Source organism: uncultured Serinicoccus sp., from assembly GCF_947487915.1.
In the GTDB taxonomy this organism is placed as follows: Bacteria; Actinomycetota; Actinomycetes; order Actinomycetales; family Dermatophilaceae; genus Ornithinicoccus.
The window spans coordinates 1-114,630 of the sequence record NZ_CANKYH010000008.1; the positions used below are offsets into that span (position 1 = coordinate 1).

At 72.8% G+C, this 114,630-nt stretch carries 100 protein-coding genes and 3 tRNA genes (1 of these 103 only partly in view); 52 read left to right on the top strand and 51 right to left on the bottom strand.

The features are described from left to right. Positions 1-421 precede the first annotated feature (421 nt). A complete protein-coding gene (locus Q0795_RS11460; RefSeq protein ID WP_298889809.1) occupies positions 422-883 on the bottom strand; it encodes a GNAT family N-acetyltransferase in 462 nt (153 codons plus the stop codon). Between the two features lie 186 nt (positions 884-1,069). Here Q0795_RS11460 and Q0795_RS11465 point away from each other — a divergent pair, with 186 nt between their 5' ends. After that, positions 1,070-1,816, top strand: coding sequence for a class I SAM-dependent methyltransferase (locus Q0795_RS11465; protein ID WP_298889811.1), 747 nt, complete (start codon positions 1,070-1,072; stop codon positions 1,814-1,816). Positions 1,817-1,916: 100 nt separating this feature from the next. Then, entirely contained in the window at positions 1,917-2,498 is a 582-nt protein-coding gene (locus Q0795_RS11470) for a hypothetical protein (RefSeq protein WP_298889813.1), read from the top strand. Positions 2,499-2,675: 177 nt separating this feature from the next. Here the strand turns inward: Q0795_RS11470 and Q0795_RS11475 are convergent, their stop codons facing one another. From Q0795_RS11475 to idi, 4 genes are all read right to left on the bottom strand, one after another. After that, a complete protein-coding gene (locus Q0795_RS11475; RefSeq protein WP_298889815.1) occupies positions 2,676-3,101 on the bottom strand; it encodes a TA system VapC family ribonuclease toxin in 426 nt (141 codons plus the stop codon). Beyond that, complete coding sequence (locus tag Q0795_RS11480) at positions 3,098-3,325, bottom strand: ribbon-helix-helix protein, CopG family (RefSeq protein ID WP_298889817.1); 228 nt, start codon at positions 3,323-3,325, stop codon at positions 3,098-3,100. Before Q0795_RS11480 ends, Q0795_RS11475 begins: the two co-directional genes overlap by 4 nt. A gap of 67 nt (positions 3,326-3,392) precedes the next feature. Next, positions 3,393-4,886: a phytoene desaturase family protein gene (gene crtI, locus Q0795_RS11485; RefSeq protein ID WP_298889819.1), complete on the bottom strand. Its 1,494-nt coding sequence runs from the start codon at positions 4,884-4,886 to the stop codon at positions 3,393-3,395. Further along, a complete protein-coding gene (gene idi, locus Q0795_RS11490; RefSeq protein ID WP_298889821.1) occupies positions 4,883-6,532 on the bottom strand; it encodes an isopentenyl-diphosphate Delta-isomerase in 1,650 nt (549 codons plus the stop codon). The genes crtI and idi overlap by 4 nt, the downstream gene beginning before the upstream one ends. A gap of 192 nt (positions 6,533-6,724) precedes the next feature. Here idi and Q0795_RS11495 point away from each other — a divergent pair, with 192 nt between their 5' ends. Continuing rightward, a complete protein-coding gene (locus Q0795_RS11495) occupies positions 6,725-8,575 on the top strand; it encodes a Na+/H+ antiporter (protein ID WP_298889823.1) in 1,851 nt (616 codons plus the stop codon). Between the two features lie 6 nt (positions 8,576-8,581). Here the strand turns inward: Q0795_RS11495 and Q0795_RS11500 are convergent, their stop codons facing one another. Further along, positions 8,582-9,496 carry an exodeoxyribonuclease III gene (locus Q0795_RS11500; protein ID WP_298889824.1) on the bottom strand — a complete coding sequence of 305 codons (915 nt, stop codon included), beginning with the start codon at positions 9,494-9,496 and terminating at the stop codon, positions 8,582-8,584. 64 nt (positions 9,497-9,560) lie between these two features. Here Q0795_RS11500 and Q0795_RS11505 point away from each other — a divergent pair, with 64 nt between their 5' ends. Then, positions 9,561-9,998: a hypothetical protein gene (locus tag Q0795_RS11505; RefSeq protein ID WP_298889825.1), complete on the top strand. Its 438-nt coding sequence runs from the start codon at positions 9,561-9,563 to the stop codon at positions 9,996-9,998. A 57-nt stretch (positions 9,999-10,055) separates the two neighbouring features. Here Q0795_RS11505 and Q0795_RS11510 read toward each other — a convergent pair whose 3' ends face one another. The 6 genes from Q0795_RS11510 to Q0795_RS11535 all read right to left on the bottom strand — a co-directional run bounded on the left by Q0795_RS11510 (position 10,056) and on the right by Q0795_RS11535 (position 19,341). Beyond that, positions 10,056-11,390: a serine hydrolase gene (locus Q0795_RS11510; RefSeq protein ID WP_298889826.1), complete on the bottom strand. Its 1,335-nt coding sequence runs from the start codon at positions 11,388-11,390 to the stop codon at positions 10,056-10,058. A gap of 188 nt (positions 11,391-11,578) precedes the next feature. After that, positions 11,579-13,936, bottom strand: a complete 2,358-nt coding sequence (locus tag Q0795_RS11515; RefSeq protein WP_298889827.1) for an excinuclease ABC subunit UvrA — start codon at positions 13,934-13,936, stop codon at positions 11,579-11,581. A 200-nt stretch (positions 13,937-14,136) separates the two neighbouring features. Then, positions 14,137-15,480, bottom strand: a complete 1,344-nt coding sequence (locus Q0795_RS11520) for a sugar ABC transporter substrate-binding protein (protein ID WP_298889828.1) — start codon at positions 15,478-15,480, stop codon at positions 14,137-14,139. 32 nt (positions 15,481-15,512) lie between these two features. Next, positions 15,513-16,379 (bottom strand): carbohydrate ABC transporter permease, encoded by an 867-nt coding sequence (locus tag Q0795_RS11525; protein ID WP_298889829.1) that lies wholly within the window; start codon positions 16,377-16,379, stop codon positions 15,513-15,515. Next, a complete protein-coding gene (locus tag Q0795_RS11530) occupies positions 16,376-17,260 on the bottom strand; it encodes a carbohydrate ABC transporter permease (protein ID WP_298889830.1) in 885 nt (294 codons plus the stop codon). Before Q0795_RS11530 ends, Q0795_RS11525 begins: the two co-directional genes overlap by 4 nt. Beyond that, positions 17,257-19,341 (bottom strand): beta-galactosidase, encoded by a 2,085-nt coding sequence (locus Q0795_RS11535; protein ID WP_298889831.1) that lies wholly within the window; start codon positions 19,339-19,341, stop codon positions 17,257-17,259. Before Q0795_RS11535 ends, Q0795_RS11530 begins: the two co-directional genes overlap by 4 nt. A gap of 150 nt (positions 19,342-19,491) precedes the next feature. Here Q0795_RS11535 and Q0795_RS11540 point away from each other — a divergent pair, with 150 nt between their 5' ends. Both Q0795_RS11540 and Q0795_RS11545 read left to right on the top strand, forming a co-directional pair. Next, entirely contained in the window at positions 19,492-20,505 is a 1,014-nt protein-coding gene (locus tag Q0795_RS11540) for a LacI family DNA-binding transcriptional regulator (protein ID WP_298889832.1), read from the top strand. A 138-nt stretch (positions 20,506-20,643) separates the two neighbouring features. Further along, positions 20,644-21,447 (top strand): hypothetical protein, encoded by an 804-nt coding sequence (locus Q0795_RS11545; protein WP_298889833.1) that lies wholly within the window; start codon positions 20,644-20,646, stop codon positions 21,445-21,447. On the opposite strand, the gene Q0795_RS11550 is transcribed toward Q0795_RS11545, so the two are convergent. Next, positions 21,432-21,707 (bottom strand): DUF1540 domain-containing protein, encoded by a 276-nt coding sequence (locus Q0795_RS11550; protein ID WP_298889834.1) that lies wholly within the window; start codon positions 21,705-21,707, stop codon positions 21,432-21,434. The two genes, Q0795_RS11545 and Q0795_RS11550, sit on opposite strands and share 16 nt — an antisense overlap. Positions 21,708-21,946: 239 nt before the next feature. Between Q0795_RS11550 and Q0795_RS11555 the strand changes: the two genes are divergently transcribed. Further along, entirely contained in the window at positions 21,947-22,693 is a 747-nt protein-coding gene (locus tag Q0795_RS11555; RefSeq protein ID WP_298889835.1) for a hypothetical protein, read from the top strand. A gap of 3 nt (positions 22,694-22,696) precedes the next feature. Here the strand turns inward: Q0795_RS11555 and Q0795_RS11560 are convergent, their stop codons facing one another. The 3 genes from Q0795_RS11560 to Q0795_RS11570 all read right to left on the bottom strand — a co-directional run bounded on the left by Q0795_RS11560 (position 22,697) and on the right by Q0795_RS11570 (position 24,974). Continuing rightward, entirely contained in the window at positions 22,697-23,077 is a 381-nt protein-coding gene (locus Q0795_RS11560) for a DUF2237 domain-containing protein (protein ID WP_298889836.1), read from the bottom strand. A gap of 63 nt (positions 23,078-23,140) precedes the next feature. Then, positions 23,141-24,190, bottom strand: coding sequence for an SGNH/GDSL hydrolase family protein (locus Q0795_RS11565; RefSeq protein ID WP_298889837.1), 1,050 nt, complete (start codon positions 24,188-24,190; stop codon positions 23,141-23,143). A 94-nt stretch (positions 24,191-24,284) separates the two neighbouring features. After that, positions 24,285-24,974, bottom strand: a complete 690-nt coding sequence (locus Q0795_RS11570) for a methyltransferase domain-containing protein (protein ID WP_298889838.1) — start codon at positions 24,972-24,974, stop codon at positions 24,285-24,287. A gap of 54 nt (positions 24,975-25,028) precedes the next feature. On the opposite strand from Q0795_RS11570, the gene Q0795_RS11575 reads away from it, so the two are divergent. The 8 genes from Q0795_RS11575 (at position 25,029) to Q0795_RS11610 (ending at position 30,137) form a co-directional block, all read left to right on the top strand. Then, entirely contained in the window at positions 25,029-25,328 is a 300-nt protein-coding gene (locus Q0795_RS11575) for a GNAT family N-acetyltransferase (RefSeq protein WP_298889839.1), read from the top strand. Positions 25,329-25,416: 88 nt separating this feature from the next. Then, on the top strand, positions 25,417-25,809 hold the full coding sequence (locus Q0795_RS11580) for a nitroreductase/quinone reductase family protein (protein ID WP_298889840.1): 393 nt from the start codon (positions 25,417-25,419) through the stop codon (positions 25,807-25,809). A gap of 44 nt (positions 25,810-25,853) precedes the next feature. Continuing rightward, positions 25,854-26,180, top strand: coding sequence for a metalloregulator ArsR/SmtB family transcription factor (locus Q0795_RS11585; protein ID WP_298889841.1), 327 nt, complete (start codon positions 25,854-25,856; stop codon positions 26,178-26,180). Between the two features lies 1 nt (position 26,181). Further along, positions 26,182-26,670: an SRPBCC domain-containing protein gene (locus Q0795_RS11590; protein ID WP_298889842.1), complete on the top strand. Its 489-nt coding sequence runs from the start codon at positions 26,182-26,184 to the stop codon at positions 26,668-26,670. A 107-nt stretch (positions 26,671-26,777) separates the two neighbouring features. After that, entirely contained in the window at positions 26,778-27,092 is a 315-nt protein-coding gene (locus Q0795_RS11595) for a hypothetical protein (RefSeq protein WP_298889843.1), read from the top strand. 7 nt (positions 27,093-27,099) lie between these two features. Further along, positions 27,100-29,064, top strand: coding sequence for a hypothetical protein (locus Q0795_RS11600; RefSeq protein ID WP_298889844.1), 1,965 nt, complete (start codon positions 27,100-27,102; stop codon positions 29,062-29,064). A 13-nt stretch (positions 29,065-29,077) separates the two neighbouring features. Further along, complete coding sequence (locus tag Q0795_RS11605) at positions 29,078-29,602, top strand: hypothetical protein (protein WP_298889845.1); 525 nt, start codon at positions 29,078-29,080, stop codon at positions 29,600-29,602. Positions 29,603-29,612: 10 nt separating this feature from the next. Continuing rightward, positions 29,613-30,137, top strand: coding sequence for a hypothetical protein (locus Q0795_RS11610; protein WP_298889846.1), 525 nt, complete (start codon positions 29,613-29,615; stop codon positions 30,135-30,137). Positions 30,138-30,233: 96 nt separating this feature from the next. Here the strand turns inward: Q0795_RS11610 and Q0795_RS11615 are convergent, their stop codons facing one another. From Q0795_RS11615 to Q0795_RS11625, 3 genes are all read right to left on the bottom strand, one after another. Continuing rightward, on the bottom strand, positions 30,234-30,956 hold the full coding sequence (locus tag Q0795_RS11615) for an HAD-IA family hydrolase (protein ID WP_298889847.1): 723 nt from the start codon (positions 30,954-30,956) through the stop codon (positions 30,234-30,236). After that, the gene (locus Q0795_RS11620) at positions 30,956-32,386 is read right to left on the bottom strand and encodes a sodium:solute symporter (protein WP_298889848.1); all 1,431 of its coding nucleotides are present in this window, start codon (positions 32,384-32,386) and stop codon (positions 30,956-30,958) included. The genes Q0795_RS11615 and Q0795_RS11620 overlap by 1 nt, the downstream gene beginning before the upstream one ends. Before the next feature lie 89 nt (positions 32,387-32,475). Further along, positions 32,476-33,357 carry a hypothetical protein gene (locus Q0795_RS11625; RefSeq protein ID WP_298889849.1) on the bottom strand — a complete coding sequence of 294 codons (882 nt, stop codon included), beginning with the start codon at positions 33,355-33,357 and terminating at the stop codon, positions 32,476-32,478. Between the two features lie 73 nt (positions 33,358-33,430). Here Q0795_RS11625 and Q0795_RS11630 point away from each other — a divergent pair, with 73 nt between their 5' ends. Beyond that, positions 33,431-34,657, top strand: coding sequence for an amidohydrolase family protein (locus Q0795_RS11630; protein WP_298889850.1), 1,227 nt, complete (start codon positions 33,431-33,433; stop codon positions 34,655-34,657). A 264-nt stretch (positions 34,658-34,921) separates the two neighbouring features. Here the strand turns inward: Q0795_RS11630 and Q0795_RS11635 are convergent. Beyond that, positions 34,922-35,005: transfer RNA gene (locus Q0795_RS11635), tRNA-Leu, on the bottom strand. A gap of 179 nt (positions 35,006-35,184) precedes the next feature. Between Q0795_RS11635 and Q0795_RS11640 the strand changes: the two genes are divergently transcribed. Genes Q0795_RS11640 through pknB form a run of 6 tightly spaced genes read left to right on the top strand, consistent with a single transcriptional unit; the run spans position 35,185 to position 42,958 of the window. Next, a complete protein-coding gene (locus tag Q0795_RS11640; protein ID WP_298889851.1) occupies positions 35,185-36,075 on the top strand; it encodes a DUF3662 and FHA domain-containing protein in 891 nt (296 codons plus the stop codon). Further along, complete coding sequence (locus tag Q0795_RS11645) at positions 36,075-36,542, top strand: FHA domain-containing protein (protein WP_298889852.1); 468 nt, start codon at positions 36,075-36,077, stop codon at positions 36,540-36,542. The genes Q0795_RS11640 and Q0795_RS11645 overlap by 1 nt, the downstream gene beginning before the upstream one ends. A 2-nt stretch (positions 36,543-36,544) precedes the next feature. Continuing rightward, positions 36,545-38,026, top strand: a complete 1,482-nt coding sequence (locus Q0795_RS11650) for a protein phosphatase 2C domain-containing protein (protein WP_298889853.1) — start codon at positions 36,545-36,547, stop codon at positions 38,024-38,026. Continuing rightward, positions 38,017-39,414: an FtsW/RodA/SpoVE family cell cycle protein gene (locus tag Q0795_RS11655; protein ID WP_298889854.1), complete on the top strand. Its 1,398-nt coding sequence runs from the start codon at positions 38,017-38,019 to the stop codon at positions 39,412-39,414. Before Q0795_RS11650 ends, Q0795_RS11655 begins: the two co-directional genes overlap by 10 nt. Beyond that, positions 39,411-40,868 carry a penicillin-binding protein 2 gene (locus tag Q0795_RS11660; protein WP_298889855.1) on the top strand — a complete coding sequence of 486 codons (1,458 nt, stop codon included), beginning with the start codon at positions 39,411-39,413 and terminating at the stop codon, positions 40,866-40,868. The genes Q0795_RS11655 and Q0795_RS11660 overlap by 4 nt, the downstream gene beginning before the upstream one ends. Further along, positions 40,865-42,958 carry a Stk1 family PASTA domain-containing Ser/Thr kinase gene (pknB, locus tag Q0795_RS11665; protein WP_298889856.1) on the top strand — a complete coding sequence of 698 codons (2,094 nt, stop codon included), beginning with the start codon at positions 40,865-40,867 and terminating at the stop codon, positions 42,956-42,958. The genes Q0795_RS11660 and pknB overlap by 4 nt, the downstream gene beginning before the upstream one ends. Positions 42,959-42,973: 15 nt before the next feature. On the opposite strand, the gene Q0795_RS11670 is transcribed toward pknB, so the two are convergent. Beyond that, complete coding sequence (locus tag Q0795_RS11670) at positions 42,974-43,735, bottom strand: DUF881 domain-containing protein (RefSeq protein ID WP_298889857.1); 762 nt, start codon at positions 43,733-43,735, stop codon at positions 42,974-42,976. A 55-nt stretch (positions 43,736-43,790) separates the two neighbouring features. Here Q0795_RS11670 and Q0795_RS11675 point away from each other — a divergent pair, with 55 nt between their 5' ends. Then, positions 43,791-44,054: a cell division protein CrgA gene (locus Q0795_RS11675; RefSeq protein ID WP_298889858.1), complete on the top strand. Its 264-nt coding sequence runs from the start codon at positions 43,791-43,793 to the stop codon at positions 44,052-44,054. 72 nt (positions 44,055-44,126) lie between these two features. On the opposite strand, the gene Q0795_RS11680 is transcribed toward Q0795_RS11675, so the two are convergent. Both Q0795_RS11680 and Q0795_RS11685 read right to left on the bottom strand, forming a co-directional pair. Beyond that, positions 44,127-45,053, bottom strand: a complete 927-nt coding sequence (locus Q0795_RS11680) for a rhomboid family intramembrane serine protease (protein WP_298889859.1) — start codon at positions 45,051-45,053, stop codon at positions 44,127-44,129. Between the two features lie 15 nt (positions 45,054-45,068). Then, the gene (locus tag Q0795_RS11685) at positions 45,069-45,587 is read right to left on the bottom strand and encodes a peptidylprolyl isomerase (RefSeq protein WP_298889860.1); all 519 of its coding nucleotides are present in this window, start codon (positions 45,585-45,587) and stop codon (positions 45,069-45,071) included. 109 nt (positions 45,588-45,696) lie between these two features. On the opposite strand from Q0795_RS11685, the gene Q0795_RS11690 reads away from it, so the two are divergent. The 11 genes from Q0795_RS11690 (at position 45,697) to Q0795_RS11740 (ending at position 59,709) form a co-directional block, all read left to right on the top strand. Further along, complete coding sequence (locus Q0795_RS11690) at positions 45,697-47,214, top strand: hypothetical protein (RefSeq protein WP_298889861.1); 1,518 nt, start codon at positions 45,697-45,699, stop codon at positions 47,212-47,214. A gap of 178 nt (positions 47,215-47,392) precedes the next feature. Next, on the top strand, positions 47,393-49,588 hold the full coding sequence (locus Q0795_RS11695) for an acyltransferase family protein (RefSeq protein WP_298889862.1): 2,196 nt from the start codon (positions 47,393-47,395) through the stop codon (positions 49,586-49,588). Between the two features lie 81 nt (positions 49,589-49,669). After that, entirely contained in the window at positions 49,670-50,887 is a 1,218-nt protein-coding gene (locus Q0795_RS11700) for an ATPase (protein ID WP_298889863.1), read from the top strand. Next, entirely contained in the window at positions 50,877-51,965 is a 1,089-nt protein-coding gene (locus Q0795_RS11705) for a hypothetical protein (RefSeq protein ID WP_298889864.1), read from the top strand. The genes Q0795_RS11700 and Q0795_RS11705 overlap by 11 nt, the downstream gene beginning before the upstream one ends. Further along, positions 51,962-53,152: an alpha/beta hydrolase-fold protein gene (locus Q0795_RS11710; RefSeq protein WP_298889865.1), complete on the top strand. Its 1,191-nt coding sequence runs from the start codon at positions 51,962-51,964 to the stop codon at positions 53,150-53,152. Before Q0795_RS11705 ends, Q0795_RS11710 begins: the two co-directional genes overlap by 4 nt. A gap of 33 nt (positions 53,153-53,185) precedes the next feature. Next, positions 53,186-53,746: an NYN domain-containing protein gene (locus Q0795_RS11715; RefSeq protein WP_298889866.1), complete on the top strand. Its 561-nt coding sequence runs from the start codon at positions 53,186-53,188 to the stop codon at positions 53,744-53,746. Between the two features lie 132 nt (positions 53,747-53,878). Next, positions 53,879-55,870 carry a cell wall-binding repeat-containing protein gene (locus Q0795_RS11720; RefSeq protein ID WP_298889867.1) on the top strand — a complete coding sequence of 664 codons (1,992 nt, stop codon included), beginning with the start codon at positions 53,879-53,881 and terminating at the stop codon, positions 55,868-55,870. A gap of 102 nt (positions 55,871-55,972) precedes the next feature. Further along, entirely contained in the window at positions 55,973-56,674 is a 702-nt protein-coding gene (locus Q0795_RS11725) for an AzlC family ABC transporter permease (RefSeq protein WP_298889868.1), read from the top strand. Continuing rightward, a complete protein-coding gene (locus Q0795_RS11730; protein WP_298889869.1) occupies positions 56,671-56,982 on the top strand; it encodes an AzlD domain-containing protein in 312 nt (103 codons plus the stop codon). The genes Q0795_RS11725 and Q0795_RS11730 overlap by 4 nt, the downstream gene beginning before the upstream one ends. Positions 56,983-56,987: 5 nt before the next feature. Beyond that, positions 56,988-57,974: an alpha/beta hydrolase gene (locus Q0795_RS11735; RefSeq protein WP_298889870.1), complete on the top strand. Its 987-nt coding sequence runs from the start codon at positions 56,988-56,990 to the stop codon at positions 57,972-57,974. Between the two features lie 172 nt (positions 57,975-58,146). After that, positions 58,147-59,709, top strand: coding sequence for an SPFH domain-containing protein (locus Q0795_RS11740; RefSeq protein ID WP_298889871.1), 1,563 nt, complete (start codon positions 58,147-58,149; stop codon positions 59,707-59,709). A gap of 18 nt (positions 59,710-59,727) precedes the next feature. On the opposite strand, the gene Q0795_RS11745 is transcribed toward Q0795_RS11740, so the two are convergent. Both Q0795_RS11745 and Q0795_RS11750 read right to left on the bottom strand, forming a co-directional pair. Then, the gene (locus tag Q0795_RS11745) at positions 59,728-62,022 is read right to left on the bottom strand and encodes a cell wall-binding repeat-containing protein (protein ID WP_298889872.1); all 2,295 of its coding nucleotides are present in this window, start codon (positions 62,020-62,022) and stop codon (positions 59,728-59,730) included. Between the two features lie 157 nt (positions 62,023-62,179). Further along, positions 62,180-62,986 (bottom strand): SDR family oxidoreductase, encoded by an 807-nt coding sequence (locus Q0795_RS11750; protein WP_298889873.1) that lies wholly within the window; start codon positions 62,984-62,986, stop codon positions 62,180-62,182. Positions 62,987-63,220: 234 nt separating this feature from the next. Here Q0795_RS11750 and Q0795_RS11755 point away from each other — a divergent pair, with 234 nt between their 5' ends. The 3 genes from Q0795_RS11755 (at position 63,221) to Q0795_RS11765 (ending at position 66,112) form a co-directional block, all read left to right on the top strand. Beyond that, positions 63,221-63,487, top strand: coding sequence for a helix-turn-helix domain-containing protein (locus Q0795_RS11755; protein ID WP_298889874.1), 267 nt, complete (start codon positions 63,221-63,223; stop codon positions 63,485-63,487). After that, complete coding sequence (locus Q0795_RS11760; RefSeq protein WP_298889875.1) at positions 63,484-64,797, top strand: HipA domain-containing protein; 1,314 nt, start codon at positions 63,484-63,486, stop codon at positions 64,795-64,797. The genes Q0795_RS11755 and Q0795_RS11760 overlap by 4 nt, the downstream gene beginning before the upstream one ends. A 118-nt stretch (positions 64,798-64,915) precedes the next feature. Beyond that, entirely contained in the window at positions 64,916-66,112 is a 1,197-nt protein-coding gene (locus Q0795_RS11765; RefSeq protein ID WP_298889876.1) for a Fic family protein, read from the top strand. 137 nt (positions 66,113-66,249) lie between these two features. On the opposite strand, the gene Q0795_RS11770 is transcribed toward Q0795_RS11765, so the two are convergent. From Q0795_RS11770 to Q0795_RS11780, 3 genes are all read right to left on the bottom strand, one after another. Next, positions 66,250-66,322: transfer RNA gene (locus Q0795_RS11770), tRNA-Ala, on the bottom strand. 71 nt (positions 66,323-66,393) lie between these two features. Then, complete coding sequence (locus Q0795_RS11775) at positions 66,394-66,525, bottom strand: DLW-39 family protein (RefSeq protein WP_298889877.1); 132 nt, start codon at positions 66,523-66,525, stop codon at positions 66,394-66,396. 40 nt (positions 66,526-66,565) lie between these two features. Further along, positions 66,566-66,642, bottom strand: a tRNA-Ile gene (locus tag Q0795_RS11780). Positions 66,643-66,773: 131 nt separating this feature from the next. On the opposite strand from Q0795_RS11780, the gene Q0795_RS11785 reads away from it, so the two are divergent. From Q0795_RS11785 to Q0795_RS11800, 4 genes are all read left to right on the top strand, one after another. Beyond that, the gene (locus tag Q0795_RS11785; RefSeq protein WP_298889878.1) at positions 66,774-67,718 is read left to right on the top strand and encodes an ABC transporter ATP-binding protein; all 945 of its coding nucleotides are present in this window, start codon (positions 66,774-66,776) and stop codon (positions 67,716-67,718) included. Continuing rightward, positions 67,715-68,569 (top strand): ABC transporter permease, encoded by an 855-nt coding sequence (locus Q0795_RS11790; RefSeq protein ID WP_298889879.1) that lies wholly within the window; start codon positions 67,715-67,717, stop codon positions 68,567-68,569. Before Q0795_RS11785 ends, Q0795_RS11790 begins: the two co-directional genes overlap by 4 nt. Before the next feature lie 6 nt (positions 68,570-68,575). Continuing rightward, on the top strand, positions 68,576-68,809 hold the full coding sequence (locus tag Q0795_RS11795) for a helix-turn-helix transcriptional regulator (RefSeq protein WP_298889880.1): 234 nt from the start codon (positions 68,576-68,578) through the stop codon (positions 68,807-68,809). Positions 68,810-68,886: 77 nt separating this feature from the next. Then, positions 68,887-69,780 carry a universal stress protein gene (locus tag Q0795_RS11800; RefSeq protein ID WP_298889881.1) on the top strand — a complete coding sequence of 298 codons (894 nt, stop codon included), beginning with the start codon at positions 68,887-68,889 and terminating at the stop codon, positions 69,778-69,780. Between the two features lie 40 nt (positions 69,781-69,820). Here Q0795_RS11800 and Q0795_RS11805 read toward each other — a convergent pair whose 3' ends face one another. From Q0795_RS11805 to dnaA, 8 genes are all read right to left on the bottom strand, one after another. Then, the gene (locus Q0795_RS11805; protein ID WP_298889882.1) at positions 69,821-70,582 is read right to left on the bottom strand and encodes a DUF3566 domain-containing protein; all 762 of its coding nucleotides are present in this window, start codon (positions 70,580-70,582) and stop codon (positions 69,821-69,823) included. Beyond that, on the bottom strand, positions 70,579-73,332 hold the full coding sequence (gyrA, locus tag Q0795_RS11810) for a DNA gyrase subunit A (protein WP_298889883.1): 2,754 nt from the start codon (positions 73,330-73,332) through the stop codon (positions 70,579-70,581). The genes Q0795_RS11805 and gyrA overlap by 4 nt, the downstream gene beginning before the upstream one ends. A gap of 62 nt (positions 73,333-73,394) precedes the next feature. Beyond that, positions 73,395-75,512, bottom strand: coding sequence for a DNA topoisomerase (ATP-hydrolyzing) subunit B (gene gyrB / locus Q0795_RS11815; RefSeq protein WP_298889884.1), 2,118 nt, complete (start codon positions 75,510-75,512; stop codon positions 73,395-73,397). A 234-nt stretch (positions 75,513-75,746) separates the two neighbouring features. Beyond that, entirely contained in the window at positions 75,747-76,304 is a 558-nt protein-coding gene (locus Q0795_RS11820; RefSeq protein ID WP_298889885.1) for a DciA family protein, read from the bottom strand. Continuing rightward, the gene (recF, locus tag Q0795_RS11825) at positions 76,301-77,584 is read right to left on the bottom strand and encodes a DNA replication/repair protein RecF (protein ID WP_298889886.1); all 1,284 of its coding nucleotides are present in this window, start codon (positions 77,582-77,584) and stop codon (positions 76,301-76,303) included. Before recF ends, Q0795_RS11820 begins: the two co-directional genes overlap by 4 nt. Before the next feature lie 15 nt (positions 77,585-77,599). After that, positions 77,600-78,682 carry a phosphogluconate dehydrogenase (NAD(+)-dependent, decarboxylating) gene (gene gnd / locus Q0795_RS11830; protein ID WP_298889887.1) on the bottom strand — a complete coding sequence of 361 codons (1,083 nt, stop codon included), beginning with the start codon at positions 78,680-78,682 and terminating at the stop codon, positions 77,600-77,602. Between the two features lie 40 nt (positions 78,683-78,722). Next, positions 78,723-79,856, bottom strand: coding sequence for a DNA polymerase III subunit beta (gene dnaN / locus Q0795_RS11835; protein WP_298889888.1), 1,134 nt, complete (start codon positions 79,854-79,856; stop codon positions 78,723-78,725). 480 nt (positions 79,857-80,336) lie between these two features. Continuing rightward, complete coding sequence (gene dnaA, locus Q0795_RS11840; RefSeq protein ID WP_298889889.1) at positions 80,337-81,842, bottom strand: chromosomal replication initiator protein DnaA; 1,506 nt, start codon at positions 81,840-81,842, stop codon at positions 80,337-80,339. A gap of 404 nt (positions 81,843-82,246) precedes the next feature. Between dnaA and rpmH the strand changes: the two genes are divergently transcribed. The 6 genes from rpmH to rsmG all read left to right on the top strand — a co-directional run bounded on the left by rpmH (position 82,247) and on the right by rsmG (position 85,591). Beyond that, complete coding sequence (rpmH, locus tag Q0795_RS11845) at positions 82,247-82,384, top strand: 50S ribosomal protein L34 (protein ID WP_058892008.1); 138 nt, start codon at positions 82,247-82,249, stop codon at positions 82,382-82,384. A 27-nt stretch (positions 82,385-82,411) separates the two neighbouring features. After that, the gene (locus tag Q0795_RS11850; RefSeq protein ID WP_298889890.1) at positions 82,412-82,798 is read left to right on the top strand and encodes a ribonuclease P protein component; all 387 of its coding nucleotides are present in this window, start codon (positions 82,412-82,414) and stop codon (positions 82,796-82,798) included. Beyond that, positions 82,795-83,184 carry a membrane protein insertion efficiency factor YidD gene (gene yidD / locus Q0795_RS11855; RefSeq protein ID WP_298889891.1) on the top strand — a complete coding sequence of 130 codons (390 nt, stop codon included), beginning with the start codon at positions 82,795-82,797 and terminating at the stop codon, positions 83,182-83,184. The genes Q0795_RS11850 and yidD overlap by 4 nt, the downstream gene beginning before the upstream one ends. Positions 83,185-83,191: 7 nt before the next feature. Continuing rightward, positions 83,192-84,166, top strand: a complete 975-nt coding sequence (gene yidC / locus Q0795_RS11860) for a membrane protein insertase YidC (protein ID WP_298889893.1) — start codon at positions 83,192-83,194, stop codon at positions 84,164-84,166. Positions 84,167-84,228: 62 nt separating this feature from the next. Next, positions 84,229-84,906, top strand: a complete 678-nt coding sequence (locus Q0795_RS11865; protein WP_298889895.1) for a R3H domain-containing nucleic acid-binding protein — start codon at positions 84,229-84,231, stop codon at positions 84,904-84,906. Positions 84,907-84,910: 4 nt separating this feature from the next. Beyond that, positions 84,911-85,591, top strand: coding sequence for a 16S rRNA (guanine(527)-N(7))-methyltransferase RsmG (rsmG, locus tag Q0795_RS11870; RefSeq protein WP_298889897.1), 681 nt, complete (start codon positions 84,911-84,913; stop codon positions 85,589-85,591). On the opposite strand, the gene Q0795_RS11875 is transcribed toward rsmG, so the two are convergent. From Q0795_RS11875 to Q0795_RS11915, 9 genes are all read right to left on the bottom strand, one after another. Then, a complete protein-coding gene (locus Q0795_RS11875) occupies positions 85,566-86,681 on the bottom strand; it encodes a ParB/RepB/Spo0J family partition protein (protein WP_298889899.1) in 1,116 nt (371 codons plus the stop codon). The two genes, rsmG and Q0795_RS11875, sit on opposite strands and share 26 nt — an antisense overlap. Continuing rightward, the gene (locus Q0795_RS11880) at positions 86,678-87,712 is read right to left on the bottom strand and encodes a ParA family protein (RefSeq protein WP_298890173.1); all 1,035 of its coding nucleotides are present in this window, start codon (positions 87,710-87,712) and stop codon (positions 86,678-86,680) included. Before Q0795_RS11880 ends, Q0795_RS11875 begins: the two co-directional genes overlap by 4 nt. Positions 87,713-87,952: 240 nt before the next feature. Continuing rightward, positions 87,953-88,276, bottom strand: a complete 324-nt coding sequence (gene trxA / locus Q0795_RS11885; RefSeq protein ID WP_298889901.1) for a thioredoxin — start codon at positions 88,274-88,276, stop codon at positions 87,953-87,955. Then, a complete protein-coding gene (trxB, locus tag Q0795_RS11890; RefSeq protein ID WP_298889903.1) occupies positions 88,273-89,307 on the bottom strand; it encodes a thioredoxin-disulfide reductase in 1,035 nt (344 codons plus the stop codon). Before trxB ends, trxA begins: the two co-directional genes overlap by 4 nt. A 132-nt stretch (positions 89,308-89,439) precedes the next feature. Beyond that, the gene (locus Q0795_RS11895) at positions 89,440-90,339 is read right to left on the bottom strand and encodes a hypothetical protein (protein ID WP_298889905.1); all 900 of its coding nucleotides are present in this window, start codon (positions 90,337-90,339) and stop codon (positions 89,440-89,442) included. A 141-nt stretch (positions 90,340-90,480) separates the two neighbouring features. Next, a complete protein-coding gene (sigM, locus tag Q0795_RS11900) occupies positions 90,481-91,056 on the bottom strand; it encodes an RNA polymerase sigma factor SigM (protein ID WP_298889907.1) in 576 nt (191 codons plus the stop codon). After that, positions 91,053-94,790: a murein biosynthesis integral membrane protein MurJ gene (locus tag Q0795_RS11905; protein WP_298889909.1), complete on the bottom strand. Its 3,738-nt coding sequence runs from the start codon at positions 94,788-94,790 to the stop codon at positions 91,053-91,055. The genes sigM and Q0795_RS11905 overlap by 4 nt, the downstream gene beginning before the upstream one ends. After that, entirely contained in the window at positions 94,787-97,186 is a 2,400-nt protein-coding gene (locus Q0795_RS11910) for a DUF6049 family protein (RefSeq protein ID WP_298889911.1), read from the bottom strand. Before Q0795_RS11910 ends, Q0795_RS11905 begins: the two co-directional genes overlap by 4 nt. A gap of 12 nt (positions 97,187-97,198) precedes the next feature. Continuing rightward, on the bottom strand, positions 97,199-97,684 hold the full coding sequence (locus tag Q0795_RS11915; protein ID WP_298889913.1) for an NUDIX hydrolase: 486 nt from the start codon (positions 97,682-97,684) through the stop codon (positions 97,199-97,201). Positions 97,685-97,763: 79 nt separating this feature from the next. On the opposite strand from Q0795_RS11915, the gene Q0795_RS11920 reads away from it, so the two are divergent. From Q0795_RS11920 to Q0795_RS11930, 3 genes are read left to right on the top strand one after another with little or no spacing between them, the layout of a single operon-like run. Continuing rightward, on the top strand, positions 97,764-99,245 hold the full coding sequence (locus tag Q0795_RS11920; protein WP_298889915.1) for a CCA tRNA nucleotidyltransferase: 1,482 nt from the start codon (positions 97,764-97,766) through the stop codon (positions 99,243-99,245). Continuing rightward, on the top strand, positions 99,238-99,810 hold the full coding sequence (locus Q0795_RS11925; RefSeq protein WP_298889917.1) for a hypothetical protein: 573 nt from the start codon (positions 99,238-99,240) through the stop codon (positions 99,808-99,810). The genes Q0795_RS11920 and Q0795_RS11925 overlap by 8 nt, the downstream gene beginning before the upstream one ends. Beyond that, positions 99,807-102,116, top strand: a complete 2,310-nt coding sequence (locus Q0795_RS11930; RefSeq protein WP_298889919.1) for an acyltransferase family protein — start codon at positions 99,807-99,809, stop codon at positions 102,114-102,116. The genes Q0795_RS11925 and Q0795_RS11930 overlap by 4 nt, the downstream gene beginning before the upstream one ends. Here the strand turns inward: Q0795_RS11930 and Q0795_RS11935 are convergent. Both Q0795_RS11935 and Q0795_RS11940 read right to left on the bottom strand, forming a co-directional pair. Further along, the gene (locus Q0795_RS11935; RefSeq protein ID WP_298889921.1) at positions 102,005-103,429 is read right to left on the bottom strand and encodes a hypothetical protein; all 1,425 of its coding nucleotides are present in this window, start codon (positions 103,427-103,429) and stop codon (positions 102,005-102,007) included. The two genes, Q0795_RS11930 and Q0795_RS11935, sit on opposite strands and share 112 nt — an antisense overlap. Further along, entirely contained in the window at positions 103,426-105,639 is a 2,214-nt protein-coding gene (locus Q0795_RS11940; RefSeq protein WP_298889922.1) for a transglycosylase domain-containing protein, read from the bottom strand. The genes Q0795_RS11935 and Q0795_RS11940 overlap by 4 nt, the downstream gene beginning before the upstream one ends. Before the next feature lie 120 nt (positions 105,640-105,759). Here Q0795_RS11940 and Q0795_RS11945 point away from each other — a divergent pair, with 120 nt between their 5' ends. Next, positions 105,760-106,827 (top strand): inositol-3-phosphate synthase, encoded by a 1,068-nt coding sequence (locus tag Q0795_RS11945; protein ID WP_298889923.1) that lies wholly within the window; start codon positions 105,760-105,762, stop codon positions 106,825-106,827. Between the two features lie 31 nt (positions 106,828-106,858). Continuing rightward, positions 106,859-108,967 (top strand): glycosyltransferase family 4 protein, encoded by a 2,109-nt coding sequence (locus tag Q0795_RS11950; protein WP_298889924.1) that lies wholly within the window; start codon positions 106,859-106,861, stop codon positions 108,965-108,967. Positions 108,968-108,971: 4 nt separating this feature from the next. Here Q0795_RS11950 and Q0795_RS11955 read toward each other — a convergent pair whose 3' ends face one another. The 4 genes in view from Q0795_RS11955 to Q0795_RS11970 are tightly spaced (at most 6 nt apart) and all read right to left on the bottom strand, a layout consistent with a single transcriptional unit that may run on beyond the window. After that, positions 108,972-110,219: a hypothetical protein gene (locus Q0795_RS11955; protein ID WP_298889926.1), complete on the bottom strand. Its 1,248-nt coding sequence runs from the start codon at positions 110,217-110,219 to the stop codon at positions 108,972-108,974. A 6-nt stretch (positions 110,220-110,225) separates the two neighbouring features. Continuing rightward, positions 110,226-112,970 (bottom strand): hypothetical protein, encoded by a 2,745-nt coding sequence (locus tag Q0795_RS11960; RefSeq protein WP_298889928.1) that lies wholly within the window; start codon positions 112,968-112,970, stop codon positions 110,226-110,228. Beyond that, a complete protein-coding gene (gene wecB, locus Q0795_RS11965) occupies positions 112,971-114,074 on the bottom strand; it encodes a non-hydrolyzing UDP-N-acetylglucosamine 2-epimerase (protein WP_298889930.1) in 1,104 nt (367 codons plus the stop codon). It lies immediately after the preceding gene. Then, positions 114,071-114,630: the 3' portion of a hypothetical protein gene (locus Q0795_RS11970; RefSeq protein ID WP_298889932.1), read on the bottom strand. 67 nt of this gene lie beyond the right edge of the window; 560 of the gene's 627 nt are visible here — the last part of the coding sequence; its start codon lies beyond the right edge, outside the window; it ends in the stop codon at positions 114,071-114,073. The genes wecB and Q0795_RS11970 overlap by 4 nt, the downstream gene beginning before the upstream one ends.

Consider the following 114,630-nt stretch of genomic DNA (forward strand, 5'->3'; position numbering starts at 1 on the left):
CGGTATTCGACGGCGTCTCCGGCTACGGCCGCGTCGGCTGACCCCAGCCCCACCCCGGCGAGTCCGCTCCCGCCCCGGACGACAGCCCCGGCCGCACCCCGTGTGCGGACCGGGGCATCGTCGTCTCCGAGGGCTTCATCCCGGAGCATGGCGATCCAGTGGGCCCACGGCACCAACGCGCCCATCATGCAACCGGAGGTCTGAACGGTGCCATGTCATCCCGCAGTGAGACCGTGACCTGCGAGGAATCGACCCTGCAACCGAGGCGAGGGGTGTGCCCCCAGATCACGGGACGGACGTTCGAAACCAGAGGCTGCCGTGTGCTCGAAAACGGTCGTCACCGAGCCGGCATTGTCGTTGGTGAACCGCGCAGGTCTGTGCGCGACTGGGGCGCGGGAGGGGCCTGCCCAGTACGGGTTGGCTAGGTGCGTAGAGCGCGACTGAGGACGACCTCTTCAGTGCTGTACCCATGGCGTTCGTAGAACGCGCGAGCCCGCGTGTTCGCCGCACCGGTCTCGAGCACAATGCGCGCGTAGCCTCGCTGCGCAGCCCACCGCTCCACTGCCGCCAGAAGGTCTGAGCCGACGCCCTGCCCCTCTGATCCAGCGGCGACAGCCAGCTCCCCGATGTAGGCGTCCTGATCGCCGCTCCAGTGGGCTCGCGAACCCCCAGCTACGAAGCCGACGACCTGCTGGCCCTGCTCCGCCACGAACATGACTCGGCCAGAGTCGCCAGGATGGGCGAGAGCATCCTCCACCCACGCCGCAACTGCTTGCGCGACTGCCGTCCTGTCGCGCCATGGCGCGACACCCTCTCGAAGTCGTGTCCCGAGGGTACGGATGGCCTCCGCGTCTTGCTGCTGGGCCTCCCTAATCTGCGTCATGGCCACGACTCTGCCAGTCGCCCGCCGCCATAAAAAAGAGCCATGACCGATCACGCCCCGCCGACTCGACCCAGGTGGCAGCGGCTCGCGAACCGTCACTCCTGAGCCGCGGTGCCGTGGCTCACGCTGCGGGGCATCCCGCGAAGTCGTTTGCCTTGCTTCGCGCCTGCGACGAGGCTGCTCCCTGTGGATGCCGCTGATTTCTACACAGGCCTTGTCGCCGACCTGTACCACCCGTTGAAGGCGCACACGTTCGACGCCGCTCCTTACCAGGCCTTCATCGAGCAATGCGGTGAGCCGGCGCTCGAGCTGGGATGCGGCGACGGCGAACCGCTGCTCGACCTACGGGCTCACGGCCTCGAGGTCGAGGGCGTTGACTCCTCCGCGGACATGCTGGAACGGTGCGCTCGAGAAGCGCAGGTTCGCGGGTTGGCGGTGACGCTGCATCACCAACGTATGGAACACCTGACCCTCCCGCGTCACTACCGCAGCATCTTCCTCGCCGGCCCGACGCTGACCCTGCTCCCGGACGATGCGACAGCCGGCCAAGCCCTGCAAGCCATCGCACGCCATCTTCACCCCGAAGGGCGCGCGCTGGTGCCCGTCTCTGAACCGGCTCCCACCCGGCCAGAAACGATCGGCAGCACCCGGCAGACCACGGCCTCGGACGAGTCCGTCATCCGGGTCACGGTCCTCAGAGTCAGCAGGGACGAAGAGACGCGCACCCAGGTCACGACACTCCGCTACGAACGAGAGAAAGACGGCCGCACCCAACGCCTCGACCGCGACTGGACACTGCACTGGTACCCACGCGACGTCCTCGCTCAGCTCGTCTCCGCAGCTGGCCTCACCATCGACGAGGTCCACGGCCCGAACGGTCAGCCGGCCACCGCGACCGACACCGACGTGCAACTCATGCTCAAACTGCGCTAAGTGAGCGGCATCCACCAGTGAGCCCTGGCTCACAATCGGTCGTTTTCGAGTCATGCTTTGCCCGCTTGGTCTTCTACTACCGCGGCGTAGGGTGTGCCTCATGGGAGCACCCGACGAGACAGACCCTATCGACGACTTCCCTGCGGTGGCGGACAACTTCGACATCGTGCAGTGGCTGCGACGCAAGGGGGGCGCCGAGTCGGTGGTCGAGCAGTACCACGCCCTGCGAGGCATCCCGGTGCAGCCCGTCCAGACAGGGCTACGGCTCGGCGAGTTCCTGCTGACCGAAGAGGACCCCGAGGTCGTCGCGTTCGGTCACGACGAGCACACCTTCTTCATGGCCAGCACGAGCATCTTGAACGTGGACCCGCAGATCGAGCCCTGGCGCAGCCTGGACGTCACCGCGGGCGAGATGCGCCACGTCGCCCGCAACACGAAGGTTGGCTGGGAGGAGTTCGACTGGTGGGACCGCGGCATCCTCAAGCGACGGCTGAGCTACGGGCTGGACGAGTCCGACACCGGCATCCAGGTCGGCGACCCGCCCGACTTCGAGGACCCTTCTGGACCTGGGTGGCCAACGCCGAACCCATCCCTGACGAAAACGGCACGCTGCTCGACCGGGACGGCCTGTGGGTCGAGGTCTCCGACGTCCTCATGGCCATGGTCATCACCTCGCTGCTGAACCTGGACCCGCATGACATGACCACGTGGGACTGGAAGGTCGACACCTACCGGGTGCCACCGTTGTAAGTCTGGCAAGCCCAGGGGCGACGCGGCCCCACGCGACCCCCTGTCAACAGAGTGGTGACGGGTTGCCGGAGGGGCACCGACCAGCAGAGGGGTGGAGAGAGCCGGCCCCTCACGCCAGAGGGTTCACCCACCGCACCTGGCGGAAGCGCGCGAAGTCGGAGTCTGCCGAGACCACTGCGACGCCGAGCTCGAGAGCCTGGGCAGCCAGCTGAGCATCCGGGACAAGGTTGCCGGTGACCTGATGCGCCTCCGAGAGCTGCGCATACGCAGCCATGGTGCGGGCGGTGGCGGGTGGGACCCAGACCGTCGGGGCAGCAAGCCAGCGGTCCACGTACTCCTGCGCCGCCCCCGCTGAGAGTGGGTGCTGGGCGATCCGCGGGTGGGTGCAGATCCGGAGGAATGCACCGATGGTCTGCCAGGGGAGCCCGATGCGCTCGTGTCCCGAGATGGCCTCCGTGAGCCAGGTCGAGGCGCGGTCGAAGTAGGGGCTGTCCTCGTCGACGGCATACAACAGGATGTTGGCGTCGAGGATCACGGAGCCTCGTCGAGCAGATCGAGGACCTCGCCGATGTTGCGAACATCGACCTTGAGACCGAGCTGGGTGGAGTGATGCTCGTAGTGAAGGACCGGTTCGTCGGCGGCGGCCATGCCACGGCGAGCAAGGGCGTTGACCGCCTCGCTGGGTCCCATGCCGCGCTCACGACGCAGCCGCTCGACCTCTGCCGCGACATCGTCGCTCAACGTGATCGTCGTCCGCATGCCTCAAAACTAGCATCATGATGCGTTCGAGCTCACCTGTTGATGCTGCTGGTGCGCGCGATCCCGGTCAGGCGGGGCGCCCCAGCATCTGGCCCACCCGCTGGGCCGCCAGCCGCCCGGAGGGCAGCACCATCGGGACCCCGACCCCGGGGACGGTCCCGGAGCCGGCGAAGACCAGCCCCGGCACCCGCCTGTCGATGTTGTTGGGGCGGAACGGCCCCGTCTGCGGGAAGGTGTGCGCCAGCGCGAACGGGGTGCCCGCCGCCATACCCTGGTCGTGCCAGTCGGCCGGGGTGACCAGCTCCTCGGTGACGACGTCAGTCGGGTAGCCGCTCTCCTGCAGGAAGCCGAGCAGGCGCTCGCGCATCATGTCGCGGGTCGACTGCGCCTCCCAGTCGATGCTGCCGACCTCGAGGTGGGGCACCGGCTCCAGGACGTAGAGGGTGCTGTGACCCTCCGGCGCCGCCTCCTCGTCGTCCAGGGAGTGCATGGTCACGAGCCGCGATGGGTCGCTCATCAGGGTCCCGTGCCTCAGCAGGTCGTCGAACGCCTCGGACCACTGGTGGCCGAAGTGGATGTTGTGGTGCGCCTTGCCGTCGGCCACGCCGCGGACGCCGAGGTGCCAGACCACGCAGGACGGCGAGTAGTTGCCGCCCAGCAGCCCGCTCACCGCGCGCGGGGGACGCACGTCGGGCAGCCACCACCGGTATGCCGTCGGCAGGTCGACCGTGCACACCACCGCGTCGGCGGCGACCCGCTCGCCGTCGTCGGTGGCCACACCCCTCACCCGTCCGGAGGAGTCCCGCACGAGCTCGGTCACCGACGTGCCGTAGCGGAACTCGGCGCCGGCGTCCGCGGCCGCGCCGGCGAGCGCCTCGGGGACGGCCCGCATGCCGCCCTTCGGGAAGTAGACCCCCTCGATGGAGTCCATGTAGGTGATGACCGCGTAGATGGACAAGGCCTCGTCCGGGGCCAGACCGGCATACATCGCCTGGAAGGAGAAGAGCCGGTGCAGCCGCTCGTCACGGAACCGTCGCCGGATCATCGGACCCAACCGACCGAACCCGCCCATGGCCAGCAGCTGCGCGGCGGCCCGGGGGTTGGCGAGCAGGTCGGTGGGCCGGTCGAAGTTGCGGTCGATGAACGAGCCCATCTCGGCGAGGTAGAGCCGGCGCAGCCAGATGACGAACTCGTCGAAGGCGGCGGCGTCGAGGCTGCCGCACTCGCGGTGGATCTCGGCGCGCATCGCCTCGTGCCCGTGCCGCACCTCCAGGGTGCTGCCGTCGGCGAAGAACCCGCGGTAGGCCGGGTCGAGCAGCTTCAGCTCCAGCCGCTCGGCGAGGCTGGAGCCCGCCGCCCGCAGCGGCCGGTCGATGAGGTCGGGCATGGTGAGCACCGTCGGCCCGGTGTCGAAGGTGAAGCCGTCACGCGTGAGGCGTCCGGCGCGGCCGCCGGGCACGTCCTCCCGCTCGACCACGGTCACCCGGTGGCCGTCGCCGACCAGGTGGCAGGCGGCGGCGAGCCCGCTCAGCCCCGCCCCGACGACGACGACGTGGCTCATGCGTCCCGCCAGGCGATCGCGGTGGCCTCGTGGCGCAGCCCGGCCAGGCCGGCCTCGCTGAGCCGGTCGGTGTCCAGGACGGCCTTGGCCGCCTCGACCTCCTCGCTGATCCGCCGCTCCATCTCTTCGCGCACTCCTGCCTCCTCCAGCGCCTGCCGGAGCACGCGCACGTCGTCGGGCCGCGACTGCGGCGTGGTGATCCGGCTCATCGTCTCCGCCGCGGCGCCGGTGAGCCGCTGCGCCCCCAGCACCCAGATCATCGTGGCCTTGCCCTCGCGGAGGTCGTCGTCGCAGGGCTTGCCGGTCACGGCGTCGTCGCCCCACACCCCCAGCAGGTCGTCCCGCCAGGCGAAGGCCCGGCCGAGGTGCCAGCCGTAGGAGCTGAGGATCTCCTGCTGCGCGGGGTCGGCCACCGCGGCCATCGCCCCCAGCTGAAGGGGGCGCTCGATGGTGTAGGCGCCCGACTTCAGCGCCGCGACGTCGTGGGCGTGTGCCGCGTCCCGACGTCCGGCGGCGGCGCCGGTGAGGTCGGCCCGTTGCCCGGCGATGAGCTCGAGGTTCAACTCGTACCAGCAGTCGCGCAGCAGCGCCGGCAGCGGCACCACCAGCCGGTCGGCCACCGAGTGCGCCAGGTCGCCGAGCAGGATCGCCAGGTTGTCCCCGAACCGGGCCGCGTCCCCGCTGCCTCCCCCGTGCCGGTGTCGTTCCACCGCCACCACGTGGGCCGCTGGCGCGCCGCGGCGCAGCGGCGACTCGTCCATGACGTCGTCGTGGATGAGCGCGAAGGCGTGCAGCATCTCCAGCGCCGCCCCCACCCGCACGACGTGCTCGTGGGCGGTCGTGCCGGGGCGGCCGCCGGCCGCGACGAAGCCCCAGTGGCACATGCGCGGGCGCAACCGCTTGCCGCCGGCCCGCACGATGTCGCGCAGCCAGGTCGGCAGGTCGCCCGGGTCGGGTGAGAGCAGGTCGACCGGGCCGGCCGCGGACAGCCCCGACCACATCTGCTCGGTCCAGGCGCACTCGCGGTCGATGAGCTCGCCGACCCGGGCCAGCGTGTCCTCGACCGTCGCATCGACAGCGTCCTGGCCCGCCGCGGCCCCCGCGAGGGGGAGCCGGGCCCGCTCGGCCTCCAGCAGCAAGATCTGCTCGGCCGCCCACGGGCTGATGAGCCCCGGGGTGGCGCGCGCCGTGGCGACGAGGTCGTCCCAGGCCACCCAACGGTGCTCGGCGACCTCCTCCGCGGCGGGGTCGAGCTCACCCGCGACGGTCCCGACGAAGACCGGGCAGATCTCGTGCTCCACGATGCCGCTCGCGTCGACCGCGCGGTAGCGGAACTCGGGGAGCGCCACCGACAGGTCCTGGACGGTGACGCCGAGCTCCTCGCCGAGCCGGCGCCGCACCGCGTCGACGTCCTCCTCACCCGGGCGGGGGTGGCCGCAGCACGCATTGGTCCAGACGCCGGGCCACGTCTTCTTGGTCAGCGCGCGCCGGGTCAGGAGGACCCGGCCCTGGGCGTCGAAGAGATAGAGGGAGAAGGCCAGGTGCAGCGGGGTGTTCTCGTCGTGCACGGTCAGGCGCTGCGCCGTGCCCACGGGCCGGGCGTGCTCGTCGAGGAGCACCACCTCGTCCTCGGGCTTCTGCTGCACCTGACCTCGTCCGTCCTGGGGCAAGGGCCCTCCTGAAGGGTCACGGTCTCCGGCGGCCAGGTTCGGCCCGGGAGCCTCTGACCGAGTCTACGGGGGGCCCGGCCCGGGTGCCCACCTGGCCACGGATCGCCCCTCGGGGCAGGTGCTGACGCGCACGTGCCGCCCGCTGCGGCCGTGGAGGACAATCGGCTCGTGGAGATCGCCGTCCTGCTGGTGCTGCTCGCGGTCGTGGTGATCGCGGGCGAGGCGCTGTCCGAGCGTCTCGGGGCGCCGGCGCCGCTGCTGCTGACCGTGGTCGGCATCGGGCTGTCCTTCGTGCCCGGGGTGCCCGAGGTCCACCTCTCGCCGGAGGTCGTCCTCATCGGCCTGCTTCCCCCGCTGCTCTACACCGCGGCCCTGTCCACCTCGCTGGTGGACCTCAAGGCCAACCTGGCGCCGATCCTGCTGCTGTCGGTCGCGGCCGTGCTCGTGACGATGGTCGCGGTCGCCGGGCTGATGGTGGCGCTGCTGCCGGACATCGGCTGGCCGGTGGCGCTGGCCATCGGCGCGATCGTCGCCCCGCCCGATGCCGTGGCGGCCACCGCCGTCGGGCGCCGCATCGGGCTGCCCCGCCGGGTCGTCTCCGTGCTCGAGGGCGAGTCGCTGCTCAACGACGCCACCGCCCTCGTCGCCCTGCGCACGGCCATCGCCGCCATGGCAGGAGGCGTGACCGCCACCGGCGTGGCCGGCGACTTCCTGCTGGCCGCCGGGGGCGGGGTGCTGGTCGGGCTCGTCCTCTTCCGCCTGGTGGCCTGGATCCGGCGTCGCGTGCACGACCCGCTCCTGGACACGGCCGTCTCCTTCGTGACGCCCTTCGCGGCCTACCTGCTCGCCGAGGCGGTCGGCGCTTCGGGCGTCTTCGGTGTGGTCGTCGTCGGCCTGCTGCTGAGCCACCGGTCCCTCACCCTCCAGACGGCCCGCGCCCGGATCGTGGAGAGCACCACGTGGAGCACCATCTCCTTCCTGCTCGAGAATGTCGTCTTCCTGCTCATCGGGCTGCAGGCGCGCTGGATCGTCGAGGACCTCTCCGGCTCCCAGCTGCCGCCCGGCACGATCCTCACCGTCTGCGTGGGGACGCTGGTGACGGTCGTGGCGGTGCGGATGGCCTGGGTCCATCTCACCCGGCCGCTGCTGGGCAGCCGCCTCGGCGACCGCCGCGAGCCCGCGGGGCTGGCCGAGACGACGCTCATCGGCTGGGCGGGGATGCGGGGGGTGGTCACCCTGGCCGCCGCGTTCATCCTGCCCGTCGACGTGCCCTACCGGGACCTGCTGCTGCTGGTCGCTCTCACCGTCGTCGCCGGAACCCTGCTCCTGCAGGGCCTGACGCTGCCCGCGCTGACCCGGGCGCTGCGGGTGCGCGCCCCCGACCCGGCCGACGACGCGCTGGCTCGCGCCACGCTCCTGCAGCAGGCGGCCACCGCCGGTCTGGAGCGGCTCGAGGAGCTCGAGACGGACGAGAGCGCAGACGTCGCCCGGACCATCCGGCAGCGTCTGGACCAACGCACCTTCGCGGCCTGGGAGCAGTTGTCGACCACCGAGGGGCGACGGTCGCCCTCCGAGGCCTACGCCGAGCTGCGGCTCGCGATGATCGCCGCTGAGCGCGAGCGCATCCTGCACATCCGGGCCCACGGCAAGGTGCCCTCGACCGTGGTGCGCGAGGTGCTCGGCATGCTGGACCTCGAGGAGTCGATGATCGACACCTCGAGGGGCGCCCGGCAGGACATCCGGGCGACCGGGGGAACCGGTCGCCACCACTGCCCCGAGCTCACGGCATACCCCCGGGCCCCGCGGGTGGAGAACCCCGTCTGCGAGCCCTGCGAGCGCGAGGGGCGGGAGGTCGTCGCGCTGCGCCAGTGCCTGGAGTGCGGGCACGTCGGGTGCTGCGACTCCTCACCGATGCAGCACGGGACGGCGCACTTCCGGGAGACCGGTCACCCGGTGATGCAGTCGGCCGAACCGGGGGAGAGCTGGCGCTGGTGCTTCGTCCACCACCTCGCTGACTGAGCGAGCTCAGACGTCGTAGTCGACGACCACCGGCGCGTGGTCGGAGAGCCGGGTGCCGGCGTGCTCCCGGTCCACCTCGGCGCGCACCGCGCGTCGGGCCAGCCCCGGGGTGGCCAGGTGGTAGTCGATGCGCCAGCCGACATCCTTGGCGTAGGACTGCCCCAGCCAGGACCACCACGAGTAGGGCCCCGGGGTGTCCGGGTGCAGGCGCCGGACGACGTCGACGAGGGTGCGCGCGGAGAGCTGGTCGTCGAGCCACGCGCGCTCCTCGGGCAGGAAGCCCTCGGCCTGCTGGCTGCGCCGCCAGGCCGCGACGTCGAGGTGGGTGTGCGCGACGTTGAGGTCGCCGGTCAGCAGCAGCTCGCGGCCGCGGGCCCGGGCCTCGCGGCGGGCCCGCGTCAGCTGGCGGGCGAAGGCGTCGAGGAAGTGCATCTTCCGTTGGTACTTCGCGCCCCCGTCCGGCGCCTCCCGCATCCGGCCAGGTCGCTGCAGGTGGGCCGGCAGGCCGCCCTTGGGCAGGTAGAGCGTGGCCACCGTGAGGGGCGCGTCGGCCAGGTCCACCTCGACGTAGCGCCCCTCCGCGGCATACCGGGAGATCCCGCGCGCGAGGGTGGGGGTCTGTGCCGGCACGGTCGAGGTATGCCGTTCTCCCGGCCCCCGCACCAGCACCTCGGCGCCCCAGGTGCGCACGGCCGCAGGCGGCTGCCGGGTGAGGACGGCGACCCCGTTGCGGCCGGGGATCGTGCCCGGCTCGTAGACGGCGTGGTAGCCGCCGAAGGCGTCGTCGGGCAGGTCGGCGAGGGTGCAGCGGACCTCCTGCAGGGTGACGACGTCGGCGTCTCGGCCGGTCCTCCACTCCGCGAAGCCGCGACGCAGGGTCGCGCGGATGCCGTTGATGTTGACGCTGGCGATGCGGAGCACCCGGCGATGCTACGGACCGCCCTGCGCAGTTGCCGCACGAGGGCGCAGGGCACACTGTGGAGCCATGAGCGAGAACCCGTACGAGGACGAGAGCGGCATCCCCGACTACAGCCCCGAGCAGGAGGCCGAGGCCGAGGTCAACCTGGACGAGCCGAGCTCGACGGCCGACGTGGCCTGGAGCCCGCCGGACCGGCGTCCGGTCAGCTCGGAGTTCGCCGACGACGACGCCAGCGAGGAGACCATCGACCAGCGGATCGCGCAGGAGCTGCCCGAGGAGGGCACCTCCTACGGCCGCCCCGAGCACGGCGGCGAGGACACCTCGCGCGAGCCCGAGCTGCTCGGTGGTGACGACCCGGACGCCATCCCCGCCGACCAGGACATCCTCGGCGGCGATGCCGGTGAGGACGTCGACCAGCCCGAGGCCGGCGCCGGCGACGCGGCCGAGGAGGCCGCCATGCACGTCACCGAGGGTGAGTGGGACAGCACGGACGAGCGCCCCTGACCCCTCCCACCGGACCCCGCCCGTGGTCGCCCCCGGCGCGACCACGAGCGAGGGTGGTCAGCAGGAGGCGACGAGCATCGGGACCAGCAGGTCGTTGAGGTCGTAGAGCGCGTCCTGGGCCACCGTCAGGTCGCGACCCGTCACCCCGAGGGCCAGCTGCCGGGTGCCGTCGCGCGAGCTGAGCGCCAGGCTGAGCGAGCCGAAGCTCGCCCCGTCGTGGCCGTGCAGGAACTCGCCCGGTCGGCACGGGTCGGGGATGGCGTAGGTGCCCAGCCCGTAGCCCAGGGGGTTCTGCGAGGACGGCGTCACCATCTGCTCCACCGAGGCCTCCGAGACCAGGTCACCCGACATGAGCGCCCGGGTGAAGTCGTCGAGGTCCTCGACCGTGCTGAGGGCGGACCCGCTGTGCGAGAAGACGTCCGGGTCGAAGCCGCCCAGCCCGATCCAGCCCCGGCCGTCGACGAACATCGCCTCGTGCAGGGCGGGGCCACGCAGGCCAGGCTCGTCGAGCACCCGGGTCTGTCCCATGCCGGCGGGTCGGCGGATGCGCTCGGTGACGAGCTCGTCGACCGGCTCGCCGGTGACCTCCTCCAGGAGCATGCCGAGCGCGACGTAGCCGGCGTTGGAGTAGCTGAACTGCGCACCCGGCTCCCCGACCCACGGGGCGGCGTTGACGGCGTCGATGTGCTCGGCGTCGCTGTAGTCGCGGCCGATCGCCGACACGAACGCGTCCCAGTCCTCGGGGTCGGTCCCCGCGTAGGGGGTGATGAGCTCGTAGGTGCCCAGCGGCATACCCGAGGTGTGGCTGAGCAGGTGGCGGATCGTCACCTCGGGGTGGTCCGGGAAGAGGCCCGGTATGACGTCGTCCACCCGGGTGTCGAGCGTCCAGGTCCCGGCCTCCACCTCCTGCACGACCAGGGTCGCGACCATCATCTTGGTGTTGCTCGCCACCCGCAGCGGGCTGCGCTCCAGCGCCGGCGCCTGCCCGCCGAGCTGCCGCGAGCCGGCGGCGTCCGACCAGCGCAGCGTGGACGTCTCGACCGTCGCCGTCACCCCGAGGGCGCCGTCGGCGACGAGCTGGTCGAGGGCGGCGTCGAGGTCGGGGCGGGGCAGGCTCGGCAGCCGCCGGGGGCCGGGCACGTCCTGCGGGGTGGCCGACGGGGCCGAGCGCTGCACGCTGACCTGCGTCGCCGCCTCGGCCGCGGCCTCCCGCAGCGCCTCCCGGACGGCTTCCTGGTCGGCGGGGTCGCCGGCCACGCCGACGGCGCCCACCGTCAGTCCTGCCGTGGACGACGACGGCCCCTCATGCGGCGCGACGGCGGCGGCCGGGATCGTGGTGAGCCCCACCGCGAGCGCGGCGGCGCAGGTGGTGGTGGTGGTGCGACGGTGCATGGTCGTGCCCTCCCAGGTGTCGATGACCGATGCCCCCAGCCTCACCGCCCCCGGGACGCAGCGCATCCAACTGGGGCCGGAGATGCGCTCCGTCTGGAGGATGAGGAACCACACGCAGCGCCCGGTCGGTCGGCAGCTCACCACCCGCGGCGCCCGGTCGGTCGGCAGCCCTCGCACGGCCCGCGTGGTCAGGCGCCGACCCACTCCCTGAGGTGCTCGGAGGTCAGGGTGTCGCCGTCCGCGACCATCTGCGCAGGCGTCCCCTCGAAGACGACCCGTCCGCCCTCGTGGCCCGCGCCCGGGCCGATGTCGAGGACCCAGTCGGCGTTCGCGACGACGGCCAGGTTGTGCTCGATGACGACGAGGCTGTGCCCCTGGTCCACCAGCGTGTGCAGCATCCGGACCAGGCGCTCGGTGTCGGCGAGGTGCAGCCCGGCGGTGGGCTCGTCGAGGACGATGGTGGTGCCCTTGCCGCCGAGCTGGGCGGCGAGCTTGAGCCGTTGGCGCTCCCCGCCGGAGAGCGTGGTGAGCGGTTGGCCGAGGCGCAGGTAGCCCAGACCCACGTCGACCAGGCGGGCCAGGATGCCCCGGGCCTTGCCGGTGGTGAAGACCTCGGCGGCGCGCGCGATGGACAGCTCGAAGACCTCGGCGATGGTCAGCCCGTGCAGGGTGTGCACGAGGACGTCGTCACGGAAGCGCTGACCCCCGCAGGTCTCGCACCGGGACGGTCCGCCGACGAGCATGCCCTGCTCGGGGTAGATCACCCCCTGGCCGTTGCAGGCCGGGCAGGCGCCCTCGGAGTTGGGTGAGAAGAGCGAGGCGGAGACGTCGTTCTCCTTCGCGAAGGCGGTGCGGATCGGGTCGAGCAGCCCGGAGTAGGTCGCCGGGTTTGACCGGCGCGAGCCCCGGATCGCGGACTGGTCGACGATGAGCACGTCCTCGCGGCCGCCGAGCGAGCCGTGGACCAACGAGCTCTTGCCCGACCCGGCCACCCCGGTGACCGCGACGAGCACCCCGGTCGGCAGGTCCACGTCCACGTCCTGCAGGTTGTGGGTCGAGGCACCTCGGATCTCGATCCTCCCGGTGGGCGTCCGCACCGCCTCCTCGCTGCGCAACGGCATACGGTGGTCGAGGTAGTGGCCGGTGACGGTGTCGGAGCCGCGCAGCCCGGCGACGTCCCCCTCGAAGGTGATCGTGCCACCGTCGCTGCCCGCCCCCGGGCCGATGTCGATGACGTGGTCGGCCGCCTCGATGACCTCGGGCTTGTGCTCGACCACGAGGATGGTGTTGCCCTTGTCGCGCAGCGAGCTCAGCAGCGCGATCATCCGGCGGACGTCGTGCGGGTGCAGCCCCACCGTCGGCTCGTCGAAGACGTAGGTGACGTCGGTGAGCGCGCTGCCCAGCTGGCGGATCATCTTCACCCGCTGCGCCTCGCCGCCGGACAGGGTCCCCGCCTCCCGGTCGAGGGAGAGGTATCCCAGGCCGATCTCGGTGAACGAGCCGAGCATCGCGGCCAGGTTGGCCACCAGCGGCTGCACCGACGTGTCGTCGATCCCGCGGACCCACCCGGCGAGATCGTTGACCTGCATCGCCGTGCACTCGCTGATCGTGGTGCCGTCGACCGTCGCGGTCCGCGCCGCCTCGTTGAGCCGGGTGCCGCCGCACTCGGTGCACGGACCCGTCGTCGCGACCCGCTCCTTGAACTCGATCATGTGCTTCTGCTTCGGCTCCCGGTCGCCGAACAGCGTGCGCCGGATCCGCACGACCAGGCCCTCGTAGGTCAGGTTGACCCCGGCGAACTTCACCTTGGTCGGCTCCTGGTACATCAACCAGTGCCACTCGCGCTCGGAGTAGTCGGCGAGCACCGTGTCCATGTCGAGCTTGCCGTCGGCCGCCGCCCCCTCGTCGCCGTACATCTTCCAGCCCCAGGTGCCCACGCCATACCCCGGGACGAGGATGGCGCCCTCGTTGAGGCTCTTGCTGCGGTCGACCACGACGTCCTCGTCGATCGCGGCCCGGGTGCCGAGGCCCTCGCACACGGGACACATGCCCCCGATGAACTCGAAGGTCGCGGCCTCGCCCTTCGGCGGCTTGCCGTCCTTGTCGACGACCACCCGTCCGCTGCCGCTGGCGCTGGCGAGGTTGAACGAGAAGGCCGAGCTGGGCCCGACGTGCGGCTCGGACAGCCGGCTGAAGAGGATGCGCAGCAGGGCGTAGGCGTCGGTCGCGGTGCCCACGGTGGAGCGGGCGTTGGCGCCGAGCCGTTCCTGGTCGACGACGATCGCCGCCGACAGCCCGTCGAGCTCCTCGACCTCCGGCCGGCTCGTCACCGGCATGAAGGACTGGAGGAAGGCGGAGTAGGTCTCGTTGATGAGCCGCTGGCTCTCGGCGGCGACGGTGCCGAAGACCAGGCTGGACTTGCCGGAGCCGGACACCCCGGAGAAGACGGTGAGCCGGCGCTTGGGGATGTCGACGTCGACGTCCCGGAGGTTGTTGACCCGGGCGCCGCGCACCCGGATGACGTCGTGGCTGTCCGCGGGGTGCATGGGCCGATCGTGCCACGGGGAGGGGCCGCCCGACCGGGAAATTCTTGCCGGGGCAGGAGGACGACGGTCAGGAGCTGTCCGTTACCCGGACCGACCGTGGTTCTGCTGCCTGGGCAGCAGAACCACGGTCGGCAGGGCTCGGGGACGGGCCCCGGGGACGACGGGGGCGGGTGGCCTCGGCCGACCCGCCCCCACCGTGCTCACTCCCCGACCGGTATGCCCTGGCTCTCCAACGCGCTCATCGTCGACTCCTGCGTCGAGGTCAGTGCCTCGGCGAGGCTGCCGTTGCCGCTCGCCGCGGCGGAGAAGCCGTCGGACACGTCGTTGTAGACCTGGGTCATGGTCGGGCCCCAGGTCCACTCGGTGGGCACGGTGGCCCCGGCCTCGGTGAAGACCTCGTAGATCTCCTGGTCGCCGTAGAACGGGACGCCCTCGGAGAGGGCCGGCAGCTGCTGGCCCTCCGTGGTCGCCGGGTAGAGGTTCGCGGCCTCGATGAGCGCCTCGTGCGCCTCCTCCGAGGTGTTGAGCCACAGGGCGAACTGCGCCGCCTCGTGCGGGTGCTCGCTGCCCCGGAAGACCGCCGTGGTGGACCCGCCCCAGTTGCCCGCGGCCTGCTCGTCGCCCCAGGTCGGCATGGGGGCCACCCGCCAGCTGCCCTCGGTGTCGGGGGCACCGGACATGAGCGAGTTCGCGCCCCAGACCGCCGAGACCCAGGTCCACGCGTCGCCGCTGTTGTAGGCGTTGTCCCACTCGGTGGTCCACGGCGGGAGGGTGGAGACGAGGTCGTCCTGGATCAGCCCGTTCCAGTAGTCGGCGACCTGCACCGACTCCTCGCTGTCCAGCCCGACCTGCCAGGTGTCGCCCTCGTTGCCGAACCACGAGCCACCGGCCTGCCAGACGAAGCCGGCGAACTGGTTGATGTCGCTGGTCGAGAAGTTGGTGATGTAGCCGTCGTTCTCACGCACCTGCTCGGCTGCGGCGGCATACTCCTCCCACGTCGTGGGCACCTCGATGCCGGCCTCGGTGAAGAGATCCTCCCGGTAGAACATCGCCATCGGGCCGGTGTCCTGCGGGATCGCGTAGACCGCGTCCTCCTCGCCCAGCTGCACCTGGCTCCAGGTCCAGTCGACGAACTGCTCCTGGGAGTCCATCACGCCCTCGCACCCACCGATGTCGGTCAGCCCGTCCTGCACCCGGAAGTTGGGCAGCGCGTCGAACTCGATCTGGCCCAGGTCCGGCGGGTTGCCGGCCTCGAGCTGGTTGAAGAAGTTCTGGTAGGTGCCCGAGTTGCCGTTCGGGCCGGTCTGCACCTCGACCTGGACCTCCGGGTTCTGCTCGTTCCAGATGTCGACCACGCCCTCGATGCCGGGCACCCAGGAGAAGAAGGTCAGGCTGACCTCCCCGTCGCTGGGCTCGCAGTCGGCGGCGGCACCGCCATCACCCTCGGCGGCGCCCTCGGAGCCCGAGTCGCCGCCGCCGCACGCGGCCAGGGTGAGCAGCAGGGCCACCGAGGCGGCCCCCAGCAGTGGTGATGTGATCTTCATGGGTGTCACTCTTTCTTCAGGGGTGGGTGGAGCTACTTCAGCGAGCCGGTGCCCAGACCGGAGCGCCAGAAGCGTTGGAGGAGCAGGAAGACGACGATGAGCGGCACGATCGAGACCAGGGAGCCGGTCAGGACGTAGAGACGCAGCTCGGGGACCTGGTTCACCACGGTGTTCCAGTTGTAGAGGCCCAGCGTCACCGGGAAGAGGCGCTCGTCGCGCAGCATGATGAGCGGCAGGAAGAAGTTGTTCCAGATCGCGACGAACTGGAAGAGGTAGACGGTCACCAGCGCGGGCACCATGAGCCGCACCGAGACCGAGAAGAAGGTGCGCACCTCCCCGGCCCCGTCCAGGCGGGCCGCCTCGAGCAGCTCGTCGGGCACCGAGGAGGCGGCGTAGATCCGCGCGAGGTAGACCCCGAAGGGGCTGACGATGCTCGGGAGGAAGACCGACCAGAAGGTGTTGGTGGCGCCCACCTGGGCGAAGATGAGGAACAGGGGCAGGGCCAGCGCCGTCGCCGGCACGAGCACCCCACCGAGGACGACGTTGAAGATGAGTTCCCGGCCGGGGAAGGCGTACTTCGCGAGGGCATACCCGCACATCCCGGCCAGCACCGTCGCGACCAGCGAGCCGACGCCGGCGTAGAGCACCGAGTTGATCAGCCAGCGCGGCAGGATCCCGTCGCCGTAGGTGAAGACGCCCTGCAGGTTCTCCACGAGGTTGAGGTCGGAGAACCACAGCGGGTTGGTCGTCGTCAGGTCGCCGCGCTCCTTGGTCGCGGCGATGAACAGCCACCAGATGGGCGTGAGGAAGTAGAGGGTGAAGACGCCCAGGACGACCATCGCGACCGTCCGGGAGACCGGGCTCTGCCGGTATGCCGTGCTGCTGGGTGTCGCGCTCACGAGAAGGCCCTCCGTTGGGTCAGCTTGAGGAAGGTGAAGGAGAGCACGAAGGTCGCCAGCGCGAGCACCACCGAGAAGGCGGCGGCGAGCGGCTGGTTGGGCACGGCGGCCGTCGTGTAGACGAGCAGGTTGGGCGTGTAGTCGCTGGTCACGGCGGTGGAGAAGGTGCGGAAGACCTGCGGCTCCGCGAGCAGCTGGAGGGTGCCGATGATGGAGAAGACGCCGGTGAGGATGATCGCCGGCAGCACCAGCGGGATCTTGACCGACCAGGCGATCCGCCACTGGCCGGCGCCGTCCAGCAGGGCCGCCTCGTAGACCTCGCCCGGGATCGACAGCAGCGAGGAGTAGATGATGAGCATGTTGTAGCCGACGTAGACCCAGGTCACGACGTTGGCGATCGACCAGAGCACGAGCCCGCTGCCGAGGAAGTCGACCTCGCGGGTGATGCCGGTGAACGGCGAGAGGTTGGGCGAGTAGAGGAAGCCCCACATGATCGCCGCGATGACGCCGGGGACGGCATACGGTGCGAAGAAGGCGAGCCGGAAGAAGCGCGCTCCCTTGACGACCGGTGAGTCGAGAAGCAGGGCTAGCAGGAGCGCCACGCCCAGCATGACCGGGACCTGCACCGCGCCGAAGAGCAGCACCCGGCCGACCGAGGCCCAGAAGGCCTCGTCGGCGATGACCTCGCGGTACTGCGTGAGCCCGCCGAAGACCTCCTCGGCGGGGCCGAAGGTGCCCGTGCGCTCCACGGTGCGGGTCGACTGCCACACGGCGTAGGCCACCGGTAGCAGGTAGAAGAGGGTGAACAGCGCCGCGAACGGACCGATGAAGATCGCGATCGCGCCCGGGTGGTGCACCCGTCGTCGGGTGGGGCGGCTCATGACTGCTCCTCGGGTGCGAGTCGGACGATGCGGACGGCGCCGGCCGGCACCTCGAGCGTCGGGTCGACGACGTCGCCCGTGCACACCTCGGCGCCCCGGGCGGGGACCTGCACCGTGTCGGGTCCGTGGTTGAGGACGAAGAGGAAGTCCGGGCCCGAGCCCGCGGGCACGGCGCGCCGGCGCACGACCTCGACCTGCGGTCCCGCACCCGGCTCGGGCTCCACGCCCGCCCCGGCGAGCACCTCCTCGACCAGCTCCCGCAGGGCGTCCGGGTCGAGGTCCGCCGCGGCATACCAGGCGCGTCCCGTGCCGTGCTCGTGGACGGTGACCGCGGGGTGTCCCGCGAGCGGACCCGCCCCCAGGCGACGGTGCGCCCGCGCCCCGTCGAGCCGGACCCGTTCGGTCCAGCGGCGCACGGTCCCGCCGGGCGCGCCCTCCAGGGGCAGGACCACCCCCTCGGGCAGCGGGTGGACCTCCGCGACGGTGACGCCGAGCAGCTCGCGGAAGGCGCCGGGGTAGCCGCCGGGGCGCACCCGGTCGTCCTCGTCGACGATCCCGGAGAAGAAGGTCACGAGCGCGTGCCCGCCGCCGGCGACGAAGTCCTGCAGGACGGCGGCCTCCGCGTCACGGACCAGGTAGAGGTGGGGCACGACGACGACCCGGTAGCCCTCGAGCGAGGCCCCGGGGGGCACGATGTCGACACCGACGCCGGCCGCCCGCAGGGCGGCATACGCCTGGTGGACCTGCTCGAGGTGGACGACCAGCTCGCTGGGCCGGTTCGGGGCGTCGGCCGCCCACTGGTTCTCGTAGGAGAAGACGACGGCGACCTCCGCGGACACCTGCGTCCCGGCGAGGTCGGGCAGCGCACGCAGGATCCGGCCGAGCTCCAGCACCTCCGCCCACGTCGCCGAGTCCGTGCCGGCGTGCGGCAGCATCGCGGAGTGGAACTTCTCCGCGCCCTGGCGCGAGGCGCGCCACTGGAAGAAGCAGAGGGCGTCGGCGCCCCGCGCGAGGTGCGCCACCGAGCCGCGCAGCAGCTCACCCGGCTGCTTGGCGATGTTGACCGGCTGCCAGTTGACCGCACCGGTGGCGTGCTCCATGAGGATCCACGGCCGGCCCCGCGCCAGCCCGCGGGTGAGGTCGGCGCAGAAGGCGAGCTCGGCGGCCGGGTCGGCGAGCCGGTGGTCGAGGTAGTGGTCGTTGGCGATGACGTCGAGGTGCGGCGCCCAGTCCCAGTAGTCCATGTCGCGCTGGTGCGCCGTGACCATGAGGTTGGTGGTGACCGGCAGGGTGCTGCGGGTCCGGATCACCTCGGCCTCGGCCCGGTGCTGGGCGAGCAGCTCATCGGAGCTGAAGCGGTGGAAGTCCAGCGCCTGGCCGGGGTTCGGGGTGGACAGCGTCAGCCGCGGAGGCAGGATCTCCTCGAAGGTGTCGTAGCGCTGGGACCAGAACGAGGTGCCCCAGGCCTCGTTCACCGCCTCGATCCGGCCGTAGCGCTCGCGCAGCCAGCGGCGGAAGGCCTCGGCGCTGACGTCGCAGTAGCACAGGGAGTTGTGTCCACCGAGCTCGTTGCTGACGTGCCACAGGCGCAGGGCGGGGTGTCGGCCGTAGCGGGAGGCCACCCGGTCCACGAGCTCCAGGGAGAGCTCGCGGAACACCGGCGAGCTGGGGCACCACGCCTGACGGCCCCCCGGCCAACGGGTGGTGCCGTCCTCGGCGACCGGGAGGACCTGCGGGTATGCCGTGGTCAGCCAGGGCGGCGGGGAGGCCGTCCCGGTGCCGAGGTTGACCCCGATCCGGTGCTCGTGGAGCAGGTCGAGGACCTCGTCGAGGCGGTCGAAGGCGAAGCGGTCGGCGGCGGGCTGGATCTCGGCCCAGCCGAAGACGTTGACCGCCACGAGCTCCACGCCGGCCTCGCGCATGAGGCGGACGTCCTCGTGCCAGACCTCGCGGGGCCACTGCTCAGGGTTGTAGTCGCAGCCGAGCAGCGGGTGGTCGGTGCGCCACGGGGTGTGCGCGGGCGACGCGGCGGGGTCGACGCGATGATGTGACCACACCGGTGGGGTGCCGACCTGGACCATCGTCGCTCCTTCGCGAAGGGCGACCCGGGTCGGTCGCCTGTGACCGTGCACAGAACCGACACCAGCGAGGCGGGTGACGAATCTGTGACCGTGCACAGAGACTGCCCGCCAGCACCGCTCGCTGTCAACCCCCTGGGTAAGATCGGGAGCATGCCCCCCTCTGCCGGACGTGTGACGATCCGCGATGTCGCGGCGGCTGCCGGCGTGTCCCGGGGCACGGTCAGCCGCGTGCTCAACGGCGAGGGCTACGTCTCCGACCGCGCCCGGGAGGCGATCGAGCGGGCCGTCCGGACGGTCGGCTACGTGCCCAACACCGCGGCGCGCAACCTGGCCCTCAACCGCTCCGGTGCCGTGGGTCTCGTCGTGCACGAGCCGCACGAGCTCTTCCTCGAGGACCCCAACATCGGCGCCATCCTGCTCGGGGCCAACGAGGTGCTCTCGACCGCCGACCAGCAGCTGGTCAGCCTGGTCATCGACTCCGAGCGGGACACAGAGCGGGTCGTGCGCTACCTGCGCGGCGGGTTCGTCGACGGCGCGGTGGTCGTCTCCGCGCGGGAGCACGACGCCCTCCTGGAGGCGATGCAGCGGACCACCCTGCCGACGGCGCTGGTCGGCCGGCCGCCGCAGGGGGTCGAGATGCCCTGGGTGGGCATCGACAACGCCGGCGCCGCAACGGCGGTGACCCAGCTCCTCGTGGACCGGGGCAGGCGCCGGGTCGGCATCATCGCCGTCGGTCTCGACCGCGACTCGGGTGCGGACCGGCTCGCCGGCTTCCGCGCGGCGCTGGGTCCGGCCTTCGACCCGGGGCTGGTCGTCGAGCGCCCGCTGTACGAGTACGCCGCGGGCCGGGACGCGATGCGCGAGCTGCTGGACCGCGCTCCCGACGTCGACGGGGTCTTCGCCACCTCGGACGCCGTGGCCGCGGGCGCCCTGGAGGCGCTGCTGGCCGCGGGTCGACGGGTGCCGGAGGACGTCGCCCTGGTCGGCTTCGACGACTCCAGCTGGGCCCGCCGGTGCCGCCCTGCACTCACGACGGTGCGCCAGCCCGCGCGCGACCTCGGCGCGGCGGCGGCGCGGCTGGTGCTCGACCAGCTCGCCGGCATACCCGCCGAGCCGGACGGCCGCCTCCTGCCCACCGAGGTCGTCGCCCGCGACTCGGCCTGACGGCCTACCGCTGACGGCACTCCGGGCGTCCGCGGCGGCCACTCCCGGGCGTCCGGTGCGTCATCGCGGCGGGCATGCGCGGGTGGGATGTATGCGCGCACTTGCTTTTCGCTAAAGAGGTGAGGTTATCCTTACCTCATGACGACACCCCAGCCCACCTCGACGGTGGCCGACCAGATGCGGGAGGGGACCACCCGCTCGACGGCGGCACGCCTGCTGCACGGAGCCGGGCGGGCGTCGGTCGTCGCCTACCGGGACGACCCGGACCGGTCCCTGCACGTGCTGGCCCACGGGCTCACGGCCGCGGACGTGCCCGTGGTGGCCCTCCCGGCCGAGACCCTGGACCCCGCGCGCACCTGCCGTGAGGTCCGGCTGCGGGTCGACCAGCACGGGGCGGACCCGCGCACGCGGGTGTCGGTGGCCAGCCTGCACGCCCTCGCCCACCTACGCATCATGGACGAGGGGGAGACCCGGGCGATGAGCAGCCTGGGGCTGCTGCCGCCCGAGGTGGACTGGCCGGCGGCGGCGGGTGCGCAGGTGGCCCTGCTCTGCCTGGACCGGCTGCTGCTGCACGACCAGGCGGGCGTGACGCCGATGTCGTTCTCCGAGGTCGTGGACCCGCCGTGCTTCCCGGCTCGCGACCAGGAGTGGGTCTGCCGGGACGCCGTCGAGGAGCTGGGGTCCGGACGCATCGGGCAGATCGTCGACGAGGTCGTCTGCGGTGCGCGGGAGGGGCTGGTCGGTCCGGGCCACCCCACGCCGCCGACCATGTCGCCGGTCGTGGGTCAGCGGGTGCTGGCCGACGTCGACAGCACCGGGTGCACCTGGCTGGAGGTGGGCACCACGAGCACCCGCACGGTGTTCGTGCCGTTCGGAGCGCCCGTGCGCTGCCTGGACGACCTCCAGGCAGCGGTGGGCCGGCTCGCTCAGCCGGCGGTGTAGCTGAGGCAGCGCGCCGTGTCGCCACCGACGGTGATGGCGTCGGCGGTGCACAGGAGGTCCTTGTTGTGGGCGCACTCCAGACGCTGGCACGCCCCGACGTGCCCCTCCGCGACGGGCAGGCCGCCGCGGACGTCGAGCTCCACGAACGTGCCGCAGGACGCCTCGTCGCCGCCGATGGTCACGGCCTCGGCGCTGCAGCCGCCCTTGTTGTAGGCGCAGCTGGTCGCCGCACAGGAACTGATCGCGGTCATGGTAGCCATGGTGCTCGTCCTCTCTTCTGGTTTTCCCGGGGGAACTCTTCTTCGAGAATAGGGACACCGCGGGTGGGCCACAAGATCATCGTGCCTGATCAGAGTATGTGCCGACTCCTTTCTCCTAATTCTCGGACAGCATTCCCACCGCAGGCTCAGCCGCAATTCGCATCATCCCTGTTGCGCAATTCCGGGACGGCCCTGGTGGGCTGGCGCTGTGCCGGTGCGGCACAGGGCAAGATGGGGACATGAGCTACGACATCACGTTGTGCCCGCGCCATCCCGGACAGGACTGGGGGGACGCGCTCGCCGCCGCTGACGCCGAGGACACCGCCGTCGAGGCGGACGAGCAGGCGCTCGCTGCCGGTGTCGAGACCTTCCGCCGCATCGAGGCACGCCTGCGCGAGGTGGTCGACGGGGAGGTCGAGACCTGGGTGGCGGAGGAGACCGGCGGCGACGTCTACGGCGAGCTCCGGGCCCTCGACTCCGGTCTGCAGGTCGAGCTCTTCGACCGGTCGGCCTCCGTGACCGTCCCCGACGGCGCGCCCGGGGACCCCGGGACGCTGGACGCCCAGGTGCGCGGGGCGGTGGAGGCGGTGCGGCAGGAGACCGGCTACGAGGCCTACGACCACCACCGTGACGAGACCTTCGACGGCACCGCCGCGGCGGCCGCTGAGGTCGACACCGTCGAGACGCCGGGGGCGTCCGATGCTCCCGAGGGGACCGGCGCGGACAGCGCTGAGGCCGGCGGACCGGGACGGCCCTCCGCCGCGGACGCGGCCCGCAGGAACCCGGCCACCCTCCGTCGACGGGGCTGGATCTACCTCATCCTCGGCATCGTGATCACCGTGCTGGCCATCCAACGGTTGAGCTCCGGGGACTCCGGTGCCCTCACCATCGTGCTGCTGGTCATCGGCGTCCTCGACCTGCTCGGCGGAGCCCTGCTCGTGGCGGTGTCCCAGCGCACCGCGCAGGACAGCCCGACGGCGGACTGAGCCTCACAGCCCCGACAGGTCGTCGGGGACGTCCACGGCATACCTGCGCAGGAGGTCCAGGGGGATCACCTCGAGCACCTGCTCGTGGGTGCTGGCGAGCACCACCGGCGCGGCGTGACCGTCCTGCTGGGCCTGCAGCCAGCGCACCGCGACCACGCACCAGCGGTCCCCGGGTCGCAGTCCGGGGAAACCCCACGAGGGCCGGGGCGTGAGCAGGTCGTTGCCGACCGAGAACTCGTGGGTGAGGAACTCCTCGGTCATGACCGCGCAGACACCGTGGACGCCGGCGTCCTCCGGGGTCACCTCGCACGAGCCGGACCGGGTGAAGCCGGTGACCGGGTCGCGGCCGCACTCCTCGAGCGGGGCACCGAGCACGTTGCGCATGAGGCCAGCATGTCAGGCCGCACGGACCCCCGGCCGCAGGTCCACTCCGCGGACGGTGCTGCCTCAGCCGCGGGAGGCGACCTGGGCGTCCAGCTCCTGCAGCTCCCGCAGACCCGCCCGCACGACCTGCTCGTTGCCGCTGCGCAGCTTGGCCACCGCCTTCCTCACCTCGCCCGGCTTGACGCCGGCCGCCCGGGCCTGGCGCAGGTGCTCGGCGCTGGTCAGGTCCATGTCCAGCACCGCCGCGGCCTGCGACCGGATGCTCGGTGCGGGCACCGGCTGCGCCTGAGCCTGCGGCAGGCTGCGGGCCGCGACCGAGGAGAGGCCCATCGCCGGGGCGACCGCCGAGGCGTACGCCCGGTTGCCCGCCCGGTTGGGGTGGAAGGACTCGTCGATCGGGAGCGTCAGGTTGTTGATCCACGCCTGCCGGTCGCACACGGCGTGGCCGGCGAAGTCGTCCCGGACCTCGACGTAGGTGAAGCCGGCCGCGGTCGAGCGAGCGTCGATGAGCCGGTCCAGCTCGGCGGTGCCGGAATTGAGCCGCGCCATCTCCCGACCCGAGAAGAAGGTGGCCCAGGAGCAGTCCTGGCCGTTGAAGAGGTAGGGGTAGCCGGCGACGGCGACCTCGGCGTTGGGCGCCCGGCCGGCGATCTCGCCGTAGACCTGGTCGAGACGCCCGGGCAGCACCGTGCGCAGGATGGTCAGGCTGTCGTCGATCTCGCCGTCGCAGTCGCTGATCCACCCGGGCAGCGCGCACTCGGTCAGCACGTCGGCGAACCCGACGTCGTTGCCGCCGATCGTCATGGACACCAGGGCGGTGTGCGCGTCGAGGGTGCCGAGCTGGTCGGCCAGCACGTCGCTCGTGTCGGCCCCCGAGCAGGCCCGGTAGTGGAGGTCGAGGCCCCGCTGACCGGCGATGAGCGCGGGGTAGCCGTAGGGCGAGCGGTAGCAGGAGTCGGTGCGGGCGTAGGTGCCCGTCCCGGCGGAGAAGCTGTCGCCCAGGGCGACGTAGTCGCCGTCGCTGCTCGCCGCCTGCGCGGGGGCGGCGGCGAGGGTGGCGCCCAGGGCGAGGGTGCAGGTCGAGGCCAGGAGGGTCCGTGTCGTCGTTGACATGAGCACATGCAAGCACAGGCCTCCGACGCACCGCAGGGTCTCGCGCCCCGGACCTGGCGCCGGTGCCCTCTCCCCGGGCAGCAGCGCCGCGGCGCTACCGGAGGGGGACGAAGCGGTACCACCCCGGCGCCTGGCGCCGGTGCACCCGCGTCCCGCGGCGTCGCGCGAGCACCAGCCGACCGTCCAGCGGCACGAGCAGGAGGCCGCCGTCGACCAGCTGCTCCACCAGCTCCTGCGGCCAGCGCGAGGCCATGGCCGAGACGAGGACGCGGTCGTAGGGCGCCCCCGCGGGCCACCCCAGCACGCCCGGCACCGCAGCCCGCACCGACGCCTGGCGCAGACCCGCCCGCCGCACCCGCTCCTCGGCCTCCTCGGCCAGCGGGGCCTCCAGCTCCACCCCGACGACCGAGCCCGACGCGCCGACCAGCCGCGCGAGCAGGGCCGTCGTCCAGCCCGACCCCGCACCGACGTCCAGGACGCGGTCCCCGGGCCGCACGTCGAGCAGCCGCAGCATGGCGGCCACGGTGCTGGGCTGGGAGCTCGTGGCGCCGTGCCCGATGGGCAGCGGGACGTCCTGCCCAGCCCGGTCGCGCAGCCCGGGCGGGAGGAAGTCCCGGCGCGGCACCATCTGCATCGCCTCGGCGACGGCCGGGCTTCGCGGCTGACCGGCACGGCCCATGTCGTCGACCTCCGGGGGCGGGAGCGGGGTGAGGCGCAGGATACGCCCGCCCCGCGCCGACCCACGGCTGCTGACAACCGGGCCGGGCACGTCGACCCCAGCCACGGCATACCCGGCGGCCGTGTGGACGTCGGGCGTCCGCCGCGAGAGGCTGGGGGCATGGCCGATGTCCAGGTGACCCGGAACGACGACCTGACGAGGTACGAGGCGCACCTCGACGGTGCGCTCGTGGGCTTCGCCGAGTACCAGCTCACCGACATCCTGGTGGTCTTCACGCACACCGAGGTCGAGCGGGCCGCCGAGGGTCAGGGGGTCGGCAGCGCGCTGGCACGGTGGGCCCTGGACGACGTGCGCGACCAGGGGACCCGCCGGGTGCTGCCGATCTGCCCGTTCATCAAGGCGTGGATCGACCGGCACCCCGACTACGCCGACCTGCTCTACTCCGGCCGCCAGGGCTGAGGTCCCACCCGTCCGCGGACCTGGCGCGCGCCCTGCCACCCCTCGCCCGACGGCGTAGGCTCTGGCCCTGTCGACCTTCCTGCGTCTCGTGACCACGCTGCACGCCAAGCTGGTCAAGGCGACCGGCCGGCTCGGAGCCGGGCCGCAGGACGGCGCCGTCCTCGTCCTCGACCACACCGGCGCGAAGACCGGGACCGCCCGGGAGACGCCACTGATGTTCGTCCGGCACGGCGAGGGGTATGCCGTCGCCGCCTCCGCGAACGGTGCGGACCAGCACCCGGGCTGGTTCTACAACCTGCGGGCTCACCCCGACGTCACCATCCACGTGCAGAAGCGCGCCATCCCCGTGCGGGCCCGCGAGGCCGGGCCGGTGGAGCGGCAGGAGATCTACGCCCGCTTCGTCGCGGTGCACCAGCGTTTCGCCGCCTACCAGGACAAGACCTCCCGGGTCATCCCGGTGGTCGTGCTGGACCCCCGCTGAGGCAGGGTTGACAACATACAACTAGTTGGTTGTATGTTGTCAACATGGACGACCCCTCCGAGGACCGCGCGGACGCGATGTTCCACGCGCTCGCCGACCGCACGAGACGCGACATCCTGCGCCGCGTGCTGGCCGGGGAGCACTCGGTGTCGGCCCTGGCGACGAGCTACGACATGAGCTTCGCCGCCGTCCAGAAGCATGTCGCCGTGCTGGAGCGCGCCGGCCTGCTCACCAAGCGTCGGCGCGGCCGGGAGCAGCTGGCCAGCGGCGACGTGGAGGCCGTCCGCTCGGTCTCCTCGATGCTCACCGAGCTGGAGCACCTGTGGCGCGGCCGCATCGATCGCATCGACACCTTTCTCGAGGAGCACTGACATGCCCGTCACCAGCGTCACCACCGACACCGCCGGACGCACCATCACGATCACCGCGGAGTTCGCGGCACCGGTCGAACGGGTGTGGGAGATGTATGCCGACCCGCGCCAGCTGGAGCAGGTCTTCGGCCCGCCCTCGCACCCGGCGACCTTCGTCGAGCACGAGCTCGCGCCGGGCCGGACCACGAAGTACTTCATGACCGGCCCCGAGGGCGAGAAGTACGGCGGCCTCTGGGAGATCACCGGCGTCGACACCGGCCGCAGCTTCACCTTCGAGGACCGCTTCGCCGACGCGGAGACCTGGTCCGCGGCCGAGAGGATGCCGGTGTCCCGCAACACGTATGCCTTCGAGCAGGTCGACGGCGGCACCCGCGCGACCTTCACCTCGGTCTACGACTCCGCCGAGGGCCTCCAGCAGGTGCTGGACATGGGCGTCGAGGAGGGCGCCACCGAGTCGATCAACCAGATCGACGGGTTCCTGGCGGCCTGAGCCCGGCCGGGGGGCGGTGGCGCCCGGCGTGCGGGGATCGTCCGTCCACCCCGGCATGTCGGGCACCGCTGCTACCGTGTCCCCTGCTGCGCGAGAGAGGTGGGGCGATGGCGGGGGACGACGAGGTCGTCATGGTGAACAACACCTACAAGGACGCTGTCCGCAGCGCCCGGTCGGCGTGCGTGAGCCCGGCTGCACGGCTGGAGGACGCCTTGCGTGCCGCGCGGCGCGCGATGGACGCCGGGGCCTGGCAGGGCCCCATGGGCGAGGACTTCTCCGGGGAGCTGAACACCTACCGGAGCCGGCTCAACGAGGCCGGGCCGGCGGCGCTGGACGACTTCGACCGGGTCATCTCCGGTCAGCCGGAACGCGTCCCGTCGACGGCCTGGCAGGTGCGCTGGCAGCGCATGGGACTGCGCTGAGGTCGGCATGGCGCTCGTCAGCATCGACATCGGGGCGATGGAGGAGCTCGTCGCCGACATGAGGTCGGCCTACGACGAGCTCCCCTCCGACGTGAGCACCATCCGCGGCCGGCTGGACCAGGTCCTCATCGGCACCGGGTCCGTGGCCCAGGTCGACTTCGGGTCCGCCGTCTGGACCTGGATGGGCGACCGCATCCGCGACCTCAACCGGCGTCTCGCCCTGGCGCGCCTCATCGCCGCCAGCACCCCGGGCATACCGGGCGTGGGCGTCGTCGAGATCGACGAGAGCTACGTCAGCGACCTGTCGCAGGCGGAGGTCGACGCCCTGGCCGACGAGGTCGAGGTGCTCATGACGCCGGCCGAGTTCGCGGACCCCCAGGACATCGACCCGCGGCTGCTGGAGATCCTCGCCGAGCACGCCCACGACCCCTACTTCGCCGCCGCCGTCGCGGGGCGAGTCCCGCCCTCGACGCTGGACCAGTACCTCCAGAGCATCTCCTCCTACCGCGAGTTCCACGCGCGGACCCCGGAGGAGGCCACCGACTTCGACGGCCGCTACGACGCCCTGCTCAACGGGCTCGGGATGACCTACGGGCTCGCCTCCCAGGGCGAGGGCGACCTCGAGGTCCCCGGGATGAGCGAGGCCTGGGCGGACGCCATCGAGGACGTCCCGCCGATCAGCGGCCGGGCGCAGCGCCTGTCCCTCGTCATCTCGCGGGGCACCTTCTCCACCGACCTGCTCACGACGGTCCACGACCGGATGGTCGACCTGGAGGGCGACCACGGGGCGGAGTACTGGACCTCCATGGGATTCATCTTCGACCCGGACCCGAGCAAGAGCCCGGCCACCAACCTGGTGACGGACCCGTTCGGCGGGCTCTACCAGGGGATGGGCCACAACCCCGACGCCCTGCGCCAGGTCTTCGCCGAGGGCGAGACCATCACGGTCGAGACCGACGACGGGCCGGTCGAGGTGAACGCCCGGCTGTGGGAGACGATGCGCTTCCGCGGGATGGACGAGTATGCCGTGTCCCAGCTGGTCGCCGGGCTCCAGACCGGGCTAACGGCACCGCCGGTGGAGGGCGCCGACGCCTGGCAGCCGGGGCTGGTCGAGGACCTCGAGGGGTCGATCGCGGCGATCGAGCGGGAGGCGCGGATCGCCGAGGAGAACCGGCCGCCGTGGTACGCCCGGGCCGGCCACATCGTCCTCGACGTCCTGGGGATGGTGCCGCTGGTCGGCGAGCCGGCGGACGTGCTCAACGGCCTCTGGTACACCGCCGAGGGCAACTACGTCGACGCCGGGCTGTCCTACGCCGGGGCGGTGCCTGTCGTCGGGTGGTTCGCGGTCGGCGGCAAGTGGGTCAAGCGCGCGCTGACGGTCGAGGAGCTCGCCTCGATCGAGCGGCTGGCCGCCAGCGGCACCGACGTCGGCCGGCTGCTGCCCGGCGGGCGGCTGGCCGCCTCGGCCGACGAGCTCGCCGACGCCGCCAACTTCACCACCGACGCCTTCCTCACCCCCGCAGAGCTGCGCCGCTTCGGGGACCGGCCGTGGCTGCAGAACATGGTGGCCGGCAACAGGTTCGACACCTACATGACCCCGAACTACCCCCACAACCAGGTCTACCTGCAGGCGCCCGGCGGGTCGGGCTACGTGCGGCTGGACAGCTACGTGCCCGGCGAGGAGATCATCTCGCGCAAGCTCACCCAGCTCGGCGACGTGCAGTCGACCACGGCGTTCAGCTACATCGACGAGCTGGTCACGAAGTACCCCGACTCGGCGAGGGTCGCCGACGTGCCCTCGACGCAGATGTCGGGCTTGGCAGGTCAACGACTCCAGGGCGAGATGGTGCTGCAGGTGCCGCCACAGGCCGGAGGGACCATCCCTGACGAGGTGGCTGAGTACGCCTTCGAGAACGGCGTCCATATCATCGACATCAACGGCTTCGACTACACCGCCCACCTGTTCGACTGAGGAAGCGAGACACGTGCCCTACCGGTATGGCCAGAGATGGCATGGAAAGCTGCGCAAGCCCATCGGCGAGATCACCGAGGCCGAGGCTGAGCGGCGATTCACCCACGGCCCGTTCTTCTCGGTCAGCAAGGTCGGCGATCCTTCCGGCGGTGCGGTCCCCGACTTCACGCTCAGCATCGACCCTGACGGGATGTACGTCGGCAGCATCTTCTACGACGAGTTCGGCTCGGAGGTGAAGAAGTACCACTTCGACGAGGAGGCGGCCCGTCCTGGTCACTTGTTCCTCCGGGAGGTCGTCGTCACGGTCTACCCCGACGGCCAGGACAAGTGGCTGTCGCTCCGCGACTCCAAGGCGCATCGGTCCTTGCTCTTCCAGCCCGACGGCCGGGCCCGTTCCTACCTCGCCGTCAAGGGTGAACCGGCGGCCAAGGTCGAGGAGTTCACGGATGTCGACGTCTCGGCCCACTGGGTGCCGATGATCACCTTCGGCGACTGGGACCGCTTCGGCGAGCACCGCGAGCCGGGGCTGCCCGGCTGAACGCGACACGATGACCTACCGGTACGGACGTGATTGGCACCCCGTGCTGCGCAGACCGATCCAGGAGATCAGCGAGCCGCAGGCCCGGAAGCGCTTCACCGGTGGTCCGAGCCTCTCGGTGAGCAGGGTCACCGATCCCTCCGGTGGGCTGGTGCCGGACTACACGCTCACGATCAACCCGGCTGGTATGTACGTCGGGGCGGTGTTCTACGACTCGTTCGGCTCGCAGGTGAAGCACTACCACTTCTACGAGCAGGCCGACCGTCCCGGGGAGCTCTTCCTGAGCGGCCTCACGGTGCACGTCTACCCGGACGAGCAGACGACGTGGCTCTCCCTCAGGGACTCCAAGGCGCACACCGCCTTCACGTTCAGACCCGACGGGTGGGCCCGGTCCTACTTCGCCATCACGGGTGAGCCGGTGGCCAAGGTCGAGGAGTTCACGGACGTCGACGTCTCGGCCCACTGGGTGCCGATGATCACCTACGGCGACTGGGACCGCTTCGGCGAGCACCGCGAGCCGGGGCTGCCCGGCTGAGCCGAGAGAGCGACGGCATACCGGTCGGACGCCCGTGTCACGAGGTGGCGCACACGGAGCTGCACAGGTATGCCGTCGCGCGGCCGCGAGGGACGCTCAGATCTCCTCGCCGTCCCGGACGGCCTGCGCGAAGGCGGCCATCGAGGGGTACTCCGCCAGGTAGGACCACTGGCCGCGCGGCTCGGGCGTCGCGCCCCAGCCGGGGCGGGCGTGGCGGCGGTTGATCCAGACCGAGTCGAGCCCGCGCCGGGCGGCCGGGACGTGGTCGTGGAAGAGGCTCTGCGCGACGTGCAGGTGCTCCTCCCGGGCGATCCCGAGGTCCCGCAGGGTGGCGTCCAGCGCCAGGAAGTGCGGGTCGGCGGGCTTGTACGCCCCGACGTCCTGCGCCGTGACGACCGCGGACGGCGTCATGCCGAGGTGGCGGTTGCTACCGGCGAAGCCCTCACGGTGCACGTTGGACAGGATGATGAGCGAGAACCTCTCCGCCAGCGAGGCGAGCGCCTCGGCGGAGTCCTCGAACGCCGGCCAGTCGGGCACCGAGGAGCCCAGCCGCTGCCTCCACCCCTCGTCGACCTCGGCGCCCAGCGCCCGCCCGGTGCGCGCGAAGGCCTCGGCGAGGACCTGCGGGTAGAGCGTGCGCGGGCGCTCGCGCGCCACGTCCGCCTCGTGCCGGGCATACTCGCGCAGCAGCTCCTCCTCGCTCAGCCCCAGCCCCACCTGCGCGGCCCAGGGGACGAGGACGCCGCCGATCCCGGCCTCCCAGTCGATGAGCGTGCCGTAGACGTCGAAGCTCAGCGCGCGGTAGTCCTTCAGCCGCATCACCGAGCCTCACTCTCGGCGGCCTCGAGCGGCTGGTCCTCGACGCTGCGCCGGGAGCCGGGGGTGAGCAGGCTGACGACCACCAGGGTCACCAGGGTGGCGGGCAGGGACACCAGCACCGAGTTGAGGTCGCCGGGCTGGCCCAGCTGCTCCCAGGTGATGGTGAGGACGACCGCGACGCTCATCGAGGCGATCGCTCCCCACTTGGTCGCCCGCTGCCAGAAGAAGATGGCGAGCACCGGCGGGGCCAGGGCCACCCCGTAGACGGTGTAGGAGTAGAGCTGCAGCTCGAGCACGGTGGGGAAGAAGCGCCCGAGCACGTAGGCGACCACGGCGATCGCCAGCACCGCGAGGCGGTGCACCTTGAGCCGGCCGCCGTCGTCCAGCTGCACACCCATCATTCGCTGCACCGCGTCGTAGACGACGTTGCCCGCGCCGGAGAGCAGGAACGAGGAACCGGTGGTGATGATGAAGGCCAGGGCCCCGCCCAGCAGCAGGCCGCCGATGACCACGGGCAGGTAGCCCTCGCCTGCCAGGGACAGGATCGCGGTGTCCGGCTCGATGTCCGGCAGAAGCACCACGGCCGCCGACCCGAGCAGCGCCACGGGCACGGTCACGAGGAAGCTGGTGAAGAAGAACCCTGCGGTGGCCTGCTTGGCCTCCTCCTCGCTGCGCGCGGCGCCGAGCCGCTGGTACATGTTCTGGTCGGCCAGGATGAGCAGGAAGAGCGGGAGGAAGTAGCCCAGCAGGGCCAAGGCAGGGAGTCCGCCGGAGAGGGTGGTGTGGGTGTCCGGCATCCCCTGCCAGTAGGCGTCCCACCCGCCGATGTCCCGGCCCAGGATGATCGGCAGCGCCACGAGCAGGCTCACCACGATGACCATGGCCGAGATGAAGTCGCTCCAGGCGACCGATCGCAGGCCGCCGCCCACGGCGAGGAGGGTGATGATGACCGCCACGAGGATCGCGCCGCCCTGGGGGGACAGGGGCGTGATGACGCTGATGATGTAGCCGCCGCCGGTGAACTGGTAGGCGGTGATGCCGGTGTAGGCCAGGATCGTGATGAGCGCCGCGATGATCCGCACGGCCACGCCGTAGCGCCGCTCCAGCAGCTCGGGGACGGTGTGCGCACTCGAGCGACGGACCCGCTTGGCGATGAAGTAGAGCACGACGATCCCCACCGGTGTCCCGGCCATGAAGAAGATCGAGGCCAGCGGGCCGTAGCTGTAGGCGAAGCTCGCCCCGCCGATGATCGTCCCGGACCCGACCCAGGTGGCGAGCAGGGTGCCGATCATCACCGGCTTGGGCAGGCTGCGGCCGGCGAAGAGGAAGTCGTCACCGGTCGCGGTGTACTTGCGCCGGCTGAACCAGACGCCGATGCCGACCATCAGGGCCAGGTAGAGGACCAGGATGGTGACGTGCACGGGCTGCATGACAGACCTCCCACAGGGACGGGATGGGACCGCCGGGCCCGGCGGACGCTGCACGCCATCCAACCGCGAGTGCCATCAGATTGCAACAACTATTGCACTTCGGGCAGCAGTCCGTCCTTGTCGCGGGGGAAGAGCCCGAAGTCCCGCCAGAGCTCGTCGGCGGCGTCGGCAGCCCGGGTCGCCGCCCCGGGATCGGCCGCGACGATGGCGGCCACCACCGCCTGGACCACCGTCACCGTCGGCACGAGCGAGGGGAACATGCTGGCCCCCTCGCTCGGGACCATGACGAACTCGTCGGCGAGCGCCGTGATGCCCGGTCGGGCGTGGTCGCCGACGACGACCAGCCGCACCCCCCGGTCCCGGGCGAGGCCCGCGATCTGCAGCAGGTCCCCGGGGGTCCGCCACAGGTGGAAGATCACCAGCGCGTCCCCCTCGCGCAGCACCGCGAAGGCGTTGAGCAGCGCCGTGCCGCCCGCGCGCTCCAGCCGCACGTCGTGCCCGAGGGTCTGCGCGAGGTGGGCCAGCTGCAGGCCGGGGGCTGCGAAGCTGCCGGACCCGAGGACGAGGGTGGTGCGCGCGGCCACGATGATGGCGGCCACCCGGGCGAGCTGGTCCTCGTCGAGGAGGGCGGCCAGGTCCCGCAGGTTGTGCAGGTCCTGCCGGACGGCGGCCTCCCCGGCCCCCTGCGCCTCCCCGTGCTCCTGCAGCACCTCGGACGCCGAGAGCAGCGACAGGAAGCGGGACCGGACCTCCGCCCGCAGCTGCGGCCAGCCGGTGAACCCGATGAGCTGGGCCGCGCGCACGACCGTGGCGGGGTTGACCTCGGCGAGCCCCGCCGCCTCTTGGACGGAGGCGTACGACATCTGACGCGGGTGCGAGCCCAGCGCCCTCAGCACCTCCTGCACCCCCCGCCCCGGTGAACGCGCTCCGAGGCGCGACGCCACCCACGGCGGCACCTCGCTGACGGACATGGACGTCATTGTGCAACATTTCTTGCGGGTCTGTGGCAGGGTGAAGCGCGAAGCCCGCGAGAGGAGATCAGCAGTGGAACCGCATACCGTCGTCCTGCAGGGAGGCAGCGTCTGCGACGTCACGGCCGGGGAGGCCGTCCGTGCCGACGTGGTCATCAGCGACGGGGTGATCCAGGAGGTGGGCCCGGACGTGACCACCCCGCGGTCGGCCACGACGATCGACGCCACGGGCCTGTTCGTCAGCCCCGGGCTCATCGACGCACACGTCCACGTCACCGCCGGGACGGCGGACCTGGCGGCGCAGGCGGAGTACTCCCCCTTCTACGTCGCGGCCCAGACCCAGGGGATCCTGCGCGGGATGCTCGAGCGCGGCTTCACCTCGGTGCGCGACGTCGGCGGGGCGGACCACGGGGTGGCGGCCGCGGTCGCGGACGGGCTGTGGGCCGGTCCCACCGTCTTCTTCGGCGGCAAGGCGCTGTCCCCGAGCGGAGGGCACGCCGACCTGCGCAGCGCCGGTCGCCAGGTCGTCGACAACCACGTGTGCTGCCCCAACATCGGCACCCTCTGCGACGGGGTCGACGAGGTGCGCCGAGCTGCCCGCAACCAGCTGCGCACCGGGGCCGACCACGTCAAGATCATGCTCTCCGGCGGCGTCGCCTCCCCGACCGACCGGGTGGACTCGCTGCAGTTCTCGGTCGACGAGATCCGGGCCGTGGTCGAGGAGGCCGCCAACGCCAACCGCTACGTGACGGGGCACGCCTACACCGCGCGGGCGGTCAACCGCGGGCTGGAGCTGGGCCTGCGGTGCATCGAGCACGGCAACCTCATCGACGCCTCCAGCGTCGCGCTCTTCCGCGAGCACGACGCCTTCCTCGTGCCGACCCTCGTGACCTACGACTACCTGAGCAAGGAGGGCGCGGAGGCCGGCCTGCCCGCTGCCAGCCAGGCCAAGGTCGGCGACGTGCTCGAGGCCGGGCTGCACGCCCTGGACCTCGCCTCCAAGGGCGGCGTCCGGATCGCGCTGGGCACCGACCTGCTGGGCGCGATGCACCGGCACCAGAGCCACGAGTTCACGATCCGGGCCCAGGTCCAGGCGCCGGAGGACATCCTGCGCTCGGCCACCCTCGTCGGTGCCGACCTCGTCGGGCAGCCGGGACGGCTGGGCACGGTGGCCGCGGGCGCGACCGCCGACCTGGCGCTCTGGCGGGGCGACCCGCTGGCGGACGCCCAGGTCCTGGCCGACCCCGGGGCCCAGCTGCGGATGGTGCTGCAGCGCGGCGTCGTGGCGCACGAGGCCTGAGACCCGGACCGGGGGGTCCGGGCGTCCGAGCCGAGAGCCCCACCAGCACGACGAGTCCCAGGAGCCCCACGGTGCCGGGAAGATCGCCGAGGACGGGGATATACCGCGGTCTTCTGCACCTTTCTCGGCACTCTGTGACTGTTGTGCCTGCTGGGATCTGCGGTGAGGACCGAAGGGGACGGCGCGCCCGAGCCCCGGACGGGATGCCTGCCCTGAACAGCGAAGAGCCCCAGGTGATCGATGATCCCTGGGGCTCTTCCGGTGTGCGCGAGGGGGGAGTTGAACCCCCACGCCCTTGCGGGCACACGGACCTGAACCGTGCGCGTCTGCCTATTCCGCCACTCGCGCGAGTGCCGAGCAAGATTAGCACGGGGGGAGGGCACGGCCCGAATCGTCGACCCCGCCTGACACCCCCCGGGCCCGCCGCCCCAGCCGTCACCGCACCCCCCAGCCTCCAGGCTCCTCCCACGGTCGGCAGATACCATCGAGGCGCCAGCCAGTGCCGTGACGAGACCGAGGAGCAGGACGTGGGTGTGTTCGACAGGCTCGAGCGGGGTCTCGAGCGCGCCGTCAAGCAGCCCTTCGCCAAGGTCTTCAAGGCCGAGGTGCAGCCGGTCGAGATCGCCTCGGCGATGCGCGGTGCCATGGACGACCGGGCCGCCGTCCTGGGCCCCGGGCGCACCATGGTCCCCAACGTCTTCACCGTCGAGCTGGCCGAGTCCGACTACGAGCGGCTCGCGTCCTACGAGCACGCGCTCACCGACGAGCTCATCGCCGCTGCCGAGGACCACGCCGATGCGCAGCGGTATGTCGCTCCCGGCCCGTTCGAGGTGCGTCTCGTCTCCGGGGACGAGCTGGAGACCGGCATCTTCCGGGTCCGCCCGACGGCCAAGGACGGCCGGAAGGGCGGCCAGCGCGGCGGCGCGCGCGAGTTCGCCCAGGCCCAGCGCGCGCGGGACGAGCGCAGCGAGGCACAGGAGCGCGAGCAGCGGGAGGCGGACGCACGTCGTGCCGCCGAGGCGCGCGACCGCGTCCACGACCACGACCACGACCACGACCGGGACGCGGAGGCCTACGCGGAGTCGGCATACCGTCGACCCGCCGCCGAACGCCCGCGGCCGCGCCGCTCCGGCCCCGCCCTGACCATCGACGGCCGGCAGGTGCCGCTGACCGCGGCCGTCACCACCCTGGGGCGCGGCGAGGACTGCACGCTCGTCGTCGACGACCCGGGCGCCTCCCGCCGGCACGCCGAGATCCGCATCAGCCACGACGGGCCGCACCTGCAGGTGATCCTGCGCGACCTCAACTCCACCAACGGCACCTACCTCAACGGTGAGCAGGTCGGCAGCGAGGAGCTGCGCTCCGGCGACCGCATCACCCTGGGACGCACCCACATCACGGTCCACCTGGAGGGTTGATGGGTGAGCTGACCCTCAACCTGCTGCGCCTCGGGGTGGTCGTGCTGCTCTGGGCCTTCGTCGTCGCCGTGGTCGGCGCGCTGCGCGGCGACCTCTACGGCACCCGGGTGCTCACCCGCAACGCCGGCCCGACCCGCAAGCCGGAGTCGCGCTCGGACCGCCGGCAGCGGCGGAACACCCCCACCCACCTGGTCGTGACCGAGGGCCGGCTGCGCGGCACCTCGGTACCCCTGCACGACGCCGGGGTCCTCGTCGGGCGCAATCCCGAGTGCTCGGTCGTCCTCACCGACGACTACGCCTCCGGCCGGCACCTGCGCATCTACCCCGGCGCGGATGCGTGGTACGCCGACGACCTCGGCTCCACCAACGGCACCGAGGTCAACGGCCAACGCATCGCGACCGGTGCCCGGCTCGACCCGGGCGCGCAGATCCGGATCGGCCAGACCGTCCTCGAGCTGCGTCGTTGAGCATGGCCCTCGCCCTGCGCTACGCCGCGCGCACCAACATCGGCCTCGGCAGCAAGTCCCGCAACGAGGACTCCGCGTATGCCGGTCCCGAGCTCCTGGTGCTGTGCGACGGCATGGGCGGGCACGCCGCCGGCGACGTCGCCTCCTCCCTCGTCGTGGGGGAGCTCGTGCACCTCGACGGGGAGTCGCACGGCGCCGACGACGCCCTGGACATCCTCGAGCACGCCCTCGAGGAGGCCAACAACCGGCTGGCCGACGTCATGGAGGTCTACCCGGACTCCGACGGCATGGGCACCACGTGCATCGCCATGCTCCGGGTCGACAGCAAGCTCGCGGTCGCCAACATCGGCGACTCCCGGGCCTACCTCCTGCGCGGTGGCCGCCTCACCCAGATCACGACCGACCACTCCTTCGTCCAGAAGCTGCTCGACGAGGGCCGGATCAGCCAGGAGGAGGCCCAGCACCACCCCCAGCGCTCCCTCGTGACCCGCGTCTTCACCGGCCGCCCGGAGGACCACCCGGACCTGTCGCTGCGCGAGCTGCGCGAGGGCGACCGGGTGCTGCTGTGCAGCGACGGGCTCACCGACTACGTCTCCACCGAGGTCGTCACCGAGATCCTCGCCGAGCCCGGCCGCACCCCCGGCCAGGTCGCCGACGCGCTGGTCCACACCGCGCTGCGCGCCTCGACGCGCGACAACGTCAGCGTCATCGTCGCCGACGCCGTCTCGCCCGGGGAGGGGACGAGCAAGCCCCAGGTGGTGGGGGCCGCCAGCGAGCGGCGCGGCACCCGCCCGTTGAGCCACCTCAGCCCCGCCGAGAAGGCCGCGGCCCTGTCCCGGGAGGCCGCAGGCACCTCCGAGATCGCCGAGGCGCCGCTGCTGGCCGAGGAGCAGTCCCGGCCCTGGGTGCGCTGGCTGCGGCTGGCCGGGGTCGGCATCGCCGTCGCCGCGGTGCTCGTCGCCGGCGGCTGGGCGGCCTGGATGTGGAGCCAGCAGCAGTACTTCGTCGGGGAGCAGGACGGGCGGGTGACGATCTACCGCGGCATCTCCCAGGACCTCGGGCCCGTCCGACTGTCCACGGCCGAGGATCAGACCGACGTGCTCGTGGAGGACCTGCCGGACTACTACCAGGAGCGGGTGCAGGACACCCTGTCCGCGGACGGCCGCGCGGGTGCCGACCGCGTCGTCGCGGACCTGCGCGCCCTCACCCCGGCGGCCTGCGTCCCGACCGTGCTGCTGCCCGACGGGACGACGTCCACGCAGATCCCGGACGACATGGACACGACGACCGCCGACAGCCTGGCCGACGCCACCGGCGCGCCGGGCACCGGCTCGCCCGTGGACGACCTGCTGCGCGAGTCCCTGGAGCTGGGCAGCGGCACCCTCGCCGGCCCGGGGGACACCACCTCCGGCGTCACCCCCACCGGCGCCGAGGACGAGGCGCGACCCACCGCGACGGTCGTCTGGCCGGAGGGATGCCCGTGAGCACCACCACCCCCACCCCCTCGACCGTCACCAGCCTCGCGGTCCGCAGCGGCCGCACCATCGAGATGCTCCTGCTCGTGCTCGCGGTGGGCATCGTCACGCTGGCCTACGTCGCGGTCAACCTCACCGTCACCGGTGAGCTGCCCGCCGACGTCTGGTGGCACGTGGGCATCTACTCCGCGCTCGCGGCGGGTCTGCACGTCGTGCTCCGACTGCGCGCGAGGTATGCCGACCCCCTCCTCCTCCCGCTCGCGACGCTGCTCAACGGGCTGGGTCTGGTGATGATCCACCGCATCGACCTCGTCCCGGGCCAGCTCGGGACCTCGGGGGTCGCCAGCCGGCAGCTGCTGTGGACCGGGCTGGCGATGGCGATGGCGGCGGCGGTGCTGGTCCTGCTGCGCGACCACCGGGTGCTGCGTCGCTACACCTACATCGCGATGGCCCTCGGGTTCGTCCTCCTGCTCCTGCCGATGCTGCCCTTCATCGGGGAGACGGTGAACGGCTCCCGCCTGTGGATCCGCATCGGTCCGTTCAGCTTCCAGCCCGGCGAGCTCGCCAAGATCGCGGTGGCCGTGTTCTTCGCCGGCTACCTGGTGTCCACCCGGGACGCGCTCTCGCTGGTCGGCCGCCGGGTGCTCGGCCTCCAGCTCCCGCGCGCCCGGGACCTCGGGCCCATCCTCGTCGCCTGGTCCCTCTCCGTGCTCATCCTCGTGCTGCAGCGCGACCTCGGCTCCTCGCTGCTCTTCTTCGGGCTGTTCGTCGCGATGCTCTACGTCGCCACCGAACGCACCAGCTGGATCGTCATCGGCCTGGCCCTCTTCGCCTCCGGCGCCGTGCTGGCCTGGCGGCTGTTCAGTCACGTGCAGAGCCGGGTCACGCTGTGGCTGGACCCGTTCGCGCCGGACCAGTCCGACCAGGTGGCCAAGGGGTTGATGGGCCTGGCCCACGGCGGCATCTTCGGAGCAGGTCTGGGCAACGGCTACCCCTACATCACCTACTACGCCAACAGCGACTACATCGTCGCCAGCTTCGGTGAGGAGCTCGGCATGGTGGGGCTGTTCGCCCTGCTCATGCTCTACGCCCTGCTCGTGGAGCGCGGTCTGCGCACGGCGATCGGCTCCCGCGACGGCTTCGGCAAGCTGCTCGCCGTGGGGCTGTCCTTCACCGTCGCGCTGCAGGTCTTCGTCATCGTCGGCGGCATCACCCGGGTCATCCCGCTGACCGGCCTCACCACCCCCTTCCTCTCCGCCGGCGGCTCCTCGCTGCTGGCCAACTGGATCATCGTGGCGCTGCTGCTGCGGATCAGCGACGCCGCCCGGCGCCCCATCTCCGAGCGTCGCCAGGACCCGAGCATCGACGCCGCCGAGCGGGCGGAGGCACCCCGATGAACACCCCCGTCCGCCGGCTGGCGCTCGTCGTCTTCGCGATGTTCACCGCCCTGCTGCTGTCGACCACGTGGATCCAGTTCGTCCAGGCCGACGACCTGCGGGACCGCGCCGGCAACCGGCGCACCCTCATCGAGAACTACAGCCGGGACCGGGGGGCCATCCTCGTCGACGGCAACCCCATCGCCTCCTCCGAGCCGACCGACGACGAGCTGGAGTGGCTGCGCCGCTACCAGCAGCCGTCGCGGTATGCCCACGTCACCGGCTACTACTCCTTCACCTACGGCGCGGGGCTCGGTCTGGAGCGCGCCGAGGACTCGCTGCTCGCGGGCACCGACGACAGCCTCTTCTACCAGCGGCTGTCCGACGTGGTCACGGGCAGACCGGCCTCGGGCGCGAGCCTCGAGCTCACCATCGACCCCGACGTGCAGGCGGCCGCCGTCGAGGCGCTGGGCGACCGGCGCGGGGCGGCGGTCGCCCTGGACCCCCGGACCGGGGAGATCCTGGCGATGGTCAGCCGCCCTAGCTTCGACCCCAACGCGCTGTCCAGCCACCGGCTGAGCGCCGTCGACGAGGCCTACGTCGCGCTGACCGAGGACCCGGCCCGACCGCTGACCAACCGCGCCATCGCCGGCGACCTCTACCCTCCCGGGTCGACCTTCAAGCTCGTGGTCGCCGCGGCGGCGCTGGAGTCCGGGGAGTACGAGCCGGACACCGAGCTGGAGGGCGGGCTGACCTACACCCTCCCCGGGACCGAGACCACGCTGCCCAACTTCGGCGGCGCGGCCTGCGACCCGGAGGACCGCCCGACCCTCGCCGAGTCGGTGCAGGTCTCGTGCAACACCTCCTTCGCCTGGCTGGCCGGCGAGCTCGGCGAGGACGCCCTCCGGCAGCAGTCGGAGGCGTTCGGGTTCGGCGAGCCGCTGGAGGTCCCCATGAGCGTCACCCCCTCGATCTACCCGGACGAGCTCGACGACGCCCAGCTGGCACTCACCGGCATCGGCCAGTTCGAGGTCCGGGAGACGCCGATGCAGGTGGCGATGATCTCCGCAGCCATCGCCAACGGCGGGGTGACGATGACGCCATACCTCGTGGAGGAGGTGCGCAACTCCGACCTGGAGGTCATCGAGTCCGCCGAGCCGCGCACCCGGTCGCGGGCCGTCTCCAGCCAGACGGCCCAGCAGCTCACCGACATGATGGAGCTCGTGGTGGAGCAGGGGTCGGGCCAGTCGGCCGCGCTGCCGGGGGTCGAGGTGGCCGGCAAGACGGGCACCGCGGAGTATGGCGACAGCGGCGCCGCGCACGCGTGGTTCACCGGGTTCGCACCGGCCGAGGACCCGCAGATCGCGGTCGCCGTCATCGTCGAGTCGGCGACCGACAACTGGGCCGGGGAGACCGGCGGCCAGGTGGCGGCGCCGGTCGCCCGGGCCATGCTCGATGCAGGAGTGGAACGATGAGCGAGGACCCCACGGAGGCCACCCCGCGGCCCGAGGACCCCCCGTCGACGCAGCGGGTGCTGGGCGGTCGCTACGAGCTCGGCGACCTCATCGGCCGCGGTGGGATGGCCGACGTGCACCTCGGCCACGACCTGCGGCTGGGGCGCCCGGTCGCCATCAAGGTGCTGCGCACCGACCTGGCCCGGGACTCCTCCTTCCTGGCCCGCTTCCGGCGCGAGGCGCAGTCGGCCGCCGGGCTGTCGCACCCCGCGATCGTGGGCGTCTTCGACTCCGGCGAGGAGCCGGTGGCCGAGTCCGGTGGTGCCAGTGTGCAGGTGCCCTACATCGTCATGGAGCTCGTCGAGGGCAAGACGCTGCGCGAGCTGCTCAACGAGCAGCGCACCCTCGACCCCGACGAGGCGGCGCGCATCACCGCGGCCGTGCTCGCGGCGCTGGAGTATGCCCACGAGCGCGGCCTCGTGCACCGCGACATCAAGCCGGCCAACGTCATGGTGACCGAGGCGGGTGCGGTGAAGGTCATGGACTTCGGCATCGCGCGGGCCATCGCCGACACCGCCGCCACGATGACGCAGACGCAGGCCGTCATGGGCACGGCGCGCTACCTCTCCCCGGAGCAGGCCCAGGGACTGGACGTCGACGGGCGCTCCGACCTGTACTCCGTCGGATGCCTGCTCTACGAGCTGCTGGCCGGGCGCACGCCGTTCCAGGGCGACCCCGTCTCGCTGGTCTACCAGCACCTGGGCGAGGCGCCCAAGGCCCCGTCCACCCACGCGGCCCGGCTGCCGCAGGCCCTGGACGCCGTCACCCTGCACGCGCTGGAGAAGAAGCCGGAAGAGCGCTACCAGGACGCGGCAGCCTTCCGCGCGGACCTCAACGCTGCACGCGCGGGTGAGCCGGTCTCCGCCGCGGCGCGCTCCACCTACGACCGGGCCCTCGGGTTCGGCGCGGCCGGGGCGGGAGCGGCCGCAGCGGCCGCCGCCGCCGCGAGCCGCTCCGGTGCCGCCACCCAGGCGGTGCCCGCCGCCGGGGCGGCCGGCCAGGGGTCGCAGGCCTATCCCGAGGAACCCACGGGCATCTTCACCCGCGCCGAGGAGGACGACCGCTACGAGCGGACCGACGAGCTGCCGGTGCGTGAGCGCCGGCACCCGGGGGCCGCGCTGCTGCTGGGGGCCCTCGCCCTGGTGGCGCTGGCCGGGGTCGCCTGGGTCCTGGTGCAGGTCCTGGGGCCGGGCGGCGAGGACGGGCCCGAGATGCTCGTCGTGCCCAGCACCGTGGGCAGCACCGAGGCGCAGGCCAGGACCACTCTGACCGCGGCCGGCTTCACCGTGGCCGAGGACGTCGTGCAGCGCAACAGCGACGAGGAGCCCGGCGTCGTCATCGAGCAGGACCCGCCCGGTGGCGAGGCGCCCCGGGGCGAGGAGGTGGAGCTCACGGTGTCGGCCGGGCCGCAGGCCCGGACCATCCCCCGCCTGCAGGGGCTGGAGGAGCAGGCGGCCCGGGACCTGCTGGAGCGCGAGGGCTTCAGCAACGTGCGGGGCGAGTCGCAGGTGACCGACGACCCCGACTGGGAGGAGGGGCAGGTCGTCTCCAGCGACCCCGGCGAGGGTGAGGAGGTCGCCCCCGACGAGCTCATCGAGCTCACCGTGTCCAGCGGCGAGGTCGAGGTGCCGGACGTCGTCGGGCTCGACCAGAACGAGGCGGTGCTGCTCCTCGACGAGCAGACCCTGGAGTGGGAGGTCACCACGCGGCGCACCGGCGAGGCGGACGCCGGCACCGTGCTCGAGCAGTCCGTCGAGGCCGGGGAGACGGTCGAGCAGGGCACCACGGTCGAGCTGGTCATCGCCGCCGAACCCGTCGAGACCGCCACCGAGGTCGTCACCGAGTCGGTGACGGTGACGCCCAGCCCGACGCCGGAGCCGACCGAGGACCCCACCACCGAGGAGCCGACGGAGGACCCCACGGACGAGCCGACCGAGGAGCCCACGGTCCCCCCGGAGCCGACGGAACCGCCGGAGCCGACGGACCCGGGCCCGCCCGAGGACCCGGGGCCGCCGGAGAACCCGGGGCCGCCGGAGGACCCGACCGACTGACCGGCGCCGCGCGGGTCAGCGGGAGCCGACGACCTGGGCGTGGCCCGGCCGGACCTGACCGGCGTAGGCCGGGAGCTCGGTCTCCTCGAGGTCGGCGACGGCATACCCCAGCCCGACGGCGTCGGCCCAGTCGCGGTAGGTCGCGACGACCGGGTCGGCCGCGAGCGCCGCGTGCAGGGCCTCGGGATCTCCGACGGCGGTGACGGTGAAGGGCGGGGAGTAGACCCGGCCCTGGAGGTAGAGGGTGTTGCCCACGCACTGCACCGAGCTGGTCGCGACGATGCGCTGGTCCTGCACCATGATCGCCTCGGCGCCACCCGCCCACAGGGCGTTGACCACGCCCTGCAGGTCCTGCTGGTGCACGACGACGTCATCGACCGAGTAGCCCTCGGGCAGGGTGTCCAGGCTGTAGCCGGCGTCGTCCAGGGTGACGCTCACCGCCGGCCCGGAGACGGCGGTCGCGCCCACGCCCGCCGCCAGCTCCTCGGCCCGCTGCAGGTCCACCGCGGCGGCGCTGGTCGCCTGCTCGGCCCGCAGCCGGTCCACGTCCTGGCGCAGCTCGTCGGCCCGGGCGCTGAGCTCGCGCACCTCGAGGTCGCGCTGGGTGATGAGGCCGACCAGGTCCCCCGGCTCCGGACGCGCGTCGCGGGCCAGCGAGGCGCTGGTGCCGAAGAGCAGCCCCGCGGCGAGGCAGACGAGCGTGACCCCGACCGTCCTGCTCCGGGCCCGGCGCGGCGTCACCGACGGCCCCGGCTCCCCGCTGCGCTGATCGGTCATGGGTCCCAGGGTATCCGGCGTATATCCTGGCGGCTCCCACCACGAAGGAGTCGACGTGCCCGAGTCCCGAGGCCGAGAAGGCGCCCGCAAGCGCGCCCAGCGCACCAGCCAGACGGAGCCCAGGACCCAGAGCCTGCCGAGCAACCCCTCCTGGTTCGTGCCGGTGATGTGTGCGTTGATGATCATCGGCGTGCTGTGGGTGGCCATCTTCTACATCACCGGTGGCCTGTGGCCCATCGAGTCCATCCGCTACTGGAACCTGGGGATCGGTATGGGCCTCATCATGATCGGCTTCGGCATGGCGACCCAGTGGCGGTAGTTGTCCACAGGTTGTCCCCACGATGGGGATAACCACACCGGTGTAACTCGGTGCGCCTGCGGACCGGGGCGTTCAGCCGGGCAGCCCGAGGGCCGCGGGGCCCAGGACCTGCCACAGCCGCAGCCCGGCCAGCAGCAGGAGCACGACCAGCACGCCGGCCAGCGCCGGCCAGGCGAACGCCCGGCGCCGCACGGCCTGCGGGGACCGGCCGGGCGCTGAGGTCAGGAGCATGAGCCCGCCGATGGCCGCGCCGGTCACGGCACCGCCGATGTGGGCCTGCCAGGCGATGCCGCCCACGAAGAACGGCAGGGCCAGGTTGATGCCGATCATCACCAGCAGGCCCGTCGACACCCCGCCCCGGCGCCAGGCCAGCACGATGTAGAGGAACAGCAGCCCGAAGATGGCGCCGGAGGCGCCCACGACGGGGCGGACCCACCCGGGGTCGGGGGCCGCCAGCACCAGCACCCCCACCGAGCCGCCGACGGCGCAGATGAGGTAGGCCACGGCGAAGCGCGCGCGCCCGAGGGCCTCCTCGAGCACGGGGCCGACGGCGAAGAGGATGTAGAGGTTGAAGGCGATGTGCAGCAGGCTCTGCGGGGAGTGCACGAAGGCCGAGGTCACGAGCCGCCACGGCTCCGCCCCGGCGAGCACGCCGACGAACGCCAGCTCCCGGGTCACCGCGGGGTTGGCGAGCTGCGCGACGTACACCACCGCGCACAGCCCCATGAGCGTCCAGGTGACGGTGGGCCGGCCCTGGCGCACCGGCGCACCGAAGCGGGTGCGGGCGACGGGAGCCGAGCGGGCGCCCTCGGACACGCAGTCCACGCACTGCACCCCCACCGCCGCGGGGCGCTGGCAGTCAGGGCAGGTCGGGCGCTCGCAGCGCTGGCACCGGATGTAGGACGTCCGGTCGGGGTGCCGTGGGCACACCGGTGGACCGTCCGGCGCGCCGCCGCCACCGGGCGGCATCCCCGGGGCGTCGGCGGCAGATCCGCTCACCGGCTCGTCCGGGGCTCAGCCCTCGACGCTGACCCGCTCGATGACGACCGGCTCGGCCGGCTTGTCACCGGCACCGGTCGGCACCGCGGCGATCGCGTCGACGACGTCGCGGGAGGCCTGGTCGGACACCTCGCCGAAGATGGTGTGCTTGCCCTGCAGCCACGGGGTCGGCTCGACGGTGATGAAGAACTGCGAACCGTTGGTGCCCTTGCCCATGCGCTTGCCGGCGTTGGCCATGGCGAGCATGTAGGGCTGGGTGAAGGTGTGGTCGGGGCTGATCTCGTCGTCGAAGGTGAAGCCCGGGCCGCCGAAGCCCTCGCCCATCGGGCAACCACCCTGGATCATGAAGCCCGGGATGATGCGGTGGAAGGACAGTCCGTCGTAGAACGGCTGCGGGTTGCTCCGGCCGGCGTCGTCGGAGTACTCCTTCTCCCCTGTGGCGAGGCCCGTGAAGTTGGCGACCGTCTTGGGGGCCGCGTGCTCGAAGAGCACCAGTGCGATGTCGCCGTGGTTGGTGTGAAGCGTGACGTTCATGACCCCAGTTTCGCACGGTGCTCCGAGCCCGCGTGCCTGGCGGGTGAGGTGGAGTTCGGGGGCGGGACAGGGCAGGATGGGCCCAGACCGACAACAGGAGGGACAGCACGTGTTCTTCAAGACCGATGCCGAGCGGGCCGCGACCCAGGCCAGCCGCGCCCGGCAGGATGCCTCCGAGGCCGGTGCGAGCGCCGCGTCCGGCGCCCGCAACCTGGGTGCCGCCTTCCTGGCGACCCTCGCCGAGGTGACCGCCCCGCAGGACGACACGTCCGGGCGCAAGCACGCCCAGAAGGCCCGCGCCAAGGCGCTCAAGGCCGCCCAGCAGGACCGCGAGTCGGCCGCCAAGGCGGCAGGCAAGGCACGTGAGGCCGCCGGGCAGGCGCGCCAGCACAGCCGGTCGGCCCTCGAGAAGCAGAGCAAGAAGGCCGGCGGCACGGCTGCGGCCGTGGGTGCCGTCACGGCCGATCGCGCCTCGCGCCTCGCCGACGACCTGCGTAGCCACAGCGAGGAGGCGGCCAAGAGCGCCCACGGGCACGGGACGAAGGCCGCCAAGAACGCCCGCAAGCAGGGCAAGAAGGCCGCCAAGAACGCCCACCAGCAGGGCAGGCAGACCGCCAAGAACGCTCGCAAGCAGAGCAAGCGGGCGGTGAAGGGGGCGCGCCACCAGGGCGATGTCCTGCGCGAGCAGGGGCTCCACGCCGTGGACGTGCTGCGCGACCGCTCGGCCGCCGCCCTGGACCACGCCGGCCCCGTCGGCGAGGCCGCTGTCGCCCGCGCGGGCGCGGGCGCTGCTGCGCTCGCCGGCCTGGCGGCTGCCACCCGGGACCGCGCGGTCGCCGGGATGGACCACGGCATCGACGTCGCCGTGCCGCGCGCCCAGGAGGGCGTCGCCGGCGTCGCCCCCGCGGTGGACCACGTCCGCGACCTCATCAACGACGAGCTGCTCCCGAAGATCCAGCAGATGCTCGCGGACATGCAGGTCGGCAAGGACCGCCTGCTGGCGCAGGACGAGGGCGTGGTGGCCGCAGTGACCGGGGCGCCCAAGCCCAAGAAGCGCCGGGGCGGGGCCCTCATCACGCTGGGCCTGCTCGCCGCCGCCGGCGCCGGCCTCGCCTGGTGGCTCGCCCAGCAGCAGCAGCCCGCCGCCGACCCGTGGGCCGCCAAGGAGACGCGCGACCCGTGGGCCGCGAGCACCTCGACCACCACCTCCTCCTCGGCGGCCGCCGCTCCCGCGGCGACCGGCGCAGCGACGGCGGGTGCGGTCGGGTCCACCCCAGAGAAGGAGACGACCATGAGCAACGACGCTCAGGAGACCCAGGCCGACCACCCGGTGGCCGACGACGGCATCGGCGAGGACCGGGGCCAGGTCGCAGACCAGCACGGCGACAGTGCCGCCGGGAGCTCGGACGCGGACGTGGCAGCGCCGTCGCTCAACGACGACGGCTCGCCGAAGATGCTCGACACCGAGCAGATCGACGAGCTCGGCAGCGACCAGGCCGCCCCCGTCGAGGAGCAGGGTGAGGGCGAGGCCCCCGTCGAGGAGATCCGCGCCGCCCAGGCCCGCCAGGAGGAGTCCCTGCCGCACGCCGCCGACGGTGACGGCGACGACAACCCCAGCCGGGTCTGACCGACCGGGTCTGAGGCCACCGGGCCACACCGGCCAGCACGAGGCGTCCACCACCGCGGTGGGCGCCTCGTCGCATGTCCGGCGACACACCCTCCACCTCCCCGACCTGCGGCGACGGCGCGCCTAGATTGGGCGGCAGCGGTTCCCGGGTCGGTCGACGAAGGAGGTGGGACGGCAGATGTCTCTGCCCGCCTCGTCCCCGACCCCCACGGAGGACCGCGCCCCGGCCCCCGGCGGTGAGCGGGCCCTCGTCGACCCCGGCGAGCACCGCACCCGCGCGTCGCTGCCCCCGCGCCACAGCGCAGCACCTGGTGCCGTCCCCGGGGCCGCCCCCACCCGGCGACCGCGTCGCGGAGGTCGCGGTCCCCGCGACGTCGACCCGCGACCCGGCCACATCCCGGGCCTGGACGGTCTGCGGGCCATCGCGATCCTCGCGGTCCTGACCTTCCACTTCGTCCCGACGGTCCTGCCCGGCGGGTTCCTGGGCGTCGACGTCTTCTTCGTCGTCAGCGGCTTCCTCATCACCACCCTGCTGCTGCGCGAGGTCGACCACCGCGGACGGGTCGACCTGCCCACCTTCTGGCGACGACGCGCGCGTCGGCTGCTGCCCCCGCTGGCCGTGGTCGTGCTGGTCAGCGTCGCCACCGCCCGGCTGGTCGGCGGCGACCTGCTCGTCGGCATCGGTCGGCAGACCCTCGGTGCCCTCACCTTCACCAGCAACTGGCTGGAGATCGCGGTCGGCGCGAGCTACTTCCACAGCACCAGCCCCATCCTCTTCGTCAACTTCTGGAGCCTGGCGGTCGAGGAGCAGTTCTACCTCCTGTGGCCGCTGGCGCTGGTCGTCCTGCTCGCGCTCGCCCCCACCACCCGGCACCGGGTGGCAGCCGTCGCGCTGCTCGGGCTCGCCTCGACCGTGCTCATGGCCACCCTCGTCACCACCGGCGCGGACGCCACCCGCGTCTACTACGGCACCGACACCCACCTCATGGGGCTCATGGGCGGGGCGGCGCTGGCGCTCGCCTGGGCCGACCCCGGGCACCGGGCCGGCCTGCGCACCCGCACCTGGCGACGGGCCCGTGGTCCCGCCGTCATCGGGGCACTGCTGGTCCTGGGAGGCCTCATGCGCTGGTCCGGGGAGGACTCGGCGCTCACCTTCCGCGGTGGCATCGCCCTCGCGTCGGTCGCGACCGTCGTGCTCATCGCCGGCCTGCTCGAGGCCGACTCGCCGTGGCGGAGGGTCATGTCGCTGCGGCCGCTGGCCTGGCTGGGGCAGCGCTCCTACGGCATCTACCTCTGGCACTGGCCGGTGCTCGTCATCGCCGGGGCGCTCGTCCCGTATGCCGTCGGCACCGCCCGCGGCACCGCTGTCCTGCTCAGCGCCCTGGTCATCACCCTGGTCCTGGCCGAGCTGTCCTGGCGACTGCTCGAGGTGCCGGTCCGCCGGCGGGGCATCCGGGCCAGCATCCGGGCCGCCGGCGGCTGGTTCACCCAGGGGTGGCACCGCAGCAAGCGCCCGCGCATCGTCGCGGCGGGCCTGGTGCTCCTGCTCCTGGCTACCGTCATCGCCCTCGTGACCGCCCCCGAGAAGTCCGCGACCCAACGACAGATCGAGCAGTCGCAGACCCGCATCGACAATGGCGCGCCGGCCCCCGCCTCGACCCAGGAGGGCCCGGCCGAGGCCGTGCGCCGGGGCACCGGGCTCGGCGCGACCCTCGGCGCGACTGCCGAGGAACCTGACGGGGCGGCTGCGCAGGACGGGGCGAGCGAGGAGGACGAGTCGGCCGGCGAGGGCGAGGAGGGCGCCGCCGAGGCGGAGGACGCACCGTCCCCCGGTGAGGTGGACGTCAACGGCAGCACCTTCCGCGAGGACACCGACGGGCTGCTGGTGCCCCCCGGGTCCGACCTCACCGCCATCGGCGACTCCCTCGTCGTCACCAGCGCCGACGGCCTGACCTACCGCTTCCCCGACATCGCCTTCGTCGCCGAGTCCAACCGCCAGTGGGGCGACGCGACGCAACGCGTGGACGAGGCCCTCGAGGCCGGGACCGTGCGCGACAACGTCGTCCTCCACCTCGGCACCAACGCCGGCGTCGACGAGGAGGCGCTGCGGGCGGTGCTGGACGCGCTCGGACCGGAGCGCAACGTCGTGGTCATGGACCTCTACGTCCAGGCGTCCTTCACCGAGTCCTCCAACGAGACCCTGCGCGAGGTCGCCGCGGACTACCCCCACACCGTCGTCGGGGAGTGGAACGCCACGATCAGCCAGCAGCCGGAGACGCTGCAGAGCGACAACGTCCACCCCGACATCGACGGGATGCACGTCTACGCCGAGGTCGTCGCCCGCGCCTTCGACGAGCTCGCCCGCCGCGGCTGAGCCCGCCGCCCCGGCGCGGCCCCGCGCGTCGTGCCCGGTCAGCACTCCCGCCCGCCGCCCGGATGTGGCAGGCTCAGGGGCGTGAACATCGTCCTCGTGGAGCCGCACTTCCCGAAGAACCAGCGCGAGTTCGCCCGGGCCCTGGCGGAGGCCGGCGCCAACGTCATCGGCATCGGCGAGACCCCGCTGGACTACCTGGACGACCAGCTGACGTCCTGGATGGTCCACTACGAGCAGGTCGGGTCGGTGACCGACCGGGCCCAGATGACCGAGGCCGTGCGCCGTGTCCAGGGCATGGTGTGGGTGGACCGGATGGAGTCGACCATCGAGTCCCACCAGATGGTGGCCGCCCAGGTCCGCGAGGACCTCGGCATACCCGGCACCTCGGTGCGCACCACCTGGCTGTGCCGCGACAAGCCCTCGATGAAGGAGGCGCTGCGCGCGGCCGGCGTGCCGACCGCGCGGTCCACCGGGGCCGACGACGCCGGGCAGGTGTGGGACTTCGCCGCCGCCGTCGGCTACCCGCTCATCCTCAAGCCGCGGGACGCCGCGGGCGCCGCGGACACGGTGCGCGTGGGCTCCGACACCGAGCTCTCCGCGGCGCTGGGGCGCATGGGCCGCTACTCCTCGATCGCGGTCGAGGAGTTCATCGAGGGGCACGAAGGGTTCTACGACACCGTCTCCGTCGACGGCCGCATCGAGCTCGACTTCGCCTCCCACTACTTCCCCGGGGTGCTGGAAGGTATGCGATCGCGGTGGATCTCTCCGCAGTTCGTCGCGACCAACCGCATCGACGACGGCGGGCTCTACGACGAGATCCGCACCATGGGCCACCGGGTCAACGAGGCGCTCGGGATCGGCACGTCCGCGACCCACATGGAGTGGTTCCACGGGCCGCGCGGGCTCATCTTCTCCGAGATCGGCTGCCGCCCGCCCGGGGTCGGTTGCTGGGACCTCTACTGCGCGGCCAACGACATGGACGTGTATGCCGCATGGGCCCAGTCCGTCGTCCACGGCGAGGTGCGCGAGCGTCCCAGCCGCAGCCACAGCGCGGGCATCGTCGCGCTGCGCCCGGACCGGGACGGTGTCATCAGCGGCTACAGCGGGCTGGAGGACGTCGAGAACCGCTACGGCCGGTGGATCATCGACGCGCACGTCCCGGTCGCGGGCACCGGCACCCAGCCGGTCGAGGCCGGCTTCATGGCCAACGCGTGGATCCGGATGCGGCACCCGGACTTCGACGTGCTCCGGGACATGCTCGACGACGTGGGCCGCACGGTGCATGTGTATGCCCGCTGAGGGCTCCGCCGACGGCGACGGCCACGGTGCGACCGACCACCGGATCACCCTGCTGGGCCCCCAGCGCGACCCCGTCGTCGACGAGGTGATGCGCTCCCTCGGGCTCGAGGGTGCCCGCGTGGCGACCATCACCGCCGGGTGGCGCGACCGCGAGCGCGACGACACGGTGCTCGTCGAGCAGCTCGGCGGCCGGTGCGTCAACCTCGGTCTGTGGCAGCGCATGCAGCAGATCTGGGACGAGGACCCCCAGCTGGAGCACGCCGACCGGCAGCGCCGGCAGGTCCTCACCGAGATGCAGGAGCTCTACCTCATCGGGCTCCAGAAGGCGGTCGAGGCCTGCACGCGGATCCGGGGCCACCATCCGCGCGACGCCCGGGTGCACCGGATGGCCGTGGAGGACGTCCTCGAGATCATCCGCGAGCTGGACGAGCGGCACGTCCAGCGGGTCGCGGAGGTGAACGACGAGTTCTTCGCGACCCACGAGCCGCAGCACCGGGACCCCGTCGTGCGGGGCCGGCACGAGGTAGGCCGCCTCGTCGGCGAGTGCGAGGCCGTCGTCATCGCCGGCGGGCACGTCGGCGTGCTCCTCGGCACCCTGCACATGTTCAACCTCGCCCCGGTGCTGGCCACCGCCGTGCCGGACCCGCGCGAGCCCGGGGGGGTCCACGCCCGCGTCGACCGCCCGGTCCTCGCCTGGGGTGCCGGCGCGATGGCGATCACCGAGCGGGTCGTGCTGTTCTACGACGACTCGGTCGTGGCCCCCGGGGTGGCCGAGGTGCTCATGGACGGGCTCGGCCTGACCCGCGGCCTGGTCGCGCTGCCCTCCGCCACCGACCGGCTCGACATCAAGGACCCGGACCGCATGCGCACCCTCACCCACCGGTGCCAGCCGAGGGTGGCGCTGCCCCTGGACCCCGGTGACCGGGTCACGCTCACCGCGGACGGCCGGGTGCCCGAGGGCACCCGGGTCTTCGGGCCGGACGGCACGGCGACGAGGTATGCCGCGCCCGTCGCCGTCGCGTCCACCGCCGGCCCCTCCGCCGGCCCCTCCACCACCCCCGGGGAGGAGGACGCGTGAGCCAGCAGACGGCATACCCCCTGCCCCCCCGGCACAAGGGCAAGCTCGCGATCAACGCGCTGCGCGCCCGCCGGCTGGACGAGCAGGTGATCGACAGGTTCCTGGCGGAGCGCGAGGTGCCGATCGTGGAGGGTCCGAAGTGCACCTTCCTCTACCGCGGCCAGGCCGACGGCGTCGCCGTCCGGCACCGCATCGTCAACCAGCCGCAGCACGTGCCGATGAAGCGGCTGGAGGTGCCCGAGGGCACCACCCCGCTCTGGTACGTCACCATCGAGCTGCCGGCGGCGTCGCGGGTGGAGTACCAGATCGAGGTCCGCCAGGGCGAGGCCGTGGAGACCTTCAACGACCCGCTCAACCCGCACGTGGCGCACAGCCCCGTCGGGTCCTCGAGCGTCTGCCAGGCCGCCGGCTACCAGACCCCGGAGTGGGTCACCCCGCAGCCGGACGCCCGGCCCGGCGAGCTCGTCGCCCTCACCGTCCAGAGCAAGGCGCTGCGTCGAGCGACCCACCCCCGGGTCTACCTGCCGGCACGGTTCCGCCGCAGCAGCCGCTACCCGCTCCTCGTCGTGCACGACGGCGACGACTACCTCGACTACGCCGCCATGCGCACGGTGCTCGACAACCTCATCCACGACCTGGACATAGCCGAGACCATCGTGGTCTTCACCAACCCCGGGGACCGGCTGCGCGAGTACCCCAACTCCGCCCCGCACGCCCGCCACCTCACCACCGAGCTGCTGCCGGCCCTGGAGGAGCAGCTGCCGCTCATCCGGCGCTCGGACGCCCGCTGCCTCATGGGTGCCAGCTTCGGTGCGGTCGCCTCGCTGTCCACCGCCGCCCGCAACCCCGGCGTCTGGGACAACCTCTTCCTGCAGTCCGGGTCCTTCGTCTTCACCGACATCGGCTCCGACCACGGCGGCGGGCCGGCCTTCGACCCCGTGGTGACGTTCATGAACCGCTACCGCGAGCGCCCACGTCGGGTGGCCGCGCGGATGTTCATCACCTGTGGCGTCTACGAGCCGCTCATCGTGCCGAACCGCTCGATGGTGCCGGTCTTCGAGTCCACCGGGGCCCGGGTGCAGTACGTCGAGTCGCGGGACGGCCACTCCTGGGAGAACTGGCGGGACCGGCTGCGCGACGGCTTGTCGTGGATCTTCCCGGGCCCGCAGAAGCTTGTCTACGAATAAATCGATACATGAGAAGAAAGACGAAGGTTCGCTATGGCTGACCGCATCACCTATCTCCTCGTCGACGGGGAGAACATCGACGCCACCCTGGGCAACTCCATCCTCGGCCGGCGCCCGCACCCGGACGAGCGGCCCCGGTGGGACCGCCTGCTCACCTTCACCCAGGAGACGTGGGGGCAGAGCGCCAAGGGGCTGTTCTTCCTCAACGCCAGCAGCGGGCTGCCGATGTCCTTCGTCCAGGCGTTGCGGGCCCTGGGCTACACGCCGGTGCCGCTGTCCGGGACGGCCGAGGAGAAGGTCGTCGACATCGCCATCCAGCGCACCCTGGAGGCGCTGCACACCCGCACCGACGACGTCATGCTCGTCAGCCACGACGGGGACTTCCTGGAGACGGTGACCCCGCTCATCGACGGCACCCGCCGGGTCGGTCTCATCGCCTTCGAGGAGTTCCGCAACGCCGGCTTCCAGCAGCTCGTGCACCAGGGCATGGAGTTCTTCGACCTCGAGCACGACACCCGGGCCTTCAACGCCCCGCTGCCGCGCCTGCGGATCATCCCGATCGCGGAGTTCGACCCGGCGCAGTTCCTGCAGTAACGACGTCGCCGCAGATCAGAAGGTATGCATTGGGTAAAGAGTAGTGACATCAGTGACGCCTGAGGTTACTGTCACTGCGTCCCTCTGATGCAGTCAGTCGCGGCCGGACGTCTCCGGTCAAGGAGATCCGCCATGCCCTCTGCCCGTCGCTTCGTGCTGTCCGCGCTCACCGCGATGGCCCTGGTCGTGCCCGGGGTCGGCGTCGGCGCCGCCCTCGCCGACGAGCCCTCCGCGGACCCCGAGCACCGCACGGTGGCCCTCGACCCGGTGCCGCAGACCACGTCCGCCGAGGGTGCCGACGTCCTGCGCGGGACGCTGGACGTCGACGAGCGGGCCGTCACCGTCGTGGGGGTGCGCTGGTCGGGCCCGCAAGACGGCGGGGCCCGGATGCGGGTGGAGCAGGAGGGGGCCTGGGGTGAGTGGACCTCCCTCGAGGACGGTCTCGCCACCGGCCCCGAGGAGGACGCCCAGAAGGCCGAGGGCGACTGGGGCACCGAGGGCACCGTGCTGCTCGACGCCGACCGGGTCCAGGTGGAGCTCTCCGGCGAGACCCAGGACGCGCGCATCGAGAGCTGGACCACCTACGTCACCGAGCAGGACGCCGCGACCGTGGCCGAGCTGCCGGTGCCCGACGCCGAGCCGGACGGCCTGGTCGTCGCCCGGCGCAAGGACTGGGCCCAGGGCATGGACCTCATCCCCAGCGCCGGCCCCATCCGCACCTCGGCCAAGATGGGCATCACCCTGCACCACACCGCGACCGACGCCTACTACGCCGCCGAGGACGTGCCGGCGATGCTGCGCGCGGTCTACCGCTACCACGCGCACACCCTCGACTGGCGCGACGTGGGCTACAACGCCATGGTCGACCGCTACGGACGCGTCTGGGAGGGCCGCTCCGGCGGGCTGGAGAACAACGTCCAGGGCGCGCACTCCTACGGCATGAACTACGACTGGTTCGGCCTCAGCTCGCTCGGGAACCACGAGATCAGCCCGGTCCCCCAGGCCGAGCTCGCCGGGCTCGCGCGGACGGCCGGGTGGGTGCTCAACCTGCACGGGGCCGACGTCGGCCAGCAGCAGCGCTACACCAACGCCTACCTCGGCTGGACCCGTACCCTGTCCACGCTGCACGGGCACCGCGACGTCTACGCGACCAGCTGCCCCGGCTGGCAGATGTACCAGATGCTCGGCGCGCTGCGCACCATGGTCGCGGCCGAGCAGCGCCTGGACCGCACCGCGGTGCAGCGGATCGGTGGCTCCACCCGCTACGACGTCGCCGCCGGCCTCGCCCACGAGGGCGCCCCCTACGGCGTGGACACGGCCTACGTCACGCAGGGCCAGGAGATCGCCGACGCGCTGGGCGTCGGCCCGGTCGCCAGCAAGGGGCACGCCGCCGTCCTGCTGACCCGGCCCGAGGCGGTCCCGCCGTCCACGATGGACGTGCTCGAGGACATGGGCGCCCTGGAGGTCGTCCTCGTCGGGGGCACCAAGGCCGTCACCCCCGCCGTCGGGCGGGCGTTCGAGGCGCAGGGGTATGCCGTGCGCCGCGTGTCGGGCACGGACCGCTACGACACCGCGGTGCAGCTGAGCTATGAGCAGGAGTGGCACGGCGGCACGGTCTACCTCGCCAGCGGCACCAACCTCACCGACGCCCTGGGGGGCGGTGCGGCGGCGGCCCACGTCGAGGCACCGATGCTGCTCACCCGGACGACGACGCTGCCGCCGGTCACCGCGGCCCGGCTCGCCGAGCTCGCCCCGCAACGCGTGGTCGTCCTCGGCGGGACGGGCGCCGTCGCCGAGTCGGTGGTCCGGCAGACGCAGCGGCTGCTGCCCGGCGCCAGCATCGAGCGGCTGGGTGGCGGCAACCGCTACCAGACGAGCGCCCTCATCGCCATGGACGCCTTCGAGCACTCCACCACGGCGGTCCTCGCGGCCGGCGACGCCCCGGTGGACGCGATGGCCGGCACCCAGCTGGCGGCCGACCGCTCGGCCCCGCTGCTGCTGGTGCGCAAGGGTTGCCGGACGAACTCGGTGGACGAGGTCTACGACGCCCTCGACATCCGCCTCTCCCGGCTCGCCGGTGGGTCGGGCGTCCTCTCCTGGGACGCGGGCTCCACCACCTGCTGAGACTCCCGGGGTGGAGAGACGGCACCCGGATCCGCCCCAGGCGCCGCCTCTCCACCCCGGGTCCCTTCCTCCCCGGCCCCGAGGAGGAGGCACCATGGCGTGGTGAACGTGCGCGAGCTGGTCCGGACCAGCCCGGCGACCCGGGCGGGGCTGTCCATCGCGGTGGCCACCGGGGCCTACGGCGTGTCGTTCGGCGCGCTCGGCACGGCCAGCGGCCTGGGCGTGCCCGAGGTCTGCCTGCTCAGCCTGCTGCTCTTCTCCGGCGGGTCGCAGTTCGCCTTCATCGGGGTGCTGGCCGGGGGCGGGAGCCCCGCCTCGGCCGCGGGTGCAGCCACGCTGCTGGGGCTGCGCAACGGGGTCTACGGCATGCAGGTCAACACCCTGCTGCGGCCTCGGGGCTGGCGCCGGCTCGCGGCCGCGCAGGTCACGATCGATGAGTCGACGGCCATCGCGCTGGGGCAGGACGACCGGGCCGAGCAGGGCCGGGGCTTCTGGACCGCGGGCGTCGGGGTCTTCGTCCTGTGGAACCTCATGACCCTCCTCGGGGCCCTGGCCGGGGACGCGCTCGGCGACCCGCGGCGGTGGGGCCTGGACGGGGCCGCGGTGGCGGCCTTCCTCGGGCTGCTGTGGCCGCGCCTGCGCGGACGTGAGCCCTGGGCGATCGCGACGGTCTGCGCGGTGGTGACCGTGCTGGGCATACCTCTGGTGCCGCCGGGCATCCCCATCCTCGTGGCGGCCGCCGTCGCCGCCCTCGTCGGGTGGTGGGGGCGCGAGCGCGCGCCCGAGGAGGTGGCCGCGCGATGACGGTATGGCTGTGGCTGCTCGCCGCGTGCGGGCTCGCCTTCCTCACCAAGCTCAGCGGCTACCTCGTGCCGCAACGGCTGCTCGGCTCGCCCGCGGTCGTCCGGGTCTCGGGGTGCATCACGGTCGGGCTGCTGGCCTCCCTGGTGACGATGAACGCCGTGGCGGACGGCCAGGCGCTGGCCCTGGACTCCCGGCTGCTGGCCCTGGGGGCGGCCGTGGTGGCGCTGCTCCTGCGCGCGCCCTTCCTCCTCGTCGTCGTGGTGGGCGCGACGGCCGCGGCGCTCGGCCGGCTCGCGGGTCTACCGTGACCCGTATGACCCGCTCTCGGGGCACGCCCTCACTCCTGCTCGTCCTGGGCGGGCTGTGGGTCCTGGTGCCCGCGTGGATCTGGCTCACCCGGGCGGGGGTCCTGCTGGCCGGACACCCGGCCTACCCGGTCGCTGTCTCGCTCGCCGCGGTCGTCGGCGTCCTGCTGCTCGCCGCCGGGCTCCGCGCCAGCCGGGGACGGGGCCGGATCGAGACCAGAGGCGACGCCCCGCCACGTGGGGGCCGCCGCCAGGCGGGCTGGGTGCGGGTCGTGGTCGGCACGGTGGCCGTCGTCCTGAGCGTCCTCGTGCTGGGCGTCCTCGCCTGGCTGCGGCCCTTCGCCGCCAGCCCGCAGGCCGTCGCCCTCGTGGAGGGCACGTCCGAGGTGGTGGTCGCCGACTCGCTCACGCGGATCACGCTCACCCAGACGGCGCAGGCACCGGCGGCCGGGCTCGTCTTCCAACCGGGCGCACGGGTCGACCCACGGGCCTATCTCCCGCTGCTCACCGAGATCGCCGCGGACGGCCACCTGGTCGTCGTCGTCAAGCAACCCTTCGACATCGGCTTCACCGCCGCCGCCGCACCGGGCCGGGTCCTGGAGGACCATCGCGAGATCACGACGTGGGTCACCGGCGGGCACAGCCTCGGCGGCGTGGTCGCCTCGACGTATGCCGCGGACCACCCCGACGAGGTCGACGGGCTGCTGCTCTGGGCGTCCCGCCCGCTCGACGACCTGAGCGGGCGCACGGACCTGGCCGTCGCCACGGTGTCCGGCAGCGAGGACGGCCTCGCCACCCCGGCCGACATCGAGGCCAGCCTGGCCGACCTGCCGCCGGACGCCCAGGTGGTCGAGGTCGCCGGCGGGGTCCACGCCTTCTTCGGGGACTACGGCGAGCAGCCGGGCGACGGCGTACCCCGCACGAGCCGGGCCGAGGCGCAGGCGCAGATCGTCGAGGCCAGCCTGGCGCTGCTGGAGGCTGCGGCCGGGTCGTGAGACCGGTGCGACTGGCGGCCTGAGCTGCCCCGTCGCGCCGGCTCCTCTGGATAGGGTGAAGGGGACCGCCCGACGCCGTGCAGGCTGACGGGACGGTCGACCGGGGGGCTCGGCGTCCACGACAGGGCCACAGCCCGCCCCGCTGCTGCACACGTCGTCCCGAAGGAGCCCCATGGATCTCGCCGGCCCCGTCCTCATCGTCGCGGCGATCGTCATCGCCCTGGTCGTCCTGGGGGTGGTCGCGTTCGTCTACGCCAAGGTGCGGTTCAAGATCGCTACCCCGGACGAGGCGCTCATCATCACCGGTCGCAAGAGCGGCACCCCCGTCATCAACCCGGAGACCGGGGACGAGACCACCGACCTGTCCGGCCAGCGGGTGGTCATCGGCGGCGGCACCTTCGTCAAGCCGATCTTCGAGCAGGTGGCCCGGCTGTCGCTGGCCTCGCAGAGCTTCCCGGTCACGGCCGAGGACGCCACCACCAAGAGCGGTGTGGGCGTGACCCTGCGCAGCATCGCCGTCGTCAAGGTGGGTGGCACCGAGCGGATGGTGCGCGCGGCGGCCCAGCGCTTCGCCGGACGCAGCCAGGAACAGGTCATCGAGCAGCAGACCAGCGAGGTGCTCGTCGGTGTGCTGCGCACGATCGCGGGCACGCTGACCGTGGAGTCGATCCTCTACGAACGGCAGGACTTCTCCAAGGAGGTCAAGGACATCGCGGTCCCCATGCTGGCCGAGCGCGGGCTCATCCTGGAGAACTTCGAGATCCAGACCGTCGAGGACTCCGGCGACTACATCCGCAACCTGGGGCGGCCGCGCGCCGCCGCCGTCGCGCGGGACGCCGAGATCGCCGAGGCGCAGGCCCGGCAGGAGAGCACCGAGCGCTCCAACGAGTCCGCCGTGCAGATCGCGGAGTCCGACAAGGCGCTGGCCCTGCGCAACGCGCAGATCGCCCGGGAGACCGCCACGGCCGAGGCCGAGGCCGGGGCGGCGAAGGAGCGCGCCGAGGCCGAGGCGCAGCAGTCGGTGCTGGTCGAGCAGGAGCAGGTGGCCCAGCGCCGGGCGGCGCTGCGCGAGCAGGAGCTGCAGACCGAGGTGCGCAAGCCGGCCGAGGCGCGCAAGTACGAAGCCGCCCAGGAGGCGGACGCCCGTAAGTATGCCTCGGAGCAGGAGGCCGAGGCCGCCAAGACCACCGCGATCCGCAAGGCGGAGGCCGAGGCGCAGCGCACGACCGCGCAGGCCGACGCGGAGGCCGCGGCCCTGCGCGCCCGGGCCGAGGCCGCCCTGGTGGAGCAGCAGCGGGGCGCCGAGGGTGCTCTCGCGCAGGCGCGCGCCGAGGCCGACGGCGTGCAGGCGCGCGGTGAGGCCGAGGCCGCCGCCGAGCGCGCCAAGGGCGAGGCACGGGGTGCCGCGATCAAGGCGGAGGCCGACGCCTACCAGACCTTCCCCGAGTCGGCGCGCCTGCAGATGGTGCTCGACGCGCTGCCCAAGATGGCCCAGCCCTACGCCGACGCCCTCGGCAGCATCGACGACATCACCGTCATCGACCGCGACGGCACCTCCCGGCTGTCGGGCCAGGTCTCGACCGGGGTGCAGGAGCTGGCCAAGCAGCTGAAGTCACAGACCGGCATCGACCTGCTGCAGATGCTGCGCACCGGGCGGTCGGCGGACGACCGGCCGACGGACGAGGTCGTCCCGTCGGGCACGGTCGAGGCGGCGGACAGCACCGTGGACGGCTGACCGGGCGGCTCACCTGGGTCACTCCAGCGTCAGCCCCAGCTCGGCCACCACGCGGTCGCTGACGACGGCGGACCCGCCCACCACGTAGATCGACGACAGGGTGAGCCGCCGCAGCGCGCTGGTCGTGGCCGACGGCACGCTGGTCGGCCGGGTCAGGAGCAGCGGTGCGCCCTGCCGACCGCCGCGGGCGGCGGCCACCAGCGCGTCGGGGTAGGCCGTGCCCGAGGTCACGTAGGCGCGTGTCGTGGCGGCCGGGTAGGAGCGCGACACCGCCTGGGCGGTGGCGTAGCGGTCGCTCCCGGAGACCCGGGTGAACGTCCCGGTGCCGCCGGAGGTCGCGGCGGCCCGCGCCGTCGCGTCCGAGACCGCGCCGCTCCCACCGAGCACGATGAGCCGTCCCGGGGAGAGGCGCTCCAGCTGCTCCGCCACGGCGGTGGGCAGACGGGTCGGTCTGGTGATCAGCAGGGGAGCTCCCTGGTGGGCGGCCAGCGCGGCGCCGGCCAGCGCGTCCGGGTAGTCCTGCCCGCTGGCCAGGTAGACCCGGGGCACCCCGGCCGGGTAGGCCGCAGCGACGTTGGCGGCGACCTCGTAGCGGTCAGCACCACCGATGCGCTGCACCACACCGCTCCCGGCATACGGCGTGAGCTGGGCGGCCACCCCGGCCGAGACCGCGGCGGTGCCTCCGACCACGATGATGCGCTCGGGCTGCAACCGGGTCAGGGCCTGAGCGGTCTCGCGGGGCAGCGACGTGGGGTCGGTGATGAGCAGGGGCGCGTCCGGGACGCCGCTGCGCGCGGCGGCGGTGAGCGCGTCGGGGAAGTCGCGCCCGGAGGCGACGTAGGCCACGGACACCCCGGTCGGCCAGGCCCGGGAGACCGCCGCGCTGGTGGCGTAGCGGTTGGCGCCGGCGATCCGGGTGGCCGGACTCACCGTGGGCTCGGCGACGAAGGTGAAGTAGTGCGAGGACAGCCCGTTGCTGTGCGTCGGGTAGGGCCGGGCGAAGCGGAGGTCCGGGCCGGTGACGTCCCGGTAGGTGTAGGTGCCCGCCGAGTTGTAGCCCTCGACGCGGGCGGTCACGATGCGCCCGCCGAAGGACCCGAAGCCGTCGCGCCTGAGCACCTGCACCCGCTCCACCCACGCGATCCCGAACGTCGTCTGCAGGGTCGTGACGGGAAGCTCTCCCGTCCAGGTGTGGCGGGCGTTGTTGGCGACGCCGTCGTAGGCGTCCCGGTGCGCGGCGAGGTAGGGGTGCGCCGCTGAGCCGGGTGCGGTGTAGCCACCCGAGGAGGAGGAGAACATCGTCGTGGCCAGCGCCCGGCCGGTGCCGAACGGGTAGCTGAGCACCTGGCCCGCCGTGGCGCCGACCGCGGCGTCGGTGTTGGGGTGCTCGTAGGAGGTGATCCCACCGCCGCTGGTCCGCACCCCTCTGCCCCGGTAGACCTGGCAGGCCACCGTGTCGCACGTGTCGTAGATCGCCGTCCCACCCACCCCACGGGCGGCATACGTCCGCGCGCTCACGGCCTGGCTGCGCAGGGCGGCGGCGTGGAAGGAGGCGGGCATCTCCGAGGCCACGACCGAGCGCAGGTAAGACTGCATGGGCACCCGGTTGACGGTGGTGAGGTCGGACGAGCCCGTGTGCACCGCCGTGAGGACCCCGCGGTAGACCCGCCGCGAGCCGTCGGGCAGGAAGAGGTCCACGCTGCCGTCGGTGGGCGAGCTGAAGGTCAACGGGCAAGAGCGGGACAGCCCGGACGGCCAGGTCGTCGACCAGACCCCGTCGACCCGGCCCTGCAGCACGCAGGTGGAGGCCGTGGCGCCGGTGGCCAGCACCCGCCACTGGGCGCGACCGGAGGGCAGGGCATACGTCGTGGTGCTGGTCGCCGCGTTGCCGACCCGGAGGCCGGATCGGTGGGCGACGCGGGTGCCCCCGTCGTCGTCGACGGTGATGCCGACGCGGATGGGCCCGAACGTGAGCGTGTCCAGGCGGGTGCCCGGGTAGTAGTAGCTCAGGATCTGGGTGTGGCTCAGCCCGGCGAGGCCGGCGCCGTGCGCGCCGTACTGGGACATGCCGATGCCGTGGCCGAAGCCGCGGCCGCTGATGGTGTACGAACCGTCCACGGGACGGCGGTAGACCTCGGCGCCTGGCTGGGGAGGGGGCAGCTGGGACAGGACCGGTGCTGCAGCCGACACTGCGGGCGACACCGCCGGACGCGCAGCACCAGCACTGTCGGCCTGGGCAGGGACCTGCCCCAGCGCGAGGGCCAGCGCGGAGCCAGCCACCACCACGGCTGTCGAGAACCGTCGAAGGAGCATCACGGACTCCTTGTCCTCCCGGCGGCCCACGAGGTCGCCGATCTCCTCAGTGTGGCACTCCGCGCCCAGGATGGACAGAGCCTGTGCGCGACCGAACCTGCACCACCCTCTCGAGGTGCGTTCGGCGAGCTCAGGGGCCCGACCGGCCGGCGGGGTGTCAGCGCAGGTGGCTGGCCCCGTTGAGGTCCAGGACCGCCCCCGAGGCCCACTCCGCCCGCGGATCGGCGAGGGCGAGCACGGCATCGGCGACCTCGTGCGGCTGAGCGACCCGGCCGAAGGGGCTCTGCGCCCGGGTGGCCGCCCCCCGGTCCCCGGCCAGCGCGTAGCCGGCCATCTCGGTCTCGATGAAGCCCGGTGCGACCGAGGTCACCGCGATCCCGTGCCGTCCCAGACGCAGCGCCATCGACTGGCCGAAGGAGTGCAGGCCCGCCTTGCTCGCGCCGTAGGCCGGGATGTCCGGCTCGCCGCGGTAGGCGCCACGGCTGCCGACGTTGACGATCCGTCCGACGGGGACGCCGTCCGCGGGCGGCACGTCGATCATGTGGCGGGCCACCTGCCAGGTCAGGTGGGCCGGGCCGAGCAGGTTGGTCTCCAGGGTGCGCCGCCAGATCTGCACCCATTCGGGGTATGAGGTCTCCTCCAGCGGGTGGTCGCCGCGCCGGCCCCTGCCCTCCCCCGGGGCGGCGAGCATCGCCGCGTTGTTGACCAGGACGTCGACCCGGCCCAGCGCCTCGACCGCCTCGGTCGCCAGCCGCTCGACGCCGTCCGGGTCGGCGAGGTCCGCCTGGACGACGGCATGCCCGTCGCCCGGGAGGGAACGGCATACCTCGTGCGCGGCCGCCTCGCTGCCCAGGTAGTGGACGACGACCCGGTCGCCTCGTGCCGCGAAGGCGCGAGCCACCGCGGCCCCCACGCCCCGGGAGGAGCCGGTGACCAGGACGCCGCGGGAGGGATGGGAGCTCATGCCGCCATCCTGTCACCCCGGCGGGGCGCGAGAGTTTCGCGACCTGGTGCACGTGTGCGTCAGCTGCGCGATCCGCGAGGACGTCATCCCGATGCGTCACCCCTACGCGTCCAACGCAAAAGTCATGGTTCGACGACAAACCAGAATGTCGTGGTACCGTGACATTCAGAAATGTCGCACACACGCGACATCTGTCACCCAGGTGTGACATCCCGGAGCGTAGGGGTGGGTCGCATGCTCAGGACGGTCCGAGACGTCGGTGCGGCGGTGCGCCGAGCACGCCGGGAGGCCGGGCTCAGTCAGCAGGCTCTCGCGGACCGGGCGGGGGTCTCCCGCCAGTGGCTCTCCCGCGTGGAAGCGGGGAAGGGTCCATCCGCCGAGATGGGCAAGGTGCTCGACGTCCTTGCCGCGCTCGGACTCGCGGTCGACCTGGTCACCACCCCCGTGGCCGAGGCCACGGACGATGACCCGTTCGCCGGTCTCTTCGAGGACGGCTCATGACGGCATTCCTGAACGTCTACCTCGACGGCGTCCTCGCCGGACAGCTGGCGCAGACCGCTGGTGGGGCGCTCGCCTTTGCCTACGACGGTTCCTACACCGCCCGTGCCAACCCCACGCCGCTCTCGCTGTCGATGCCGCTGAGTGGGTCGCGGCACTCGAACCGTGTCGTCGCCGCCTGGCTCGAGGGGCTCCTCCCGGACAACCTCGCCGTGCGGGAGGAGTGGGCTCGTAGGTTCGAGGTGTCACCGCGCAACCCGTTCGCCCTGCTCCGGCACGTCGGACGCGATGCCGCGGGGGCCGTGCAGGTGCTCCCCGTCGACGTCGACCCACCGGATGCAGCTCGGCGTTCGGGCGACGTCCGCCGGCTCACCGATGACGAGCTCTCGGGTCTTCTTCTGCGCCTGACGGTCGGGGACCACGGCTGGGACGTCGGTGCCGGTTCCGGACGATGGAGCCTGGCGGGAGCGCAGAACAAGGTGGCGCTGCACCACCTGGACGACGGCGGGTGGGGTGTTCCCCAGGACGCGACGCCGACGACGCACATCCTCAAGCCGACCCGCGCCGGCACCCGCTTCGAGGACCTGCACGTCAACGAGTTCGTCTGCCTGCGTGCCGCGGGTCTGCTGGGCCTGCGCGTCGCCCGGGTGGACCTGGTCGACCTCGGCGGGGCCAAGACGCTGGTCTCTACCCGCTACGACCGCGGTCGCGGACAGGACGGGATCTGGTTGCGCCTCCATCAGGAAGACCTGCTGCAGGCGATGAGCTACCCACCGATCAAGAAGTACCAGTCCGACGGCGGCCCCAGCGTCAAGAACGTCGCATCACTCCTGTCGACGCTGGCCCTCGCGGACCGCGATGCCGTGCGGTCGGCGTTCTTCGACGCCTTCGCCTTCAACGTCCTGGTGGGCGGGACCGACGCACACGCGAAGAACTACTCCCTGCTCCTGCGCGGGCCACGGGTGGCCCTGGCACCCCTCTACGACGTCGCGTCCTACGCGCCGTACCTGAAGAGGGGCGAGGCGGTGCGGAGCTCGATGAAGGTGGGGCGCACCTGGCTCGTCCGCGACGTGACCGTCGAGGACTGGGTCGCCGTCGGTCTCTCCCTAGGTTTGAAGGCGACCGAGACCGTGGACCGCGTGGAGCGCCTGCGCACAGGCCTGCCCGAAGCAGTCCTCGCAGCGGCGGAGGCCGCACCCGCGCCCTTCGCCGACGATGCCCGCCGTGTCGCCACTGCCGTCGCTCGGCAGGTCCACCCGCGGGCTCCGCGCCTTCCGCGCGCGTCCCAGGCCACCCAGAACTCGGCTGACTAGGGCTGTGAACAGGACTCCTGCCGGGAACGACCGCATCACTGCTGCTGTGGGCAAGACATGTGCGCTTACTGCAAATCACACCGACGAAGTTTCTGTGATGTCCGTGTAGATTGACATTGTGGACGTCAAAATGTTCGGGAACCAAAGAACCGGGACCCTCGTGCCGATCTCGGGTGTCGACCCACGATCCGGGGAGTGGACACACTCCGCCTTCGTTCCCGCGCCATTGACGGAGGACCTGCCCGACCTGAGTTATCAGACATGGATGCGAGTCGCCAACGCGCGCGCTGCCCTCGCGGCACTGGACAGCACAGCGCGTCAACTGCCCAACCCCCAGCTGCTCCGGCGACCTTCACTGCAGAGAGAAGCCCAGAGCACCTCGGCGCTAGAGGGCACCTACGAGCCACTGCACGCGGTGCTGACTGCCGATGATGAAGGTCCGGTGAGCCTCACGATGCGCGAGGTGCTCAACTTCGTGACGATGGCCGACCTGGCCCTCCGCTGGGTGAACGAAGGGCGCACGTTATCCGTCCCCATGCTCGCCGAGCTCCAGCAAACGTTGGTTCGAGGCACACCAGCAGAGAGCCCTTCGTCCGGGCAGATCAGGACGATCCAGGTCGTGATCGGGCAACGCCGGACGGCTGTCGTCGGCGAGCTCCCGGTCAAGGCCGCCCGGTTCGTTCCCCCTCCTCCCGGACTGGACCTTGAGGCGAACGTGCGCGACCTGGTGCGCTGGATGGCCACGGACCACAAGGACACGATGGACCCGGTGGTCGTCTCGGCGCTCTCGCACTATCAGTTCGAGACCTTGCACCCGTTCCACGACGGCAACGGGCGTATCGGCCGCCTCCTCATCGTCCTGCAGCTCTACACCCATGGGATCCTCAGCGAGCCGACGCTGACGGTGTCGCCCTGGTTCGAGGCACGACGCACCGAGTACTACGACCGCCTCCTGGCGGTGAGCTGCGCCGGCGAGTGGGACCAGTGGATCTCCTTCTTCGCCCAGGGGCTCGAGGAGTCGGCTCAGACCACCCATGGGCAGATGCTGAGGCTCGTCGATGTGCAGTCCGAACTGAAGGAGAGGATTCGCGCCTCGTCTCTCCGCGCGGACAAGGCCCACACCCTCGTCGACTACGCGGTCGCACACCCCTCCTTCACGGTGCGGCAGGTCCAACGCGACCTCGAGCTCTCCTACGGCCGGGCCAACGGCCTCGTCGGTCAGCTGGTCGACCTCGGCGTCCTCTCGTCAACGGGTGAGACCTACCGCCGCCGATTCTTCGCCCCTGCCGTCCTCGACGTCCTTCTCAGTGCTTGACGGCGTTGCACCACGCACGTCACCCCATACCTGCAGGTCAGGCCCGTGATCGCCGCGTTTGCAGCCGTACTTTCCTGGGGTACGGGCACGACAGAGGCCCTCCCCGCCGAGCGGGAAGGGCCTCTGTCGTCACTCGGTGGAGGCGAGGGGACTCGAACCCCTAACCCCCTGCTTGCAAAGCAGGTGCGCTACCACTTGCGCCACGCCCCCGAGGGTATGAAGTTGTCCGACCGCCGCGCAGCCGCGTCCGACAGCGGGAGCGGGGTCCGGCGGGAAGGGGGTTACTGACCCGGCTGGCCCGGCACGTCGTCCGTGGCCTCGGCCCACAGGTCGCGCTCGGCCTGCTGGTCCTGCATCCGCTTGAGGGCCACGAGGCCGGCCGCGGCGGCGGCCACCATGAGGAAGCGCTTCATCTGTCGATCAACTCCTGATCTCGGCGACGACGCAGGTGGGTGGTGGGCCTAACTGGACTTGAACCAGTGACCTCTGTCTTATCAGGACAGCGCTCTAACCGACTGAGCTATAGGCCCGGGCACGTGCGAGGCACGCGACGGTCGAGATTACCTCACGCTCCGGAGCGCCGCCAAAACACCCGTCTGCTGCCGGAGGTCGCCCGTAGCAGGTCTTGAACAGAAGATAGTAGGTCTACTACATTTCTTCCATGTCGTCCTCGCCTCCGGCGATCACCTGCCACGGCCTCACGATGTCCTACGGGGACCGCCTGGTCCTCGACGCCATCGACCTCGAGGTGCCCTCGGGTCAGGTGGTGGCCCTGCTGGGCCCCAACGGCGCGGGCAAGACGACGACGGTCGAGATCCTCGAGGGCTTCCGCCAGCCCTCCGCCGGCCGGGTCAGCGTGCTGGGCGAGGACCCGGCGACGGCCCCCGAGTCCTGGCGGGCCCGGGTGGGCGTGGTGCTGCAGAGCTGGCGCGACCACGGCACCTGGAAGGTGCGCGACCTCATCGAGGTCATGGGGGGCTACTACGCCCCCTACGCCACGACGGAGGTGCCCCGGCCCTGGTCGACCGAGGAGCTCCTGACCCGTGTGGGGCTCGCTCCGAAGGCGGACGGACGCATCGACAAGCTCTCGGGTGGCCAGCGCCGTCGCCTGGACGTGGCCATCGGTCTGGTCGGGCGTCCCGAGCTGCTCTTCCTGGACGAGCCGACGACCGGCCTGGACCCGGCCGGCCGGCGGGACATCCACGACCTCGTCGCGGATCTCGCCGACCTGCGGACGACCGTCCTGGTCACCACGCACGACCTCGCGGAGGCGGAGAAGATCGCGGACCGCCTGCTCATCCTGGCCGGGGGCCGCATCGTCGCCGACGGCACCCCGGACGCCCTGCGGCACCAGCTCTCGCGGTCCAGCGAGGTGCGGTGGCGCGACCGGGCGACGGGTCAGGTCACCGTGCACGCGGACGCCGACCCCACGGCATACCTCGCCCACCTGCTGGCCACCCGCCCGGGGGAGGTCGAGGTGCTCGAGGTGCGCGCCGCCTCCCTGGAGGACATCTACCTCGACATCGTCCGCCGCTCCGAGACCGACGACCACGTCGGCGACCACGCAGGCGACCTGGCCACCACCGCCCTGGAGGCCCTGCGATGACCACGGCCATCCCGACCGCCGTCGTCCGGTCCGCCGCGCGGCAGGCCCGCATCACGCTGGTCCGCAAGTACACCTCACCCGCCGGCCTGAGCGTCGTCGTCGTCTCGCTCCTGGTCCTCCTCGTGCTGTGGTTCCTGCGGGACGCCGAGTTCGGGGTCGCCCAGGTCGGCGCGACCGGCTACATCTTCAGCGGTTTCCTCGCCTTCGGCGTCATCTCGGCGGCCGTCCTCGGGGTCGCCGGCGAGCTGCAGGCCGAGCGTGAGGACGGCACCCTGCTCCGCGCCAAGGCGGTGCCCCACGGCATGACGGGCCACCTGCTCGCCAAGATCCTCGTCGCACCCTTCGACGCGCTCATCCCCATGCTGCCGGCCATCGTCGGGGCGGCGATCTTCCTGCCCGACGTCATGCCCGACGACGTCCTCGGGTGGGTGCTGCTGCTCGTCGTCTTCCTGCTGGGGGTGGTGACCATGCTCCCGTGGGGGGCGGTGCTCGGCTCGGTCTTCCGCACCATGATCGGCCTCGCGTGGGCGATGATGGCGATGTATGCCGTCGCCGCCCTCTCCGGGGTGTTCTACCCGGTCGGTGGCTGGCCGGCGCCGCTGCAGTGGGCCGCGCAGTGCAGCCCGCTCTACTGGATCGGGGTCGCGGTGCGCTCCGTCCTGCTGCCGCAGGAGGCGGCTGCGGCCGAGATCGGGGGCGAGTTCCGGCTCGGGCTGGCGCTGCTCGTCATCCTCGGGTGGGCGGTCGTCGGCCTGCTCGTCGCCCCGGTCCTGCTGCGCCGGATGGCGCGGCGGCAGTCCGGCAGCACCGTCCAGGCGGCCCGTGAGCGCGTCCTGGCGAAGGGCTACTGACCGCCCATGCCCAGCGAGGCACCGCCGCTGCACAACCGGATCGCGATGCTGCGGGTGGAGCGCGGCATCAGCCGCCGCGAGCTGGCCGAGGGGTTGGGCGTGCACTACCAGACGGTGGGCTATCTCGAGCGTGGCGAGTACAGCCCCTCCCTCGTCCTCGCGCTGCAGATCGCCGAGTTCTTCGCCGTGCCGGTCGAGACCATCTTCAGCCGCCGACCCTTCCCGCCCCTGGGCGGCTGAGCGGGGCGCCGACGATGGCGCTCGTCCCTGTCGCCACGCTACTATCAGCAGTAGTAGACAACAGAGAGGTACGGACGATGACCACCACCCAGAGCACCCTCCGCCCGATCGTCGTGGGCTTCGACGGGTCGCAGACCGCCCAGGACGCCGTCAGGTGGGCAGCCGCCGCGGCGGCCCGCCTGGTCGCACCCCTCGTGGTCCTGCACGCCGCCGACCGCATCGTCTACGCGCAGGACGTGTCCATCGGCATGTGGGACCCGGCCGTCGAGCACCAGCGGGCCCACGACCTGGCTGAGCAGGGCGCCGTCCTCGCCCGGGAGGAGCAGCCCGACCTCGAGGTCACCGCGAGGGGGTCCTTGCTCGGTCCCCGCCAGGCCCTCGACGAGGCGGCGGCCCAGGCGCAGGGCGTCGTCGTCGGCTCCCGCGGTTTCGGCCGCGTCCGCAGCACCCTGCTGGGCGCGACCGCCTACGGCCTCACCGGCCACGCCCGGTGCCCGGTCACCGTCGTGCCGGGACCCGCCGCCATGCCCGGGCCGGACGCCCGGGTGGTGGTCGGCGCGGACGGGTCGCCGGAGTCCGAGCGGGCGGCCGAGGCTGCCGCGAGGTGGGCCCAGGCGTGGGGCGCGGACCTGCTCGTCGTGAGCAGCTGGGAGCGGCCGACGACCGACCCGTGGGGTCTGAGCGTGGACGGTATGCGGTCGGTCGACGAGGCCGCCGAGGCGCGTCGCGAGGGAGCCGAGGCGCGGGCACGGCATACCGCGGACGCCGTCAGGGCCGCCTTCCCCGACCTGTCGGTCGACACCGCCACCCCCAGCGGACGCGCCGACGAGAACCTCGTGGAGGCCTCGGGCGACGCGGCGCTGCTGGTGCTGGGCAACCGCGGCAGCGGACGCCTGTCGTCCTTCCTGCTGGGGTCGACGACCCGCAACGTGCTGCACATGAGCATGGTGCCGGTGCACATCGTGCGCTGACCCCGGCCGTCGCCACCCGACCACCGGAGGCCGGCACACCTCACTCGTCGGAGAGCGTCACCTGGGCGCCTCCGACGAGGGCGGCGCAGATGTTGTAGAGGAAGGCCGAGAGCGTCGCCAGAGCGGTGAGCAGGAAGACGTTGAGCACGCCCAGCACCGCCGACAGGGCCATGACCCGGCTGAACCCGAGGTAGTCGGTGAGGTCGATGGTCGGGCCGCTGGCCTCGCCAGAGGTGATCTGGGCGAGGAAGCCGTTGATGGTGGAGAAGACGTTCATCCCGGACAGCACGGTCCACAGCACCGCCACCATGACGACGCCGGAGATCCCCAGCGCCACCGAGACGAGGAAGCTGATCTTCAGCACCGACCACGGGTCGATGCGCTGCGCGGTGAGGCGCACGCGGCGCGGGCCGCCGCGGCGCGGGGCCGGGCGGCCCGGCGGACGGTTGCCCGACGTGCGGGCCGTGCTCCCCTGGACCCCGTCGCGCGGGCTCGCGCCACGAGCCGTGGACCCACCCCGGCCCGCACTCGCCCCGGCGGCCGACCCCGAGGCCAGGCCGGCGGTGGCTCCGCGCAGGGCGCGGGCCTTGCGGGCGGCCAGGTCGCGGCCCTGAGCGGTGCGTGCGAGCGCCCCGTCCTTCATCTTGGTGGCCGCCGAGCGCTCGTCGCCCCCGTCCGGGGGGGTGGACGTCGTCTCGCGCTCGGGGGAGGAGCCGGCGTCGGTGTCACCGGCGGCCTTCTGGTGCACCTGCGTCTCGTCGGTCGAGGAGCGGGGCCCCGAGGGGCCCGGAGTGCTGCTCATGCGCCGTCGTCCTCCGTGCTCTCGGTGCTGTCGGTCTCAGAGCTCTCGGTGCCGTCGGCCGCATGCTCGCCGGCCGGCAGGGTGTCCTCGTTCTGACCCGACGGTACGCCATCGGCCTCGCGGACCGCGGCATCCGCGCCGTCGTCCGGCGCGAGGGTCTCGACCGCCTCGGCGGCCTCCTCGAGCTCCTCCTCGCCGGCCGCCTCGGCGTTGCGCGCGATCGCCAGGACCGCGTCGCCCCGTCCGGGGTTGGCGAAGCGCACACCGCTGGTGTCGCGACCGGTGACCCGGACCCCACGCTCGCCACCCACCCCCGAGCGCACGACGTTGCCGCGCTCGGTGAGCACGAGCACCTCGTCCGACTCGTCGACCAGCAGGGCACCGACGACGGGCCCGGCCTTCTCGGTGGCCTTGGCCACCTTGATGCCCAACCCGCCACGACCCTGCACGCGGTACTGCGACACGGGGGTGCGCTTGGCCATCCCGGTGGAGAACACCACGAAGACGTAGGGGTCGGTGCCCTCGGCGACCACCTGCATGGCGAGCAGCTGGTCGTCGCCGCGGAACTTCATCCCGGTCACGCCCGAGGTGGCCCGGCCCATGGGCCGCAGCATGTCGTCGGAGGCCGGGAAGCGCACGGACTGCCCACCGCGGGAGACCAGCAGGACGTCGTCGCTGCCGTGCGCCAGGGCGGCGCCGACCAGCTCGTCGCCCTCCCGCAGGTTGACCGCGATGAGCCCACCGGAGCGGGGGGAGTCGTAGTCGGTGAGCCGCGACTTCTTGACCAGGCCGTTCTTGGTCGCCAGCAGGAGGTAGGGCGCCTGCTCGTAGTCGCGCAGCGGCAGCACCGAGCGGATGCTCTCCCCGGGCTGGAAGGCCATGAGGTTGGCCACGTGCTGACCCTTGCCGGTCGGCCCCCCCTCGGGGAACTCGTAGGCCTTGGACCGGTAGACCCGGCCCTGGTCGGTGAAGAAGAGCATCCAGTGATGGGTGCTGGTGACGAAGAAGTGCTGCACCACGTCGTCGGCCCGCAGCGCCGCACCCCGGCGACCCTTGCCACCCCGGTGCTGCGCGCGGTACTCGCGCACCGGCGTCCGCTTGACGTAGCCGCCCCGGGTGATGGTGACGACGACGTCCTCCTCGGTGATGAGGTCCTCCATGGACATGTCGCCGTCGAAGAGGTCGATGGTGGTGCGCCGGTCGTCGCCGAACTTGTCGACGATCTCGGCGAGCTCGGTGGAGATGATCTCGCGCTGCCGCGCGGGGCTGGCCAGGATCGCCTCGAACTCGAGGATCTGCGCCTCCAGCTCGTCGTGATCGGCCTGGATACGGGCCCGCTCCAGGGCGGCCAGCCGGCGCAGCTGCAGGTCGAGGATGGCCCGGGCCTGCGCCTCGTCGATGCCCAGCAGCTCCATGAGCCCGTTGAGCGCCTCGTCCGCCGACGGGCTGCGCCGGATGAGCGCGATGACCGCGTCCAGCTGGTCCAGCGCCTTGAGGTAGCCCCGGTAGACGTGGATCCGCTTCTCGGCCTCCCGCAGGCGGTACTGCGTGCGCCGGACGATGACCTCGACCTGGTGGTCGACCCAGTGCCGGATGAACGCCGAGATCGGGAGCGTCCGCGGCACCCCGTCGACGAGCGCCAGCATGTTGGCGCCGAAGGACTGCTGCAGCTGGGTGTGCTTGTAGAGGTTGTTGAGCACGACCTTGGCGACGGCGTCCCGCTTGAGCACGATGACGAGGCGCTGCCCGGTGCGCCCGGAGGTCTCGTCGCGCAGGTCGGCGACACCGCTGAGCCTGCCGTCCTTGACGAGGTCGGCGATCTTCTTGGCCAGGCTGTCCGGGTTGACCTGGTAGGGCAGCTCGGTGGCCACGAGGCAGGTGCGGCCCTGGATCTCCTCCACCTCGACGACGGCCCGCATGATGATCGAGCCGCGGCCGGTGCGGTAGGCGTCCTCGATGCCCTTCTTGCCCATGATCAGGGCGCCGGTGGGGAAGTCCGGCCCCTTGATGATCCCGAGGAGCGCGTCCAGCAGCTCCTCCCGGGAGGCGTCCGGGTGCTGCAGCAGCCACTGCGCCCCCGCGGCGACCTCCCGCAGGTTGTGCGGGGGGATCTGCGTGGCCATCCCGACGGCGATCCCCGCCGAGCCGTTGACCAGCAGGTTCGGGAAGCGCGCGGGCAGCACCGCGGGCTCGCGGGTCTTGCCGTCGTAGTTGTCCACCATGTCGACGGTGTCCTCGCGGATGTCGCGCACCATCTCCATGGCCAGCGGGTGCAGGCGGCACTCGGTGTAGCGGGGCGCTGCCGCCGGGTCGTCCCCGGGGGTGCCGAAGTTGCCCTGCCCCTGCACCAGCGGATGCCGCATCGACCAGTCTTGCACGAGCCGGACCAGGGCGTCGTAGATCGCGCCGTCACCGTGCGGGTGGTACTGGCCCATGACGTCACCGACGACGCGAGAGCACTTGTTGAAGCCGCGGTCCGGGCGGTAGCCGCCGTCGTACATCGCGTAGAGCACCCGCCGGTGCACCGGCTTGAGACCGTCACGCACGTCGGGCAGGGCCCGGGAGACGATGACGCTCATCGCGTACTCGATGTAGCTGCGCTGCATCTCGGCGTTGATGTCGATCGGCTCGATCCGGTCGCCGGTGCCGGCCACCGCCGCCTCGAGGGCGGCGTCGGCGCTCTGCGCGGCGTTGGACGCGTCCGGGATCTCCGGCAGGTCGGGCAGGTCGGGGGTCTGGTCGTCAGCCATGGGTCCTTCGGGGTGCAGTCACGCGGATCGGGGGGTGTACGGGGGGCGGAGCCCTCGCATGATCAGATGTCCAGGAACCGGACGTCCCGGGCGTTGCGCTGGATGAACGCCCGCCGGGACTCGACGTCCTCGCCCATGAGGATCGCGAAGATCTCGTCCGCCTTGGCGGCGTCCTCCAGCGAGACCTGCAGGAGCACCCGGGTGTCCGGGTTCATCGTGGTGTCCCACAGCTCGCCGTAGTCCATCTCGCCCAGACCCTTGTAGCGCTGCACGCCGGTGTCCTTGGGCAGGCGCCATCCCTTGGCCGAACCGTCCTCGAGCAGGGCGTCGCGCTCGCGGTCGGTGAAGGCGAACTGGTGCTCGGCGTTGGTCCACTTGATCCGGTAGAGCGGCGGCTGGGCGAGGTAGACGTAGCCGGCCTCGATGAGCGGCTTCATGAACCGGAAGAGCAGCGTCAGCAGCAGGGTCCGGATGTGCAGGCCGTCGACGTCGGCGTCGGCCATGAGCACGATCTTGTGGTAGCGCGCCTTGGAGATGTCGAAGTCCTCGCCGATGCCGGTGCCGAACCCGCTGATCAGGGCCTGCACCTCCTGGTTGGCCAGGATCTTGTCCAGGCGGGCCTTCTCGACGTTGAGGATCTTGCCCCGGATGGGCAGGATCGCCTGGTTGTGCGGGTTGCGGCCGCGCACCGCCGAGCCGCCGGCCGAGTCGCCCTCGACGATGAAGACCTCGGAGATCGTCGGGTCGTTGGACTGGCAGTCGCGCAGCTTGCCAGGCAGTCCCCCGGACTCCAGCAGGCCCTTGCGCCGGGTGGCGTCCCGGGCCTTGCGGGCGGCGATCCGCGCCGTGGCGGCCTGGACCGCCTTGCCGACGATCTCCTTGCCCTCGCGAGGGTGCGCCTGCAGCCAGTGCCCGAACTCCTCGTACATCGCGGTCTGCACGAAGCCGCGCACCTCGGAGTTGCCGAGCTTGGTCTTGGTCTGGCCCTCGAACTGCGGCTCGCCCAGCTTGACGCTGATGACCGCGGTCAACCCCTCGCGGATGTCGTCACCGGTGAGGTTGGGGTCCTTCTCCTTGAGCAGCTTCTGGTCGCGGGCGAAGTCGTTGACCATGCGGGTCAGCGCCGACCGGAAGCCCTCCTCGTGGGTCCCGCCCTCGTGGGTGTTGATGGCGTTGGCGTAGGTGTGGACGGCCTCGGTGTAGGCGCCGGTCCACTGCATGGCGACCTCGAGGCTCAGCATGCGGCTCTCGTCCGTGCTCTCGAACGCGATGACCTCGGCGTGCACGGGCTCGCTGCGCTTGGACTTGTTGAGGTAGGTGACGTAGTCCAGCAGGCCGTTGTCGTAGCGGTAGGTGTGCGAGCGGCCGGTGCCCGACCCCGATCCCGCGCCGCCGCGCTCCAGGCCGGGAGTGGTGCCGTCCTCGTCGGCCTCGCCCTCTCCGTCCATGGGGTCGTCGTCCAGGGCGTCGACGTCGACCTGCACCTCGCTGGGCCGCTCGTCGGTGAGGGCGATGGTCAGGCCCTTGTTGAGGAAGGCCATCTGCTGGAACCGCGCCCGGACGGTCTCGTAGTCGAAGTCGACGGCGTCGAAGATGTCCGGGCTGGGCCAGAAGGTGATGGTCGTCCCGGTCTGCCGGTCGGCGTCCGAGGCGGGGTCGTCCTCGGACAGGGGGGCCTGCGGCACGCCCAGGTGGTAGGTCTGGGTGAAGACCTTGCCGCGCTGGCGCACCTCCACGTCCAGCCGCTCGGACAGCGCGTTGACCACCGAGGACCCGACGCCGTGCAGGCCGCCGGAGACCTTGTAGCCGCCGCCACCGAACTTGCCGCCGGCGTGCAGCTGGGTGAGGACGAGCTCGACGGCCGGCTTCTTCTCCACCGGGTGGATGTCGGTGGGGATGCCGCGCCCGTTGTCGCGCACCCGCACGGCCCCGTCGGCCCGCAGGGCCACGTCGATCCGGTCGGCCTCGCCGGCCAGCGCCTCGTCGACCGCGTTGTCCACGATCTCCCACACCAGGTGGTGCAGGCCGCGGGCCCCGGTGGAGCCGATGTACATCCCCGGCCGCTTGCGGACGGCCTCGAGGCCCTCCAGGACGGTGATCGCCGAGGCGTCGTAGGCCGAGGCCGTCGCGAGGGAGTCCGGTGCACCGGACGGGGGTGCCGCCTTCGGGAGCTCCGGCATGGCCGGCTCACCGCTGGCGTCGGGACTCGCTCCGTGCTCTGGTCCGGCACTGGACAAGGGGGCTCCTCGGGTGGATGTGTCAAAGACGTCTCAGTCTACCCTTTCCACCAGGCGGATCCGAGTTTCCCGGCGTGTGCCCCGGCGTCTGCGGCGTTCCAACGCCGACGAGAGCGCAGCGACCCCGCATCAGGCATCCCCCCACGCGCCCGGGGTCACGGACGCCAGGAGCGCGTCTCAGCCGTAGGTGTCGCGCGGCCCACGACCCCCGGAGGACAGCGGCCCCTTGCGCCAGTGCGGCCCGGCCGGCCCCTGCACGACGATCTCGGCGACGACGCCCTCCCCGACGAGCTCGTCGATCCGCGCCAGCACCGTGGACGTGAGCAGCCGCATCTGGGTGGCCCACGCGGTGGAGCGGGCGCGGACGGTGAGGGTGCTGCCCTCGAAGGCGACCACCTCCACCTGGTCGGCCACCTGGTCCCCGACGATCGCGCGCCACCGGCCGACGACACCGCCCACCTGCACCTCTCCGGCCCAGCCGCGACCGGCGACGAGCCGTTCCATCTCCTCGCCGAGCAGCTGCGGGTCGCGGCGGGCCCGCGGGTCGGGCTCCTCGCCGGCGCCCCCACCGCGACGTCGCCGCGAGCGTCCTGGTGAGCCGGGTCGCAGGCCCTTGTCGCGCGCGGTCCGGCGGGCGCGCGCGAGCGCCTCCTGGGCGGCGTCCATCGCCGGCTCGGCCGGGGCGGCCTCCCCGTCCCCGTCTCCCGGCCCCGCGGGCGGTCCTGCGCCCGTCATGGCTGCGCGGCCGTCTCCTCGGCGCCCGGCTGCTCGGCGGCCGGCTGAGCCGGCTCCGAGGCCCGGGCGGTCACCGAGCCGAGGGTCACGTCGAAGACCCGGCTCCCGGGCCCCAGCAGCCGACCGGGCACGTCCTCGGCCACCGCTGCGGTCACGAGCACCTGCTCGCAGTCCACGACGAGCCCGGCCAGCCGCTCGCGGCGGCCGGAGTCCAGCTCGGCGAAGACGTCGTCGAGGACCAGCACGGGGTCGGTGCCGAGGTCGTGCCGCAGCAGGTCGAAGCCGGCCAGCCGCAACGACAGGGCCAGGCTCCAGGACTCGCCGTGGCTGGCGTAGCCCTTGGCCGGCAGCTCGCCCAGTGCCAGCACCAGGTCGTCGCGGTGAGGTCCGACGAGGCATACCCCCCGCTCCTGCTCCTGCGTCCGCACCGCCTCGATCGACTGGAGGATGGTCGCGGTGAGCTCCTCCTGGGTCGGGACTTCTCCGGCGGCGACGGCCTCCGCCACGTCCGTGCCGGGGTCGAGACTGCTGCGGTAGGTCGCCCCGGCGCGGGTGTCGCTGTCGCTCAGGGTCCGGTATGCCTGCTCCAGGTAGGGGCGCAGGTCCCGCAGCAGCCGGAGCCGGGCGTAGAGCAGGGCGCCGCCGATCTGCGCGAGCTGCTCGTCGAAGACCGCGAGCGTCGCCAGGGCGCCGTCGCGGGCCTCCTCGAGGGTCTCCCCGGGGGCCAGCCGGGGCCCACCGGACCGTCGGGTGGGTGCGCGCCACAGGTGCCCGGCTTGCTTGAGCAACGCGCCGCGCTGGCGCACCGCCCTGTCGTAGTCGGCCCGGACCGCGGACCACCGCGGCTGTCGGGCGACGAGGAGGTCGTCGAGCAGCCGACGCCGCTCGCCCGGGTCCCCCTTGACGAGCGCGAGGTCCTCCGGGGCGAACAGCACGCTGCGCAGGGTGCCCAGGACGTCGCGCTGGCGGCCCACCGGAGCGCGGTTGAGCCGGGCCCGGTTGGCCCGCCCGGGCACGATCTCCAGCTCGACCAGCGACTCCCGGCCGTCCCGCACGACGGTGGCCCGCACGATGGCCGAGCCCGCCGCGCCGGCGCGCACCAGCGGCGCATCCTGCGCCACCCGGTGGCTGCTCAGGGTCGCGACGTAACCAGCGGCCTCGACGAGGTTGGTCTTGCCCTGCCCGTTGCGCCCGAGGAGCACGCTCACCCCGGGCCCCAGGTCCATCTCGGCGGCGGGGTAGCTACGGAAGTCGTTGACCTCCAGGTGTGTCAGGTGCACCGCTCTCGCATCGGCTCAGTGCGTGTCGCCGGTGCCGGAGGTCGGCCCGGACGCGTCCTCGGTGGCACCGGAGCCGGAGGACGGCCCGGCGTCGGGCGACGACGCCGCCTCGTCACCCTCCTGACGGGCACCAGGGCGCTGCTTGCTGTCGGAGTCCTTCTTCTTCGGCTCGGCGCCACCGTGCACCTCCTTCTGGTCCTGCTCCAGGTCGGCGTCGTCGAGCATCCGGACGTCGTGCCCGCCGAACTGGCCGCGCAGCGCGGCGACGGCCTGCATGGCGGGGGAGTTCTCCTGGCGGGAGGCGAAGCGGGCGAAGAGCGCGGCACTGATGACCGGCATCGGGACCGCGTTGTCGATGGCCTCCTCGACCGTCCACCGCCCCTCGCCGGAGTCGGTGGTGTAGGCGTCGATGCCCTCGAGCCCAGGGGTGTCGCCGAGGGCGCTGACCAGCAGGTCCAGCAGCCAGGAGCGCACCACCGTGCCGCGGCTCCAGGCCTGGAAGCACCCACGGACGTCGGTGACGATGTCCTTGGCCATGAGCAGCTCGAAGCCCTCGGCGTAGGCGTGCATGAGGCCGTACTCGATGCCGTTGTGGACCATCTTGGCGTAGTGACCGGCCCCGACCTCGCCGGCGTGCACGAAGCCCTCCTCACGGGGCCCCTCGGGGCGCAGCGCGTCGAAGATCGGCATGGCCTTCTCGACGTCCTCGTCCCGTCCGCCGCACATGAGGCCGTAGCCGTTGTCCAGGCCCCAGATGCCGCCGGAGACGCCGCAGTCGACGTAGCCGATGCCCTTGGGCTCCATCAGCGCATCCAGCTCACGGTCCTCGGTGTACTTGGAGTTGCCGCCCTCGATGATGAGGTCGCCCTCGCCGAGCAGCTCCCCGAGCTGCTCGACCGTGGACCGGGTCGGCTTGCCGTGGGGGACCATCACCCACACCACCCGTGGGGGCTCCAGGGCCTGCACCATCGACTCGACGTCGTCCACGTCCCGGAGGCTCTCGTCGAGGTCGAACCCGACGACCTCGTGCCCGGCGCGACGCAGCCGCTCGCGCATGTTGCTGCCCATCTTGCCCAGGCCGATCATGCCGATCTTCATCTGCTGCTCCTTCGGTGGGTGGTGATCTGGTGGCGTCGGGTCAGCCGGCGAAACGTACCGGCATGAGGACGTACCGGTAGGAGTCGTCGGCATCCCCGTCGAGCTCGGCCTGGCCGGAGATCACGGCCGGGCGTGAGGGCTGGGTGAACGACAGCCGGGTGTAGGGCTGTCCGAGGACCCCGAGCCCGTCGAGGAGGAACTGCGGGTTGAAGGCGATCTCGAGCTCCGGACCCTCCAGGGTGGCCTCCACTGCCTCGCTGCCCTGGGCGTCGTCGCCCGTGCCGGCCTCGATGGCCAGCTGGCCGTCGGTGAACCGCAGCCGCACCGGGGTGTTGCGCTCGGCCACCAGCGCGACGCGGCGCACCGCCTCGATGAAGGACTGGGTGTCCACGACCGCGACGCTGTCGACGGAGGAGGGGAAGATCGAGGTGACCTTGGGGTACTCGCCGTCCAGCAGCCGGGTGGTCGTGCGGCGACGGCCCGCCTCGAAGCCGACCAGGCCGTCACCCCGCCCCGCGGCCCCGAGCGAGAGCTCGACCGCCGCGCTGGCGCCCAAGGACTTCGCGGTCTCGGAGAGGGTGCGTGCGGGGATGAGGCACACGTGGTCCGCGTCCGGGCTGCCCGGCGACCAGGTCAGCTCCCGCTGGGCCAGGCGGTAGCGGTCGGTGGCCAGCATGGTGATCCGCTCGCCGTCGATCTGGACCCGCACCCCGGTGAGGATCGGCAGCGTGTCGCCGCGGTCGGCCGCGATGGAGACCTGGTTGACCGCCTGGGTGAAGGCGTCACCGGGGACCGACCCGCTGGTCTCCGCCTGCGCCGGCAGCTGGGGGTAGTCGGCCACCGGCATCTGGATGAGGGCGAACCGGCTCGAACCACAGGTGAGCGAGACCTTCGCGCCGTCGGTGGACACCTCCACCGGCTTGGCAGGCAGGTTGCGGGCGATGTCGGCCAGCAGCCGGCCGAGCACCAGCACCTGACCACCCTCGGACACCTCGGCCTCGACGGTGACCGTGGCGGAGACCTCGTAGTCGTAGGCGGAGAACGTCAGGGTGCCCTCGGGGTCGGCCGTCAGCAGCACACCGGCCAGCACCGGTACGGGGGGACGGCTGGAGAGGCCGCGTACGACCCACGCCACCGCCTCGGAGAGCACATCGCGCTCGACACGAAACTTCACGACACCTGGAACCTTCCGCACTGTGTGGTCTTCGGGGCAACTCTGCCACGAACCCCCCGGTCCCGCTGCAGCACGTCCCCAGGGACGTAGGAGGATCATCATCGGGGAGGAGAGTGTTCGTCATCGTCATCGGGCCTGTGGATCCTGTGGACAACCCGGGTTCGAGAGCCTGTCGACGCAGGTGGGCGGGCGTGCCGAGCAGGGGGCGGCCCTGTGCACACCACGTGCAGGGACCGGTGGAGCACGAGGTGCTGCCTGGGGACGGATCGGCGCGCTCCCCAGGCAGCCGGCGGCCCTGCACCGTCCTTCCCCATGCTGACCTGCGTCGATGCCCAGCTTCTCCACACCTCGTGCACACCCGGATCACCGGTCTTCGGGCATGCGGGAGCGGTGGGGGGAGGAACGCGTGTGGCGGCGGTGAACGCTGAGCCGCAACTCACAGGGTTATCCACAGGTGTGGACAGAGGGGTGGGCGGAGGATCAGCGCTGGGAGGCGCGCCGGATGCGTCCGGTGAGCTCGGCGATCTGGTCGTAGAGCGCGCGTCGCTCGCCGATCTGGCCGCGGATCTTGCGCTCGGCGTGCATGACCGTCGTGTGGTCGCGACCGCCGAACTCCTGGCCGATCTTGGGCAGCGAGAGGTCGGTGAGCTCACGGCACAGGTACATCGCGATCTGCCGGGCGTTGACCAGGGTCCGGGACCGCGAGGTCCCGCACAGCTCCTCGATGGTGATCTGGAAGTACTCCGAGACCTCGCGGATGATCGTCGACACGGTGATCTGGGCCGTCTCGCTGCCCGGGACGATGTCCTTGAGCACGTGGGCCGCCAGGTCGGCGTCGGCGGGCTGGGAGGACAGCGAGGCGAAGGCCGTCACCCGGATGAGGGCGCCCTCGAGCTCGCGGATGTTGGTGGTGATGCGGCTGGCGATGTGCTCCAGGACCTCGTCAGGCAGCTGCATACCCTCTTGCGCCGCCTTCTTGCGCAGGATGGCGATGCGCGTCTCGAGGTCCGGTGGCTGCACGTCGGTGAGCAGTCCCCACTCGAAGCGGCTGCGCATGCGCTCGGCGAACCCGGACAGCCGCTTGGGCGGCTGGTCGGAGGTGATGACCACCTGCTTCTCGCTGTTGTGCAGCGTGTTGAAGGTGTGGAAGAACTCCTCGACCGTCTGCTCCTTGCCCTGCAGGAACTGGATGTCGTCCACCAGCAGGAAGTCGACGTTGCGGTAGCGGCGCTGGAACGCCCCGGCCTTGTCGTCACGGATGGAGTTGATGAAGTCGTTGGTGAACTCCTCGGAGTTCACGTAGCGCACGCGCACCCCGGGGTAGAGCTTGCGGGCGTAGTGACCGATGGCGTGCAGCAGGTGGGTCTTGCCGAGCCCGGACTCCCCGTAGATGAACAGCGGGTTGTAGGCGCGGGCCGGCGACTCGGCCACCGCCAGCGAGGCGGCGTGCGCGAACCGGTTGGACGGACCGGACACGAAGGTGTCGAAGGTGTACTTGGGGTTGAGCCGCGCCTCGTCCGCGGCACCGGTGACTGCGGGACCGGCCGGGGTCGCGGGGCGGGGGATGCCGTTGCCCGAGGCGGCCGCTCCGGCGCCGTTGCGCGCCGCCGCGGACGCGGGTGCCGCTGCCGACGAGCTGGGCTGGGAGGCCGGCCGGGTGAGCGACTCCCGACTCAGGGGGTCGTCGTCGCTGTCGTCGGCCTCCTCCTCCACCTGCTGGCGGAGGTCGTCGTCGACGGTGATGGCCAACCGGATCTCCCGCGCCAGCTCGCGGGAGAGCAGGTCCACGATCGGTTGGCGCAGGCGCGTCTCGAGCAGCTCCTTGGTGTGCGGGTAGGGCACCGCGAGGAGCACCGTCGTGTCCAGCACCCCGACCATGCGGGTGATCCGCAGGAACGCCTTCTCCCGGGCCCCCAGCCCGTTGGCCTCGAGCGCCGAGACGACCCGCCCCCAGGTGTCGTCCGCGTCGGTCGAGGGTGAGGACATGGGTGGGCTCAGCCCCCTCTCGAACGGACGAAGACGATCGTGGTGGCATTCGTCCACAGTGTTATCCACAGGATGTGGACGAAGCGGTGGAGATGTGCCGGAAGCGCCGACGCTAACAAGCAGCGACCGTGACCCGCAAGTGGCGGGGTGGAGGATCGCGCTCCTCCCGGCGTGTCGTCGACGACGCCGTGCCGGTCATCGGCAAGATGCGGAGTTTGCCCTGCGTCATCGGCGCGACCCGGCGCAGTTTGACCGGCGAGGACGCCCTCCCGTACCGTGGAGCAGGCCGTTTCTCGGCCGCTTTCGCCTGCCCGTGCCTGGACGTCTCCGCCCTCGTGCGCGGGCTCCCGTTGGCGGCCGACCCGGCCCTGCCGACCGTACCGCCAGCACCGACCGGAGTAGTGATGAGCAAGCGCACCTTCCAGCCGAACAACCGCCGTCGCGCCAAGAAGCACGGCTTCCGCCTGCGCATGCGCACCCGTGCCGGACGCAGCATCCTCAACGCTCGTCGCCGCAAGGGCCGTTCCTCCATCTCGGCCTGAGCCGTCGGCACCGCCGGCGCTGCGTCCATGCTTGCGCGCCGCCACCGCCTGACCTCGGGAGACGACTTCCGTTCGGTCCTGCGGGGGCGTGGTGACGGGCGACGGCGCCAGCGGGCCGGCACCGACCTCCTCGTCGTGCACGTCTGCCTGCCCCGACCCGACGCGACTGCCGTCGCGTCCGTCGGCCCGTGCCCGCGTGTGGGGTTCGTCGTCTCCAAGGCGGTCGGCAACTCGGTCGTCCGCCACCGCACCGTGCGTCGTCTGAGGCACCTCGTGGCGGACCGGGTCGGCGACCTCCCTCCGGCCGCGGACGTGGTCGTCCGGGCGCTGCCGCCCGCGGCGGGGGCGACGTCGGCCGAGCTCGGGGCCGCCCTCGACCAGGCTCTCGGGCGTGCTCTGACGAGGCGCTCATGACCGGCCGGTCGGCCGGTGGCACCGGTGAGCAGCTGCGTGACGTCCACCGCGGCGGGGTGGGACCCGGGGAACGCCGCAGCGTCCTCGCTCGTCCTCTGGTGTGGTTGGTGCGGATCTACCAGTGGACGGTCTCACCGCTGCTGGGGCCGGTATGCCGGTACTACCCCTCGTGCAGCGCCTATGGTGTGACGGCGCTCGAGCGGCACGGCCTGGCGCGTGGCGGCTGGCTGACCGTGCGCCGGATCCTGCGCTGCCACCCGTGGGCGGCCGGTGGCGTCGACCACGTGCCACCACGGCATACCGACGCCTCCACGCCTGACCCGTCCGGGGACCGCCCCGGACCCTCCACCTCGGTGGGCGGCTCTGCCGCGCACCGCCGACCTTGAGGACCGCATGGGATTCTTCGACACCCTCCTCTTCCCGTTCATCTGGTTCGACTCCGCCATCCTCGTGGGGTTCGAGTGGTTGCTGACCCGGCTGGGTCTGCCGGACACCAGCGGGTGGACCTGGGTGCTGGCCATCGTCGGCCTCGTCGTGACGCTGCGCGCGCTCCTGACCCCGCTGATGATCCGGCAGATCAAGAGCCAGCGACGGCTGCAGATCGTCCAGCCCGAGCTGATGAAGATCCAGGCGAGGTACAAGGGGAAGAAGGACCAGGCCAGCCAGAAGGCCTTCCAGGAGGAGACCTTCGGCCTCTACCGGGAGGCGGGGGCCAACCCGTTCGGGGCGTGCCTGCCCATCCTCATCCAGATGCCGTTCTTCTTCGCGCTCTTCCGGCTGCTCAACACCGCGGAGACCGTCTCCCGGGGGGAGATCGAGCCGCTGGGCCTCTTCACCCGGGAGCTGGCCAGCAAGATGGCCGGGTCGGAGATCTTCGGCGCCGGCCTCACCTCGACCTTCCTGCACGACCAGGACCTGTCGGCCAAGATCCTCTCCCTCGTCCTCATCATCGTGATGTCGGGGACGCAGTTCATCACCAGCCACCAGCTCATGCGGCAGAACATGTCGCCCGAGGCCCTCAACAGCCCGATGGCCCGGCAGCAGCAGATCCTCATCTACGTCCTGCCCGTCGTCTTCGCGGTCACCGGCGTCAACTTCCCCGTGGCGCTGCTCATCTACTGGACGGTCAGCAACTTCTGGACGATGGGGCAGCAGTTCTTCGTCATCCGCAACATGCCGGCGCCGAACACCCCGGCCGAGGAGAAGTACAAGGCCCGCATGGCGCGCAAGGGCAAGACCGCCCTGGGCGTCCAGCTCAAGAACCCCAACTTCATGGCCGAGCGTGAGGCGGCCCAGGCGCAGGTCCAGGCGCGCGTGGCCGGCCAGCGGGCCCAGCCCAAGAGCAAGAAGCGCCGCAAGAAGCGCTGACCGCGCGCCGCCCCTCCCGCGCGGCCCCGACCGACCCGACCGCCCTCGAGACAGGAGTGCAGATGAGCACCACGAACGACACCGACATCGCGACCACCGACAGTGCGACCACCGACGAGCAGGCGGTGACCGAGCAGCCCACGCCGGAGGAGCCCGCCCAGGACGGGCCGGCCACCGAGGAGCAGGGCGGCACGGCGGAGTCCGAGGACGCCTCGGATGTGACGCAGGTCACATCTCAGGTTTCGGCGGAGACAGCGAAGGGTGGCGCCTCGCCCGACCTCGTCCGTGAGGGCGAGGTGGCGGCGGACTTCCTGGAGACCCTCCTCGACATCGCCGATCTCGACGGAGACCTCGAGGTGGACGTGGACGGTGACCGCGCCGCCGTGGCTCTCGTCGACTCCGAGGACGGTGCGGCGCCCCGCCGGCTGGTCGGCCAGGGCGGGTCGGTCCTCGAGGCGCTCCAGGAGCTGACCCGGCTGGCCGTGCAGGCCGAGACCGGGGAGCGCAGCCGGCTCATGCTGGACGTGGCCGGCTACCGCGCGGACCGTCGCAGTGCCCTGGTGGGCCAGGCCCGCAGCGCCATCGCGGAGGTCAAGGAGTCCGGGGAGCGCCGGGACCTGGAGCCGATGACCGCCTTCGAGCGCAAGGTGGTGCACGACGAGGTGCTGGCGGCAGGGCTCACCTCGGAGTCCGAGGGTGTGGAGCCCTCGCGCCACGTGGTCATCCTGCCGGCTGACTGACGTCGTGCCGGCCACCGCTGCCGCCCCCCCGCCCCCGGACCAGGCGCGCGAGATCTTCGCCGAGCGGCTGCCGGTGGCTGTGCGGTATGCCGAGCTGCTGGCCACCACGGGCATCAGCCACGGGCTCATCGGGCCGCGGGAGACCGATCGGCTGTGGGATCGGCACGTGGTCAACTGCGCCGTCGTGGAGGTCCTCTGCGAGGCGGACGCCCAGGTCGTCGACATCGGGTCGGGGGCCGGCCTGCCAGGCGTGGTCCTGGCCATCGCGCGGCCCGACCTGAGGCTGCACCTCGTGGAGCCGCTGCTGCGTCGCACGACGTGGCTGGAGCACGCCGTCGCCGAGCTCGGCCTGGACAACGTGACGGTGCACCGGGGGCGGGCCCAGGAGGTCGACCTGCAGGCTCCCGTCGTCACCGCGCGCGCGGTGGCCTCCCTGGACAAGCTCGTCACGTGGGGTTTCCCCCTGCTGGCCGCCGGCGGTCGGTTGCTCGCCCTCAAGGGCAAGGCGGCTGCCTCCGAGCTCGAGCAGGCGCAGCCGGTGCTGCGTCGGCACGGGGTGCGCAGCGCGCAGGTGCATGTGCTGGCGGAGGGGACGGCCGCCGGCCCGGTCCGGGTCGTGGAGATCGTCCGCCCAGGGCCGGGGAGGGCGGAGCGGGCGGTCAGCCCGTCGTCGACGACGGGCTGAGGTCGTCGCGCCCCAGCAGGTCGAGGATGCGCTCCAGGTCGTCCTGTCCCGCGAACTCGATGACCATCTTGCCCTTGCGACGACCCATGGAGACCTGGACCCGCGTGTCGAGACGGCCGGAGAGCGAGCTGGCGATCTGCTCCAGCTCGGGAGGGGGTGGGGAGCCGGCCGCCCGGCGCCGGGCCGGACGGTCCTCGTCACCCACCGTGACGATCTCCTCGACCGACCGCACCGACAGTCCCTCGGCGACGATCCGCTGGGCGAGCCGCTCCATCGCGGCCCCGTCGGCCAGGGCCAGCAGCGCCCGGGCGTGCCCGGCGCTGAGCACCCCCGACGCCACCCGCCGCTGCACCATGGGGGGGAGCCGGAGCAGCCGGATCGTGTTGCTGATCTGGGGGCGGGACCGGCCGATGCGCCCGGCCAGCTCGTCGTGGGTGCACCCGAAGTCCTCGAGCAGCTGCTGGTATGCCGCAGCCTCCTCCAGCGGGTTCAGCTGCGCGCGGTGCAGGTTCTCCAGCAGGGCGTCCCGCAGCATGTGCTCGTCGTCGGTGGCGCGCACGATGGCCGGGATCGTCGACTGGTCCGCCGCGCGAGAGGCCCGTAGGCGGCGTTCACCCATGACCAGCTCGAAGGGCGGCTCGCCGGTGGCCACCTCGCCCGGGTCGGTAGGTCGGACCACGACCGGCTGCAGCACGCCGAGCTCGCGGATGCTGCTCACCAGCTCGGCGAGGTCGTCCTCGTCGAAGACGGACCGCGGTTGACGGGGGTTCGCCCGGATCTGGTCGAGGTCGATCTCGGCGAACGACGCCCCCGGGACCGGTGCGAGCCCGTCACCATGGGCGTCGGCCGCCGTGGCGACTACGTCGTGACCCCCTCGGGGGGTGTCGTCGTTTCCCGTGGAACCAGCGGACGCGGGGTCGTCCTCCGCGCCGTTGCCTCCCACGGTGCTCGCGCCTCCGGATTCCAGGGCCGGTGCGGTGCCCTCTCCCCGCGGGAAGAAGACGTCCCGAGGACGGTCGAGGTCGCCTGCCGGCTGTTGCGGGATGAGGGCCCCCAGGCCCCTGCCGAGTCCAGGTCGTCGGTCGGTCATGACATCTCCTTCGTGCGGCGCATCTCCGCTGCCGCATCGGCGTAGGACAGGGCGCCCGTGCTGGTCGGGTCGTAGGTCATCACGGTCTCCCCGTGGCTCGGTGCCTCACTGATGCGGACAGACCGGGGGATGGCGGTCCGCAGGACCCGGTCCCCGAAGTGCTCACGGACCTGGTCCGCCACGTCGGAGGCGAGCCGCGTGCGCCCGTCGAACATCGTCAGCAGGATGGTGGACACGTGCAGGTCCGCATTGAGGTGCTGCTGGATGAGGTCGACGTTCTTCAGGAGCTGGCTCAGCCCCTCCAGGGCGTAGTACTCGCACTGGATGGGGATGAGCAGCTCGCGCGCCGCCACGAAGGCGTTGACCGTGAGCAGGCCGAGACTGGGCGGGCAGTCGATGAGGACGAGGTCCGGGGGCTGCGGTGCGGACTCCAGGTAGGACTGCACGGCCCGGCGCAGACGGTTCTCCCGGGCCACGAGAGGCACGAGCTCGATCTCGGCACCGGCCAGGTCGATGGTGGCCGGGGCGCACGACAGTCCGGGGACCTGGGGGCAGGGTTGCACCACCTCCGCCAGAGGCACGCCGTCGATGAGGACGTCGTAGATGCCCGCCGTCCCGCTGCTGTGCGGGATCGAGAGGGCGGTGCTGGCGTTGCCCTGCGGGTCCATGTCGATGACCAGCACCCGCAGCCCGCTGCCGGCCATGGCAGCAGCGAGGTTGACGGTGGTCGTGGTCTTCCCGACGCCGCCCTTCTGGTTGGACACGGTGATGATCCGGGTGCCGCGCCAGGGCCGATCCGTGCGGCGTTGGTGGTCGAGGGGTGGAGAAGCCGATGGGGTTTCCCGTGAAACGTCACCAGACGCGGGACCAGCTGCGGGGCCAGGCGCGTGATCAAGGGCGGGGTCAGGCGTGGCGCCCACGCTCGCGGCTGCAGGGGTTCCACGTGGAACGACGGGGTCGGCTCCGGGTGGCGCAGTGGCGGCGGTTCCACGTGGAACGGCCTGCTCGTCGGCATCGTCGCCAGGTGTCAGGGTGGGCCACCCGAGAGCAGTCACAGCGAACCCGTCCATGACGTCCGCGCGGTCGTCCTCGTCCTCGCCCGGCCAGCCGAGCGCTCCATCGTCATCAGTCATGAGGACCCCATCATCGCTGATCACCGACGTGCCACCAAGTCTGCCGCGCCACCACGAAGCCGTCCACAGGGTTGTGGACAAACCCCGTGGACGGCTGTGGATGACGGGCGCTGCGCCCCCGTCAGGGTGCAGGTGTGGTCAGCCGGTGAACGGCTCGAGCTCGTTGGCCAGCTTCTTCTTGGGCAGCGCCCCGACGATGGTCTTGACGACCTCGCCCCCGGAGTACACGTGCATCGTCGGAATGCCGGTGATCCCGTAGCTCTGGGTGGTCTGGGGGTTCTCGTCGGTGTTGAGCTTGACGACCTTGAGCTTGTCCCCCCACTCCTGCGAGAGCTCCTCGAGGATGGGGGCGATCATCTTGCACGGACCGCACCAGGGAGCCCAGAAGTCGACGAGCACCGGCCCGTCGTGCTGCAGGACGTCCTGGGTGAAGGTGGCGTCGGACGTGTTGCTGATGCTCATGAATCTCCTTGTGTCACAGCGGTTGCGAGGTGGTGGGTCATGCCCTGGGCGTGGTCGCGGGCAGCGAGGTAGCGCTCGGCGTCCAGCGCCGCCGCGCACCCCGTGCCGGCGGCGGTGATGGCCTGGCGGTAGGTGTGGTCGACGAGGTCACCGCAGGCGAAGACACCCTCCACGCTGGTCTCCGTCCCGCGGCCCTGGACCACGACGTATCCCTCGTCGTCGAGCTCCACCTGCCCGCGGATCAGCTCGTTGCGGGGGTCGTGGCCGATGGCGATGAAGAGCCCGGTCGCGGGGACGTGACGCTGCTCTCCGGTGACCGTGTCGGCCAGCTGGACCCCGGTCAGCTTGGGGGAGCCCTCCAGCTCGGTCACGGCGGAGTTCCAGGCGAAGGAGATCTTGTCGTCGGCCTGGGCGCGCTCGGCCATGATCCGGCTGGCCCGCAGCTCGTCACGGCGGTGGACCACGGTGATGGACCGGGCGAAACGGCTCAGGAAGGTCGCCTCCTCCATCGCCGAGTCGCCGCCACCGACGACGACGATGTCCTGGTCACGGAAGAAGGCGCCGTCGCAGGTGGCGCACCAGGAGACACCGTGCCCGGACAGCTCCTGCTCGCGAGGCAGGCCCAGCTCACGATAGGCCGAGCCCATGGCCAGGATGACCGCCCGCGCCTCGTGGACCGTCCCCTCCGCGTCCGTGACCCGCTTCACCGACCCGCTGAGGTCGACCTCCACCACGTCGTCGCGGACGAGCTCGGCACCGAACCTCTCCGCCTGCTCCCGCATGTCCATCATGAGCTGCGGACCCATGATCCCCTCGGGAAAGCCGGGGAAGTTCTCCACCTCGGTGGTGTTCATCAGGGCGCCGCCGGCAGTGACGCTGCCCTCGAAGACCAGCGGCGCCAGGTTGGCCCGGGCGGCGTAGACGGCGGCGGTGTAGCCCGCCGGGCCCGAGCCGATGATGATGACCTCGCGGAGGGCGGTGGCGTCACCACCGCCGGAGCCGCTGGGGCGGGGCAGCAGGTCGATGGTCATGAAAGCCTTCCTCGCGGGGGACGCACGGCGGATCGATGGTCCGGACGTGGGGGTCAACTGATCCTAGGACGACATTGTTCCAGGGGTCCGGGCGGCGCGGTGACGGGCCGAGGGGGGTGTGCTCGCGACGGGTCAGGGACCGGCGACCGGGTCGCCCTCGGGCTCGATGGGGGCGATGCCCGGCTGCTGGACGCAGGCGTACGGCACCATCCAGGCATGTCCGCTGCCGTCCGGGGCCCGGCCCAGCAGGACCACGACCTCCTGCTGGTCCTCACCGGCCCGCAACCGTGCGGGGGCGGCGAACCGCTGCTCCCACCGGGACGCGACCGCGGGAGGAAGCCCGCCCCAGCACTGCGTGGCCTGGGCCGTGGTCAGCGCGGTCGGGGCATCAGCTGCGGTACCCGTCGCGCTGGCCCCCATGATGCGCGCGGCGTAGGTGTCGTGGACCACGACGCCGAGGTCGGGCACGACGGTGGGGGTGGCGACCTCGCTCAGGGTCCCGAGGCTACCGGCCCCGGCGGCCCCCTCCTCCTGGGTCGAGGCCGTGGTGTCCTCCTCAGCGGCCGCGTCGGCCCCCGCCCCGTCCTCGACCGCGCCGCCCGAGGTGTCGCCGTTCTCCAGGGCGCCCTCCTCCTGGTGGTCGCCGGACTCCGCCCGGGAGGGGTACTGCGCCAGCGCCCCGCTGTCGCCGGTGCCCGTCCCCCCGAGGAGCTGGGTGAAGGTCACCGTGGTGATCGCCAGCCCCGCCGCGGCGGCGGACAGCAGGCCCAGCGTCCGACCGGGGCGTCGCCGCCCCCGCTCGGCGGCGAGGTCGACCACCCGGTCCGCCGGCCCGGCCAGCGGGTGACCGGAGCTGGTGTCGAGGAGGTGCTCCCGCTCGACCGCCAGACGTGTCTGGATGCGGTGCACGAGGTGCTCGGGCATCGGCCCGGGGTCGGGCAGCCCGGAGAGCAGGGCGCGGACGCCCGTGGGGTCGTGCTCGTGCTCGTAGGCGTCGGGATCGTGGCCCTCGGGCGGGTCAACGGTGGGCATGGCGCAAGAACCTCCTCTCCTCGTGCGTCGCGGCTGCGTCAGGTGCGGGTTCGCGCCTGGACCAGGGCCTCTGGTGCGGCCCACGGGGATACGACGAGCAGGACCGGGGCGTGGTTCCCTGCCGGCTCGGCGCCACGTCGCTCACCGCCCCTCGCCCTGCACGTCCAGGTGCAGCAGTCGCGCCATCGCCTCACGCCCGCGGGAGCACCGGGACTTCACGGTGCCCTCGGCGACCTCCAGGACGTCGGCCGCCTCGGCGATGCTCAGGCCGTGCATGTCGACGAGGACGAGGGCGAGGCGTTGGCCCTCCGGGAGGCGGGCGAGGGCGTCCTGCACGTCCAGGCGCACCTCCACCGAGGTATGCCGGTCCCGGGGGTCGACCGGTTCGTGCCCCTCGAGCTCGACGGTGGGTCGGCTCCGGCGCAGGCGGTCCAGGCAGGCGTTGACCGTGATGCGGTGCAGCCAGGTGGTGACCTGCGCGTCGCCGCGGAAGGACCCGGCGCGCCGGAAGGCGTTGAGGAAGGCGTCCTGGACGGCGTCCGAGGCGAGCTCGGGGTCGCGGGTGGTCCGCAGGGCCACCGCCCACATCCGGTCCCGGTGACGGCGGAAGATCTCCCCGAAGGCGTCGTGGTCCCCGTCCTGGTGGCGGCGCAGGAGCGTGAGGTCGTCCAGCCCGGCGAGCTCGGAGGCGCTGCTCACGGTGCCGGTCGGGCTCACCGGACGGTGATCTCGGCCACCCGCACGATCTCACCGTCCGGTCCGGCGAAGGCCCGGGTGAACCAGAGGATGACGTAGCGCCCGGTCGCCGGGTCGTCGGGGGAGACGGTCCACGTCCCCTCGGCGGAGTCCTCGCTGCCCAGCTCGGTGGCGCCCTCCAGCGTCGGGGTGTCCGCGACGTAGAGGGTCGCGCCCACGTCGCCCTCCCCGAGGACGACCTCCACCTCGGACACCTCGGTCTCATCCCCGAGGTCGAGCACGAGCCCGGTGCCGCTCTTGAGCGAGCCCCAGCCCTCGGACAGGTAGGTGTGCGAGGTCCACTCGGTGCCCTCGTCGCCGTCGACGGCCAGCGGCGCCAGGTCGTTGCGCTCGTCGCCGTCGCCCTCGGGGTCGAAGGAGGTGATCCCCTCGATGCTGACGGGCCCCTGCGGTGCGGGCGCCGGCTCCGCCTGCTCGGTGTCCTGCGGCGGGGCGTCGCTCGTCGCGGCCGCGTCGTCGCCCTCCTCGGGCTGCTGCTCGGTCGGTGAGCTCGTGGCTCCGGCGGACCCAGGATCCTCCTCCGAGCCACCGAGGCCGCGCAGGACCCCCCAGCCGAGGAAGATGGCGATAACGAGCAGTGCCAGGGTGATGACCAGGACCATCGCGGTCTGCGCCCCCGTGCCCCGCTCCTCGGGAAGACCCGCACCGGCACCCGCCGTCGGGCGTGGTGCCTGGGCCGTCGTCGTGGTGCGCGCCTGCTCGGCACGGGCCTGGCTCGCCTCACCACCGCGCAGAAGACCGCCCATGGTGTCGTCCGACCGCGCCGGTCGGGCCGCGTCGGGAGCTGCCGTGGACGCCTCCGTGCGGTAGTAGGGGCGGGGGACCTCGTCGGTGGCGTCCGCGGTCGTGCTGCCGGGCTCCGGGCCACCGGTGGCCGTGCCGTGGGCCGCCGCCCCGGCTGCGGCGGAGGCACCGGCCGCCCCGCGGAGCGCGTCGTCGGCCTGTCCACCTCGGGGACGGGGCGTGGCGGGGGTGGCCAGCTCCCCCGGAGGCGTTCCCCGCACCATCTCCGGTGACCAGGGTGAGAGCTGCCGGACGAGCTCTCCCGGCGTGTGCGGGGCCGCGTGCAGGTCCGCCTCCGAGCCGTGCGCCAGCCGGCACAGGGCGTCGAGGTCACCGGGGACTCCCGAGACCAGCTCCGAGGGCGCCGGGAGGGTGCCGTCGGCGAGCCTCCGGGCCGGGCGGACGCCCGCCAGGTCCTCGCCCGGCCACCGGCCGGTGAGGGCGGTGTAGAGCAACGAGACGAGGTCGGCGGAGTCGATGAGCGAGGCCTCGTCCGCGGTCACGTCGTCGGTGCCCTCGAGGGCCGAGGCGACACCGACACCGGAGACCTTGACGGCGCCCTCGCTGGTGCGCAGGACCGAGTGCGGGTTGAGGTAGAGGTGGTGCAGCCCGCGGCGCCGGGCCGACTCGAGGGCGGCCGCGCTCTCCCCGACCAGTCGACGAGCCTCCTCCGCCGGGAGCGGATGCTCCTCGACCAGCGAGGCCAAGGACTCCGCCTCGGACAACCCCTCCTCGATGATCCAGCAGAGGCCGTCCTCGTCGCCGACGTCCAGGACGCGCACGAGCCGGGGGTCGTCCACCGAGGCGACCCGCCGGGCACCGTCCAGCACGGCGGCGGCGACCTGCGCCGACGCTCCCTCGGAGGGCAGCACGGTGACGGCGACGAGGCGCCCGAGGGTGCTGTCCTTGGCCGACCAGTACTCCAGGCCACCGCCCTCGCGCTCCGCCAGCAGCTCGTCGAGGACGTAGCGGTCACCCAGGCGGGTGCCGACCTCGAGCCGATCCATGCTGGTGTCCTCTCCTGGGCGGGTGCGGTGGTCGTCCCACCCTAGTGTGCCGCGATCCCCCGGCCCGGCTGCTGTCGCCGCGCCGTCCCGGGCCGGTGGATCCGCGGTCGGGCCGCCTGCCGGCGGCTCCTCCAGCCCGGAGAGCGAGGAGGCGGCGTCCGCGGCCGCGGCGGTGTCGACCCGGACCGGATCGGTGGCGGTGACCGCTGCCGTCGCCCCGCGGGGGGCGAGCCGGCGTAGCCCCGGGATCCGACGGAGCACGGGCGCGGCCACGTCACCGACCTCACGCACCCCGAAGCGGTGGGCGAGCACGGCATACACGACGAGGAAGAGGGTCCCCGCCACCGCCAGGGTCGCCGTCGCGCTGACGAAGGCGTCCACCCCCTGCGGCTGGGTCGAGGTGGGGTCGGGCGGCGCGCCACGGTCGAGCAGTCGCATGGCCAGCCAGGCGGGGAGGAGTGCCACCAGCGCCGCGGCGGCCGCCCGCAGGTAGGTGGCCCCGGTGGACCGCAGGCCCAGCGCGGGCAGGCGGCGGCGGGCCGCCCGAAGCCCCAGGACCGCGGCCGTCGTCTGGCCCAGGGCCTGGCCCAGGCCGAGCAGGATGGCCACCCGGGCCGGCGCGGCGAAGGCGGCGGCCAGGCAGACCACCAGGAGGACCGAGGTGATGGCGACCTGGAAGAGGAACGGCGTGCGGGCGTCCTCGAAGGAGTAGAAGACGCGCGAGCACAGCAGGTAGACGCCGTAGGGCACCAGGCCGACCACCATGGCGACGACGATGGCGGCGATGGCGGCGTGCTCGGCGGGGGTGCTGCCGAAGTAGACGACGCGCACCAGCAGGGGCGCGAAGAGGATCATCCCGAGGGCGATCGGCACCATGGCCGACCCCAGCAGGCGCAGCCCCCGGGAGGTGTGGTCGGCCATCGCGGTGAGGTCGTCGCGGGCGGCGTCCTTGGACAGGACCGGGTAGATCGCGGTCAGCAGGGACAGCGCGATGAGGGAGTGCGGGAGCACGAAGAGCGAGAAGGCGTAGGTGTAGGTGATCTTGCCGGGCGCGTCCGGCACCTGGTCGATGACATCGCTGAGCAGGTTGGTGACGACGAGCATCCCGCCCTGCGAGACGGCCATGTCGGCCAGCGCCCAGCCGGCCATCACCCCGGCCGTGCCGAGGCCGACCCCCCGCAGACCCCACCGCGGGCGCCACCGGAACCCGGTGGCGCGGACCGCGGGCACGAGCACCAGCGCCTGGACGACGATGCCGAGCGTCGCCGAGCCGGCCAGCAGCCCGATCATCCCCGGGGTCCAGTCCTGCAGCGGCAGCGCGCCGGCGTCCGGGTAGCGGCGCATGAAGACGGCGATCCCGGCGATCGCGATGACGTTGGCCAGCGCCGGGCTCCACATGAACGCCGCGAAGCGGTGGTGGGCCGCCAGGACCTGCCCCATGAGGGTGTGCAGCCCGTAGAAGAGCATCTGCGGGATGCAGAGGTAGGCGAAGACGACCGCCAGCTGCAGCTTGGGGTCGTCCCAGGCCCAGGACACGGCATACACCTTGGTCACGAGGGGGGCCGCGGCGGTGAACACGACGGTGCCCACCAGCAGGATGACCACCGAGACGGTGATGAGCCGGTCGCTGTACTCCTGGCCCTCCCTGCCGCGGGTCATCGCCCGGGTCAGCTGCGGCAGCAGCAGCACGTTGAAGACGCCAGCCGCCAGCAGGAGGTAGATCGTGTTGGGGATGGTGTTGGCGGTGTCCCACACGCTCCCGGCCGGGGTGAGGACGCCGATGGCGATGCCGAGGAGCGCCATGCGCGCCATCCCCAGCAGCCGGGAGGCCAACGTGCCGCCCGCCATGATGACGCTGGACCGGGCTAGGGACGAGCTGGACCCGGTGCCGGCGCTGCCGCTCACGGAGCTCCCTCCCGGGCAGGGCCGCCACCCGCGGTCGGGCCCGGGGGCGAGCTGCGCAGCGCCCGCGCCAGGCCGAGGACGAGGACGAGGCCGGCGACGCCTCCCAGGACCCAGTAGACCCAGAGGCCGGTGGGCTGGACCCGCACCTCGATCGCGACCGGCTCGCCGAGGGTCGTGCCGTCCGGCGTGCTCAGCTGGGCGATGAGCGTGGTCTCACCTCGGGTGATGGAGCGCGCGGCCACGGACGCGGTGGCCCGGCTGTCGGGACCGATGTCGACGGGGTCCGGCTGCTGGATGACCTGGAGCCGGCCGTTCGTCGCGACCAGCTCGAGCGCGACGTCCTCGACGGCGACCCCGAGGTCGTTGACGACGGTGATGCCGATGTCGCCCTGGTTGGTGAGGAAGTTGATGGTGCTGGGGGTGACCCAGACCCCGTCCCGGGTGGACTGGATGTCGTCGCGCACCACCGTGCGGGTCTGCAGCCACCCCTCCTCGTGACCCCGCCAGACGCCCGACCACAGCGTGTCGAGCACCGGCCGCCAGGAGTCCAGCGCCGTCGTGTCCGCGAGCACCACCGCCAGGTCGTCCAGCTGCTCGGCGCTGACGGCCAGCACCTCCGCGCGCTCGGGGTCGACCGGGCTCGCCGGCGTCCTCAGGTGCTGCACGAGGTCACCGAGCACGGCCTCCTGGGGCCCCTCCCCGGTCAGGCGCAGCTGCTGGGTGCCCTCCGCCCGGTCCAGCAGGTCCTGGGCCGACACGGACCGCAGCCACGGTGCCTCCCGCCAGCCGTCGCTGAGCTGCTCGAGCACCTCGGCGCTCGCGGAGGTCCGTCGCGGTGGGGCGACGACGAGCTCGCGCACCTCCGAGGGGTCCTCGAGGTGGGTGCCCAGGGTGTGGGCGAGCAGGTGCTGGGCGGCGGCGCCCGCGCCCCGCTCCTCGGCCTCCTGCGCACCCTGCGCGACCAGGGCGCTGGTCCAGGAGTCGGCACCGAGGGCGACCAGGTCGCCGGGACGCTCCAGCGGGACGGCACCCCGGCGCGGCAGGGCGGCGGAGTCGGCGGTGAGGCTCTCCCGCGGCAGGACCACGACCCGCAGGTCCCCGTCCACGCCCCGCACCAGTGCCGTCATCTGGGCCATCTCCCCCGGGTCGGGGTCCCCCGCGACCGGCCAGGCCACGTCGTGCCGGCCGGTGCTCAGCACCAGCGGGCCGGCGGAGGCGGACGGGGCGAACAGGTCGGCCACGACGTCGACGGGGGGCTGGCGGCGGCGGACCAGGTCCAGGTCGGGGTCGTGCCGGGGCAACCACCACAGCTGGTCGTCGGGCAGCCCGGCCAGCGTGGTGGCCAGGGTCGCGGCCGCGGAACGGACGTCCTCGGCGCCGGCTCCGGACGGGTCGGGCGGCGCGGTCTGCTCCGGCGCGGTGGTGGTGGCGGAGCCGTCGTCGGGCACGGGGGCCGGGACCGTCTCGTCGGGGGCGGTCGCGTCGGCACCCCCGGTGCTGCCCGGGGCGGGCGTGGCGGTGGCCGGCGGCTCCGGGGTGGGCGTCGGCGGCTGCTCGACCGTGCCCTCCCGGGGCGTGGAGATCGCCGGTGCCGGCTGCTGGGCGAGCACCGTCGCCGGGTCGACGACGAAGGTGGTGCCGGGCACGTCCAGTCCCTCCAACCACCCGGTCAGCGTCGACCCCGGACCGATGGCGGCGGTCCAGGCCTCGGCGTGCTCGTCGTCGACCGGGCTGAACAGGCCGGGGTCCGCCGGCAGCGTCAGCGGGACCACCCAGGCGGTCTCGAGCGGGTTCTCGATGTCCTCGCGGCCGGCGCTGGAGAGCGTGGAGCGCAGCTCGGCCCCGGCCGGCGTCCCCGCGGTGTCGTCGTCGTCCTCGGTGGCGCCGATGACGAGAGGGAGCACCCCGGCGGTGTCCGGCAGGTCCTCGGTGACCGAGCCGGGGACCTCCACCTGGAAGGGGACGGCACCGCTGGCCGGGACGACCGGTCCGACGGTGTCGTCCCCGAGGATGAGCTCCGGCCCTCGGGGCAGGTCGCCGTCGAGCCACCGGCCCACCTGGTCCCGCGAGGTCAGCGAGGTCTGGGACAGGGTGGCGGTGAGCGAGGTCAACCGGCGCGGCACGGACCCGTGGTTGAGCAGGCGGCCGGTGAGCGTCACGGGCTCACCCGGGACGAGCACGACGGGATCGACCTCGTCCAGCAGCACCGACACCTCGGTGGTCTCCGTCGCCGAGGGTGGTGCGGCCGCCACGGCCGCCACGGCCGCCGCAGGACCCCCGAGGGCCCCGCCCAGGGGCGCGAGGACCAGGCTTGCCCACAACCCGAGAGCGAGGGCCGAGGCGGGCAGGCTCCGGGGACGTGGCGCCCGCTGCGGGCGAGGGGGGATGGTGGTCAACGCCGTGGTCCCTCAGGCGCTCCGGGTGAGTCGGAGCCAGGCCTCCCGGGCGATCCGACGCTCGTTGGGGAAGGTGAGCTTGCGGTGGACCTGGTCCAGCGGGACCCAGATGGCGTCGATCGCCTCCTGGTCGGGGTCGTTGTCGATGGTGAGACGGCCCCCGGTGGCCTCTAGGAGGTAGTGGTGGACCATCTTGTGGATCCGGTGCGAGGGGGTGGTGAACCAGTACTCGATCGTGCCCAGGGTGACGAGGACCCGACCCTCGATGCCGGTCTCCTCGGCGACCTCCCGCTCCGCGGTCTGCACCAGCGTCTCCCCGGGTTCGACGTGACCCTTGGGCAGGCACCACTCGACCCGACCGGACCGGTTGCGGCGCGCGATGATGGCGATCCTCGCCTGCCCCTCGTAGACGTCGATGACCACACCCCCCGCGGAGGTCTCGTTGACCGACGGCAGCCGTCGCGCGCCATGGTGCTGGCGCGGAGGCGTGGTGGTCATCCACCCACTGTAACGAGTGGGGTCGGCCCGGCCCGGACGACGACCCAGCCCGGCGCGGGGGCCGTCTACCCTAGATCCGATGTCCGCCACCGAGATGACCACCGACGGCGCGCTGCTCCTGCGCGCCCTGCGCCAGCTGACCCCGGCCATGGGGCTGCTCACCGAGATCGGTGAGCTCTTCGGCACCGCCGGGCACGAGGTGGCGCTCGTCGGAGGACCGGTCCGGGACGCCTTCCTCGGCCGGCCCTCCACCGACCTCGACCTCACCACGTCGGCCAGGCCCGAGGAGATCGAGCAGGTGCTGGCCGGCTGGGCCGACACCACCTGGGACGTCGGTCGCGCCTTCGGCACCATCGGCGCGCGTCGGGGCGGTCACACGCTGGAGTTCACCACCTACCGCGCCGACGCCTACGACGGTGAGACCCGCAAGCCCGTGGTCGCCTTCGGGACCTCTCTCGAGGAGGACCTCGTCCGCCGCGACTTCCGGGTCAACGCCATGGCCCTGCGCCTGCCCGACCTCACGTTCGTCGACCCGCACGGCGGTCTGGCCGACCTGGCCGGACGCCGGTTGCGCACCCCCCACGAGCCCGAGGTGTCCTTCGCCGACGACCCCCTGCGGATGCTCCGGGCGGCCCGGTTCGCCGCCCAGCTGGGCTTCGGGCCGACGACCGAGGTCCTGGACGCCATGACCGACATGGCCGACCGGCTCTCGATCGTGTCCGCGGAGCGGGTCCGCGACGAGCTCGTCAAGCTCGTGCTCGCCCCCGACCCCCGCGCCGGGCTCGAGATCCTGGTGACGACCGGGCTCGCCGACCACGTGCTGCCCGAGCTGCCCGCCCTGCGGCTGGAGGTCGACGAGCACCACCGCCACAAGGACGTCTACGAGCACAGCCTCATCGTGCTGGAGCAGGCGATCGGCCTCGAGGACGAGCCGGGGGCGCGGGAGGAGGACCCCGACCGTGTGCCGGGACCGGACCTCGTCCTGCGGCTGGCGGCGCTCCTGCACGACATCGGCAAGCCCCCCACCCGGCGCTTCGAGCCGGGCGGGGGCGTCAGCTTCCACCACCACGAGGTGGTCGGCGCCAAGATGACCCGCGCCCGGCTGCGGGCCCTGCGCTTCGACAAGGAGACGGTGCGCGCCGTCACCCGGCTGGTCGAGCTGCACCTGCGCTTCCACGGCTACGGCTCGGGAGAGTGGACGGACGCGGCGGTGCGGCGCTACGTCACCGACGCCGGGCCGCTCCTGGGCCGGCTGCACAAGCTCACCCGATCGGACTGCACCACCCGGAACCGGCGCAAGGCGGCCCGCCTCTCGGCGAGCTATGACCACCTCGAGGAGCGCATCGAGCGGCTCCGGGAGGAGGAGGAGCTCAGCGCGGTCCGGCCCGAGCTCGACGGGCACCAGATCGGGGCGATCCTCGGCATCCCGCCCGGTCCGCAGCTCGGTCGGGCCTACCAGCACCTCCTCGCGGTGCGGCTGGACCAAGGACCGCTGGGCGAAGAGGGAGCCCGTGCCGAGCTGCTGAGGTGGTGGGCGGAGCAGGAGACGCCCGGTGGGTAGGCACCGCCCGGACCGTCGCAGCCACCCCGCACCCCGCCGCTGGACCCACCTCCTCGCCCGCCTGCCCTGGGTCACCCTGGTGCTGCTGTCGGTGCTCGTCGTCGGCACCGCCGAGCTCGTGCAGCCGCGGACCTACGCGGCGAGCACGACGCTGACCGCACCGACGGAGCGCGCCGCCGACCAGCTGTCCGTGCAGCTCACCGACCCGGCCCTGCGACCTGAGGTCGAGCGGGCCGTGGAGCTGGACCCCGAGCTGTCCGGCAGCGTGCGGCTCGCGGTCCGGCACGAGGCCGAGGACCGCCAGGTGCACCTCGAGGCCACGGCGCCCGACCCGAGGCTGGCGGCGCTCGCCGCGGACACCGCGGCGGCCCTCACGGTGCAGGAGCGCGCCGACGGCACCGAGCTGACCCACGGGGCGCGGGTCCCCACGGAGCCCGTCGACGACCGGGGTCTCCTGTGGCTCCTCGTCGCGGCCGGGCTGCTGGCGGTGGCCGTGCGCGTCGAGGCCGCCCACCGGGCGTGGCTCGGTGACCAACCGTCGCCGCAGCCCTCGGGGGTCGCGTGAGCACCGGTCTCGAGGCACCGCTCACCCGGCGCCGGGCGCGGGCCCTGCACGCGGCCCGGCACGCGCTGCGGGTGCCACCCGTGCCGCGCGACTTCCGCAGCGACATCGAGGGCATGCGCGCCCTGGCAGTGCTGGCCGTCATGCTGTGGCACGCCGGGGTGCCGCTGCTGCCGGGCGGCTTCGTCGGCGTCGACGTGTTCTTCGTGGTCAGCGGGTTCCTCATGACCTCGTTACTGCTGGAGGAGGGACGCGCACGCGGGCGGATCGACCTCGGTCGCTTCTACGCCCGGCGTGCCCGGCGACTGCTGCCGGCGGCGCTGGCCGCGCTGGCCGGTACCGCCCTGATGACCGTCCTGTTCCTGCCGCGGGGCCGCTGGGGCGAGGTGGGTGGAGACCTGCTCGCGTCGGCGACCTACGTCGTCAACTGGCGGATGGCCTGGCGCTCGGTGGACTACCTCGACGTCGAGCGGGCCCCGAGCCCGCTGCAGCACTACTGGTCGTTGTCGGTGGAGGAGCAGTTCTACCTCGTGTGGCCGGTCCTCCTGCTGCTGATCCTCGTGTATGCCGCCGGCCGGGCCCGCGTCTTCAGCACCCTGACGTGGGTGCTCACCCTCGGCCTGTTCGCCGGGTCCCTGGTGCTCTCCTGGCGCTGGACCCTGGAGGAGCCGGCCGCCTACTTCGTGACGCCCACCCGGGTGCACGAGCTCATGCTCGGGACGGTCGTCGCCCTGGGCGCCCGCGCGTGGCCACGGCTGCCGCGCGCCGTCGCCGCCGCCCTCGGCTGGTTGGGGCTGGCCATGGTCGGGGTGGCGCTCGTGGTCATCACCGCCCAGACCCCCTTCCCCGGCCTGTGGGCGCTGCTGCCCACCGTCGGCGTCGCGCTGGTGCTGGTGGCGGGCCCGTCCGCGGGCGGTCTGGGACCGGTCGCGCTGCTGCGGGCCCGGCCCCTGCAGTGGGTGGGCCGGCTGTCCTACAGCCTCTATCTCTGGCACTGGCCGTTCGTCGCCGTCGCGGCCGAGATGGTGCACGTCGGGCGCGGGGGCCCCGACACCCTCCCCGTCCACTGGGGGCTGCTGGCGGTCGGGCTGTCCGTCCTGCCCGCCTGGTGGTCGTTCGCCCTCGTGGAGGATCCGGTCCGCCGGCACGGACGGGTGCTGGCGGCACAGCTGCCCCCCGGCGTGGTCGTCCGGCGCACCCTGCGGCTCGGGGTGAACTGCACCCTGGCGGGTGCGGCGCTGGGGCTCGCGCTCCTGCTGGCGGCCCCGCAGTCGGAGACCGAGCAGGCGGCCCGCTGGCGGACCCCCGACGTGGTGGAGCAGCTGCGGTCCCCGGTGGGTGCCGACACCCTCGCGGTCGGCGTCGACGACCCGGCGCCGGCGGCGGCCGGCGGGGGGACGGGCCCGGTCGTGGCCGCGTCCGCGGGCAGCGGGGCCTCCGACGTGCTCGGCGAGCCCCCTCCCGTCGTGCAGATCCCCGAGCAGGTCGGTGACCTCGCGGTGCCGCTGGGCCAGGTGCCCGACGACGTGCCGGTGCTGGAGCCGGAGGAGTGCTTCGTGGCGCTGGGCGGCACCCGGGTCGGGGTGTGCGAGGGGGGTGACCCGGAGGGCGAGCTCACGGTCGCGCTCATCGGGGACAGCCACGCGGGGATGTGGATGACGGCGATGGACGCGATCGGCCGGGACCGGGGGTGGCGGGTCATCGCCATGACCAAGTCGTCGTGCCCGCCGGCCCGTGGCCTCGTGGTGGAACGCTCCGGGCAGGCGGGCGACTACCGCCAGTGCACCCGCTGGCAGCAGCGGCTGGACGAGGCGCTCGTCCGCGAGTCACCGGACGTCGTGCTCCTCTCCAGCGCGTCCTACGGCACCACCGGGGACGAGAAGGTGGCCGCGGGCCTGGGGGCGCGGATCGACATGCTGCGCGAGGAGGGGATGCGGCCCGCCCTCGTCCGGGACGTGCCCCGGGCGCCCTTCGACGTGCCGGCCTGCCTGCTGGAGAACGAGGACGACGTCCCGCGGTGCGCGTTCGACCGGGAGCAGGGGCTGGCGACCTCGGGCACGGGGCACGACCTGCTGGCCGAGCAGCGCCCCGCGCTGCCGGTCCTGGACCTGACCGACGCGGTATGCCCCGGCCGCACCTGCAGCCCGATCGTCGGCGAGGTCGTCGTGTGGCGGGACAGCAACCACCTGTCCGCGACCTACGTCCGGTCGCTGCGCGACGCCGTGGAGGAGCAGGTGTCGCCGGTCGTGCTCGCCGACCAGCTGGGGGAGGCCGTGCGGTCCGGGGTAGAGGTCGGCACCGGTCGCTGAGCGGCCGGTCGGTCCACCCGCGAGACCTCCCACAGGACCCACGACCAGGCCACGGCCCGCAGGACCACGGCGAGGGCATACGCATCCCCCGGCAGACCACGACCGGGGTCGCTGGCGAAGGCGATGTGCAACCACGTCGTGAGGAAGACCAGCGACTCGGCCAGCGCCCACAGCAGGTGCCTCGACCACCGCACGGCGGACAGGGCCAGGAAGGGGAGGACCCACAGGCCGGACTGCACCGAGAGGGACGACGCGGTCAGGGCGACGACGAGCAGCATGAGAGCGGACAGCTGGACCACCCCGCGCCCTCCCCCCGGTCGTCGGGGTGCCGACAGCCGCACCCCCAGGCCCAGGGCCAGCAGCCACCCACCCACGGCCACGGCCGTCGTGAGGGCCGTCGGCACCGTGACCCCCACGAGGCGGGGCACCATCTGGAGCGCGCCGTAGCCCGCGGGCTGGCCCCACCACTGCTGCGCCGCGGAGAGCGCCTCGGGCTGGAGGGTCACCAGGGGCAGGAGCACGAGCAGCGCACCGAGGACCGCGCCCACCACCGTCTGCAGGGCGGGCAGCAGCCGGCCGCGCCGCCAGGCGACGAGGACGACCGCGGCCAGCACGAGCAGCGGGAACGGCCGGACGAGGCAGGAGAGACCCAGCAGGACGCCGGCCGTCCAGCTGCGCTCGCGGCGCCACGCCCACAGGCCGAGCAGCAGGAGGCTGACCCCGAGCAGGTCGGTGGAGACGAGGGCGAGCAGGGCCAGCACCGGGCTCGCGGCCAGGTGGGCCGCCTGCCACGGCCTCCCCGGCGTGAGGCTCACCAGCGCGAGCACGGCCAGGGTCACCAGCACCACGGACACCAGCGCCCAGAGGGAGAAGACCCACTGCTGGGCCGCCAGACCGTCCCCGGCGCGGGGCGAGACCCGGGCCAGCAGCCACATCACCGCACCGGGCAGCGGGGCGGTCCCGGTCGCGGCGCCCTCGGCGGCCCAGGGCAGCGACCGCTGGGCGAGCGGGGAGCTGACGTGCACCACGGGGAGGTCGGAGTAGCACGCCCGCCAGAACTGGTCCGGCGTGCTCCAGCCCTTCAGGAGGCAGTGCCCCTTCTGCCAGACCCCGAGCCCGAGCACCAGCGAGCCGATCAGCGTGAGGGCGGCCGCGACCCCGGCCAACCCCCGCCCGCCGACCACGGCATACCGGCCCAGCGGCCCGCCGATGACCCCCGTGGCCCTGGCGACGACCGGGTCCACCCAGGACGGCACCTGCCAGGGGCGGTCATCACCCCCTCCCGCCGTGCGCGGGTCGGACGGGAGGCTCACCCCGTCGGCTCGGGCTCCGTGCCGTCACCGGGGGGCGCGGGCTGCGTCTGCGTCGGGGCCGGCGTCGTCGGGTCCGGGACGGTCGGGGCGGGGCTCGTCGGCTCCGGCGCCGGGCTGGTCGGATCCGGCTCCGTCTCGGTGGGCTCCTCGGTGGGCTCCGTGGTGGTGGGCTCCTCGGTGGGCTCGGTGGTCGTGGGCTCCTCGGTGGTGGGCTCCTCGCTCGTCGGGGCGGGCGCCGGGGTGGTGGGCTCCTGCGTGGTGGGGGTGTCGTCCGTCGGCCCCCCGGTCCCGACCCGTGGCGCGAACTCGAGCACCTCCTCGCCGTCGAGCGCGAGCCGCATGAACTCTCCCCACACCTGCGCCGGGAAGGTCCCACCGGTGATCTGCTCCAGCCCGGCGACGTCCTGCATCGGCACCGTGCCGTCCCCCTTGTACATCACGACACCGGCCGCGAGCTGGGGGGCGAACCCGTCGAACCAGGCCGACACGTTGTTCTCGCTGGTGCCGGACTTGCCGGCGGTCGGACGGCCCAGATCCCCGGCGGCCATGCCCGACCCCTGGTTGATGACGTAGGTCATCGCGTCGGTCGTGTCCACCGCCGCGTCGCGCTCGACACCGGCCTCGGTCTCGGGCTCGGCCTCGTAGGTGACCTCGCCGCCCACCGTCTCGACCCGGTCGATGAGGTAGGGGGTGGCGCGCTCGCCCTCGGCGGCGAGCGTGGCATACGCGTTCGTCATCTCCAGCAGGGTCGGCGAGGCGGTCCCCAGGACGTTGGTCAGGTCGGTGTCCAGGCCCGGGGTGTCCTCCGGCAGGCCGAGGTCGACGGCTGCCTCCCGGGTGCGGTCCGGGCCGATCTGCTCGTTGAGCTGCACGTAGATGGTGTTGACCGACTCGGCGAGCGCGACCCGCAGGTCGATGAGGCCGAAGGAGAGGTCCTGGAAGTTGTTGACCTCGGTCTCGTCCTCGCCGAAGGTCATCGGGGTCGGGCCCTCGTAGGTCTGGAGGGTGTCGACGCCGTCCTCCACGGCGGCGACCAGGGTCACCGGCTTGAAGAGGGAGCCGGCCTGGACCCGGGCGTCGGTGGCCGCGTTGAGCTGCGTCTCCTGGTAGTCGTCACCGCCGTACATCGCGGTGATGGCGCCGTCTCCCGGTCGGACGGCGGTGAGGGCGACCGTGATGTCGTCCGTGCCCTGCCCGGTGGGACGGTAGAGGTCGACCGCCTCCTCCGCCGCCTGCTGGTGCCGCTCGACGATCGTGGTGGTGACCCGTAGCCCGCCGCCGTCGATCTCCGCGTCGTCCACCCCCAGGAGCTCCCGGAGCTCACTGCGCGCCTGCTCGGCGATGTAGCCCTCCACCCCCTGCGCCGCCGTCGACGGGCTCGGCTCCTGGATCTCGGGCAGGCCCCGGCCCTCCCGTTCCGCAGGCTCCAGCCAGCCCTCTTCCACCATGCCGTCCAGGACGTAGGCGACCCGGTCCTCGGCCCGCTCCTCGTTGCCCTCGGCGTAGTCGGGGTCGAACAGCGAGGGGGCGTTGGTGACGCCGGCGAGGAAGGCGCCCTCCTCGACCGACAGCTCGGAGACGTCCTTGCCGAAGTAGGCCTGGCTCGCGGTCTGGATGCCGTAGGCACCACGACCGAAGTAGATGGTGTTGAGGTAGTTCTCCAGGATCTGGTCCTTGGAGAACTCGTTGTCGATCTTCACCGCGATGATGATCTCGGTGAACTTGCGCTGCAGCGTCTGGTCCGCGGTGAGGTAGTAGTTCTTGACGTACTGCTGGGTGATGGTGGACCCGCCCTGGAGCCCGTCGCCGGTCAGGGTGCGCCAGGCGCCCCGCGCCGTGCCGGTGATGGACACCCCCTCGTTCTCGTAGAACGAGCGGTCCTCGGCCGCGAGCATCGCGTAGCGGACGTGCTCGGGCACCTCCGACAGCGGCACCGCCTCGCGGTCGTAGCCACCGGTGAAGCGCGCGAGCTCGGTCTCCCCGTCGGCGTAGTAGAGGATCGAGCTCTGCGCCTCGGCGAAGTCGTTGGGCTCCGGGACGTCGGTCCGGTTGTAGGCCCAGGCGAAGACCCCCACGGCCAGCAGGATCGCCAGCAGCCCGAGGCCCGTCAGCCAGAGCAGGACCCGACGCAACCTCCCCCCGCGGCGCGGACGGGAGGACCGGCGGCCGGCGGGAGGGCGGGAGGCGGAGGCGGTGCTGGATCGGCTCACGCCCCCTATTGTGCCCATCTCGTCGGGGGGCAGCCGGAATGCGTCCGCGTTCGGCGGCGTTCCCCGGACGTGAAGGGGCGGCCCGCTGGGCCGCCCGTGGTATGTCGGCAAGGAGCATGGATGTCATCGGTCAGGGTCGCGATCGTCGGCGTGGGCAACTGCGCCAGCTCGCTCGTGCAAGGTGTGGAGTACTACCGCGACGCCGATCCCTCGGCGTCGGTCCCGGGGCTGATGCACGTGTCGTTCGGCGACTACCACGTGGGCGACCTGGAGTTCGTGGCGGCCTTCGACGTCGACTCCGCCAAGGTCGGCCAGGACCTCGCCAAGGCCATCCAGGCCGGGGAGAACAACACGATCTCCATCGCGGAGGTGCCGGACACCGGGGTGACCGTCCAGCGCGGGCCCACGCTCGACGGGCTCGGCAAGTACTACGCCCTCACCGTGGAGGAGTCGCCGGTCGAGCCGGTCGACGTCGTGCAGGTGCTGCGCGACGCCGAGGTCGACGTGCTCGTGTCCTACCTGCCGGTCGGCAGCGAGGAGGCGGACAAGTTCTACGCGCAGTGCGCCCTGGACGCGGGCGTGGCCTTCGTCAACGCGCTGCCCGTCTTCATCGCCAGCGACCCCGAGTGGGCCGCGAAGTTCGAGGCGGCCGGGGTGCCGATCGTGGGCGACGACATCAAGAGCCAGGTCGGAGCCACCATCACCCACCGGGTGCTGGCGCGGTTGTTCGAGGAGCGCGGGGTAGCGCTCGACCGGACCTACCAGCTCAACGTGGGCGGCAACATGGACTTCAAGAACATGCTGGAGCGCGAGCGGCTGGAGAGCAAGAAGGTCTCCAAGACCCAGGCCGTGACCTCCAACATGGCCCGCACCATGGCCGATCGGGACGTGCACATCGGGCCCTCGGACTACGTCCAGTGGCTGGACGACCGCAAGTGGGCCTACGTCCGCCTCGAGGGACGCGCGTTCGGCGACGTGCCGCTCAACCTGGAGTACAAGCTCGAGGTGTGGGACAGCCCCAACTCGGCCGGGATCATCATCGACGCCATCCGGGCGGCCAAGATCGCCCAGGACCGGGGGCAGGGCGGGCCGGTCGTCGGGGCCAGCGCCTACCTCATGAAGAGCCCGCCGGTGCAGATGCCGGACGACCAGGGGCGCGCCGAGGTCGAGGCCTTCATCCGGGGCTGACCCCCGCTGACGGCTCGCGTAGGGTCGGGGCGTGTCCGACCGCCCTCCTGACGCCGCCGGGATGACCGACACCGGACGCGACCGGCAGCGCATCGCCGCCGTGGCCCTGGACGCGGCCGACCTCGACGCGGCGGCGGACCGGTTGCGCACGCTGACCGACCAGGGTCACCAGGTGGTCCTGCTGTGGTGCCGGGGCGAGCCTGGCCACGCGCTGCGCTCCTTCCGGGCGCGGGTGCCGGTCCGGGCCCGTCCGCCCCGCACGCCCCGTGAGCTCGCCGGGCGGCTGCGCCGGCCGGGCCCGGCCGCGTGGTTCCGCGACCGCGGTCCCCTCGCCCGGGCCCTGCGCGCCGATCCCCGGGCACGGCGCACGCTGGAGGGCGCGGACTCCGTCGTGCCGGTGGGCCCGCAGGCGCGCCGGCTCTTCGACCGCGCCGGCGCCGCACCCGCCCCCCTGCTGCAGCTGCAGGAGCTCGAGGGGCGGGCGGGGGAGCCCGCGGTGTGGACCACCCTGCACCGACGGGCTCGTGCCGGTGGGGCCCGCCTCGACGCCGACCTGGCGCGCGAGGTGCTCGCGCAGCTCCCAGCCGGCGGGGGCGGCATACCTCCCCGGCGGCAGGCCCTCCTCCTGCCCCTGGTGGTGGCGCTGCACGGCACCGGGGAGTACGCCCTGGCCGCGCGGCTCGCGGGGTGGCTCGACGCCGATCCCGCCCACAGCCCGGAGGCGGCGGTGCACCGCGCGCTGCGCACGCTGGTGGAGCTCTCCCGCACCGGGGAGCAGCCCGCCGACCTCGACGCCACGGTCCGCGCGGTGCTCGCCCGGGCCGACGCCGCCCTCGGCGAGGACGTCGACGACGTCCCCGAGGAGGCGGTCCGCGCCACCACGCTCGCCCTGCAGCTGCTCTTCCACCGCGAGCTGCACGCGGACGGCCTCGCATCACCGCTCGTCTCCGATCCGGACACCTTCCTGGCCGGCTGGCGGGCCTCCCGGGTGGGGGAGCTGCTGGCCGCGCCGGTGCCGCGGCTGCCACCCCACCCGCGGACGGCCGCCGCGCACCCGGCCCCGGGCGGGAGCCGCGCGCCCCGGGTCGTGGTCGCGCCCGGGTCCTACCCCCAGTTCGCGACGCCGGTGGTGGAGGAGCTGACCCGGCGGGCGGACGTCCGGGTCCTCGACCTGCGGGCGAAGGACCAGCTGCGCGGACTCGGCACCCGCGGCGAGCTCGTCGCGGCCCGGCTGCGGCAGGCGGTCGGGCAGGCCTGGGTGCCGGACTACGAGCTGCTGGAGGAGCTGGAGGCCGCCGACGCGCTCTTCGTCGACTGGGCCGACCGCGGCTCGGTCGCCGCCGTGATGGGTGCCCCCTCGGGGGTGCGGGTGACGCTGCGCATCCACAGCATGGACGCGCTCTCCCCCTGGATCCACCTGCTGGACTGGACCCGGGTGGACGTGCTGGTCCTGGTGAGCGAGCACCTGCGCCGGGTCGTCGTGGCGCTGCTGGGCGACCGGCTGGCCGGCACGCAGGTGCGCGTGGTGGGCAACGTGCTCGACCCGGCCCGCATCCCGAGCGGCAAGACGCCGGGGCACCGCAGGACCCTGCTCATGGTCGGCTGGGCCCAGCGGGTCAAGGACCCGTTGTGGGCGCTGGAGGTGCTCGCCCTGCTGCGCCGGGAGGACCCGACCTGGCGGCTGGTCCTCGTCGGCGTCGACTTCCCGGAGACCACGGTCGCCTCGCAGCAGGACTACGCCCGGGCCTTCCGCCGCCGGCTGGCCGACGACGACGTCCGGGGTGCGGTGTCCTTCGTCGGCTGGACCCGGGACCTGGCGCCGCACCTGGCCGCGGCCGGTTTCGTCCTCTCGACCAGCCGCCGGGAGTCCTTCGGTCTCGCGCTGGTCGAGGGGGCCGCCTCAGGTGCCGTCCCGGTGGTCCGCGACTGGCCGATCTTCGCGCCCCTCGACGGCGCCCGCAGCCTCTTCCCGGACGACTGGGTGGTCGGCTCCGTCGAGGAGGCGGCGGCCCGGGTCGACGCGCTCGCGGAGGAGCCCGCGTGGTCGGCCGCGTCCGCGCAGGCCCGCACGGTGGTGCAGGAGCGCTTCGCCGCCGGGGCGACCCGGGACGTGCTCGCCGGTCTCGTCCTGGGCGGGTGAGGCGTCAGGAGCGCGCGATGTCGGCCAGCACCTGCACGGCGGCCGACGTGTGGTCCACCGGTGAGCGGTGGTCCAGCGGCTGGGCGTCCAGGACCGATCCGGGCTCGACCATCCCCCACACCGGGGTGCCGCTGCCGCGGTAGTCGCTCCACTTGCTCGGCAGGAACGGGTTCGTGGCGAGCAGGCCCTGGGTGACGGCATCGCTCACCAGCAGGACGTCCATCCGCCGGCACATCGCCAGGAACTCGAGGTAGCCGAGGAAGGGCCCGGTGCGCACGCAGTCCTCCAGGCCCCGCCGACGGACCTCCTCCTCGACCTCGTCGGGCCGTCCGGCGAACACGTGCAGGCAGACCTCGTCGCGCAGCCGCTGCGGCAGGGCCTCCAGGGCGGCGAGCACGCTCCCCATACCCCGGGTGGCGTAGAAGTTGCCGAAGTAGCCGATGTGGCGCCGGTCACCGGGGAGCGGGTACTCCGGGTCGGCCATCGAGTAGAACTCCTCGGGGAGGGTCGGGTGGGGGGAGACCCGGCTTCGCTCCCGGACCCGATCGACCAGCTCGGCGTCCTCGACCCGCTCGAGCATGAGCTCGCGCTGGTGCTCGTTGGTGAAGACCAGGGTGCCGGCCAGGGCGAACGCCAGCTGCTCGGCCCACTCGAAGGAGTTGCCGCTGGCCGGCGGGGTGAAGCCCGCCGACCGCATACCCTCGCGCAGGGTGTCCAGCAGGGCGTCCTCCCGGACCGGGGCGTGCCGGACCGCGCCGGTGACGTCCCGGGAGAGGGGGTCGGAGAACTCCGCCGTCCACTCCACGCCGGGGCGCAGCATGGCGAGCCGGGCCGCGAGCACGTGGCTGGCCGTGAAGTGGGCGCGGCTGTACATCCGGAGGTAGCCCTCCCCCGCACGGTCCCACTCCAGCGCCCGCTGCACCCCGCGCCGGGTGAAGCCGGTGATCCCGCGCCACGAGGAGAAGAGGGTGGGGCTGGGCAGCTGCTGGCGGCGCACCACGAGGTGGTCGGCGATGCGGGCCAGGCCCCGGTCGGTCCGGCGCTCGGCCGACATGCGGTTCTGCAGCACGTCGACCGGCCGGCCCATCTCGCGCACCCGCTTGGCGGCGACGATCGCGGAGGTGTCGACGAACGGCGGGAAGCAGTAGGAGACGACCAGGTCGCGCGCCGCCGGTGCCGCGTCCGCCGGGCCGTGCGGGGCCCCGCCGCCCTCGGGGTCGTGGCCGAGGCCCGGCGCGCTCGTGTCAGCCATCGCCGCTCACTCTAGTGCGCCTCCCGGCAGCAGGGGCAGGAGACGGTCGCTCCAGGGAAGGGCCACCCGGCGGGTCGGTGGCAGCGCCGCGAGCAGACCGCGTGTCCGCCGGTCCGTGGCCGCGCCCGGGCGGTGACCGAGCCAGAGGACCGCATCGGCCGCGAGCGCCCGGTCCAGGGCACGGGCCACCTCGGCCGGGTCCGCGTCGTCGACCAGGACCAGCCGCTGGTCGACACCGGCCCGGAAGGCGCGGTCCCCACCGCTGATCATGGCCCTGGTGCTGTCGCTGTCGGCGGGGTGCCACCACGTCACCGCCTCGACCGTGGACCCCGGAGCGCCGGACCCCCCGGTGGCCACCCTGAGCGAGGGGGCGAGGGCGAGCAGGCCGGCCTCGGCGCCCAGCCCGAGGACCGGCCGGCCGCGCCCGGCGAGCAGCCGGACGTGCGCGGCCAGCCGCTGCGCCGCGTCGACGTCCTGTGCGGCGGCGTGGGCACGCAGGCCAGGCAACGGGCCCACCCGCCACGGCGTCCCCGGGCCCGAGGGAGGCGTGCGCGCCAGCCGGTCGCCGCCCACCGGCCCCCCCTCCCCGCTCCCGAGGGCCGCCGCCAGGGCGGGGTCACCCACCAGCGTCGTCCCGTCGGCGCAGAGGCGCAGGTCAGAGGTGGGTAGCGGGTCGGTGATCGCCCGACCACCCTCCGGCCCGACCATCACCACGGTCCACGACCCGCACAACGCCGCGGCCCGCTCGGTCGCGGCGGTGAGGCCGGGACCGTGGGCGAGGAGCCGGTGCAGCAGGTGCGCCACCGCCGCGGCGCCGTCGAGCCCGTCCGGGACGTCCACGGGGTCACCCAGCACGAGCACCCACGCCGAGGCGTCTCCGGTGACGGCGCGGGGCAGGCCAGGGTGGACCCACAGGCTCAGCCCACGCACCGGCAACGGGTGCTGGCGCAGACCGCCGGGGGGCCGCGCGGCCGACCCGGACGGCAGCACGGCGAACGAGCACGCGCCCGCGCCGGACGAGGGGTCGTGAGGGGTGGAGGACCGGTCCGTCCGGACGGTGGCCGCCGTCCCGCCGTGGGGCCCGGCCGGTGGCGTGGCCCCGAGCCGACGTCGCACCGTCCGGCGCAGCCGCCCCACACCCGCCCGCAGCGGCCCGGGGCGAGGACCACGGGCGGCTCGCGTGCGGCTCGGGCGGGCGCCGGTGACCCGCGCCTCCCCGGGGAGGTGCCGCACCCCGGCCTCGGCGAGGAGCCGCTCGAACAGCACGCGGTCGTGGCGCAGCGCGTAGGGCAGGGACAGCATGGTCTCCAGCAGGACGCGGTCGTTGAAGGGCAGCAGGATGCGGTGCCCGAAGTCCCCGTCCACGAACTTCTGCCACCCCCACCGCCCCATCCGCTGCTCCCAGTAGAGGACGTCGTAGTCGTCGAAGCCCAGCAGCGCGGCCGCGTCCATCGGCACCCGGTCGAGGTAGTCACCGTAGAGCTCCTCGACGAGGTCGTCTCCGACGTCGGCGCTGTTGCCGAGGTAGAGCTCGGTGAGCCGCCGCGGCGTGAGGACGTGCTCTGGTCGGTGCCGGACGAAGGTCGTCCCGGTCTCCCCGCCGTTGCTCTGCAGCTGCACGAGGTCGGGGGGCAGGTCGGCCCACATGGCGTGCGCCGCGCCGCGCGAGGGCAGCTGGGGGGCGTAGGTGCGACGGTGCAGGACGTCGAAGGTCCCGTGCCGGGGAGGCTGTCGCCAGCGCAGGACGCGGTGCGGCAGGCCGAGCGCCCGGGCCGCCTCGCGGGCCACGGTCACGTCCTCGACGGCGGCGGGGCTGCGGGCGGCGTCCCGGGGGTTGAGGTAGGTGAAGGCGAACCCGTCGGCGGACCGCAGGGCGGGTGCGGCCACGGCGGCGGTCACCCGGCTGTCCAGCCCGCCGGTGAGGCTGACCGCGGGTCGCCCCAGACCCGCGAGCAACGCGGTGTGCGCGGTGAGGCGCTCCCGGAACGCGGCATGCACCGCGTCCACGTCCTCGGTCGCCACCCGGGGACGGAAGGGCCAGAACCGCCGCTGCTCGACCTCGAGGCTGTCCGCGTCGAGGCTCAGCCGCAGCAGCGAGTTGGGGACGAGCGCCTCGACCCCGAGGTATGCCGTGCGCAGCCCGGGCAGGTAGGTGACCCGGCCGGACCTGCGCTCGCGCAGGAGGTCGAGGAGCTCCAGCGCCCGCTCGTCCCGGTCGAGGCCCAGGGCACCGGCGACGAGCGCGGGCGCGCTCGCGACGGCGGCGCGGCGTGCGGTGCGGCCCACGTGGACGGGTTGGGTGGCGTGGGTGTCGGGGACGACCAGGAGCTCCACCTGCCCGCCGGCGGCCGCGCGTCCGTCGGCCGCGCCGGTGTCGCCTTCGGGCGCCGTCTGCCGACCGGCCAGCAGGGTCCAGCGTCCGCCGAGGTCGGCCGCCTCCCGGACCATCGCGTCCGTCCCCCACCGGACCCACGTCGCGGCGAGCCGTCCCGCGACCACCGTCGGGTCGGTGAGGCCGGCTGCGACGTCCACCGGGTGTCCCAGCAGGACGAGGTCGCGGTCGTGGAGGGGGCCCCGGGCGTGGCCGAGGACCGTGCGCGGCTGCAGGTGCAGGGTGCTGCCGGGCAGGAGGCCGGGCATCTCGCGCCACCCCCGGCACTCCGGTGGCGCCGATCCCCGGGCGTCCCCGACGAGCAGGAGGTAGCCGTGCGGGTGGGCCCCGAGCAGGACCGCCGCCTCGTCGACCTGCACTCAGGCCGCCCCCAGCGACCCGGCCAGCACGGCGGCGATCCGCGGACCGGCGTGGCCGTCCCACAGCGGGGGCACCGGCGTGCTCCCGGCGGGTTGCCGCCCCGCGGCCAGGCGGCTCGCCACCGCTGCAGGGAGCTCGGCGTGGGTGGTCAGGGCATTGGTGCCGTGGGTGATCGTCACCGGCCGCTCGGTGTTGGGCCGCAGGGTGAGGCAGGGCACCCCGAGCACGGTCGTCTCCTCCTGGACGCCCCCGGAGTCGGTCACCACGACGGACGCGCCCTGCACGAGGGACAGGAAGCCGAGGTAGCCCAGCGGGTCGGCGGGCCGGATCCCGGGGTGGTCGAGCAGGCCGACGTCGAGCAGCCGCGGACGGCTGCGCGGGTGCATCGGCAGCACCACCGGGCAGTGGTCGGCCACCTGGTGCAGCGTGGACACCGCCCGCCGGGCGTGCTCCCGGTCATCGACGTTGCCCGGGCGGTGCAGCGTGGCCACGACGTAGTCGCCCTCCTCGGCCAGCCCGACCTCGCTGCGTGCCCGCTGCTGGTCCAGCCGCCCCCGGTGACGCAGGAGGGTGTCGATCATCGGGTTGCCCACCAGGTGGACCGTGGCGGGGTCGACCCCCTCCGCACGCAGGTTGTCGGCCGCGTCGGCGCAGGTCACCAGCAGCAGGTCGCTGAGCCGGTCGGTGACCACCCGGTTGACCTCCTCGGGCATCGTCCGGTCGAAGGAGCGCAGCCCGGCCTCGACGTGCGCGACCGGGAGGTGCAGCTTGGCGGCCACGAGCGCCGCCGCCACGGTGGAGTTGACGTCGCCGTAGACGACCACCAGGGCCGGGTGCCGCCTGGTCATGACCTCCTCGAGCCCCACCATGGCCGCGGCCGTCTGCCCCGCGTGGGTGCCGGAGCCGATGCCGAGGTCGACGTCCGGCCGGGGCAGCCCGAGCTCGGTGAAGAAGACCTGGCTCATCCGGTCGTCGTAGTGCTGCCCGGTGTGCACCAGCAGCTGCTCCACGTCATGGGCACGCAGCGCCTGGATGACCGGCGCCGCCTTGGGGAAGTTGGGACGGGCGCCCGTGACGTGCAGCACGAGCGGGCGCCCGGTCACCCTGGCCCCTGTCCCTCGTCCGCGGCGTGCACCTGGAGCTCGCGCGGCAGCCGCTCGCCCAGCACGCGCAGGAGCCGCTCGTCCGCCGGGATCAGCCCGCCCTCGTCGGCCCGGGCGAGGTGCCAGAGCTGGTAGTGGTCCACGATGCCGGCCACCCGCCTGGCCACGTGCTCCTCCCAGCCCTCGGGGTCACCGTGCGCACCTCGGGCGAAGACCGCCTGCGGCACCACCAGCTCCACCGGGACGTCGTGCCGGCGGGCCGCGCCGAACACCGGGACGTCGAGCACGAAGAGCGGCCGGAAGGACAGCAGCTCGCGCTGCAGGGTGCACACCTGGTCGACGAGCAGCTCCGCCGCGGCCTCGTCCAACCCGGTCGCGAGGATCCCCACCACCGGCAGCCGGGAGACGTCGGCGCCGCCGACGGCGCGCCCGGCCCGCATCGGCACGTCGACCTGGCCGGCCCCGTGACGCGGGGCGAAGACGCGCCACGCCAGGTCGGACAGGGTGGCGCTGCGGCGCACCCGGGGGAGGACCTCCTCCAGCGCCACCCGGTAGC

Bases quoted from the DNA above. Each gene is read 5' to 3' on its own strand.
- Q0795_RS11610 (WP_298889846.1), top strand. From the start codon at position 29,613: ATGACCTACCGGTACGGACGTGATTGGCACCCCGTGCTGCGCAGACCG.
- Q0795_RS11645 (WP_298889852.1), top strand. From the start codon at position 36,075: ATGGGTGAGCTGACCCTCAACCTGCTGCGCCTCGGGGTGGTCGTGCTG.
- Q0795_RS11585 (WP_298889841.1), top strand. From the start codon at position 25,854: ATGGACGACCCCTCCGAGGACCGCGCGGACGCGATGTTCCACGCGCTC.
- Q0795_RS11565 (WP_298889837.1), bottom strand. From the start codon at position 24,190: ATGTCAACGACGACACGGACCCTCCTGGCCTCGACCTGCACCCTCGCC.
- Q0795_RS11805 (WP_298889882.1), bottom strand. From the start codon at position 70,582: ATGAGCAGCACTCCGGGCCCCTCGGGGCCCCGCTCCTCGACCGACGAG.
- Q0795_RS11615 (WP_298889847.1), bottom strand. From the start codon at position 30,956: ATGCGGCTGAAGGACTACCGCGCGCTGAGCTTCGACGTCTACGGCACG.
- Q0795_RS11620 (WP_298889848.1), bottom strand. From the start codon at position 32,386: ATGCAGCCCGTGCACGTCACCATCCTGGTCCTCTACCTGGCCCTGATG.
- Q0795_RS11660 (WP_298889855.1), top strand. From the start codon at position 39,411: ATGAACACCCCCGTCCGCCGGCTGGCGCTCGTCGTCTTCGCGATGTTC.
- gyrB (WP_298889884.1), bottom strand. From the start codon at position 75,512: ATGCCGGAGCTCCCGAAGGCGGCACCCCCGTCCGGTGCACCGGACTCC.
- rpmH (WP_058892008.1), top strand. From the start codon at position 82,247: ATGAGCAAGCGCACCTTCCAGCCGAACAACCGCCGTCGCGCCAAGAAG.
- Q0795_RS11535 (WP_298889831.1), bottom strand. From the start codon at position 19,341: ATGGTCCAGGTCGGCACCCCACCGGTGTGGTCACATCATCGCGTCGAC.
- Q0795_RS11625 (WP_298889849.1), bottom strand. From the start codon at position 33,357: ATGTCCGTCAGCGAGGTGCCGCCGTGGGTGGCGTCGCGCCTCGGAGCG.
- Q0795_RS11755 (WP_298889874.1), top strand. From the start codon at position 63,221: ATGCTCAGGACGGTCCGAGACGTCGGTGCGGCGGTGCGCCGAGCACGC.
- Q0795_RS11850 (WP_298889890.1), top strand. From the start codon at position 82,412: ATGCTTGCGCGCCGCCACCGCCTGACCTCGGGAGACGACTTCCGTTCG.
- Q0795_RS11760 (WP_298889875.1), top strand. From the start codon at position 63,484: ATGACGGCATTCCTGAACGTCTACCTCGACGGCGTCCTCGCCGGACAG.
- Q0795_RS11595 (WP_298889843.1), top strand. From the start codon at position 26,778: ATGGCGGGGGACGACGAGGTCGTCATGGTGAACAACACCTACAAGGAC.
- Q0795_RS11545 (WP_298889833.1), top strand. From the start codon at position 20,644: ATGACGACACCCCAGCCCACCTCGACGGTGGCCGACCAGATGCGGGAG.
- Q0795_RS11720 (WP_298889867.1), top strand. From the start codon at position 53,879: ATGCCCTCTGCCCGTCGCTTCGTGCTGTCCGCGCTCACCGCGATGGCC.
- Q0795_RS11705 (WP_298889864.1), top strand. From the start codon at position 50,877: ATGCCCGCTGAGGGCTCCGCCGACGGCGACGGCCACGGTGCGACCGAC.
- Q0795_RS11560 (WP_298889836.1), bottom strand. From the start codon at position 23,077: ATGCGCAACGTGCTCGGTGCCCCGCTCGAGGAGTGCGGCCGCGACCCG.
- Q0795_RS11895 (WP_298889905.1), bottom strand. From the start codon at position 90,339: ATGCCCACCGTTGACCCGCCCGAGGGCCACGATCCCGACGCCTACGAG.
- Q0795_RS11520 (WP_298889828.1), bottom strand. From the start codon at position 15,480: ATGAAGATCACATCACCACTGCTGGGGGCCGCCTCGGTGGCCCTGCTG.
- Q0795_RS11695 (WP_298889862.1), top strand. From the start codon at position 47,393: ATGTCTCTGCCCGCCTCGTCCCCGACCCCCACGGAGGACCGCGCCCCG.
- yidC (WP_298889893.1), top strand. From the start codon at position 83,192: ATGGGATTCTTCGACACCCTCCTCTTCCCGTTCATCTGGTTCGACTCC.
- Q0795_RS11460 (WP_298889809.1), bottom strand. From the start codon at position 883: ATGACGCAGATTAGGGAGGCCCAGCAGCAAGACGCGGAGGCCATCCGT.
- pknB (WP_298889856.1), top strand. From the start codon at position 40,865: ATGAGCGAGGACCCCACGGAGGCCACCCCGCGGCCCGAGGACCCCCCG.
- Q0795_RS11795 (WP_298889880.1), top strand. From the start codon at position 68,576: ATGCCCAGCGAGGCACCGCCGCTGCACAACCGGATCGCGATGCTGCGG.
- Q0795_RS11575 (WP_298889839.1), top strand. From the start codon at position 25,029: ATGGCCGATGTCCAGGTGACCCGGAACGACGACCTGACGAGGTACGAG.
- Q0795_RS11670 (WP_298889857.1), bottom strand. From the start codon at position 43,735: ATGACCGATCAGCGCAGCGGGGAGCCGGGGCCGTCGGTGACGCCGCGC.
- Q0795_RS11735 (WP_298889870.1), top strand. From the start codon at position 56,988: ATGACCCGCTCTCGGGGCACGCCCTCACTCCTGCTCGTCCTGGGCGGG.
- Q0795_RS11740 (WP_298889871.1), top strand. From the start codon at position 58,147: ATGGATCTCGCCGGCCCCGTCCTCATCGTCGCGGCGATCGTCATCGCC.
- gyrA (WP_298889883.1), bottom strand. From the start codon at position 73,332: ATGGCTGACGACCAGACCCCCGACCTGCCCGACCTGCCGGAGATCCCG.
- Q0795_RS11540 (WP_298889832.1), top strand. From the start codon at position 19,492: ATGCCCCCCTCTGCCGGACGTGTGACGATCCGCGATGTCGCGGCGGCT.
- Q0795_RS11955 (WP_298889926.1), bottom strand. From the start codon at position 110,219: ATGGCTGACACGAGCGCGCCGGGCCTCGGCCACGACCCCGAGGGCGGC.
- Q0795_RS11655 (WP_298889854.1), top strand. From the start codon at position 38,017: ATGCCCGTGAGCACCACCACCCCCACCCCCTCGACCGTCACCAGCCTC.
- crtI (WP_298889819.1), bottom strand. From the start codon at position 4,886: ATGAGCCACGTCGTCGTCGTCGGGGCGGGGCTGAGCGGGCTCGCCGCC.
- Q0795_RS11785 (WP_298889878.1), top strand. From the start codon at position 66,774: ATGTCGTCCTCGCCTCCGGCGATCACCTGCCACGGCCTCACGATGTCC.
- gnd (WP_298889887.1), bottom strand. From the start codon at position 78,682: ATGAAGATCGGCATGATCGGCCTGGGCAAGATGGGCAGCAACATGCGC.
- Q0795_RS11715 (WP_298889866.1), top strand. From the start codon at position 53,186: ATGGCTGACCGCATCACCTATCTCCTCGTCGACGGGGAGAACATCGAC.
- yidD (WP_298889891.1), top strand. From the start codon at position 82,795: ATGACCGGCCGGTCGGCCGGTGGCACCGGTGAGCAGCTGCGTGACGTC.
- Q0795_RS11820 (WP_298889885.1), bottom strand. From the start codon at position 76,304: ATGACGGGCGCAGGACCGCCCGCGGGGCCGGGAGACGGGGACGGGGAG.
- Q0795_RS11510 (WP_298889826.1), bottom strand. From the start codon at position 11,390: ATGCACCGTCGCACCACCACCACCACCTGCGCCGCCGCGCTCGCGGTG.
- Q0795_RS11650 (WP_298889853.1), top strand. From the start codon at position 36,545: ATGGCCCTCGCCCTGCGCTACGCCGCGCGCACCAACATCGGCCTCGGC.
- Q0795_RS11915 (WP_298889913.1), bottom strand. From the start codon at position 97,684: ATGACCACCACGCCTCCGCGCCAGCACCATGGCGCGCGACGGCTGCCG.
- Q0795_RS11685 (WP_298889860.1), bottom strand. From the start codon at position 45,587: ATGAACGTCACGCTTCACACCAACCACGGCGACATCGCACTGGTGCTC.
- Q0795_RS11865 (WP_298889895.1), top strand. From the start codon at position 84,229: ATGAGCACCACGAACGACACCGACATCGCGACCACCGACAGTGCGACC.
- Q0795_RS11550 (WP_298889834.1), bottom strand. From the start codon at position 21,707: ATGGCTACCATGACCGCGATCAGTTCCTGTGCGGCGACCAGCTGCGCC.
- trxA (WP_298889901.1), bottom strand. From the start codon at position 88,276: ATGAGCATCAGCAACACGTCCGACGCCACCTTCACCCAGGACGTCCTG.
- Q0795_RS11745 (WP_298889872.1), bottom strand. From the start codon at position 62,022: ATGCTCCTTCGACGGTTCTCGACAGCCGTGGTGGTGGCTGGCTCCGCG.
- Q0795_RS11555 (WP_298889835.1), top strand. From the start codon at position 21,947: ATGAGCTACGACATCACGTTGTGCCCGCGCCATCCCGGACAGGACTGG.
- Q0795_RS11480 (WP_298889817.1), bottom strand. From the start codon at position 3,325: ATGCGGACGACGATCACGTTGAGCGACGATGTCGCGGCAGAGGTCGAG.
- Q0795_RS11750 (WP_298889873.1), bottom strand. From the start codon at position 62,986: ATGAGCTCCCATCCCTCCCGCGGCGTCCTGGTCACCGGCTCCTCCCGG.
- trxB (WP_298889903.1), bottom strand. From the start codon at position 89,307: ATGACCATCGACCTGCTGCCCCGCCCCAGCGGCTCCGGCGGTGGTGAC.
- Q0795_RS11515 (WP_298889827.1), bottom strand. From the start codon at position 13,936: ATGCACCCCGCGGACAGCCACGACGTCATCCGGGTGCGCGGCGCCCGG.
- Q0795_RS11875 (WP_298889899.1), bottom strand. From the start codon at position 86,681: ATGACCGACCGACGACCTGGACTCGGCAGGGGCCTGGGGGCCCTCATC.
- Q0795_RS11590 (WP_298889842.1), top strand. From the start codon at position 26,182: ATGCCCGTCACCAGCGTCACCACCGACACCGCCGGACGCACCATCACG.
- Q0795_RS11800 (WP_298889881.1), top strand. From the start codon at position 68,887: ATGACCACCACCCAGAGCACCCTCCGCCCGATCGTCGTGGGCTTCGAC.
- Q0795_RS11945 (WP_298889923.1), top strand. From the start codon at position 105,760: ATGTCATCGGTCAGGGTCGCGATCGTCGGCGTGGGCAACTGCGCCAGC.
- Q0795_RS11600 (WP_298889844.1), top strand. From the start codon at position 27,100: ATGGCGCTCGTCAGCATCGACATCGGGGCGATGGAGGAGCTCGTCGCC.
- Q0795_RS11790 (WP_298889879.1), top strand. From the start codon at position 67,715: ATGACCACGGCCATCCCGACCGCCGTCGTCCGGTCCGCCGCGCGGCAG.
- Q0795_RS11530 (WP_298889830.1), bottom strand. From the start codon at position 17,260: ATGAGCCGCCCCACCCGACGACGGGTGCACCACCCGGGCGCGATCGCG.
- dnaA (WP_298889889.1), bottom strand. From the start codon at position 81,842: ATGTCCTCACCCTCGACCGACGCGGACGACACCTGGGGGCGGGTCGTC.
- Q0795_RS11775 (WP_298889877.1), bottom strand. From the start codon at position 66,525: ATGAAGCGCTTCCTCATGGTGGCCGCCGCCGCGGCCGGCCTCGTGGCC.
- Q0795_RS11470 (WP_298889813.1), top strand. From the start codon at position 1,917: ATGGGAGCACCCGACGAGACAGACCCTATCGACGACTTCCCTGCGGTG.
- Q0795_RS11505 (WP_298889825.1), top strand. From the start codon at position 9,561: ATGAGCGAGAACCCGTACGAGGACGAGAGCGGCATCCCCGACTACAGC.
- Q0795_RS11920 (WP_298889915.1), top strand. From the start codon at position 97,764: ATGTCCGCCACCGAGATGACCACCGACGGCGCGCTGCTCCTGCGCGCC.
- Q0795_RS11730 (WP_298889869.1), top strand. From the start codon at position 56,671: ATGACGGTATGGCTGTGGCTGCTCGCCGCGTGCGGGCTCGCCTTCCTC.